At 55.5% G+C, this 81,491-nt stretch carries 78 protein-coding genes, 1 tRNA gene and 2 rRNA genes (2 of these 81 running past the window's edge); 32 read left to right on the forward strand and 49 right to left on the reverse strand.

Annotation, left to right across the window (positions count from 1 at the left end; all coding sequences use genetic code 11):
- From lnt to miaB, 7 genes are all read right to left on the reverse strand, one after another.
- Nucleotides 1–1,292, reverse strand: the 5' portion of a protein-coding gene (gene lnt / locus BSK21_RS12160; RefSeq protein WP_082959451.1) for an apolipoprotein N-acyltransferase. Its footprint begins 157 nt before the window's first position; 1,292 of the gene's 1,449 nt are visible here — the first part of the coding sequence; the start codon lies at nt 1,290–1,292; the stop codon falls past the left edge of the window.
- A 3-nt stretch (nt 1,293–1,295) separates the two neighbouring features.
- Complete coding sequence (locus BSK21_RS12165; RefSeq protein WP_067550806.1) at nt 1,296–2,183, reverse strand: transporter associated domain-containing protein; 888 nt, start codon at nt 2,181–2,183, stop codon at nt 1,296–1,298.
- 39 nt (nt 2,184–2,222) lie between these two features.
- Complete coding sequence (gene ybeY, locus BSK21_RS12170; RefSeq protein ID WP_067550807.1) at nt 2,223–2,726, reverse strand: rRNA maturation RNase YbeY; 504 nt, start codon at nt 2,724–2,726, stop codon at nt 2,223–2,225.
- Between the two features lie 61 nt (nt 2,727–2,787).
- Nucleotides 2,788–3,786: a PhoH family protein gene (locus BSK21_RS12175; RefSeq protein WP_067550808.1), complete on the reverse strand. Its 999-nt coding sequence runs from the start codon at nt 3,784–3,786 to the stop codon at nt 2,788–2,790.
- Between the two features lie 147 nt (nt 3,787–3,933).
- A complete protein-coding gene (locus BSK21_RS12180) occupies nt 3,934–4,275 on the reverse strand; it encodes a hypothetical protein (protein ID WP_067550898.1) in 342 nt (113 codons plus the stop codon).
- Nucleotides 4,276–4,287: 12 nt separating this feature from the next.
- On the reverse strand, nt 4,288–4,785 hold the full coding sequence (locus BSK21_RS12185) for an OmpA family protein (protein ID WP_231924817.1): 498 nt from the start codon (nt 4,783–4,785) through the stop codon (nt 4,288–4,290).
- 297 nt (nt 4,786–5,082) lie between these two features.
- Complete coding sequence (gene miaB, locus BSK21_RS12190; protein ID WP_067550809.1) at nt 5,083–6,390, reverse strand: tRNA (N6-isopentenyl adenosine(37)-C2)-methylthiotransferase MiaB; 1,308 nt, start codon at nt 6,388–6,390, stop codon at nt 5,083–5,085.
- A gap of 118 nt (nt 6,391–6,508) precedes the next feature.
- On the opposite strand from miaB, the gene BSK21_RS12195 reads away from it, so the two are divergent.
- The gene (locus tag BSK21_RS12195) at nt 6,509–7,378 is read left to right on the forward strand and encodes a glycosyltransferase family 2 protein (RefSeq protein ID WP_067550810.1); all 870 of its coding nucleotides are present in this window, start codon (nt 6,509–6,511) and stop codon (nt 7,376–7,378) included.
- A gap of 4 nt (nt 7,379–7,382) precedes the next feature.
- Here BSK21_RS12195 and irrA read toward each other — a convergent pair whose 3' ends face one another.
- Nucleotides 7,383–7,799: an iron response transcriptional regulator IrrA gene (irrA, locus tag BSK21_RS12200; RefSeq protein WP_067550811.1), complete on the reverse strand. Its 417-nt coding sequence runs from the start codon at nt 7,797–7,799 to the stop codon at nt 7,383–7,385.
- A gap of 165 nt (nt 7,800–7,964) precedes the next feature.
- Here irrA and fabA point away from each other — a divergent pair, with 165 nt between their 5' ends.
- The 4 genes from fabA to BSK21_RS12220 are packed head-to-tail and all read left to right on the forward strand — an operon-like array spanning nt 7,965 to nt 11,323.
- Entirely contained in the window at nt 7,965–8,474 is a 510-nt protein-coding gene (gene fabA / locus BSK21_RS12205) for a bifunctional 3-hydroxydecanoyl-ACP dehydratase/trans-2-decenoyl-ACP isomerase (protein ID WP_067550812.1), read from the forward strand.
- Between the two features lie 38 nt (nt 8,475–8,512).
- The gene (fabB, locus tag BSK21_RS12210; protein ID WP_067550813.1) at nt 8,513–9,742 is read left to right on the forward strand and encodes a beta-ketoacyl-ACP synthase I; all 1,230 of its coding nucleotides are present in this window, start codon (nt 8,513–8,515) and stop codon (nt 9,740–9,742) included.
- Between the two features lie 12 nt (nt 9,743–9,754).
- Nucleotides 9,755–10,543 carry an enoyl-ACP reductase gene (locus BSK21_RS12215; protein ID WP_067550814.1) on the forward strand — a complete coding sequence of 263 codons (789 nt, stop codon included), beginning with the start codon at nt 9,755–9,757 and terminating at the stop codon, nt 10,541–10,543.
- A gap of 3 nt (nt 10,544–10,546) precedes the next feature.
- A complete protein-coding gene (locus BSK21_RS12220; RefSeq protein WP_067550815.1) occupies nt 10,547–11,323 on the forward strand; it encodes a hypothetical protein in 777 nt (258 codons plus the stop codon).
- Here the strand turns inward: BSK21_RS12220 and BSK21_RS12225 are convergent.
- Nucleotides 11,320–11,754, reverse strand: coding sequence for a peptidylprolyl isomerase (locus BSK21_RS12225; RefSeq protein ID WP_067550816.1), 435 nt, complete (start codon nt 11,752–11,754; stop codon nt 11,320–11,322). The genes BSK21_RS12220 and BSK21_RS12225 overlap by 4 nt on opposite strands.
- Nucleotides 11,755–11,916: 162 nt before the next feature.
- Here BSK21_RS12225 and BSK21_RS12230 point away from each other — a divergent pair, with 162 nt between their 5' ends.
- From BSK21_RS12230 to BSK21_RS12250, 5 genes are all read left to right on the forward strand, one after another.
- Nucleotides 11,917–12,591, forward strand: coding sequence for a haloacid dehalogenase type II (locus BSK21_RS12230; protein WP_067550817.1), 675 nt, complete (start codon nt 11,917–11,919; stop codon nt 12,589–12,591).
- The gene (locus tag BSK21_RS12235; protein ID WP_067550818.1) at nt 12,591–13,421 is read left to right on the forward strand and encodes an alpha/beta fold hydrolase; all 831 of its coding nucleotides are present in this window, start codon (nt 12,591–12,593) and stop codon (nt 13,419–13,421) included. The genes BSK21_RS12230 and BSK21_RS12235 overlap by 1 nt, the downstream gene beginning before the upstream one ends.
- A gap of 73 nt (nt 13,422–13,494) precedes the next feature.
- Nucleotides 13,495–14,298 (forward strand): 3-oxoadipate enol-lactonase, encoded by an 804-nt coding sequence (gene pcaD, locus BSK21_RS12240; RefSeq protein ID WP_067550819.1) that lies wholly within the window; start codon nt 13,495–13,497, stop codon nt 14,296–14,298.
- The gene (locus tag BSK21_RS12245) at nt 14,295–15,014 is read left to right on the forward strand and encodes a hypothetical protein (protein WP_067550820.1); all 720 of its coding nucleotides are present in this window, start codon (nt 14,295–14,297) and stop codon (nt 15,012–15,014) included. Before pcaD ends, BSK21_RS12245 begins: the two co-directional genes overlap by 4 nt.
- Nucleotides 15,015–15,055: 41 nt before the next feature.
- The gene (locus tag BSK21_RS12250; RefSeq protein ID WP_067550821.1) at nt 15,056–16,249 is read left to right on the forward strand and encodes a TCR/Tet family MFS transporter; all 1,194 of its coding nucleotides are present in this window, start codon (nt 15,056–15,058) and stop codon (nt 16,247–16,249) included.
- Here the strand turns inward: BSK21_RS12250 and BSK21_RS12255 are convergent.
- Both BSK21_RS12255 and ettA read right to left on the reverse strand, forming a co-directional pair.
- A complete protein-coding gene (locus BSK21_RS12255) occupies nt 16,243–16,428 on the reverse strand; it encodes a hypothetical protein (protein WP_067550822.1) in 186 nt (61 codons plus the stop codon). The genes BSK21_RS12250 and BSK21_RS12255 overlap by 7 nt on opposite strands.
- A gap of 61 nt (nt 16,429–16,489) precedes the next feature.
- On the reverse strand, nt 16,490–18,145 hold the full coding sequence (gene ettA, locus BSK21_RS12260; RefSeq protein WP_067550823.1) for an energy-dependent translational throttle protein EttA: 1,656 nt from the start codon (nt 18,143–18,145) through the stop codon (nt 16,490–16,492).
- Nucleotides 18,146–18,278: 133 nt separating this feature from the next.
- Between ettA and mgrA the strand changes: the two genes are divergently transcribed.
- From mgrA to dacB, 3 genes are read left to right on the forward strand one after another with little or no spacing between them, the layout of a single operon-like run.
- Nucleotides 18,279–19,307: an L-glyceraldehyde 3-phosphate reductase gene (gene mgrA / locus BSK21_RS12265; RefSeq protein ID WP_067550824.1), complete on the forward strand. Its 1,029-nt coding sequence runs from the start codon at nt 18,279–18,281 to the stop codon at nt 19,305–19,307.
- A 47-nt stretch (nt 19,308–19,354) separates the two neighbouring features.
- Entirely contained in the window at nt 19,355–19,972 is a 618-nt protein-coding gene (locus BSK21_RS12270) for a nicotinate-nucleotide adenylyltransferase (RefSeq protein ID WP_067550825.1), read from the forward strand.
- A complete protein-coding gene (dacB, locus tag BSK21_RS12275) occupies nt 19,969–21,456 on the forward strand; it encodes a D-alanyl-D-alanine carboxypeptidase/D-alanyl-D-alanine-endopeptidase (RefSeq protein ID WP_067550826.1) in 1,488 nt (495 codons plus the stop codon). The genes BSK21_RS12270 and dacB overlap by 4 nt, the downstream gene beginning before the upstream one ends.
- Here the strand turns inward: dacB and BSK21_RS12280 are convergent.
- On the reverse strand, nt 21,453–21,872 hold the full coding sequence (locus BSK21_RS12280; protein WP_067550901.1) for a tellurite resistance TerB family protein: 420 nt from the start codon (nt 21,870–21,872) through the stop codon (nt 21,453–21,455). The two genes, dacB and BSK21_RS12280, sit on opposite strands and share 4 nt — an antisense overlap.
- A gap of 113 nt (nt 21,873–21,985) precedes the next feature.
- On the opposite strand from BSK21_RS12280, the gene BSK21_RS12285 reads away from it, so the two are divergent.
- The 4 genes from BSK21_RS12285 (at nt 21,986) to BSK21_RS12300 (ending at nt 27,186) form a co-directional block, all read left to right on the forward strand.
- On the forward strand, nt 21,986–23,563 hold the full coding sequence (locus tag BSK21_RS12285; protein WP_067550907.1) for a lysine--tRNA ligase: 1,578 nt from the start codon (nt 21,986–21,988) through the stop codon (nt 23,561–23,563).
- 39 nt (nt 23,564–23,602) lie between these two features.
- Entirely contained in the window at nt 23,603–24,331 is a 729-nt protein-coding gene (locus tag BSK21_RS12290; RefSeq protein WP_067550827.1) for a DUF4336 domain-containing protein, read from the forward strand.
- 86 nt (nt 24,332–24,417) lie between these two features.
- Nucleotides 24,418–26,706 carry a glycosyl hydrolase family 28-related protein gene (locus BSK21_RS12295; RefSeq protein ID WP_067550909.1) on the forward strand — a complete coding sequence of 763 codons (2,289 nt, stop codon included), beginning with the start codon at nt 24,418–24,420 and terminating at the stop codon, nt 26,704–26,706.
- A 72-nt stretch (nt 26,707–26,778) separates the two neighbouring features.
- The gene (locus BSK21_RS12300; protein ID WP_067550828.1) at nt 26,779–27,186 is read left to right on the forward strand and encodes a universal stress protein; all 408 of its coding nucleotides are present in this window, start codon (nt 26,779–26,781) and stop codon (nt 27,184–27,186) included.
- Between the two features lie 151 nt (nt 27,187–27,337).
- Here BSK21_RS12300 and uvrB read toward each other — a convergent pair whose 3' ends face one another.
- Complete coding sequence (gene uvrB, locus BSK21_RS12305) at nt 27,338–29,527, reverse strand: excinuclease ABC subunit UvrB (RefSeq protein ID WP_067550829.1); 2,190 nt, start codon at nt 29,525–29,527, stop codon at nt 27,338–27,340.
- Nucleotides 29,528–29,660: 133 nt separating this feature from the next.
- Between uvrB and BSK21_RS12310 the strand changes: the two genes are divergently transcribed.
- Nucleotides 29,661–29,972 (forward strand): ETC complex I subunit, encoded by a 312-nt coding sequence (locus BSK21_RS12310; protein ID WP_067550830.1) that lies wholly within the window; start codon nt 29,661–29,663, stop codon nt 29,970–29,972.
- Nucleotides 29,973–30,143: 171 nt separating this feature from the next.
- Here BSK21_RS12310 and BSK21_RS12315 read toward each other — a convergent pair whose 3' ends face one another.
- The 6 genes from BSK21_RS12315 to BSK21_RS12340 all read right to left on the reverse strand — a co-directional run bounded on the left by BSK21_RS12315 (nt 30,144) and on the right by BSK21_RS12340 (nt 35,624).
- Nucleotides 30,144–30,359 carry a TIGR03643 family protein gene (locus BSK21_RS12315; protein ID WP_067550831.1) on the reverse strand — a complete coding sequence of 72 codons (216 nt, stop codon included), beginning with the start codon at nt 30,357–30,359 and terminating at the stop codon, nt 30,144–30,146.
- 111 nt (nt 30,360–30,470) lie between these two features.
- Nucleotides 30,471–31,469 carry an endonuclease/exonuclease/phosphatase family protein gene (locus BSK21_RS12320; protein WP_156894216.1) on the reverse strand — a complete coding sequence of 333 codons (999 nt, stop codon included), beginning with the start codon at nt 31,467–31,469 and terminating at the stop codon, nt 30,471–30,473.
- A complete protein-coding gene (gene ugpC / locus BSK21_RS12325) occupies nt 31,466–32,503 on the reverse strand; it encodes a sn-glycerol-3-phosphate ABC transporter ATP-binding protein UgpC (protein WP_067550832.1) in 1,038 nt (345 codons plus the stop codon). Before ugpC ends, BSK21_RS12320 begins: the two co-directional genes overlap by 4 nt.
- 10 nt (nt 32,504–32,513) lie before the next feature.
- Nucleotides 32,514–33,365 (reverse strand): ABC transporter permease subunit, encoded by an 852-nt coding sequence (locus BSK21_RS12330; protein ID WP_067550833.1) that lies wholly within the window; start codon nt 33,363–33,365, stop codon nt 32,514–32,516.
- Nucleotides 33,366–33,373: 8 nt separating this feature from the next.
- Nucleotides 33,374–34,255, reverse strand: a complete 882-nt coding sequence (locus BSK21_RS12335; protein WP_067550834.1) for an ABC transporter permease subunit — start codon at nt 34,253–34,255, stop codon at nt 33,374–33,376.
- A gap of 67 nt (nt 34,256–34,322) precedes the next feature.
- Entirely contained in the window at nt 34,323–35,624 is a 1,302-nt protein-coding gene (locus tag BSK21_RS12340; RefSeq protein WP_067550835.1) for an extracellular solute-binding protein, read from the reverse strand.
- A gap of 199 nt (nt 35,625–35,823) precedes the next feature.
- Between BSK21_RS12340 and BSK21_RS12345 the strand changes: the two genes are divergently transcribed.
- Nucleotides 35,824–36,816 carry a LacI family DNA-binding transcriptional regulator gene (locus BSK21_RS12345; RefSeq protein ID WP_067550836.1) on the forward strand — a complete coding sequence of 331 codons (993 nt, stop codon included), beginning with the start codon at nt 35,824–35,826 and terminating at the stop codon, nt 36,814–36,816.
- A 160-nt stretch (nt 36,817–36,976) separates the two neighbouring features.
- Here the strand turns inward: BSK21_RS12345 and glpK are convergent, their stop codons facing one another.
- The 10 genes from glpK to BSK21_RS12395 form a co-directional block, all read right to left on the reverse strand.
- Nucleotides 36,977–38,488, reverse strand: a complete 1,512-nt coding sequence (gene glpK / locus BSK21_RS12350) for a glycerol kinase GlpK (protein WP_067550837.1) — start codon at nt 38,486–38,488, stop codon at nt 36,977–36,979.
- 2 nt (nt 38,489–38,490) lie between these two features.
- A complete protein-coding gene (gene glpD / locus BSK21_RS12355; RefSeq protein WP_067550838.1) occupies nt 38,491–40,059 on the reverse strand; it encodes a glycerol-3-phosphate dehydrogenase in 1,569 nt (522 codons plus the stop codon).
- A gap of 15 nt (nt 40,060–40,074) precedes the next feature.
- Entirely contained in the window at nt 40,075–41,064 is a 990-nt protein-coding gene (locus tag BSK21_RS12360) for a YeiH family protein (protein ID WP_067550839.1), read from the reverse strand.
- Complete coding sequence (locus tag BSK21_RS12365; RefSeq protein ID WP_067550840.1) at nt 41,055–42,119, reverse strand: ABC transporter ATP-binding protein; 1,065 nt, start codon at nt 42,117–42,119, stop codon at nt 41,055–41,057. Before BSK21_RS12365 ends, BSK21_RS12360 begins: the two co-directional genes overlap by 10 nt.
- Nucleotides 42,119–43,555, reverse strand: coding sequence for a carbohydrate ABC transporter permease (locus BSK21_RS12370; RefSeq protein WP_067550841.1), 1,437 nt, complete (start codon nt 43,553–43,555; stop codon nt 42,119–42,121). Before BSK21_RS12370 ends, BSK21_RS12365 begins: the two co-directional genes overlap by 1 nt.
- Nucleotides 43,552–44,616, reverse strand: coding sequence for a carbohydrate ABC transporter permease (locus BSK21_RS12375; RefSeq protein ID WP_067550842.1), 1,065 nt, complete (start codon nt 44,614–44,616; stop codon nt 43,552–43,554). Before BSK21_RS12375 ends, BSK21_RS12370 begins: the two co-directional genes overlap by 4 nt.
- An 18-nt stretch (nt 44,617–44,634) precedes the next feature.
- Nucleotides 44,635–45,900, reverse strand: a complete 1,266-nt coding sequence (locus BSK21_RS12380; RefSeq protein ID WP_067550843.1) for an ABC transporter substrate-binding protein — start codon at nt 45,898–45,900, stop codon at nt 44,635–44,637.
- 75 nt (nt 45,901–45,975) lie between these two features.
- Nucleotides 45,976–46,497 carry a flavin reductase family protein gene (locus tag BSK21_RS12385; protein ID WP_067550844.1) on the reverse strand — a complete coding sequence of 174 codons (522 nt, stop codon included), beginning with the start codon at nt 46,495–46,497 and terminating at the stop codon, nt 45,976–45,978.
- Nucleotides 46,494–47,384, reverse strand: coding sequence for an aldo/keto reductase family oxidoreductase (locus tag BSK21_RS12390; RefSeq protein ID WP_067550911.1), 891 nt, complete (start codon nt 47,382–47,384; stop codon nt 46,494–46,496). The genes BSK21_RS12385 and BSK21_RS12390 overlap by 4 nt, the downstream gene beginning before the upstream one ends.
- A gap of 2 nt (nt 47,385–47,386) precedes the next feature.
- Nucleotides 47,387–48,541, reverse strand: coding sequence for an LLM class flavin-dependent oxidoreductase (locus BSK21_RS12395; RefSeq protein WP_067550845.1), 1,155 nt, complete (start codon nt 48,539–48,541; stop codon nt 47,387–47,389).
- A 125-nt stretch (nt 48,542–48,666) separates the two neighbouring features.
- Here BSK21_RS12395 and BSK21_RS12400 point away from each other — a divergent pair, with 125 nt between their 5' ends.
- Nucleotides 48,667–49,389: a GntR family transcriptional regulator gene (locus tag BSK21_RS12400; RefSeq protein ID WP_067550846.1), complete on the forward strand. Its 723-nt coding sequence runs from the start codon at nt 48,667–48,669 to the stop codon at nt 49,387–49,389.
- Nucleotides 49,390–49,398: 9 nt separating this feature from the next.
- Nucleotides 49,399–50,511, forward strand: coding sequence for a Gfo/Idh/MocA family protein (locus BSK21_RS12405; protein ID WP_067550847.1), 1,113 nt, complete (start codon nt 49,399–49,401; stop codon nt 50,509–50,511).
- Nucleotides 50,512–50,605: 94 nt separating this feature from the next.
- Here the strand turns inward: BSK21_RS12405 and BSK21_RS12410 are convergent, their stop codons facing one another.
- Complete coding sequence (locus BSK21_RS12410) at nt 50,606–50,962, reverse strand: cupin domain-containing protein (protein ID WP_067550848.1); 357 nt, start codon at nt 50,960–50,962, stop codon at nt 50,606–50,608.
- 143 nt (nt 50,963–51,105) lie between these two features.
- Between BSK21_RS12410 and BSK21_RS12415 the strand changes: the two genes are divergently transcribed.
- The 3 genes from BSK21_RS12415 (at nt 51,106) to BSK21_RS12425 (ending at nt 53,110) form a co-directional block, all read left to right on the forward strand.
- Nucleotides 51,106–51,903 (forward strand): AraC family transcriptional regulator, encoded by a 798-nt coding sequence (locus BSK21_RS12415; protein ID WP_231924811.1) that lies wholly within the window; start codon nt 51,106–51,108, stop codon nt 51,901–51,903.
- Between the two features lie 143 nt (nt 51,904–52,046).
- Entirely contained in the window at nt 52,047–52,493 is a 447-nt protein-coding gene (locus BSK21_RS12420; protein ID WP_231924812.1) for a MarR family winged helix-turn-helix transcriptional regulator, read from the forward strand.
- Entirely contained in the window at nt 52,490–53,110 is a 621-nt protein-coding gene (locus tag BSK21_RS12425; protein WP_067550849.1) for a cysteine hydrolase family protein, read from the forward strand. Before BSK21_RS12420 ends, BSK21_RS12425 begins: the two co-directional genes overlap by 4 nt.
- Nucleotides 53,111–53,309: 199 nt before the next feature.
- Here BSK21_RS12425 and pta read toward each other — a convergent pair whose 3' ends face one another.
- From pta to BSK21_RS12470, 9 genes are all read right to left on the reverse strand, one after another.
- Nucleotides 53,310–54,353, reverse strand: coding sequence for a phosphate acetyltransferase (pta, locus tag BSK21_RS12430; RefSeq protein WP_067550850.1), 1,044 nt, complete (start codon nt 54,351–54,353; stop codon nt 53,310–53,312).
- A 2-nt stretch (nt 54,354–54,355) separates the two neighbouring features.
- Nucleotides 54,356–55,369: a YeiH family protein gene (locus BSK21_RS12435; protein WP_067550851.1), complete on the reverse strand. Its 1,014-nt coding sequence runs from the start codon at nt 55,367–55,369 to the stop codon at nt 54,356–54,358.
- Between the two features lie 80 nt (nt 55,370–55,449).
- Nucleotides 55,450–57,231, reverse strand: a complete 1,782-nt coding sequence (xsc, locus tag BSK21_RS12440) for a sulfoacetaldehyde acetyltransferase (RefSeq protein ID WP_067550852.1) — start codon at nt 57,229–57,231, stop codon at nt 55,450–55,452.
- Between the two features lie 23 nt (nt 57,232–57,254).
- Entirely contained in the window at nt 57,255–58,652 is a 1,398-nt protein-coding gene (locus BSK21_RS12445; protein ID WP_067550853.1) for an FAD-binding oxidoreductase, read from the reverse strand.
- Between the two features lie 27 nt (nt 58,653–58,679).
- A complete protein-coding gene (locus BSK21_RS12450) occupies nt 58,680–59,069 on the reverse strand; it encodes a nuclear transport factor 2 family protein (RefSeq protein ID WP_067550854.1) in 390 nt (129 codons plus the stop codon).
- Nucleotides 59,070–59,087: 18 nt separating this feature from the next.
- Nucleotides 59,088–59,579, reverse strand: coding sequence for a universal stress protein (locus BSK21_RS12455; RefSeq protein WP_067550855.1), 492 nt, complete (start codon nt 59,577–59,579; stop codon nt 59,088–59,090).
- Between the two features lie 11 nt (nt 59,580–59,590).
- The gene (locus tag BSK21_RS12460; RefSeq protein ID WP_067550856.1) at nt 59,591–60,931 is read right to left on the reverse strand and encodes a TRAP transporter large permease; all 1,341 of its coding nucleotides are present in this window, start codon (nt 60,929–60,931) and stop codon (nt 59,591–59,593) included.
- Nucleotides 60,931–61,467, reverse strand: a complete 537-nt coding sequence (locus tag BSK21_RS12465) for a TRAP transporter small permease (RefSeq protein WP_067550857.1) — start codon at nt 61,465–61,467, stop codon at nt 60,931–60,933. The genes BSK21_RS12460 and BSK21_RS12465 overlap by 1 nt, the downstream gene beginning before the upstream one ends.
- Before the next feature lie 52 nt (nt 61,468–61,519).
- Nucleotides 61,520–62,503, reverse strand: a complete 984-nt coding sequence (locus BSK21_RS12470) for a TRAP transporter substrate-binding protein (protein WP_067550926.1) — start codon at nt 62,501–62,503, stop codon at nt 61,520–61,522.
- A gap of 150 nt (nt 62,504–62,653) precedes the next feature.
- On the opposite strand from BSK21_RS12470, the gene BSK21_RS12475 reads away from it, so the two are divergent.
- The 4 genes from BSK21_RS12475 (at nt 62,654) to BSK21_RS12485 (ending at nt 66,337) form a co-directional block, all read left to right on the forward strand.
- Nucleotides 62,654–64,195 (forward strand): PLP-dependent aminotransferase family protein, encoded by a 1,542-nt coding sequence (locus BSK21_RS12475; RefSeq protein WP_232230434.1) that lies wholly within the window; start codon nt 62,654–62,656, stop codon nt 64,193–64,195.
- Nucleotides 64,196–64,530: 335 nt separating this feature from the next.
- A complete protein-coding gene (locus tag BSK21_RS16205) occupies nt 64,531–65,250 on the forward strand; it encodes an MATE family efflux transporter (RefSeq protein WP_231924813.1) in 720 nt (239 codons plus the stop codon).
- A 65-nt stretch (nt 65,251–65,315) separates the two neighbouring features.
- Nucleotides 65,316–65,909: an MATE family efflux transporter gene (locus tag BSK21_RS16210; RefSeq protein WP_231924814.1), complete on the forward strand. Its 594-nt coding sequence runs from the start codon at nt 65,316–65,318 to the stop codon at nt 65,907–65,909.
- Nucleotides 65,906–66,337, forward strand: a complete 432-nt coding sequence (locus BSK21_RS12485) for a glyoxalase superfamily protein (RefSeq protein WP_067550859.1) — start codon at nt 65,906–65,908, stop codon at nt 66,335–66,337. The genes BSK21_RS16210 and BSK21_RS12485 overlap by 4 nt, the downstream gene beginning before the upstream one ends.
- A gap of 153 nt (nt 66,338–66,490) precedes the next feature.
- Here BSK21_RS12485 and BSK21_RS12490 read toward each other — a convergent pair whose 3' ends face one another.
- From BSK21_RS12490 to BSK21_RS12500, 3 genes are all read right to left on the reverse strand, one after another.
- Nucleotides 66,491–67,504 (reverse strand): glycine betaine/L-proline ABC transporter ATP-binding protein, encoded by a 1,014-nt coding sequence (locus tag BSK21_RS12490; protein ID WP_067550860.1) that lies wholly within the window; start codon nt 67,502–67,504, stop codon nt 66,491–66,493.
- A complete protein-coding gene (locus BSK21_RS12495; RefSeq protein WP_067550861.1) occupies nt 67,497–68,387 on the reverse strand; it encodes a proline/glycine betaine ABC transporter permease in 891 nt (296 codons plus the stop codon). The genes BSK21_RS12490 and BSK21_RS12495 overlap by 8 nt, the downstream gene beginning before the upstream one ends.
- 82 nt (nt 68,388–68,469) lie before the next feature.
- The gene (locus tag BSK21_RS12500; protein ID WP_231924815.1) at nt 68,470–69,480 is read right to left on the reverse strand and encodes a glycine betaine ABC transporter substrate-binding protein; all 1,011 of its coding nucleotides are present in this window, start codon (nt 69,478–69,480) and stop codon (nt 68,470–68,472) included.
- A gap of 379 nt (nt 69,481–69,859) precedes the next feature.
- On the opposite strand from BSK21_RS12500, the gene BSK21_RS12505 reads away from it, so the two are divergent.
- Nucleotides 69,860–70,792 (forward strand): MYG1 family protein, encoded by a 933-nt coding sequence (locus tag BSK21_RS12505; RefSeq protein ID WP_067550862.1) that lies wholly within the window; start codon nt 69,860–69,862, stop codon nt 70,790–70,792.
- Between the two features lie 283 nt (nt 70,793–71,075).
- On the opposite strand, the gene BSK21_RS12510 is transcribed toward BSK21_RS12505, so the two are convergent.
- Complete coding sequence (locus BSK21_RS12510; protein WP_082959454.1) at nt 71,076–71,723, reverse strand: GntR family transcriptional regulator; 648 nt, start codon at nt 71,721–71,723, stop codon at nt 71,076–71,078.
- A 125-nt stretch (nt 71,724–71,848) separates the two neighbouring features.
- Between BSK21_RS12510 and BSK21_RS12515 the strand changes: the two genes are divergently transcribed.
- Together BSK21_RS12515 and aroQ are read left to right on the forward strand one after the other, a co-directional pair.
- Nucleotides 71,849–72,517 carry a GntR family transcriptional regulator gene (locus tag BSK21_RS12515; protein WP_067550864.1) on the forward strand — a complete coding sequence of 223 codons (669 nt, stop codon included), beginning with the start codon at nt 71,849–71,851 and terminating at the stop codon, nt 72,515–72,517.
- 10 nt (nt 72,518–72,527) lie between these two features.
- A complete protein-coding gene (gene aroQ, locus BSK21_RS12520; protein WP_067550865.1) occupies nt 72,528–72,962 on the forward strand; it encodes a type II 3-dehydroquinate dehydratase in 435 nt (144 codons plus the stop codon).
- A gap of 51 nt (nt 72,963–73,013) precedes the next feature.
- Here the strand turns inward: aroQ and BSK21_RS15945 are convergent, their stop codons facing one another.
- The 3 genes from BSK21_RS15945 to BSK21_RS12535 form a co-directional block, all read right to left on the reverse strand.
- Nucleotides 73,014–73,184 carry a hypothetical protein gene (locus BSK21_RS15945; protein WP_156529601.1) on the reverse strand — a complete coding sequence of 57 codons (171 nt, stop codon included), beginning with the start codon at nt 73,182–73,184 and terminating at the stop codon, nt 73,014–73,016.
- 456 nt (nt 73,185–73,640) lie between these two features.
- Complete coding sequence (locus tag BSK21_RS12530) at nt 73,641–74,885, reverse strand: HlyD family type I secretion periplasmic adaptor subunit (RefSeq protein WP_067550867.1); 1,245 nt, start codon at nt 74,883–74,885, stop codon at nt 73,641–73,643.
- A complete protein-coding gene (locus BSK21_RS12535) occupies nt 74,882–76,459 on the reverse strand; it encodes a type I secretion system permease/ATPase (RefSeq protein ID WP_232230435.1) in 1,578 nt (525 codons plus the stop codon). The genes BSK21_RS12530 and BSK21_RS12535 overlap by 4 nt, the downstream gene beginning before the upstream one ends.
- 273 nt (nt 76,460–76,732) lie before the next feature.
- Between BSK21_RS12535 and BSK21_RS12540 the strand changes: the two genes are divergently transcribed.
- Nucleotides 76,733–78,391 carry an amidohydrolase gene (locus BSK21_RS12540; RefSeq protein WP_067550869.1) on the forward strand — a complete coding sequence of 553 codons (1,659 nt, stop codon included), beginning with the start codon at nt 76,733–76,735 and terminating at the stop codon, nt 78,389–78,391.
- Between the two features lie 69 nt (nt 78,392–78,460).
- On the opposite strand, the gene BSK21_RS12545 is transcribed toward BSK21_RS12540, so the two are convergent.
- From BSK21_RS12545 to BSK21_RS12555, 3 genes are all read right to left on the reverse strand, one after another.
- A tRNA-Met gene (locus BSK21_RS12545) sits at nt 78,461–78,537 on the reverse strand.
- Nucleotides 78,538–78,641: 104 nt separating this feature from the next.
- Nucleotides 78,642–78,756, reverse strand: a 5S ribosomal RNA gene (rrf, locus tag BSK21_RS12550).
- A gap of 86 nt (nt 78,757–78,842) precedes the next feature.
- Nucleotides 78,843–81,491 (reverse strand): 23S ribosomal RNA (locus tag BSK21_RS12555) (it continues 179 nt past the right edge of the window).

Here is an 81,491-nt window from a genome sequence, read left to right on the forward strand (position 1 = left end):
GTGGTGACAGCACCGCGCGCATCGATCATCGCCGTGAGCCCCGTGTTGCCCACGCGCACCATCGGCAAACCCTGTTCGATAGCGCGAAGACGGGCCTGGGCGAAATGTTGGCGCGGACCAGCATCGGGACCAAACCACGCATCGTTTGTAATAAGGACCAAGGCTCTGGGACGCTCGGCACTGGCGGACATGCTTGGGAAGATCCCCTCGTAGCAGATCAGGGGCACAATACCACCGACCTCTGCCACAGTGATCAGTTCGCCTGATTGCCCTGCAGCATAGGCTGCACCATCCGCTGCCGCCAAACCGTGGATGCCGAAACGGGCCAACAGGTCGCCGAAGGGGATGTATTCACCGAACGGCACTAGATGCCGTTTGTCATAAATTGCATCAACCGCGCCGCCTGCACCAACCATGGCGAGGCTGTTGTAATAAAGGCCTCCCTCTTCGCGGTTCACGCCAAAGATCACAGGGGTATCGTTCGACGCATCCGCGATGTCGGTCAAGATGGGGCCAGAGTAATTCAGCAAATACGGGATCGCAGTTTCCGGCCAAACCACCAGATCGACAGGCGGCTCAGCCTCGGTTGCCGCGATCATACGGCGGTAAAATGCCTCTGCACGTTCAGGGATCCACTTTTCATCCTGCGGCGCGCTTGGCTGCACCAATCGGACCACTGGGCCATTACTGATTTGGGGTTCGGGCGAATAGGGAAAAGCAGGTAACATCAACGCCGCACAGACAGGAACAATCGCCCACCTATACCGCTTCGTGGCCGCCGCAACCGCTGCCAAGACGATAGTCAAAACTGACAGCCCCTCTGCCCCGATATAGGACATCAAAGGTGAGCTGATGGTGTCGAGGTATCCTTGGCCAAATTGCACCCATGGAAACCCCGTGAACAAATGCGCGCGCGCCAATTCCGCGAGGATTAGGCCCAGCGCCCATGCGGCCATCCCCCGCCCAATCCGAAAGGCAATCCAGACGCCCGCAGCCCAAAACGCAGCAAGTCCCGCGGGCAACAACACAGCCGCAAACGGCGCCATCCAAGAATAGAGGTCAGCCTCAACATAGAACGGGTTTACAATCCATGTGAGCGTCAGCCCGAAATACCCGACCCCAACCAGCCACGCACGTCCCGCCGCTGCCCGCGGGTCTAGCCCCTGCGAAAGCAGCGCGAACAGAACCAGCGCGGGTAAGATCGCGACAGGGAGCGCGACTGGCTCTTGTCCCAACGACAGTGCCATCCCTGCGGCCAATGGCAGGCCATAAGCCGACAGGGCACGGTTCAAGGCCTAGTCCTCGGCTTTGGAATGTAGACGCACACGCAGACGTTTGATCCGCCGCGGGTCTGCATCGACAACTTCGAACTCTGGTCCATCAGGGTGTTTAATGACTTCACCACGAGCAGGCACGTGACCCGCGAGCATAAAGACCAGACCACCGAGCGTATCGACCTCTTCGGCATCAATCTCATCATGCGCAGTCAGATCGAGGCCGATCTCTTCTTCGAACTCATCGAGAAGCGTCTTGGCCTGCGCCATGTAGATACCATTACCCGTGCGGGTGAAGGTTTCATCCTCTTCGACGTCATGTTCGTCTTCGATTTCACCTACGACCTGTTCGATCAAATCCTCGATCGTCACGAGACCATCAGTGCCGCCGTATTCGTCGATGACCAAGGCCATGTGAATCCGCTCTGCCTGCATCTTTTGCAACAAAACATGTAACGGCATCGACGGCGGCACATAGAGCAGCGGACGCAACATCTCTTTCACGTCGAACTCTGGTGTATCACCGTTGAAGCCATGCCGCAGGGCAAAGTCCTTGAGGTTCGCAAATCCAAGCGGCGTATCGAGCGTGCCATCATAGACAGGCAAACGGGTCAGGCCGCTTTCACGGAACACCTGAACCAGTTCGTCTTTGCCGATGGCCGCAGAGACGGCAACGATCTCGGCCTTGGGGATGCTCACATCCTCAACGCGCATACGACGCAGGTTCGATAGACCCAATGTGGTGGTCACCGAATGCGTTTTGCTACCGTTAAACTCTGCCTCAGGAAGATCATCAGACGGGCTAAGTGCGCCAATAATACGGCTGAAAAAACCACTACGTTGTTCATCAATTTGGTCCGATTGCGCGCTTTGCGCTGCGATAGAAGGACCCTCGTTGGTGTCGCCCATTGTCTCCAAACCTATGGTCGCGGCGTCAGGGCCCGACCTTCATTCCTCTGAATATGGGTCAGCAATACCCATTTTGCCAAGTATCTCTGTCTCTAATCCCTCCATAAGAGACGCGTCACCCTCTCTTATGTGATCAAAACCCAACAGATGGAGCACGCCATGGACCATCAAATGGGTCGCGTGATGCTCTAGCGACTTCCCCGCCTCATCAGCTTCACGAGCGCAGGTATCGTAGGAAATTGCGATATCACCCAGTTCGATTGCGCCGAATACGTCCTCTTCGGGCGGTTCTGGCAGTTCGCCTTCGACCTCGGCGCCACGCTCGTCGGCAGGCCACGACAGAACATTCGTCGCCTTATCTTTTTCACGGAAATCGGCGTTCAGTTCTTTGATTTTGTCGTCACCACAGCCGAGGATGGACAATTCACATTCGTCGGGATCGATATCCAACCGCTCTAGGACGGCAATCGCAGCGCGCTCTGCAATCGCAGGCAACCCCAGCGCTTCCCAACGGTCGTCGGTGATGTCGATATCAATGTCCACGGGCGTGCCCTCCGGTCAGGTTGGGCGGCGCATAACAGGCCGCCCGCCCCTCTGCCAGAGATTACTTGCGCGAAGCATCCGCATCGTAAGCCTCAATGATCGCAGCCACGAGAGGGTGACGCACCACGTCTTTGGCTGTGAAGTAGTTGAAGCTGATCTTTGGAATGCCCTTCAGAAGACGTTCCGCATCGGCAAGACCCGAGTCCACACCACGCGGAAGGTCGACCTGAGAACGGTCACCCGTGATCACCATGCGTGAACCTTCGCCAAGACGGGTCAGGAACATCTTCATCTGCATCGTGGTCGCGTTCTGCGCCTCGTCCAACACAACAAAGGCATTGGACAGGGTGCGGCCCCGCATAAAGGCAAGCGGCGCGATCTCGATCTTCTTCTCTTCGATCAGTTTGGCTGTCTGTTTCCCCGGAAGGAAATCATCCAGCGCATCGTAAAGAGGCTGCATGTAGGGATCGACCTTGTCCTTCATGTCGCCAGGAAGGAAACCCAGCTTTTCACCCGCTTCCACAGCGGGACGAGACAAGATGATCTTGTCCACGTGCCCCTGAATAAACATGGACACGCCCACAGCAACCGCGAGATAGGTCTTACCCGTGCCGGCTGGTCCGATACCAAACGCGAGTTCGTTTTTGAAAAGGTTCTGGACATAGGCCTTTTGCGCGTCGGTCCGCGGCTCAATCACCTTTTTACGGGTTTTGATCTCAACGGGTCCGCCCTTGAACATCTCCATCTGATCGCCTGCTTGCGGTGCGGTCTCTTTTTCAGAGTTGCCCATGCGAAGTTCGCGATCAATGTCGCCGGCCTCGATGCCACGACCTGTTTCCAAACGAGAATAGAGCGACTGCAGAACCTCTGCGCCCTGTTTCTGCGAGGCCTCTTCACCGATTAGGATCAGGTGATTTCCACGTCGCGCAATCTGTATTCCCAGTCGTTCCTCAATCTTGGCCAGATTTCTGTCGTGCTCTCCACACAGGTCGATGAGCAGAAAGTTATCCGGAAATTCGATGACGAATTCGCTAGCGGGGGTCAAGATATCGACTGGCAATCACGACTCCTTACAACAGGTTGTGTACTTTCATGGTGGCAAGAACTTGGACCTGTGGCAAGCGTCTCATGCGTATGTGACAGCCGAAAGACGAAAAAGGCCGCGGATCTCTCCACGGCCTGTTCATTCTGCACATTCTCTAAACAGTTAGAGAGGATCTGCGATCGGCGAACCATCTTTGAATGGACCAACCGCGTAGTTCGGCGGGGCAACGCCAGAACAGACAGGAAGGCCATCAGGGGTCAAGCGCGGCGACAGGTATCCTTCGACACCGTCATCAATGATCCAGTGGTCACATCCATGCGGGTCGACCCAAATGCCAGCAATCATGTCCGACAGGTGGTGTTTGTTCACGCCGTAGTCGATGCCTTTATCAGCACCGACGCCGCCACGACCCATAAAGCCAGAGCCTTCAAACCCTTCGGCACCAATACAGGCCGAAAGCGAAGCTGCAGCAGCGAGAGCGAACGTTAGTTTAACGAGTTTCATGTCCATCTCTCCTTAGCGCAGGCAGTAAATTTCGACGCGGCGGTTTTGTTGCATACCAGCAGCGGTCGAGTTGTCCGCACGCGGGCTGCGCTCACCAAATCCACGCACATCAACGATGCGAGCACCTGTTTCGGCACCAACGCGAGCAACAGCATTAGCGCGGTTGTTCGACAGACGCATGTTGTACTCGTCAGACGCGCGGCTATCGGTGTGACCGTAGATCAAGAAACCAAAGACACCGTTCTGCATCGATTGGGTAAAGAATTGCTGCAACGACGAACGACCCGCGTTGCTGATCGCATAACGATCGGTTGCGAAAAGCTGGTCTGTCGGCACGACACCGCAAATTTCGCTACGGTGACATACGGCTGAGCCATCGGGACGACGGTTCGCATCCATGTAACCTTCGGCGCCATCATCCATAACCCAGTGCTCACAACCATCTGGGTCAATCCAGATCGTTGGAACGTATTGTTCGCCTTCAATCACACGAGTCGGAAGCTCAATCACTTGAGCGGTTTCCGCAAAAGAAGTGGTCGCGACTGCCGCGAGCCCTAGTACCGCAATCGAAGCGCCCCCGAACGCCTTGACCGCAATCGATCCCAATTTCGTTTTCACAGCTAATGCCCTTTTTGTCCTTGCTCTGAGGTCGAGCAGACAACCTCATAAGCTACGCTATCGTATATAACGACTACCTTAACTGATGTTTTAGCGAAAAAAAGCAAATTTAGTAGAATGCTGTGGCTATAACCACAACAATCAGTGCAATTCAGGTGATTTTAGCTCGAAATCGGCAACAAAACCGACTCAGACGAGGACGCCACCAAGAGAATTCCGGCTGCTTTCGACGATCCGAACGGTCCGAACCTGTCCTTTTACGTCGGCAGGTGCTTCGACATAGACCGCGTGCAGGTAATCGGATTTCCCAATCATCTGCCCCGGCATGCGCCCCGCCTTCTCAAACAGAACTTTAACTTCGCGCCCGACCATTCCATCTTGGGCTGCGCGTTGCTGCTGGGTCAAAAGCGCCTGAAGCTCCTGCAAACGGTCGTCCATCAAATCATCGGGCAACTGCGGTTTCTCTGCAGCGGGTGTGCCCGGGCGGGTGGAGTATTTGAACGAATAGGCCTGTCCGTAGTTCACCTGACGGATCAGATCGAGCGTGTCCTCAAAATCCTGATCCGTTTCACCGGGGAAACCGACGATAAAGTCGCCAGACAACAGCAAATCAGGACGTGCGCCGCGGATACGGTCGATCAGTCGAAAATAATCATCCCGCGTATGTTTGCGGTTCATCGCCTTGAGGATTTTGTCGCTGCCCGACTGCACGGGCAGGTGCAGATAGGGCATCAGCTTTTCACAAGTCGCATGGGCGTTGATCAGTTCGTCATCCATGTCGTTCGGGTGCGACGTCGTAAAGCGAATACGCTCCAGCCCATCGAGGTCAGCAAGTTCCCAGATCAAACCTGCAAGCCCTTTATCGTGGCCGTGGTAGGCATTCACGTTCTGGCCGAGCAGCGTAATTTCACGAACCCCAGCAGCAACCAGATCCGCAGCCTCGCGCAAGATGCGCTCTTTGGGGCGCGAAACCTCTGCCCCACGGGTATAGGGCACCACGCAGAACGCGCAGAATTTATCGCAGCCCTCTTGAACCGTCAGGAACGCGGTCGGACCACGGGTAGCGCGAGGGCGTTTGTTCAGGGTGTCGAATTTGTCTTCTTCGGGGAAATCCGTATCGACCGCACGTTCGCCGCGCTGCACTGCTTTTTCCATCTGCGGCAGTCGGTGGTAGGACTGCGGCCCAACGATCAGGTCCACAACGGGTGCGCGGGCCATGATCTCTTTGCCTTCGGCCTGCGCGACACAGCCAGCAACGCCGATTTTCAGGTCAGGGTTCAAGTCCTTCAGTTCTTTCAGACGGCCCAGTTCTGAATACACCTTCTCCGCCGCCTTTTCGCGGATGTGGCAGGTGTTGAGCAGGATCATGTCCGCCTTATCCGCCGAGTCCACCTGCGTGTAGCCGTTTCCGCCCAGCGCTTCGACCATGCGTTCACTGTCGTAGACGTTCATCTGACAGCCATAGGTTTTGATAAACAGCTTCTTCGGCTCGGTCATGGGCGGCATCCCGTTTTGCAGCGTTGGGGAAAGTCGGCGTTACCTAACCCCTCGCCCTCTGTCTTGCAATGCCGACGGATTTGACAGACCTTACAGGCGAACAATTTAAGACAGGCCCATGCGGTATTCTTCACTAAAAGATTTTCTATCCGACGCCCCCTCCGCGCTCGCCAAAGGGCCAGTTGCTCTAATCATGGTAGAGGACGAAGTCGAAGTGGACAGCAGCGTTCGCCACCATCTCGACCTTGGGTTCAAAAAGGTCGTCCTCTTTGCCGATGCTGATATCGAAGTGTCCCCCAAGGTCGAGGCAAAGACTATTCGCGTCGATCTGGATATGCGCGGCGAACATGCGCTGACGACGGCTGTGAACGCCTGTATTGAGGCCGCGCCGAACGTCTGGATGTATTACTGCTACAACGCAGAATACCTGTTCTACCCCTTCTGCGAGACGCGCACGATCGGCGAAATGCTCGCCTTCCACACGGAAGAACGGCGCGATGCAATGCTGACCTATGTTGTTGATTTATATGCGGGCGATCTGAGTAAGTTCCCGTCCGCTGTGTCGGTCGACGAAGCCATGCTGGACAAAACAGGCTACTATGCGCTCGCCCGTAACGATCCCGCGAACCACAACCACCCTAAAGAACGGCAGTTGGATTTCTACGGCGGTCTACGTTGGCGCTATGAAGAGTTCATCCCCGCCGCTAAACGTCGGATCGACAGGATCGCCATTTTCCGCGCCCAGAAAGGGCTGCGCCTCAATGATGATCACACCTTTAACGTTGCCGAATACAACACCTACGCTTGCCCGTGGCACCACAACCTCACGGCGGCGATCTGCTCATTCCGTACCGCAAAGGCGCTGAAACGGAACCCAGGGTCGACATTCGCCATCAACACCTTTGAATGGCGCAATTCTGTGCCGTTTGATTGGCACTCACGTCAGTTGTTGGATTTCGGGCTGATCGAACCGGGACAGTGGTTCTGATTCTTTAGGACCGACGCAAACGGATCACGACATCCACCGCAGAGATGCGTGCGCCATCAGGGGCGTCTGGCAGTCCTTCGATACGCAGCTGATCCGCAGGCGCATCGGTCAGACGACCGTCGTCTTCCCAGTAGAAATGCGGGTGGTCGGACATATTGGTATCGAAATAGCTGCGCGACCCATCAACGGTGATCTCACGCACCAACCCTGCCTCGCTGAATGCACGCAGGGTGTTATAAACCGTCGCGAGCGATACATCGGCGTCCGCTTTGGTCGCGGCCTCATAGAGCCACTCTGCGGTCACATGCCGATCCATACCGTCACCCACCAAAACAGCCGCCAGCGCCACACGTTGCCGCGTCGGGCGCAACCCCGCCTGAGCGAGCCACTCTGTTCCGCGATTGATCCGGTCATCCAGCATGAAGGTCATCCTTATGTTGAAGGACACAATACAGCGCGGCACCGACTTTTTTCAATCGCAAAGTCAAATTGCCCCGCGACGCCGCTACACTTGCTCTTGTTAACCTCTGGGTGATAGACGAACGTTAATAACGCATCACTATCCCAACAAGGGGGACACATACGCATGGCCCAATACCCGAGCAGCTTTGACCGCGACGATCTGTTAAAATGTGCCCGTGGCGAACTTTTCGGCCCCGGTAATGCGCAGCTGCCGGAACCGCCGATGCTTATGATGGACCGCATCACCGAGATTTCCGAAGACGGTGGTCTGCATGGCAAAGGCCATGTTGTCGCTGAATTCGACATCAAACCAGACCTCTGGTTCTTTGACTGCCACTTCCCGGGCAACCCGATTATGCCGGGCTGCCTTGGCCTTGATGGTCTGTGGCAGCTGACGGGCTTCAACCTCGGTTGGCGTGGCTGGGAAGGTCGCGGTTACGCTCTTGGCGTTGGCGAAGTGAAACTGACAGGCATGGTGCGTCCAGAGCGTAAAATGCTGACCTACAAGGTCGATTTCACAAAAGCAGTGCAAACCCGTCGCCTGACCATGGGTGTCGCTGACGGTATCGTCGAAGCTGACGGTGAAGTGATCTACATTGTTAAAGACATGAAAGTGGCTCTGTCAGCGTCCTAAGACCGACAGAACATCAAAGACTACAAGGGAGGGTGCCTATGCGCCGTGTCGTCGTAACTGGTCTCGGGATCGTTTCACCGATCGGGAACAATGCTGCCGAGGTAGAGGCCTCTCTTCGCGCGGGTAAATCGGGCATCGAAGCCAGCCCCGAAATGGCAGAACGCGGGTTCCGCAGCCAGATCGCAGGCACCGTCAAAATCGACGTGACAGAACACGTTGATAAACGCGCTCTACGCTTTATGGGTCCGGGCGCGGCTTATGCGTACATTTCGATGAAACAAGCGATCGAGGATTCTGGTCTGTCCGAGGATCAAGTGTCCAACACCCGCACTGGCCTCATCGCTGGCTCCGGCGGCCCGTCCACCAGCGCGATGTATGCTGCACATCAGATCGTCGATAACAACGGTTCCCCCAAACGGATCGGGCCCTTCGCTGTACCAAAGTGCATGTCCTCGACCATCTCAGCGAACCTGTCGACCCAGTTCAAGATTAAGGGCATCAACTACTCGATCACTTCGGCCTGTTCGACCTCTCTGCACTGTATCGGCAGCGCAGCAGAACAGATCATGATGGGCAAACAGGACGTTATGTTTGCAGGTGGCGCAGAAGAACTCGACTGGACGCTGTCCTGCTTGTTCGACGCGATGGGCGCGATGTCGTCGAAATACAACGACACACCAACCAAAGCATCCCGCGCATTCGACGCTGGCCGTGACGGTTTCGTCATCGCAGGCGGCGGTGGTATCGTTGTCCTCGAAGAGCTTGAGCACGCGAAAGCACGCGGTGCGAAAATCTACGCTGAGGTCACAGGCTTTGCCGCAACCTCGGACGGTCACGACATGGTTGCCCCGTCGGGTGAAGGCGGCGAACGCGCAATGCGTCTCGCTCTCGAAACCCTGCCCGAAGGCCGCAAAATCAGCTACATCAACGCACACGGCACATCGACCCCCGTCGGTGACGTGGGCGAAGTTCAGGCCGTGCGCCGCGTCTTTGGCGAAGGCACCACACCGCCGATCTCGTCGACCAAATCCATGACGGGTCACAGCCAAGGCGCAACTGGCGCATCCGAAGCGATTTACTGCCTCCTGATGCTTCAGAGCGACTTCATCGCACCCTCGATCAACGTCGAAACGCTCGATCCAGAGTTGAATCCCGCAGAAATAGCGACTTCTCTGGTTGAAAATGCTGGGCTAGACACCATCATGACCAACAGCTTTGGGTTTGGTGGCACGAACGGGTCGATGCTGCTCTCCAAGTTTCGAGACTAAGGACTTTTTCACATGACTATTTCGATGCAGGGCAAACGTGGCTTGATCATGGGCGTTGCCAACGAACGCTCGATCGCTTGGGGTATCGCTAAGGCAATGGCGGACGCAGGCGCAGAACTCGCGTTCTCTTATCAAGGCGAAGCCTTTGGCAAACGCGTGGAACCTCTGGCCGCTTCGGTAGGTTCTGACACCCTCATCGACGTAGATGTGACCAACGACGAAAGCATGGACCTCGCCTTTCAAACGCTGAAAGACAAATGGGGCACCATCGATTTCGTGGTCCACGCGATTGCCTATTCGGACAAGAACGAACTGACAGGTCGTTTCATCAACACCAGCCGCGATAACTTCTGCAACTCGATGGTTATTAGCTGCTATTCGTTCATCGAAGTGTCCAAGCGCGCATCTGAACTGATGCCGAACGGCGGCACGCTGCTGACGCTGACCTACGGCGGTTCCAACCGCGTGACGCCGAACTACAACGTTATGGGCGTTGCAAAGGCTGCACTGGAATCTTCGGTTCGCTATCTGGCAAACGACCTTGGCCCGCAGGGCATCCGCGTGAACGCGGTCTCCCCCGGCCCGATGAAAACGCTCGCGGGTGCGGCCATCGGTGGCGCACGCGCAACGTTCCGCCACACGGAACAGAACGCACCGCTGCGGTCGAACGCAACGCTTGAAGCTGTCGGCGGCACCGCTGTTTACCTCGCATCCGATGCTGGCGCTTACACAACGGGCGAAATCATCCGCGTTGACGGTGGCTTCCACGTTCTCGGGATGCCACAGCAAGACCACCTCTGATCCATGGGATTACTGGCCCTTGCCCTCGGGTTTTGCACCGCCTTTGGGCTGGCAACACGCGGGGGCTGGGCTGGGCTTTCCATTGAGTGGCCCGACCGCAAGTTTTGGGCCTTTGGCGCACTCGCCGCCGCTGCGATCTTCTATTTTTTCGGCCCGTTCTTCGGCCCCTGCCTGATCGCGACCTTCTATTTCCAAGAACTCGGCCACGTCGTCACGCTTCGCTCATTCGGTGTGGGCGCAAAAATCCGCGCCATCCCCGTCTTTGCGAACCCGCCCAAATGGGATTTGCACAAACTGGACCAAGGCAAAGAAGCCTATGTCGCGCTGATGGGGCCTGCCTTCACGGTGCCTGCGGTGTTTCTGTGCCTCGCGATTGCGGCGATGTTGCTGAACACCTCACCGCTGATGGGGAATTACCTCGCGGGGTTTGCAGCGGTCTCTGCGACCTATGGCGCGTTCACGCTGCTACCGTTCTGGCCCTTGGCAGGTGGACGGATCATTCGTGCCGTGTCAGAGACATTCTGGCCAATACTGCCGTTTGTGTTGGGGGGTGCTGCTCTTGCTGTGATCCTGACATTGGCCGCTGGCTTTATGTCATTCACGCTTGGCGCTATCGCTTTTATCGGCATTCGTGGCCTCATGGCTCTTGAACACCCGACGCCACATCAGTCGCCGATGTCCAAAGACGCCGCATGGCTGCTGATCGGGGCGTATCTGGTGGTCACGGCCAGCCTGTATCGGTTCGGCTGGCCGCTTATCGTTCTCGCGTTGGGCCTTTAGGCCGCTTTGATCTCAACCAGTTCGATCGCAAAGATCAGGTCTTTGCCCGCCAGCATGTGGTTCGCATCCAGAACAACCTGCTCTTCGTTTGCATCCACAACGGTCACGGGAACAACCTGACCAGTCGGCGCTTGCATCTGAAGCTGGGTGCCGATCTCGGTCGGGATGTGATCAGGGATTTCCGAACGCGGGATGGCTTGGATCGCATCGGCGCTGGCTTCGCCGTAGGCTTCGGCGCAGGGGACTTCGACGGTTTTCTTGTCGCCGACGGTCATGCCAGGCAGAGCCTTATCCAGACCGGGGATAATCTGACCGGAGCCAACGATGAACTCCAGTGGTTCACGACCTTCGCTACTGTCAAAGGTTTCGCCAGTGGTCAGGGTGCCAGTGTAGTGAATACGAACGGTGTCACCCGATTTTACTTGGGTCATAAAAATCTCCGGTCTGTCAGGGAAAGAATGAAAGAGGCCGCACTCTGCGGGTGCTCTGGGATTCGGAGGCCACCCTAGGGAATGCATGGCTGGATTGCAAACGGCGCCCTTGTTCTTCCTGTCAGAGTTGGTCACTCTGCGCGACAGGATGGAGGACCTACATTGATCAACACCTGTATTTTTGATGCCTATGGCACATTGTTCGACGTCGCTGCCGCAGCACGGGAAGCTGCCGCAGAACCCGGACAAGAGGCGCTGGCGCAAGTCTGGCCTACGCTGGCCGCAAATTGGCGCCGCAAGCAGTTGGAATATTCATGGCTCCGCGCTGTGGCCCGCCAACACGTTGATTTCTGGCAGGTCACAGGTGACGGTCTCGATTGGGCGATGGAGGCTGCGGGCCTCGACGATCCCACCCTCCGCGAACGTCTTTTGGCGCTCTATTGGGAACTGAGCGCCTATCCCGAAGTGCCCAAAATGCTCGCCACGTTAAAAGAGCGTGGGATGAACACCGCAATCCTGTCGAACGGTTCGCCTGCGATGCTGGATGCGGCGGTGACATCGGCTGGCCTGTCGGATCTTCTCGACGATGTTTTGTCGGTCGAAACGGTGGGCGTCTACAAACCCCACGACCTCGTTTACGAAATGGTCGAGAGCCGTTTTGTCTGCGAACGCAACGAAGTTCTCTTTGTCTCATCCAATGGATGGGACGCGGCTGGGGCATCTAAATTTGGCTATCGCACCGCTTGGGTGAACCGCAACGGCGACCCAATGGATCGGCTCTATGCCTCGCCTGAATGGGTACTCACCGACCTCAGCACGATACCGGACCTGATCTGATGCCCTTCTACAGCGCCCCCGATGGAACCCGACTGCATTACCTCGACGAAGGCGAAGGACTGCCCGTCCTCGCGCTGGCAGGCTTAACGCGCAACGCGGCTGATTTTGACCATATCGCACCTCTCCTCGATGGGATTAGGCTCATTCGGCCTGACTATCGCGGTCGGGGCAAATCAGACTGGGCCACGTCGGATACCTATACCGTTCCGCATGAGGCGCAGGACATTCTGGCGCTCATGGATCATCTTGGGCTGGAAAAGGCCGCGATCATCGGCACGTCGCGCGGCGGGATCATCGGGATGGTTCTGGCAGCAACCGCCAAGGATCGACTGCTGGGCGTTGCGCTCAATGATATTGGTCCTGTGATCGACGCCCAAGGGCTGGACATCATCAGCGCCTACGTTGGCCGTAATCCCGCACAAAAAACCTACGAAGAGGCAGCCGAATTCCGCGACCGCAACTGGGTGCATTTCAAGAACGTCCCGATGGAGCGTTGGTTGGCCGAAGTTCGCGCGCATTACGAACAAACCGCCGATGGGCTTGTCATTCGCTATGACCCAAAGTTGCGCGATACCTTCAACGCCGCAGACAACAACGCCCCATCGCTCTGGCCGTTTTTCGACGCGCTCGACGGACTGCCGATTGCGCTGATCCGTGGGATGAACAGCGATTTGCTCTCACTCGAGACAGCTGATGAAATGTCAAAACGTCGCCCAGACATGATCCGCGCCGAGGTGCCAGATCGCGGACACGTGCCGTTTTTGGACGAAGCCGAAGCCATTGAGGCCCTGCGGGCTTGGCTCTCAGCCGTTAAGGACACGCAAGCCTAGCGCCAAGCCTAGGTCTAAAGGTTGCCTTTCGGCAGAACCCGCCGCATGTATCGGGGAAACCGAGGAGGCGACAATGTCCGAACATTTCATCCAACGGGGCGATGTGACCCTCTACGCGCGTGTTGACGGGGTCGATGATCCTGCTGCGCCGACCGTTGTGTTTGCCAATTCTCTCGGCACCAACCTTCACCTGTGGGACGCTGTTCTCCCACTCCTGCCCGAAGGCTTGCGGATCGTGCGGATGGATAAACGCGGGCACGGGAAATCCTCGGCCCCTGATGCGCCCTATACAATGGGTGCGCTGATTTCCGATACAGAGGCCGTCTGTGATGCGTTGAGCGTGCGCGACGCGATGTTCGTTGGCCTGTCGATAGGCGGAATGATTGCCCAAGGCTTGGCAGTCAAACGGTTAGACATTATCCGCACGCTTGTTCTGTCGAATACCGCAGCAAAGATCGGGATGCCGAAACTCTGGCAGGATCGCATTGATACAGTCCGCGCCAAGGGTCTAGAGGCCTTGGTCGATGGGATCATGCAGAAATGGTTTACCCGCGACTTCCGTAATTCGCCGGCCGTGACACCGTGGCGCGATATGGTCTGCGCAACCTCGGTCGAGGGATATTGCGGGTGCTGCGCTGCGATTTCGGGCACGGACTTCTATACGCCCACCAGCGGGCTTCGCTGCCCGACGCTGGGCATCGCGGGGTCCGATGATGGATCAACTCCTGCCGATCTAGTGCGCGAAACCATTGACGTGATCCCTGGATCAAAATTCGAGATCATCCGCAAAGCAGGTCACCTGCCTTGTGTTGAAAAGCCGGAAGAGTATACCGCGCTCCTAACGCAATTCATGAAAGACACGGGCCATATCTCATGACCGCATCCCCCTTTGACAGCGCGATCTGGCGCGACGCCCTTTTTGACCGCGATACGGCTGCGCTCTTTACTGATACGGCCGAAGTACGTGCGATCATGATCGTGCTGGGCACCTTGGCAAAGGTTCGCGGTGAACGGGGTGAGGTTCCTGATATCGCAGCAAAGGCGATCCATCGTGCCTCGCTTGAGCTGCAAATCGATCCGTCAGGTCTGGCCAAAGGTGTCGCCGTTGACGGCGATCCCGTGGCCCCTGTCATCCAGTATTTTCGCGAATTGATGCAGGCGCCAGAATTCGCACCTTACGTTGGCGAAGGTGCGACCATGGCGCAGATCGAGGACACGGCCCAAGCGCTCCGCCTCCGTCAATTCTTGTCGATCATGTCAGAACGTCTTGGTGCGCCCGACACGCTTGCCCCGCTCGCTGCGCGCCTGAAGGTGAGCCATATCGCAGATGCAGATTTGGCAAAGGGTCTGAACCTTGGCCTCGCTGGGGACGATGCCGACACGACCTTTGTCGATTTCGCCGCATGGATGGTCACGACCGCTGAACAGTCAGCCGCCAAATCGCCACTCGCCGCTGCACTGGTTGCCCTGATCACTGGCCTGAACCACAGCCTCCAATCCGCACGCGGCACAGACGCAGAGAGACTGACCCGTCGCATGTGCCTCCCACAAATGGCGCTTGCGCTAGGCAGGTTAAACACACTTGCAAAGTAAACCCGATGGTTTAACTCCTGTCGGGCCAATTGGAGCCTGACATGCGCTTACCTATCGTATTCATCCTGATCACAGTCCTGCTTGATGCGATGGGTATCGGCATCATCATGCCCGTCATGCCTGACCTGATCCAAGAGATCCACGGCGGCGATGTTGGCAACGCCGCGTTTTGGGGCGGCATACTGACCGCCGTCTTTGCTGCGATGCAGTTCCTCTTTGGGCCACTGATCGGCAATATCTCTGACAGTTTTGGCCGCCGTCCCGTCCTGCTGATCGCGCTCGTGATCATGGCGCTGGACTACTTGCTTATGGCAGTGGCCGGGACCATCTGGCTGCTGCTGGTCGGGCGGATTATCGGGGGCATTACAGGTGCAACCCACACCACGGCGGGCGCCTACATGGCCGACATTTCAAAACCCGAAGAAAAAGCTGCGAACTTTGGCCTAATCGGTGCGGCCTTTGGCGTGGGCTTTGTCGTTGGACCGATGATTGGCGGATTCCTCGCGGATCTCGGCACGCGTGCGCCGTTCTATGCTGCGGCCATCTTTGCCGCGGCGAACTTTGTCTTTGGGCTTTTTGTGCTGCCAGAGACCGTTTCAAAAGAAAACCGCCGCAGCTTTGATATCAAACGCGCAAACCCCTTGTCGGCGTTCCGTGCGATTGGGTCATTGCCTGGTCAATCGCCGATGCTTTTGATCATTTTCGTCTTTAGCGTCGCGCATTTCGTCTACCCCGCGATCTGGGCATATTTCGGCAAAGAGAAATTCGGATGGGACCCGACGATGATCGGCCTATCGCTCGCCGCATTCGGTATCTCAATGGCCGTGGTCCAAGCGGTCCTGATCCGCCCAATCCTCCGCATACTCGGGGATCGTAAAACGGTGCTTGCTGGCTTTATAATCGATATTGTCGGCATGCTTCTCGTGGTCTTTGTTGACAACGGTTGGATGGTTCTCGCGTTGACGCCTGTGATGGCGCTCGGTTCTATTTCCGGTCCGACGATCCAAGGCATCATGTCCCGCGCCACCCCCGACAACCAACAAGGCGAATTGCAAGGCGTCGTCCAATCCATCAACGCGGTTGGCATGGCGATCTCTCCTCTGATTATGACGTGGATTTTCTGGGCGTTCACGTCGGGCGGCTGGGGCTACCTCCCCGGTGCTCCGTTCGTTTTGTCAGCTGTTTTGGTTGCTGGATGCGTCGTAATTTTTGTCACGACCAAGGCTGATCACTGATCGTCGGGACCACAATCCTCGCCGGAATGACGAATGATCACAATCGCCGCTGGGATACCCAAACCGATGGCAGCGTAGAGCAATGCAGCTACGCCAATACCAGAGTCGAAGAGCCAAACCGACAGGGCCGCACTGACGGCGCCAAGCGTTGAGAAAAAGAGGATGAGTGCTGCGGCCAAGGCTCTGTTCCTTGAGAATGAAAAAGCCGCAGCGCGGGGCTGCGGCTTTGACTGGATCGTATCAGCGCGAGAACTTTTTGTATTTCAGGCGCTTCGGCTCTAGTGCATCCGCACCGAGACGACGTTTTTTGTCTTCTTCGTAGTCCTCAAAGTTACCTTGGAACCATTCGACATGTGCCTCACCCTCGAACGCGAGGATGTGGGTACAAATACGGTCGAGGAAGAAGCGGTCGTGCGAGATGACAACGGCGCAGCCCGCGAAATCGGTCAGCGCGTCTTCGAGAGCACGAAGAGTTTCCACGTCGAGGTCGTTGGTCGGTTCGTCGAGGAGAAGGACGTTACCGCCTTCTTTGAGCAGACGCGCCATATGAACACGGTTGCGTTCACCGCCCGACAGCAGGCCGACTTTCTTCTGTTGGTCACCGCCTTTGAAGTTGAACGACGAACAATACGCGCGCGAGTTCACTTCGGCATCGCCCAGCGCGATCAGTTCTGCACCGCCCGAGATCGCTTCCCAAACGGTCGCATTCGGGTCGAGGTCGTCACGCGACTGGTCAACGTAGGACAGCTTCACAGTATCACCGAGGGCGATCGACCCCTCGTCCGGCTGTTCCTGACCAGTGAGCATTTTGAACAGAGTCGATTTACCGGCGCCGTTCGGACCGATCACACCGACGATACCACCCGGCGGAAGGTCGAACGACAGGTCTTCGATCAATAGCTTATCGCCCATGGCCTTTTTCAGGCCACTAACCTCGATCACTTTACCACCCAAACGAGGACCGTTCGGGATAACGATCTGGGCGCGACCGACCTTTTCACGCTCTGACTGTTCAGCCAGTTCGTTATAGGCGTTGATACGTGCCTTCTGTTTCGCCTGACGGGCTTTCTGACCCTGACGCATCCATTCAAGTTCGCGTTCCAGCGTTTTCTGTTTGGATTTGTCTTCGCGCGCTTCCTGCTCCAGACGTTTGGCTTTCTGTTCCAGCCAGCTGGAATAGTTGCCCTCGTAGGGGATGCCCTGACCACGGTCGAGTTCGAGAATCCAACCCGTGATATCGTCAAGGAAGTAACGGTCGTGAGTAACGCAGAGGATCGTGCCTTTATACTCGATCAAGTGCTGCTGAAGCCACGCAATAGTTTCTGCGTCGAGGTGGTTGGTCGGTTCGTCGAGCAGAAGCATATCAGGTGCTTCGAGCAGGAGCTTACACAGCGCGACACGACGACGTTCACCGCCCGAAAGGTTTGCAGGCATCGCGTCATCTGGCGGACAGCGTAGAGCTTCCATCGACACGTCCACTTGGCTATCGAGGTCCCAGAGGTTCTGGCTGTCGATCTCGTCCTGCAGACGCGCCATTTCGTCGGCGGTCTCGTCCGAGTAATTCATCGCGAGTTCGTTGTAGCGGTCCAGAATGGCCTTTTTTGCAGCCACACCCAGCATCACGTTGTCACGCACAGACAGCGTTTCATCGAGTTGCGGTTCCTGCGGCAGGTAGCCGACCTTTGCGCCTTCTGCGGCCCATGCCTCGCCCGAGAAATCCTTATCCCAGCCAGCCATGATTTTCAGCAGCGACGATTTACCGGCGCCGTTGACACCGACGACACCGATTTTAACGCCGGGAAGGAAGTTGAGACGGATGTTCTCAAAGACCTTCTTCCCGCCTGGGTAGGTCTTGGACACGCCGTCCATGAAATAGACAAACTGGTAGCTGGCCATTGGGTGATCCTCTGAATCTGGTTTGGCCCTAGATAGCGATCATGGCGACGAGGGGCAATGCGGCGCGGCTTGCAATCCGCTTGCTCAACACCATCTTTCGGATCAAGTTAGCGCCAACACGAGGGAGGATGATATGACATACACACCAGCCGAAGACCGCTATTCGAAAATGGTCTACCGCAAATGCGGGAATTCCGGCCTGAAACTACCTGCGATCTCGCTCGGCCTTTGGCACAATTTCGGGCATGACACACCGCACCAAACAAAGCGCGACATCTGCCAGACGGCGTTCGACCTTGGCATCACGCATTTTGATTTGGCGAACAACTACGGCCCGCCCGCAGGGTCCGCCGAAGAAGCTTTTGGCGAAATCCTAAAGACCGACTTCGCGGGCTATCGCGATGAACTGATCATTTCGTCCAAGGCGGGCTATGACATGTGGCCTGGCCCCTACGGCGAATGGGGAAGCCGCAAGTATCTGATCGCATCTTGTGACCAATCGCTGAAACGAATGGGTCTGGATTACGTCGATATCTTCTATTCGCATCGCTTTGACCCCGAAACCCCGCTAGAAGAAACGATGGGCGCGTTGGAACATATCTGGCGGTCGGGCAAGGCGCTCTATATCGGCATCTCGTCCTACAATTCGCAACGCAGCCGCGAAGCTGCCGCGATCCTCAAGGACATGGGCGTGCCGCTGTTGATCCACCAGCCCAGCTACAACATGCTCAACCGTTGGGTCGAACATGACGGTTTGCTGGATACGCTGGACGACCTCGGGGTTGGGTCGATTGCATTCACTCCGCTGGCCCAAGGGATGCTGACGAACAAATACCTCGGTGGTGTAACCGAAGGCCGCGCAGTTCAGGGCAAGAGCCTCGATCCAAATGTTCTGGACGAACGTGTTCTGAACAACATCCGTAAACTAAACGAAATCGCAGAGGGCCGTGGTCAAACACTCGCCCAAATGGCGATTGCGTGGGTGCTGCGCGGTGGTCGGGTGACAACGGCGTTGATCGGTGCGTCCAAGGCGTCGCAGGTCGTGGATTGCTGTGGCGCAATCGGAAACCTCGACTTCACTGCCGATGAACTGGCGCTGATCGACACCTATGCAAATGAGGAACAGATCAACCTCTGGGCGCGGTCGTCAGAGCTGGAATAACAAACAGCGGCTTTACTTTTCAGCCGCCACACGGTTTCTGGTCAGCCATGGATCAGAGGTTTCCAGTTGCACAAGCCGGTCAGGTGATCGGCCTATTGGGCGGGTCATTCGACCCCGCCCACGAAGGCCATGCCCATATCACCCGAGTGGCCTTGCGCCGTTTTGGACTGGACCGCGTGTGGTGGCTCGTCTCTCCGGGGAACCCGTTGAAAGAGCGCGGCCCAGCGCCCTTGGACCTGCGCATCGAACGTGCCCGCAAGGTCATCAACGACCCGCGTGTGATCGTCACTGGAATCGAAGAGCGGCTCGGTACGCGCTACACCGCCGAAACCATCGCTGCCCTACAAAAACGCTATCGCGGTGTACGGTTCGTTTGGCTGATGGGAGCCGATAACCTGTCACAGTTTGACCGTTGGCAGAACTGGGAACAAATCGCCAATTCGGTGCCTATCGGGGTCGTTGCACGCCCAGAGTATGGCGTTAAGGCGCGAACTTCGAAAATGGCGCGGACGTTCAGGGGGGCGCAACTGGACCCTCGCGCATCAACCGTGCTTGGCTACTATAACGCGCCCGCGTGGTGCTATGTGAACCATCCGCTCTCTCATGCATCGAGCACCGCGATCCGTGATAAGGGAGAATGGGATCACGGCAAGGCAGACGCATGACGGTTCGGCTAACACGCCGCGCCGCAGTGATCGGCCTCTTGTCGTCTAGCGCGTCCATCGCCTTAGCCGGCGCACCTACGCAATCACCCCGCCCGACCGAACGACCAGCTCTTTGGCCACCCGCCCCTCGCCCAGTGACCCGCCCCGAGGTCGAAGACTTGATCGCAAATGCCCGATTGGGCGGCACTACGGGCTTTGTCATAGCTGACGCCCAAACAGGCGAGGTCATCGAACGCGGCTCGGCGCATGTGCCTCTCCCCCCAGCGAGCGTGACGAAAACCCTGACATCGGTTTACGGTCTCGAGGCTCTCGGGCCACATTACCAATTCAGGACCACCCTTCGCGCAGAAGGCACGATCACCGACGGTGTGTTGGATGGCACGCTGATCTTGGCTGGCGGCGGCGATCCGACCTTGGTCACTGATGACCTTGCCGCGATGGCAGAGCAGCTTGCCGCGACGGGGCTGCGTGAGGTGAACGGCGGGTTCGAAGTCTGGAACGGCGCCCTGCCCTACATCAACGAAATTGACCCTGACCAGCTTGACCATCTGGGCTATAACCCTGCGGTTTCAGGGCTGAACCTGAACTTTAACCGCGTCTATTTCGAATGGGCGCGGACGGCTGGGGACTACCGCGTCAGCCTCGACGCCCGAAGCGAGCTTTACCGCCCCGAGGTCCATATGGCACGGATGCGCGTCGTAGATCGTGATCTGCCAGTTTATACGTATGATGCCGACGGATTGGTCGACGACTGGACCGTTGCACGGCGTGCACTGGGGAACGACGGTTCTCGATGGCTCCCCGTGCGGCAACCCGCGCTCTATGCGGGTGACGTATTCCGCAGTTTTGCCAACAGCCACGGCATCACCCTGCCCGCGCCGACAAAACGCAGCCGTGCCCCACGTGGCGCAACGCTCGTCACCCACAGCCGCGAACCGCTGACGTCCGTCGTGCGCGACTGCCTCAAATACTCGACCAACCTTACGGCTGAGGCGATTGGACTGACCGCAAGCGCACGCCTAGCTGGAGAAGTTGAGGACCAACACCGATCCGCCCAACACATGTGCGATTGGATCGCCCAGCGCACCGGGGCACGGATCGCCGCCGAAGATCACTCGGGCCTCGGAAGCGATTCGAAGGTCAGTGCGGCGCAGATGGTGAAGTTCCTGACTGCTGAAGGCGTTGAGGCACAACTGCGCCCCCTTTTAAAGTCCATCCCGCTCAAGGACGAAAACGGTCGTCCGATGGAGACCCCGATCAAGATCGCAGCGAAAACGGGCACGCTGAATTTTGTCTCAACGCTTGCGGGATACATCCACACGGAAACGGGTCGCGAACTGGCATTCGCGATTTTCTCGGCCAACCTCGGGGAACGCATGGCTGCCGAAGGCAGTCTTGACGATGTGCCTGCGGGCGCGGTGGGATGGAACCACCGCGCCAAGGCGTTGCAACAGGTGCTGCTGAAACGTTGGGGCCGCTATTAAATCGTCATATGACGCGCACGCGCACCACGTTCGATTGCCGCGGCGTGAAGACGGTCGATGTCCAGCTCATGGCGGATTTCTTCCAACATACGTGCTTCGGCACCTTCGATCCGACCATCTGCAGCCGCAACATCGCAAGACAACGCATAGGCCGTTTCAAATAGTTTTTCGGGCAATGCATCGCGGATCAGGCCGAACAAAGCGTCCAACCCGTCTTCTTGTTCCAGCAGATCGAACACGGTCTGAGACAGGCGCGGCAGACGGATTTCATCGAATTCTGCGAATACTGGCAAATGGTTGATCATATTGTTGATCCGAACCAATTCCGCTGTGCGGATGTCAGCGTCGCTTGCGGAAACGGCAATCATCAGGGCAACCAGTGCGTCCTGAGCGGTCATTGGGGCGTCTTCGATCATAGTCGTCTCCATCGTGTTACACCCCTTCATTTATTGACGACATGGCGCTGTCGCAATAGGGAGTGCGCTTGAGACCTGCCATGGGGGCGGGCCATAAATCTGAGAGTATCACAATGACCGACGTGCGCGCAGTAGCGATGGAGAGCAAGGCATGGCCCTTTGAAGAAGCCCGCGCCCTACTCAAACGCTATGAAAAGGCGCCGCCGGAAAAGGGATACGTTCTGTTCGAGACAGGCTACGGCCCGTCGGGCCTGCCGCATATCGGCACTTTTGGCGAAGTTCTGCGGACCACGATGATCCGCAACGCGTTCCACCAAATCTCGGACATCCCGACCCGTCTGATCTGTTTCTCAGACGACCTCGACGGGATGCGCAAGGTTCCGACCAACGTCCCCAATCAGGACATGCTCAAAGACCACGAGCAAAAGCCGCTGACCTCTGTGCCCGATCCGTTCGGTGAATTCGAATCTTTCGGCCACCACAACAACGCGATGCTGCGCCGTTTCCTCGATACCTTTGGGTTCGAGTACGAGTTCTACTCGGCAACCGAATTCTACAAGTCGGGCCAGTTCGACGAGGTTCTGAAACGCGCTGTCGATAAATACGACGACATCATGAAAGTGATGCTGGCCTCGCTGCGTGACGAACGTCAGGCGACTTATTCGATCTTCCTGCCGATCCACCCTGAAACGGGCCGCGTTCTTTACGTGCCGATGAAGGAAGTGAACCGCGAAAACTACACGATCACCTTTGACGACGAGACGGGCAAAGAATGGACACTGCCTGTCACGGGCGGCAACGTGAAGCTCCAGTGGAAGCCTGACTTTGGTGCACGCTGGGCTGCACTGGGCGTCGATTTTGAGATGTATGGTAAGGACCACTCCACCAACACCAACATCTACGATCGCATTTCGGAAATCCTCGGCGCGAAAAAGCCAAACCACATGGTGTATGAACTGTTCCTCGATGCGAACGGCGAAAAGATTTCGAAGTCCAAAGGCAACGGTATCTCCATCGACGAATGGCTGACCTATGCGTCGACGGAATCGCTGTCCTACTTCATGTTCCTGAAGCCCAAGACCGCAAAGCGTCTGCACTTTGATGTGATCCCAAAGATGATGGACGAATATCATCAGCAGCTGAACGCCTACCACGGTCAGGATGCCAAAGGTCAGCTGGCGAACCCCGTCTACCACATTCACAACGGCCACGTTCCGCAGTCGAACATGGTCGTTCCGTTCTCCATGCTCCTCAACCTTGCGTCTGTTTCGGGCGCAGAGGACAAGGGCGCGATGTGGGGCTTTATCCAGCGCTACGCACCCGATGCAGGCCCAGAGTCGCACCCCGATCTCGATCAGGCCGCGGGCTTTGCCGTGCGCTACTATCAGGACTTCGTTAAGCCTGAAAAAACCTACCGCGCGCCAAACGATCAAGAGCGTGCCGCCATGGAAGACATGGTCACCCGCCTCAAGGCGTGGGACGGTGGACTAGACGCCGAAGAACTGCAGTCGATGGTCTTTGCCGTTGGTAAGGACCACGAGTTCGAGAACCTCCGCGATTGGTTCAAGGCCCTCTACGAGGTGCTCTTGGGCGCATCCCAAGGTCCGCGTTTCGGTGGTTTCATCGCGCTCTACGGCGTGGAAGAAAGCATCAAGCTGATCGAAGACGGTCTGGCCGGCAACCTCGGCTAACGTCTTGAACCTGTTACGTCATGGGCGCATCATTCGCCCATGACGACAGGTTACGAACCCCTCAACACGCTCAAGCCGATTGGACCGGACATCTGGATTGCAGATGGTCCGCATATTTCATTTTACGGCCTCCCCTTCCCGACCCGAATGACGGTCGTGCGATTGGACGATGGCGGCCTGTGGGTTCACTCCCCAATCAAGCCCGATGACAAACTCATCGCACAGATCAACAAAATCGGCCCCGTGCGGCATTTAATCGGGCCGAACTGGATTCACTACGCCTCGCTCCACGATTGGAAAACGCGCTATCCAGCGGCACTGGTTTGGGTTGCACCTGGGGTTGAGGCGCGCGCCGCAAAACATAACGTGCCGCTGACCGTCGACGAACACCTTATCGACACGGCACCCGATGCGTGGGCAGGCCAGCTAGACCAGATGATCGTGCGTGGCAGCAAAATCCACCACGAGGCCGTATTTTATCACGCACATTCGAAAACGCTGATCCTCACCGATTTGATCGAGAATTTTGAACGTCGCACCCTACCGTGGTGGATGCGTATTCTTACCAAGTTCGCCCGCATTCAGCATCCTGACGGGCAGATGCCGATCGATATGCGCCAGACTTTTAACGGACATCGTGAGCAACTGCGGAAAGCGGTTGAGCAGATGATAGCGTGGGGACCGGAACGGGTCATCCTTGCCCACGGGCATTGGTATCAGCGTGACGGCGTGGCCGAACTGAAACGTGCGTTTCGGTTCCTCTTCTAGGCGCAGGGGCACCGTCACGGTGCTCTAAGCAGATGTTCAAACTGACCTGATATTTCTAGCGCAAAGCTGGAATGAAAGAGGTCATCATGAACAAAGCTATCACCGACGGTCTGGTCTTTATGCCGCCTGAATTCGCACTCGGTCTTTCGGTTTGGTCGAGCGGGGACGGCACTTCGGGGTCGGACACCTATGACGGATCAGGACAGGGCGTTTATGTGCCCGCCGATCAGCATTTTGACGGCTGTATCGAAATTCTATCGACCTCTGCGCTGCAAAAGCTGCGCTATATGGGTCAAACGACCATTCTACCGGGGTGTTATCTGCGCATTACCGCGCGGGTTAAGGCGATCTCTGGTTCGCTGCCCACTGTGCGCATTGCGGGCTGGGCTGGTGGCGCTGGTGGCAACCACGTGTCGGGCCTCACCGAGACAGGCCCAAAAGTGACGCTAAGCGCCTATGGCGAGGTGACAGAGATCAGCGCGATTGTCGGCACTGGCCCGCGTGGTGGCGTCGATATGGTCTGGCCTAACGCGATCTATGGTCACTTTGGCATCGACATCCTCGATGGCGCCGGCGGTGTGGTTCGCGTCGATGATATCGTGATTGAGGATGTCACCAACGTTTACATCCGCGACATGATCGGCTTTGTCGATGTGCGTGACTACGGCGCGGTGGGGGATGGCATCACCGACGACAGCGCCGCGTTTGAAGCCGCCGATGCGGATGCGAACGGACGTGAGGTGCTGGTCTCTGATGGCGTATTTTACCTCGGCAACCATGTGACCATCGAAAACCAGATCCACTTCTCTGGTTCCGTTGTGATGCCCGACGACAAACGGCTCGTCCTGCAAAAGAACTTTGACTTTGCGACCTACAACGATGCCTTTCCTGACGAAGAGATTGCCTTACGCAAGGCTTTTCAGGCGCTTTTGAACAACGCAGATCATGACTCGCTCGACCTTTGCGGACGACGAGTACAATTGAGCCGCCCCGTGGACATGCAAGCCGCCGAGGGGAGCAAAACCACCTACGCCAGCCGCCGCGTGATCCGCAATGGACAGCTACAGGCGAATAGCTCTGCCAATTGGGACAATATCATTGTCACATCGCAAGCGACCTATTCGGCGGCCAATTCGCGGCAACTGACGAATGTGGTGAATGTCGCCAATATTCCCATCGGATCGCACATCACGGGCAATGGTGTCGGGCGCGAAATCTACGTCAAAGACCGCAACATCGCCGCGCAAACCATCACACTCAACCAGCCGCTCTATGATGCGGAGGGGACGCAGGTCTTTACCTTTACGCGGTTCCAATACCTGCTCGATTTTTCGGGGTTTGAGAGCATTTCGAACTTCATCATCGACGGGGTGGATTTTAACTGTCAGGGCAACGCCAGCGGGGTCATGCTCGCTATTGAGGGCAGCATTTTCCAACTCCGCGATTGTCGCATGACGAAACCCAAAGACCGCGGGATCACCTCTGTCGGCGGAGCATGTCAGGGCTTGACCATCGACCGTTGCCAATTCCTGTCAAACGAGATGGACCAGCCCGTCAGCAACCGCACCACAATCGGGTTCAACGCAAACGCCAACGACGTGAAAATCCGCGATTGCCGCGTTGTGCGGTTCAAACATTTTTGCCTTTTGGGTGGCACTGGCAACCTGATCGTCGGCAACCACTGGTTCCACGGGGATGGCGAAACAGATGGCGTGCGTAAGGGCGGGATCATCTTTACCACGCCGAACGCAAAGTCGGTGATCACGGGCAACTACATCGATAACAACTTTATCGAATGGACCAATGAACACGACGAAACGCCCGCACTTGGGCAGCAGTATTCGTTCGGAGGTCTGACGATCACGGGCAATATCTTTACCGCTAACGATGTGGCCGATTGGTTCAACTACATCGTCATTAAACCCTACGGTCCCAACCACTACATCCACGGCCTATCGGTGACAGGAAACACCTTTCGCGTACTGAACGGCAGTATCCAGCGGGTCGAGAAAGTCGACACCACCTTTGCCGATCTCGACTACGGGCGGATGCGAAATGTCCTGTTCCAAGGCAACACGTTCAATGGCGTCCAAGAGGAAATCGAAAACCCCGCGATGATCGAACATAGCCAAGATACGGCGAGCTCTGCTTGGGTCGTCGATACAGCCCCTCTCCTGCCGTTTGGCGGACGCTCCCGCACCGTCGAAAGCTGCGCGCCCAATGGCGCGATCACCAATGCCTCGAATGCAACGCAGTTCGTGAACCCTTGGATCGACGCCTCATATGGCACCGCGCAGAGCCAAGTCCGACTGGTCTGGCCCTCGGCAGTCAAAGGCAAGGTCTGGGTGAAAGCCCGCATGGACAAACCCCTTTGATCAAGGGGTGATCTGGATCAATGCGGCGACTCTGTGCGCGTGATTGGTAGGGATCAGAAACAGGAGTCTGCTATGTACAAACACATCCTTGTGCCGGTCTCATTTGACGCGGGTTATGATTACCTCGATCCCTTTCCCATCGCTAAGGCGCTCGCCGAACCAGATGCGCGGATCAGCCTGATCCACGTCCTCGAAGAAGTGCCCAGCTACGCGATTTCCTACATGCCCGATGACTTCCGCGCAGAAAGCCGCGAAGCCATCCGTAATGATCTACAGGAAAAAGCAGCGGACATCCCCAATGCCGAGGTCTGGGTTGTCGATGGCCACGCTGGCCGCACCATCCTCGACTGGGCCGAAGAACACGGCGTCGATCTGATCGTGATGGCATCGCACCATCCGGGTCTGGGCGATTACCTCATCGGCTCGACCGCAGCGCGGGTTGTGCGTCATGCGCAATGCGCCGTTCACGTCATGCGCTGATCACTGAAAAACTTTTGGCCACGGGTTTCCTCGTGGCCAAACTTCGTGTTCTCTGAACACACAGTAGGAGACACACGATGCGCATCACCCTTGCTCTGATCACACTAACACTACTCACCGCATGTGGTGGCGTGCCGCTGGTGCCGTTTATCTAGCGCGACTTGCGACTACGTTTGTTGCCACCGCGCTGACCCGCGCGGCCAGCTGATGACCGCCCCGAAGCCTTACGGCTTTCTTCGACCGCATCGTCGACTGCGGACTGACGGGCCAATGGGTCGTCGGAAATCACCAGATCGACCGTCTCTAGCCGTTTGACTTCATCGCGCAGACGGGCTGCCTCTTCGAATTCGAGGTTTTCAGCGGCTTTGCGCATATCATTGCGCAACCCTTCTAGAACCGCCTCAAGGTTCCCGCCATGGAGCGGTTTGTCGATCGTAGCCGTCACGCGGGATTGATCCGTGTCGCCTTTGTAGAGGCCTGCAAGAATGTCATCGACGTTCTTTTTGACCGTCTGCGGCGTGATCCCGTGCTCCTCATTGTAGGCCATCTGACGGACACGGCGGCGTTCGGTTTCGCCCAGCGCCCGTTCCATCGACCCCGTGATCCGATCCGCATACATGATCACGCGGCCTTCGGCGTTCCGCGCCGCACGACCGATGGTCTGGATGAGCGAGGTTTCAGAGCGCAAGAAGCCCTCTTTGTCCGCATCGAGGATCGCAACCAACCCACATTCAGGAATATCGAGCCCCTCACGCAAAAGGTTGATCCCGATCAGGACGTCAAAGGCTCCCAAACGTAGGTCGCGCAAGATTTCGATCCGTTCAATCGTATCAATGTCCGAGTGCATGTAGCGCACGCGAATACCTTGTTCGTGCATGTATTCGGTCAGGTCTTCGGCCATGCGTTTGGTCAGCGTGGTGCAGAGCGTCCGATAACCTTCGGCAGCGACCTTGCGCACTTCGTCCAAGAGGTCATCGACCTGCATCTCAACAGGGCGGATTTCGACGACTGGATCAAGGAGGCCCGTCGGACGAATGATCTGTTCGGTAAAGACACCCCCCGTTTGTTCCAGCTCCCATGCGGCAGGCGTCGCCGACACATAGATCGACTGCGGGCGCATCGCGTCCCATTCTTCGAACTTGAGCGGGCGGTTATCCATACAGGACGGCAGGCGGAACCCGTGCTCTGCCAGCGTGAATTTGCGGCGATAGTCACCCTTATACATGCCGCCGATTTGTGGCACGGAAACGTGGCTTTCGTCGGCAAAAACGATCGCGTTGTCGGGGATAAATTCGAACAGCGTTGGCGGTGGCTCGCCCGGGGCACGGCCCGTCAGATACCGCGAATAGTTTTCGATGCCATTGCAGACACCCGTCGCCTCGAGCATCTCGAGGTCAAAGTTTGTCCGCTGCTCAAGGCGCTGCGCCTCCAGCAGTTTCCCCTCGTCCTGCAATTGCTTCAGCCGGACTTGGAGCTCTTCTTTAATACCCTTGATCGCCTGCTGCATCGTTGGGCGCGGGGTCACATAGTGGCTGTTTGCGTAAATTCTTACCTTATCGAAAGTATCGGTTTTCTCGCCGGTGAGCGGGTCAAATTCGTGAATAACCTCAAGCTCTTCACCAAAGAACGACAGCCGCCATGCCCGATCATCCAAGTGAGCTGGCCAAATTTCTAGGCTGTCACCGCGCACACGGAAACATCCCCGCTGGAACGCCGCATCATTGCGCCGATATTGCTGCGCCACAAGGTCCGCCATCACCTGACGCTGGTCATACATTTTGCCCGCGAACAGATCCTGCGTCATGGCCGAATAGGTTTCAACCGAACCGATACCGTAGATACATGAGACGGACGCCACGATGATAACATCGTCCCGCTCCAACAGTGCCCGCGTGGCCGAGTGGCGCATACGGTCGATCTGTTCGTTAATTTGGCTCTCTTTCTCGATATAGGTGTCCGACCGCGGCACATAGGCCTCTGGCTGGTAATAATCGTAATAGGACACGAAATATTCGACGGCGTTGTCAGGGAAGAACCCTTTGAACTCCCCATAAAGCTGCGCGGCGAGCGTTTTGTTTGGGGCGAGGATAATCGCAGGGCGCTGCGTTTCCTCAATCACCTTGGCCATCGTGAATGTCTTACCCGTACCCGTCGCCCCGAGCAGAACCTGATCGCGTTCGCCCTGCAAAATACCCGTCGACAGCTCCGCAATCGCCGTGGGCTGGTCGCCGGCGGGTTCGAACTCTGTGCTCATGACAAACCGTTTGCCGCCTTCCAGCTTTTCGCGCTGTTGCGGCGCGCGGTGCAACATTGGCATGTCTTGGGGGTTGTTGTTGTGCATCGGGGCTCCTGTGTCGGCCCTTATAATGTCCTCTTTTTGTTCACCTTCAAGGGGGGAGCAATCATCTGCTGACATAGCTTGAAACTGTCTGCGTTTTTCACGATAAGGAGCCAAGGAATTTGGAGGCATACCGATGCGCGCACGAATCTACCGCCCAGCAAAAACTGCAATGTCGTCTGGCACCGCCAAGATGAAGCAATGGGTTTTGGAATACGCTCCGGCGTCTGCACGCGAAGTTGACCCCCTGATGGGCTGGACCTCGTCTGGTGACACGCAAGCGCAAGTCAAACTGAAGTTCGACTCCAAAGAAGCGGCTCTGGACTACGCGCAGGCTCACGGCATCGACGCCGTCGTCCAAGACCCCAAGACCCGCAAACCCAACGTGCGCCCCGGCGGCTACGGCGACAACTTTGCCACCAACCGCCGCACCGTTTGGACCCACTGAGTTTGTAAATCGGGGCAAAGTTGTCTCGAAATAGGGGCAAGGATCCCGCGAACCCAAGTTTTGATCAAGATATAGGGCGCCCAATGGGCGCCTTTTCTATATGCTGACTTTGGGTTGAGGACGTCTGACTAGCGTCGCGAACTGAACCCCGCTCTGACGGTGGCCGAACGGCTATTTATAGTGTTCGCGACGGTCCGAAAAAACACGCACTCGCTTTCTCCAAGATTTGTAGCTTCCGGGTTTAAGGGTGTCTCGCATAAGCGCTTTGACAGCCTTCTCAGAGAGCCCGTACTGGCGCTCAATGTCCGCGAATTGGATATCATCAGACAGCGCCATTTCGACAATTTCGCTTAGATGTTCTTGGGGGATATTTTCTCGTTTCGTCATCCTCGTCGAGTTAGTCGGCTATGGCTTCAAATCAAGCAGCCGACCATCGAACGTCTGCTGTGCCCAAAGCGATGCCCACCTCATAGAGGCGGAACGTAAGGCTCGGACACTTTACTCGCGAACACACTCCATCACGATCAGATCATGATCTGATAGCGGAACCTCGCCATTCATCGATGACACGATGCGTGACGACTGTGCAGTCAGACTACGGCACGCAAACCAATCGAGTTTCATCGTTCGGTCTGGATGACGGGTGATGAGGCTGGGGCGGGTGGTCATGCCCTCGGCAGTGCCATCCCAGTGATAACCACGATCGCGCGCGTTCTCGAACAGGGACTCGGACTGCCACTTGAAATCAGGCGGCATGTGGTTGCCGGTGTTCAGGTCACCACCGATCACCGCAGGTAGGTCGGGGGCGAAATCGTCGATGGCATCCATCAGGATATTAAACTGGGCCGCGCGGTGAGCTTCGTTTGAATTGCTCTCAAGGTGGGTCGAGACGATACAAATTGGGCCGTGCTCGGTTTCGACTTCCGCAAGGAGAGCCATCCGACCACCGATACGCGGTTGACCTGGATCAGCGCCAAACTCTGTCGAAAACCAATGTCCGTGATCGTCGAGCCGCACGAGCGCGACGCGATTGAACGGCACCGCGGACAGGATCGCGTTGCCATGCCAGCCACGCGCGTTTTCGGTGTCCTCGCAGAATTCACGCTCGGTCGGACTGCCAAGGCCAAGCTCGAAAAACTCGACACCGTAGATGTAGGCCATGCCGAGGTGCGCTGCGACCTCTTCGGTCATGTGGCGTTGACCTGTGCGCGCCATGCCGTGATCGACCTCTGACAGCAGAACGATATCCACGCCTTCAGCCCGCAGTTTATCGGCTGTTTCTTTCGGGAATAGACAACGTTCGACATTCCACGCGGCAATCGTCAGCGGGCTTGGCAGAACCTCTTCAGTTGCCTTTCCTCCTGCCTGCGCAAAATGCATCGCGTCTGTTTGTTCGAACAGATCGCGGTGGGCGTCTGTGGTGCGCGGGGCAGCGAGGATTTTAGCCCGAAGATCTGCGGAAACGAGGGGCAGTTCGTACATAGTTTCGGTGATCATAGGCGGCGACCTGTCTGAGGATCAAAATACGAAAGCGTGTCAGGTTTGATAACCACGCGCAGCGGCCCCGTTTCAGCGGCAACGTCTTTGGCGACGCTGATCATGATCGACTGGCCTGCCCAAACCGCGTGGAGAATACGGTGTGCACCGAGTTCCTCGATAAGGGTAACGTCAATCTCAAAAGCACCGTTTGTATCAGGCAAGATGTCTTCGGGACGCACACCCAAGGTCACGAGGCCGCTACCATCAAACTCCGCAACCTTTTGCCCACCGACCATAACCGCGCCGTTCTCGCGCATGGCATCCAGAAGGTTCATCGGAGGCGCGCCCATAAACGACGCAACAAAGGTCGATGCTGGCGAATGATACACCTCGGACGGGGTTCCGATCTGTTCGATCTCTCCTCCGTTCATCACGATGATACGGTCGGCCATGGTCATTGCTTCGACCTGATCGTGGGTCACATAAACGGAGGTCACACCAAGGCGGCGCTGAAGGGCCTTAATCTCGATCCGCATCTGGTTGCGCAGTTTTGCGTCGAGGTTCGAGAGCGGTTCGTCGAACAAGAACAGCGATGGATCGCGGACAATCGCACGGCCCATTGCTACGCGCTGACGTTGGCCGCCAGACAATTGCGACGGTTTGCGATCAAGGTAGTCGTTGAGGTTCAAGAGGTTCGCGGCGTCTTCGACCTTTTGGTTGATCACATCCTTAGCGATCTTACGGTTCTTTAGCCCATATCCGATGTTTTTCCGAACCGTCATATGCGGGTAGAGCGCGTAGTTCTGGAACACCATCGCGATGTCGCGATCCGCAGGATCGACGGCATTCACAACACGGTCGCCGATATGCAGGTCGCCCTCGGTGATGTCCTCCAGCCCTGCGATCATGCGCAGCATCGTGGATTTACCACATCCAGACGGTCCGACGAGCACAACAAACTCGCCTTTTTCAATGGTGAAACTCGCAGGTTTCACGGCCTCAAAACCGTTTGGGTAAACCTTGCGGAGAGCGTTCAGAGTAACCTGAGCCATGGTAAATTCCTTACTTATCGGATTCCGTCAGGCCCTTTACGAACCAGCTCTGGAAGAAAATGACGATGAGGACGGGCGGAAGGATCGCAATGATCTGAAGGATGTTCGACTTGCCGTATTCGGGCAGGTTCGTGCCTTCGAGGGTTTGGGTGATCTGTTTGATCCCGCGAACGAGGGTGAACATCCCCTCATCGGTCGTGATCATGGTGGGCCAGAGGTATTGGTTCCACCCGTAGACGAACATGATGATGAACATCGCGGCAATCATGGTGCGCGAGAGCGGCACCAGAATGTCGATAAAGAACTTGATAGGACCAGCACCGTCAATGCGGGCGGCTTCGATCAACTCTTCGGGGACAGACCGGAAAAACTGTCGGAAAAAGAACGTAGCGGTGGCCGAGGCGATCAGGGGGACAATCAGGCCCTGATAAGTGTTCAGCATACCGAGCTTCTGGACGATTTCGTAGGACGGCAGGATGCGCACTTCGAGTGGCAGCAAGAGCGTCGTAAAGATAATCCAGAACGCCAAAGTCGCGAATTTCAGGCGGAAATAAACGATGGCGTAGGCGGCCATCATGCCGATAACGATCTTTCCAACGGCAAAGCCAAACCCAAGGATCAGCGAGTTATAGAGCATGCTCAGGCCCGTGTTTTCGCCGCTGAACCCAGAGGCTTCGAACATGGCCTTGTCAAAGTTGATCGGGATTTGATCCCCGAACACCAACCCGGGTCCATTGCGCATGGTTTCTAGGTCCGTTGTGGATGCCATTTGCAACAGCATCACCACAGGGAGGATCATAATCAGCGATCCGACAATCAGGATCGAATGGTCCACAATGTTTTCAAACTTAATACGTTTCATCGTGATCCTCAGGTGTAATGGATGCGGCGTTCCACCATGCGGAACTGGAAAACGGTCAGCGCAAGAACGAGCACCATGAGCACAACAGACTGCGCCGACGACCCGCCGAGGTCATTGCCGCGGAAGCCATCGACATAAACGCGGTAAACGAGCGTCATTGGGTTGTTGCTTGGTTCCCCTTTCACCACCGTGTCGATGATGCCGAAGGTGTCAAAGAGCGCGTAGGTGATGTTGATGATCAGCAGAAAAAACGCAGTCGGAGCGAGAAGTGGAAAGGTCACATCCCAGAACCGCCCCGATGCCGAACGGTTGTCGATCAGCGCGGCCTCGCGGACGGATTTAGGAATGGATTGCAAGCCCGACAGAAAGAAGATGAAATTCACGGGTAGCTGTTTCCAGACAGAGACAACGACCATCGCAAAGGCGGTATCGAAGTAATTCACGCCCAGTCGGAAATCCCATCCGAAGAGGCCAAAGAAGTCCTTGAGCGGTCCCCATGTCTGGTCAAACAAAACAAGGCCAATTACGCCCGCGACGGGTGGTGCGACAGCATAGACCCACATCAGTAGGGTGCGGTATGCCTTGGCCCCCTTGATCACTTTGTCGGCCTTCACCGCCAAGAGAAGCGCGAGTGACAGGGATAGGATCGTCACCAGTAAGGTGAAGACGACCGTGAATTGTGCGGATCGCAGGTAGGCAGAGGAGTTCAACAGCGAGGTGTAGTTCTTCATCCCGACGAAGGTTTCGCCAAAGCCAAACGGGTCCTGAAGGTAAAAGGACGATTTAACCGCATGGGCGGCCGGCCAGTAAAAGAAGATGAGAATGATGGATAGCTGCGGAAGCAGTAATAGGATCGGCAACCATCGTGTCGAAAATCCTGCGCGTTTCATGAAACCCCCTAAAATATGGACTGGCGGCCGCATTTCTGCAGCCGCCAGCGGTGTCTGAGCTAAGCGATTAACCTTGGGTCATCGCAAAGCGCGACAGGAGCTCGTTTGCTTCGGATTCGATGGTTGCGAATGCGTCATCAACCGAGGTCTCACCCGTCAGGATGCGGCCGAATTCACGGTTCATCACGTCGCGGATCTGAACGTAGAAGCCCATGCGGTAGCCTTTGGTGTTCTCACCAGAAGCGAGCGAAAGCTGCTGGATGCCAACTTCGGCAGCAGGGAAGCGATCATAGTGACCGTCTGCTTTTGCCATTTCGTAGGCCGCAGTGGTGATCGGCACATAGCCGGTTTCACGGTGCCACATGTACTGAACTTCTGACGAAGTCAGGTAGTCAAAGAATGCTGCAGTTGCTGCGTTTTCTTCGTCAGACTGACCAGCCATCGCAAAGAGCGATGCGCCACCGATAAAGGTCTGGGTCGGCTCTGTGGTGATCGACTCCCAGTAAGGAAGGTATGTTGCCGAGAATTCAAACGGCAGGTCTTTCTGCATCAGGCCACCGAACGAACCCGAAGAGCCCATCCACAGTGCAACTTTGCCTTCTTCGAACGGGGCTTGGTTGTCGTCCCACGATGCGCCGTACCAGCCAAAGTAGCCCTCATCGAGCCATTCTTTGACGTTGGTCCAGTGCATTTTCAGTTCGTCGGAGTTGACGAGGATCTGAGTGTCAACGCCAGTGTAACCGTTATCGTTCGTTGCGAACGGCAGGTTGTGGCGGGACATGAAGTTCTCAACAAAGATCCACGGAGAGTGGGATTCTGCGAGCGGAATGTAACCAGCAGCAACCAGAGCAGGCGCGGTTACAGTTTCAAACTCTTCCCAAGTTTTCGGCGCTTCAACACCAGCAGCAGCCAGAGCGTCTACGTTGAAGTACATGATCGGCGAGGACGAGTTGAACGGCATACCGATCATCTTGCCATCTGCGTCAGCGTAGAAGTAACGAACGCCAGAGATGTAGTCGTTGATATCGAACTCAACGCCGTTTGCTTCGAGCAGGTCCTGAACTGGAACAGTCGCGCCTTTTGCGCCGATCACGGTTGCAGCGCCAGCGTCAAACACCTGCATGATGTTCGGCTGTTCGCCAGCACGGAACGCAGCGATACCAGCGGTGAGGGTCTCCTCGTAAGAACCTTTGAACACTGGTGTGATGGTGTATTCGTCTTGGCTCGCGTTAAAGTCGGCAGCGATCTGGTTGACGGTGTCACCCAGTTTGCCGCCCATTGCGTGCCACCAAGTAATTTCAGTTTCAGCGAAAGCAGTGTTGGCAACCAGCGCGAGGGCGGCAGCCGAAACGAAAGACAGGTGTTTCATTCTCATTCTCCAATCAAAGCCGACAAAGCCTTGGGTTAGACAACGCCCTCAAATGTGGACGCGATGGCAGGTGCTGACCCCCGTGGGTCAGAGTTTTGCCAGACAGCCGCAGCGCTTTGATTCCGCTTGCACACCATCTGCACACGTGTTCACATACCGATGTTGTGTAACGCCAAGGTGACGTGGAGAGCATTTTTTCATGACTGGTCAAAAACGTCGGGTCACCGCTGCTGACGTGGCAAAGCTCGCGGATGTGTCTCGATCCGCCGTGTCCCGCGCCTTTACTGAGGGCGCCTATCTGGATGCCGATAAGAAAACCCGCATCCTAAAAGCTGCCGATGAATTGGGGTATCGTCCGAATGCCCTTGCGGCCAGTTTGCAGGGGGCGGGGTCGTACCTCGTGGCCATCTTCGTCGGCGAAATGCCCAACCACTACGACAAGGAAGTCGCGACCGCATTGATCAACGGACTCAACGCTGCGGGTAAATGGCCCATCGTTGTCGGCGGGTCTGGCGATGCGGCAAAAGCCGCCGTTCAAAACGTCCTTCGATATCCGCTCGAAGCGATGATCCTCCGGTCGGGGAGCCTCGGTGCCGATGTCGTGTCGTCCTGCCTAAAGCTCGGCATTCCGGTGATTTCATCAGGTCGCATCGTCGAGGGGCCAAACGTCGACAACATCTGCGTCCGAAACCGCGAGGCCATGGCGGTGATGACGAAACACTTGATTAAACAAGGTCGCCGGAAATTTGCCTATCTTTCGGGACCAGGAGCATTTTGGTCCACGGGTGAACGTTACGGCGGGTTTGAAGAGACACTGAAAGCGCATAACCTCGAACCAGTTTCGCGGCTGTATGGTGATTATACCGTGATGAGCGGGTTCAACGCGATGCAGGGGCGTTCCGATCTAGCGGACATGGATGCCTTGGTGTGCGCCAACGATGCGATGGCGCTGGGCGCTTTGATGTCTCTAAAGGAGCAAGGCATTTCCGTGCCTGAAGACATCGCCGTGACGGGGTTTGATGATATCTCAATGGCGGAATGGCCCAACATGGCGCTTACCACCCTGCGCAATCCAATCGAACCGTTGGTGAAAGGGACGATAGACCTTCTTCTGGCACGGGAAGCCGATCCCGATCGTGCTGGCGAAACCAAATGGCTCGATGCTGAATTGGTCCTACGCGCAACGCATTGAACGGGTCACAGATCAACGCACGACCAACCCAGTACATCGAAATCAGATACATCAAACGAACAACAAAAATTACGAGAACGATCTAAAGGGCCCCTGCCACAAAGTGGTTACGGTAGATTGGGCGAACTTCGGTCATTCACTGCAACGTAAAACGTGTTCGCTATTGGCTGGATGATACAGCCCCCATTGTCGCTGCGACCGCGCGTTTCCATGCTGCGTAACGTCGGTCTCTGAGCGCGTCATCCATCGTGGGTTCGAAACGTGCATCGACCTTCCAGCGGCGCGCGAAGGTATCCTGTTCAGGATAGAAGCCGACGAATTGCCCTGCGAGCCATGCCGCCCCGAGAGCGGTGGTTTCAAGGACCTCGGGCCGATCGACGGGGGCACCGATGATGTCGGCGAGGAATTGCATCGTCCAGTCAGAGGCCGTCATCCCGCCATCGACCCGCAGGGTGGCCGTAGCCTCATCCGTGCTCCAATCCGCTTTCATCGCTTCCAAGAGGTCGCGCGTTTGGAACCCCACACTTTCAAGTGCCGCCTTGGATAATTCCGCTGGACCCGAGTTGCGTGTCAGGCCAAAGATCGCGCCCCTGCAGTCGGGGTTCCAGTAGGGTGCACCCAGCCCTGTGAACGCAGGCACGAGGATGACATCTTGTCCAGCGTCCGCGCTCTGGGCGAGGGATTGCGTTTCTGACGCGTTGTCGATGATCTGCAATCCGTCCCTCAACCACTGCACCACCGCGCCCGCGATAAAAATAGATCCTTCGAGGGCATAGGTTGGCCTGCCGTTTAATTGATACGCAATCGTTGTGAGCAAGCGATTGTTCGACCGCACGGGCACGCCGCCTGTGTTCAACAGCGCAAAGCAGCCCGTGCCATATGTCGACTTCATCATGCCGGGTTCAAAGCATGCTTGGCCGACCGTCGCCGCCTGCTGATCCCCCGCGACGCCCGTGATCGGGATCGGTGCACCAAACAGATCAGCCTGCGTTGTCCCAAATTCAGCGGCGCAGTCTTTGACCTCGGGCAGCATCGCCATCGGGATATCAAAGAGATCACAGATCGTCTGGCTCCACCGTCCCTTGTGAATATCGTAGAGCATGGTGCGCGCCGCATTGGTCGCATCGGTCACATGGGACGCGCCGCCCGTCAGCTTCCAGATCAGGTAGCTATCCACCGTGCCAAAGAGCAGATCACCACGCCGCGCCTTGTCCCGCGCACCATCAACGTGATCCAAAATCCATTTCACCTTGGTCGCAGAAAAATACGGATCGACGAGCAACCCCGTCCGATCCGTGATCATCTCTGCGTGGCCCGCAGCGGTCAGGTTGCGGCAAAACTCTGCCGTGCGTCGGTCCTGCCAAACGATCGCATTATAGACAGGATCGCCTGTGGTGCGATCCCAAACCAAGGTCGTTTCGCGCTGGTTGGTGATGCCTATTGCGGCCACATGGTCTACCGTGGCCTTGGCCTGTTCCAGCGCCCCACGCGCCGTGGCGACAACCGTTGTCCATAGGTCGCTCGGTTCATGTTCGACCCACCCCGACTGCGGGAAGTGCTGCGGGAATTCCTCTTGGGCGCTCGCCACAATGGTCATATCCGCATCAAAGAGGATCGCCCGCGATGAAGTCGTTCCTTGGTCAATCGCAAGAATGTACTGTTTTGACTGCATCCTCAGGACCTCCTCTTATCCCGCATCCACGCATCGAGCGCTTCCACCTCTGCGTCCTCAAACCTTAGGCCAAGCTTGGTCCGGCGCCAAAGAACATCCTCGGCCTCTCGCGCGAACTCGTGTTCCATCAACCAATTTACTTCGGCCTCATAGAGGGTCGCCCCGAAATGCTGACCAAGCTCTTCTATCGATCTAGCCTGCCCGAGGATCGTCCAGAGATCGGTGCCATATCCACGCACCAATCGTCTAATCAAACGGTCTTCAAGGAACGGAAACTGTATCCTCGCCTCGACGATCAAATGATCCACCCCATCGACAGGGAAATCACCACCTGGCAGCGGCACGCCAGCCGTCCAATCGGGTTTTAGGTCTGGGACATAGCCTTTGACCTTCGCCATCGCGGCCTCGGCAAGCCGCCTATAGGTCGTGATCTTGCCCCCGAAAATATTGAGGATCGGTGCCCCGCCCGTATCATCGACCTTCAGCGTGTAATCGCGCGTCGCGGCCGTCGCCGAGCTGGATCCATCATCGTGGAGAGGCCGAACGCCCGAGTAGGTCCAGACAACATCGTCGGCTGTAAGCTGGCGTTTGAAATAGCCGTTGGCAAAGCGGATCAGATAGTCGCGCTCATCCTCCGTGCAGAGCGGTTTTTCCGAGACATCGTGATGTTCCGCATCCGTGGTTCCGATCAGGGTAAAGTCCGTCTCATAGGGAATGGCAAAAATGATCCGCCCATCGGTCCCTTGGAAGAAATAGCATTTATCGTGATCATAGAGACGCTTGGTCACGATATGGCTGCCGCGCACCAAACGCACCCCATCGCGAGAGTTGAGGCGCAGGGTATTCGCGATCACATTACCAACCCATGGCCCCGCCGCATTGATGAGCATCCGTGCCCGTTCGGTGCTGTGCTCGCCCGTCTCTACGTCCTCTAACGTGACGACCCAATGATCCTCCAATCGATCCGCAGCGATCACCTTTGTGCGGGTCAAAACGCGCGCCCCGCGGTTCACCGCATCGCGTGCATTCAACGCGACAAGCCGCGCGTCCTCTACCCAGCAATCGGAATATTCGTAGGCCGTTTCGAATTTGGAGAGAAGCGGCTCCCCTTCCACAGCGGTCCTCAGATCAACCAACTGCGTGGGGGGCAAAATCTCACGTCCGCCCAGATGATCGTAGAGGAAAAGCCCCAACCGAATGAGCCACGCGGGCCTGCGTCCCTTCATCCACGGCATCACGACATTCAACAACCGCGAGGTCGGCGTCGCACCTTCGAACCGCATCGAGTCGTGATACGGCAACACAAACCGCATCGGCCATGAAATATGCGGCATCGCTTGCAGGAGCGTTTCGCGTTCAATCAGTGCTTCGCGCACCAAACGAAATTCAAAATATTCGAGATACCGCAAACCACCGTGGAAAAGCTTGGTTGACGCTGACGATGTTGCCGAAGCCAAATCCCCCTGCTCGGCCAGAACAACAGAAAGACCGCGACCCGCGGCATCACGGGCAATCCCGCAGCCATTGATCCCGCCGCCAATGATAAACAGGTCATGTATCTGATCGGTCATCCTTGCCCCCAAACGTCAGCCGAACGCCAACACTCCTAGCATCACAAAAATCGCCAAGAACGCTGTCAGGGACGCGACCAAACCAACGGCCCCACCGCCAACCTTCTGCAAATCCTGAAGCGATGTCTTCATCCCAACCGCAGCTACAGCCGTAATCAAACAAGCACGTGACAGGTGATTGGAATATTCGATCAAAGCTATAGGGAAAACGTGAAAGGAATTCAGCCCTGCCAGCACAATAAACACGAGTACGAACATCGGCACGATCGGGGGTGCGGTTTCAGCGGGCGCATTTTTTCGCAAGACGAGTGCCCCAACAAAGACGACAGGCGCCAACATCGTCACGCGGAATAGCTTGATCAGCGTGGCAACTTCGCCAGTTTCATCCGACATCGAAAATCCGGCGCCGACGACCTGAGCAACATCGTGGATCGTGCCGCCTAAGAATATTCCCGCCAATCTATCGTCAAAGCCAACCACGGATGCCACGATAGGATAGACAATCATCGCAACGGTCGATGCAACAGTGACTGAAACCACAGTGAACGTCAGGTTGGTTTCGCTTTTGTCATGTTTGGGCAAAAGGCTGGCCAATGCGAGGGCTGCAGATGCACCACAAATGGCAACCGATCCCCCAGCCAAAAACCCAAACGCATAATCTTTGCCAAAGACACTAGCCGTTAAGATGCCAATGGCGATTGTTAGCAGGACACCGAGTGCAATCAACACAGCAAAAGTTGGCCCGATTTGCCAAAGCAGTTCAACGCTCACTCTGAGCCCCAAGAGGGCAACGCCGATCCGAAGAACAGACTTGGCCGCGAAATTAATACCCTCGGACATACGAGGGTCGTTTGACAGAAACTGGAACGGTATCCCCAAAAGGATCGCCATCAACATGACCGGCGCACCGTAGTGGTCCGACAAGAATTGCGCCGCCATTGCAACCAATAGGGCCATGAACAAACCCGGCGCGACGCCTTTGGCGCGGGCGGCTGTTAGTAACATGCGAGACCAGTGTCTTGTCGGAATATGTAAAGGGCCGAGGGGGATACGGACAGTTTAACAACATCTCCAATCTTAACCGATGTCTGTCCCGATTGATGAACCGTCACTGTTTGGCCCGTTGCAAGTTCGCCAAAAACATAGCTTTCCGATCCCAATTGTTCGACCTCGGTAACAGCCAGTGCGAGCGGTCCACTATCGTCAATCGCCAGATCACGCGGCCTAAAGCCCACTTCGACAGCGTCACCAGTAGCAACACCAGCACGGGCGCGATCAATGTTCAGATGGGTTCCGTCGCTGAGTTTTACGCCACCCTCAGCAATCGTCGCGGTTACAAAATTCATTGATGGTGAACCAATAAAGCCCGCGACAAATCGGTTCTTTGGCGCATTGAACAGCTCAAGCGGGGTTCCGAATTGTTCAACCTTCCCTGCGCGAAGCACCGCAATCTTGTCGGCCATTGTCATAGCTTCGACCTGATCATGGGTGACGTAAATCATCGTGTTCCCCAACCGGCGGTGCAAATTGGCAATCTCGCGCCGCATGTTCACACGCAGTTCTGCATCAAGGTTCGAGAGAGGCTCGTCAAACAAGAATACTTTGGGTTCACGAACCACCGCGCGCCCGATTGCAACGCGCTGACGCTGCCCTCCAGAAAGCTGGCCCGGTCGACGATCAAGGTAATCTTCGATCTGCAGCATACGTGCTGCGTCCTCGACTCGTTTTGCGATCTCGGCTTTCGGCGTATTCAGGTTTTCGAGGCCGAAACTCAGGTTCTTTCTCACCGACATGTGCGGATAGAGAGCATAGGATTGGAACACCATTGCCAGCCCACGCTGCGACGCAGGAACATGGTTCACAACTTCCCCATCAATTCGAACCTCGCCGTCGGTGATGCTCTCGAGGCCAGAAATCATGCGCAAAAGCGTAGATTTCCCGCAACCCGAAGGCCCGACGAAGACGCAAAACTCCCCCGAAGCGATTTCCATGTCGATGCCATGAATGACCTCAACCGCACCGTAGTGTTTCACAACTTTGGAAAGGACGAGATCAGTCATTATTTCAGCCCCGTATTGGCGATGCCTGTGGTGATGTATTTCTGGAGGAACACGAAAACGAGCGTGGAAGGCACGAGACTAACCATGGTCATGGCAAGTCGGTAATGCTCTTGGCTCAGGTGTTCACCGCGAAACTCCAGCAGGCAGAGTTGGATGGTGTAAGCCTCTTTGGTGGTCGCGATAGCCACAAGAGGAAGAATAAGGTCGTTCCACCGCCAAATGACGGACAGGATTGCGAGAGCAGCAATCGCAGGGAGTGCCAGAGGCAGAACAATGCGCCAATAGACCTTCCACTCGGACGCTGCATCCATACGTGCTGCCTCAATCAGCTCATCTGGGATCGACAACATGTATTGGCGCAGCAGGAACACACCTGTTGGCGTTGCAGCCCCCGGAATGATCACGCCCCAAATCGACCCTGACAAACCTGTCGCGTAGACCGCCTTGAACACCCCGACGAGAGTGATGGTCGGCGGCACCATAAGGGTCGCTAGGATCACAATAAAGAACGCGACCTGACCGCGGAATTTATACTTCGCCAATGCAAAGGCAGCCATCGAGTTGATCAACAACGTTAGCACAGTCGCAATCACAGTGACCAAGACGGAATTGGTGAAACAGGTGGCAAAATTTACGTTCACGCCGAATGCGCGCCCTGTAACCGGATCAGTGAAGTTTTCCCAACTCGGATCGAGGGTCCGCCTCATGGTGATGGACGACGTGTCCAAACGCACCACATCATCGGTGCGATTGTCGACATACCGCGCAGGAGTGAAGTCTCGGGTCGCTTTGAAGTTGGAAATGCCGAACTCCGTTTCCACGCCTGTCACTGGATCAGGTGCCGTAACCAAAACCTGCAACGCAAGCCGCGCTGGTTCGTATGGTTCGAGGTTCAGATACTCGGACAAGAGGCGGACGTCTTCTGTGTCGAGAGACTTCAATACGCCATCCAGATCATATTCGCCGCGCGCGCTGGCTGACATCGACGGGTAGCGAACGATCCATTCCGGCAAATTCTTCGCTTCAATCAAATCCCGAACCAGCGACGGTACCTGTCCTAAGTGCGATCTTAGCGCATAGAGGTCACGACCTTCAAAACCGCTCAGAAACTCTGAGACATCCCGCGCAGCACGTTCGTCGTTGGACAAGTCACCCCAATTCAATACCCACTGCGGCAAATCTGGGATGAAGAAGATCTGGTTTCCATCTGGGTAAGACACCGTAGCCCGCGCAACCGTCTCAAACGACGTCGGCAGCAGCGACAAATCCTGTTTTTCCAGCTGCGACGAGGACTTCAACGAATTGAGCGCCAGCCATGCCACCGGCAAGAGGATCAGCAACACCCCAGACAGCAGATATGCATAGGTCAGATAATCGAGCCAATTCGCCCGCTGTCCGCCCGCTTTACGCGTTAGAAAAGTGGTTACTGCGTTCATGCTTTGCTCGATTTCGACGAAAGGTAAACTTGGAGAAGAGAGAGGATGATCAAGACAATCGCGACCAAGAGCGATGCCATGGCAGCGATCCCCAAACCGTTGGCGGTTGGTTGCCCGCGAAGGCCTGATGCTTCGAAGATATAACCCACGAGAGAGGTCCACCGAACCGACATGGCGTAAAGCTCTTCAAAAGCTTGAAAGGCTTTGATCAGTGAAAGAACCGTCACGACCAGTAGCGTCGGCGCAAGGAGCGGGATGGTGATCCGCGTCAACTGGCGCCACGCCGATGTGCCGTCCATCTCGGCCGCTTCATAAACATCACGCGGGATCGCCTGAAGTCCCGCGAGGAGGATCAGCATATAGAACCCGAGGTGTGCCCATGTGTAGACAAAGACCGACCAGAACATGGTCCAAGAGGGGTCTGTCAGCCATTGGATCGGCTCATCAATCCAACCCCACATCATCAAGGTTTGCGACAGCACACCTTGCCGTTTCAGGATCAGTGACCACAAGAAGCCGACAACCACGGGCGACAGCATCACAGGGTAGAAAAAGACTGCTCGCCAGAACCCACGGGCGACAATTTTGCGGTTCAGCGCCAAGGCAGAAATCAGAGCAACCGCGATCATGATCGGCACTTGGAACACGACAAATGTTGCTGTCGCGTAGACGGCGCCAAGGAATTTATCGTCTTCTAGATTGGGTGCGCCCGTATCAATCTGTGTCTCAGCCAGCAGACGACGCAGGTTATCTAGCCCTGCCCAATCGCGTTCAGAGAACAAGATTGATTGGCCTTCGGTGACCGAGAAGCCGAAGTTGATAAACATGGGTGCAAAGGTAAATGCTCCAAAGATCAACATATTAGGCAAGAGAAACAGGTATGGGAGCCCCGTCGCACCTGCAAGCTTCTGTGTCATTTCAATCGGCCAGCCAATCACGCTGACTGCACGGTCCCACAAGGGGCCAGTTGGGCGCAAAAGCGCCCAACCGATGAGAAGATAGACCAGCAGATAAAGTGGCCATGGGGCACCCGCAAACGCGGCGTGAAGCGCCTCTGTCATACGAATGCCTCCGCTGGATTATTCTGCGATCTTCGCGGCAACATCCGCGTCGATGGCAGCCAGTGCTTCGTCCAAGGTCATCTCGCCTGTGATGGCTTTGGTGATGTAATCAGGGATCACACCATAGATGACAAAGTTCTTAGCGTAGCCTTGGAAGGTATAGGCCTGCGGTGTGGTCTGTGCCGCCTTACCTGCGTTTGCCGCAAAGACCGACAATGCCGCAGCGACTGCAGGAGAGGCGTCCGCATAATCAATACCAGACTCCTGAAGTCCCTGATGCGCTGTGATGTTCTTTGTCTGCGCAGCAAATGCCGCTGCATTTTCTTCAGCAGCAAGGAAGTCGATCAATGCAGCAGCAGCCTCAGGCGACTTGGTCGATTTGAACGCTACGACAGCAGCACCACCGGGCATTGCACCACAGCCCCCATCGCCACACGGCGCAGGGACAGCTTTCCAGTCGAAATCAGAGATGTTCTCAGCATAGCTGTTGATCATCCACGAACCCGACATATGCATAGCAACGTCGCCCGACTGGAACAGCGGAGCCGCGTTGCGATATTGAGTGCCCTCACCTGCCGGCCAACCCTCTGCAGGCATCAGACCGCTTTGGTGCCAGCCAACAAAGACCTCTGCGTATTTACGGAAACCATCGTCAACGAGGATCGGATTGCCGCTGTCATCAAAGAACTTCGCGCCATAGCTGAACGCTGGACCAGCCCAGCGATGTGCTGTGCGGTCCATTGCAAGGCCTGCCGTGATGCCAGTTGCCTCTTTGACGTCCAGCAGAGCAGCCGCCCAGTCATCCCACGTCGCGCCGTCACCCGGCATGTCGACGCCCGCATCCTCGAAGAGGGATACGTTCACAAAAGGACCAGTTACGGTGAGCTGCGTCATCCAGCCGTAAATACCCTGATCGGCACCGCCGGGTTGACGGAACCACGGTAGAGTTGCGCCATAGGATGCTTCCCATGCTGCGCCGTCTACATAGGGTGCAAGATCGAGGTAGTACTGGTTCAAACCGCCAAGGTTCGTAACCCGTGCAACGTCAGGCGCCGCATCTGTTTGAAGCTGGTTTTCCAATTGGTCACGGATGACGTCGTAACCAACCGTTTCCAGTTTCACGGTATGGCCAGTCTGTTCAGTAAAGGCAGGCAGCATGCCTGCAATCACGTCACATTCGTTGGCGTCTTGGTAGCATAGAAAAGTAATCTCATCTGCCCACGCAGCGGATGCGCCAGCAAAAAGAGCAATCGACATAGCCGTCGAAGCCGTAAGTTTTTTCATAGTTTCCTCCCGTTTGGTTGCTCTGGACACTACGTGCCCATCACTCTTTTGTCCGGATGCCCGCCCCTCCTAAGGCTATTGGGTCACAATCCGGTTCATCTTCCCTTTGAAAAAGCCTAGCCCGTCGCCTTCCTCCACAAAGGCAGCGCGCAGCACTCTTCCAACAATTATGTCGTGATCTCCTCCGTCATGAACCGCGTGCTGACGGCACTCGAACCGAGCAAGACAGCCATCAATCAAAGGCACGCCTTCGGAGTTTTCGACCAAATCAAGTCCGGACAGCGCATGCATGTCTTTTGCGACGCGCCAGCACAGATCGTCCTGATCCGCAGCCAGAACATGGATCGCAAAATGCTCTGCGGTGACAAAGTACTGCGACCGTTTCGACGACTTTTGCGGTGACCATAGTACCAATGGCGGCTCCATGGAGACCGAAGCGAAACTATTCGCTGTGATCGCGATTGGTCCCTCATCCGTGCCTACTGTCACGACAGTCACACCGGTTGCAAAACGCCCAAAGGCATCGCGCAACGAACGCTGTGTTTGCTCACTCGGAACAAAATGCTGGATGGTTTTGGTCGGCAATAGTTCGATCATGGAACCTCCTGCCCCAGCGCCGCCTCATAAAGAGAGAACCAAGTCGGACGATCCAACTCGACCTTGAGGGCTTCTGAAATCGTGGCAATGCGTCCTAGATTATTCGTGCCAAGGACTGGCATAATGTTAGCGGGATGACGCAACAGAAACGCGATGGCGACCGCCGCGCGATCGACCCCCTGCTCAGCAGCAATCGCATCGAGACGCTGACCCAGAAGACCACTATCTGACATCAGAGCACCGCCACCCAGAGGCGACCACGCCATGATCGGCTGACCATGCTGTTGGTGGAACGCTACATCGCCGTTCGTAAAGGGCGCGATCGCAGACAGAGACACCTCGATCTGGTTCGTCACCAGCTGTGTCTTCATTCCAGATTGCAGTAACTGCCAATCCCAAGGGCGGAAATTCGACACGCCAACGGTGCGGACTTTACCGCTCTTTACAACTTCATCCAGCGCCAAACCCGTTTCGTGATGATCCATCAGAGGATCAGGACGATGGATCAACAAAAGGTCGATATGATCAATTCCCATCGCTTCTAGCGACAGATCAACCGATTTCAGAATGTGAGCACGTGACGTGTCATAGTATTTGACCGGAGCATTTGCGTAGCGGCCAACGGGCGCCACGATATCGCATTTGGTGACGATCTCCATCTGGCCACGTAGCGAAGGATTGGCGCGCAAAGCTGCTCCCAAGACATCTTCAGCTGTGTAGCCACCGTAGATGTCGGCCTGATCGAACGTGGTGATCCCTTGGTCTAAGCAAGACTGTATCTTGGACTCGACGTGGCTCGCCGACGTATCGGCATCATCAGCCAAACGCCACATACCATAGATCAGGCGGCTAAACGTAAGGTCACGGGCAATATCAACACGCGGCATCATCAGCGGCGTTCTCCAATTCCGAGTGGGGTTGCTGGGGTTGACGCAGGAACGCGGCCATAGGCGTGAGGAAGGGAACAGGTTTTCATCTGCGGTAGAACACGCGAGCCGAAATGCTTTGCTTCGTCCAAATGCGGATAGCCTGACAGAACAAAGGCGCGGATGCCCATCTTCTGATAGGCTTCGAGCTTGCTCAGCACTTGATCGGTCGATCCGACAATCGCCGCGCCGCAGCCTGAGCGGGCACGACCAACACCAGTCCAGAGGTTCTGTTCGATGTAGCCGTGATCATCTGCGATTTCACGGTTTTTGGCCTGATGGCTTACGCCGAGAGATTTCGCATCCTGCGCACGATTGCGAATGGCTGTGCCCTGATCGTCATCCAGCTTTGAAACGATGTAGTCAGCATACTCGCGAGCCTCGGCTTCGGTGTCCCGCACAATGACATGCACGCGCAGACCGTAGTCGAGCGTCCGGCCGTAGCGGTCGGCTACTGCATGAACGGCTTTCATACGTCCTTCAAGTTCTTCCATTTTCTCGGGCCACATCAGATACACATCACAATGCTGTCCACATAGCTCGAGCGCATCAGGCGAGTAGCCCCCGAAGTACAAAAGCGGGCCGCCCGTCTGATAGGGACGCACCGGATCAGTCGTCATGCCCATGAAATTGTAAACGCTACCAGCGTGATTAATTTCGTCTTGGGTCCATGCCTGCTTGAGGATTTCAACGACTTCGCGGGACCGCTGATAGCGATAGCTGCTATCAGCAACTTCGCCAGGAAAATCCGACGAAATGATGTTCACCGTCAGACGGCCTTCGAGCATGTGATCGAGCGTCGCAATAGTGCGAGCAAGCATGATCGGCTGCATTTCCCCGCAGCGCACAGCGGCTAGCATATTGATCTTGGACGTGATCGGAGCACAGCCTGCGACAAAGCTCAGCGTGTCCTGTCCGACTTGATAGGAGGACGGACACAGGATGTTTCGAAACCCCTGCTCTTCGGCTGTTTTCACGATTTCAGAACAATGCGCCCACGAGGACCGAAGTGATCCATCCGGAACGCCAAGGAATTGATAATCGTCTGAACACAGCGCCGCAAACCACGACACTTCGACTGCATCCAGATCTTCGGATGTAACGGGAACAACACCCATGACCAACTCTCCTGTTTTGGCGCTCCGGTCATGCGGCCCCTCTCCACAGAAACCGCTTGACTTTCTTTATCGCTAACAGTGTCTTTGATTTGGATCAATGGTGTATCAATTTTTTATCGGACACAATGCCGCAGACCATCTACTCAAAGAGCGGGGCCTCCAGCGGGCTACCAATTTATGTCCAGATCAGCGAAGTGCTGATCCGCGAAATTGCGTCCGGACGCCTAATAGACGGCACCCGTTTGCCACCGGAACGCGCGCTTGCCAAAGAACACTTCACCACCGTCCGGACACTTCGTAAGGCCTTGGATATATTAGAAAATAAGGGCCTAATCGAGCGCATACAAGGATCGGGGAACTATGTCAGATCGAGCCAGAACGTTGATAGCGTCTACTCGATGTTCCGGCTCGAATTGCGGACAGGTGGCGGCCTTCCTACTGCGCAGATTTTATCCGTAGATGACCTAAGGAAACCGAACGATCTACCAGAATTCGGTAAGTCAGACCGTGCCAATCGCATTCGGCGCTTGAGGTATCTCAATCGTGTACCAATCGCCGTCGAAGAGATTTGGCTGGACGGCTCGGCGGGTCGAATCAAGGCCACTGAACTCTCTGATTCACTCTACCGCTACTACAAGATGCAGCATGGGTTTTGGATTTCGCAAGCGGAGGACTCGGTCGGTGTCGATACGGTCCCCGATTGGGCTCCGAACGAATTCCCCCAGCCCATCGGCACCCCCATAGGTTTTATCGAACGGTTTAGCCACTCTGAACAGGTTGGTACCGTCGAATTTTCACGCACTTGGTTTGACCACACAACGGCGCGCTATGTGCAGCGCCTGAAATAGGGAGAGGACATGTCCACCACCACGCACTACGGCATCATCGGCTGCGGCATGATGGGTCAGGAACACCTCCGCAATATCGCGCTCTTGCCCGATACGAAGGTGTCCGTAATTTTTGAGCCTGACACGGGCATGCAGGCAGAGGCCGCCAAATTCGCGCCCGATGCCAAATTTGTTGATAGTATCGACGCGCTTTTGGAGGCCGAGCACCTCGATTGCATTCTGATTGCCAGCCCAAATTTCCGTCATATTGAGCAACTCGAAATGATTGGGGCAAAACGGCCTGTGCCAATCCTCGTGGAAAAGCCGCTCTTCACTGACCCAGACCACCTTGCGCGTCTGAATACGTTTATCGAAACCTATCCGGCACCAGTTTGGGTCGCGATGGAGTATCGCTACATGCCACCCGTTGCTGCACTTCTGGAATGCTTGAACGAAGCGACTGGCGGAGTAAAAATGCTAACCATTCGCGAACACCGTTTTCCGTTCTTGGAAAAGGTGGGCGATTGGAACCGCTTTAACCGCTACACAGGCGGTACCTTCGTCGAGAAATGCTGTCACTTCTTTGATCTGATGCGCCTCGCGATACAGTCTGAACCGATCCGCGTGATGGCGTCAGGTGGTCAGGATGCAAACCACCTTGAGGAATCCTATGCAGGTGAAACGCCTGATATCCTCGACAATGGCTATGTTATAGTCGATTTCGCTAACGGCGTGCGCGCAATGCTAGAACTCTGCATGTTCGCCGAAGGGTCGCGATATCAGGAAGAGATTTCCGCCGTCGGGCCCACTGGCAAAGTAGAGGCGCTGGTGCCAGGACCGGGACGGTTCTGGCCCGAACATCTGGGCGAGCCGCCGATCCCCCAACTGATCGTCAGTCCTCGTGCCCCGAAAGGACCTGAACTACGTGAAATTCCCGTCGATCCTACCTTGCTAGAAGCCGGAGATCATAACGGATCGACCTTCTACCAACATCAGAAATTTCTTGAACTGGTCCGCGGCGAACGAGACGCACCAGAAGTCAGTTTGAACGACGGGAAAATGGCTGTTTTAATGGGAATGGCGGCACAAATTTCTATGCGTGAACATCGAACTGTTTCACTGACCGAAATCATGAGCACTTAACCTAAACCTTGAGAATTGCGGTCAGGTCTCTAACCTGACCGCACTTAAATTATACTGCGGCGGGAACGAACGTAGGCTATCCCGCCGCAGCGTCTCAGATTCGAGTCTTTGGCGCAGCCTCGCGATCTGAGTCTCCCGAATTCGGTTCTCCTTTTGGTTCGATGAGAAGTACCTTCACCTCGGATTCTGCTCTCGGTCGATGGACTACGCCTTTGGGCACAACAAACAACTCGCCCGCCTTTACAGTGCGCGACGGTTCCCCTTCGATATCCATCTGCATCTCACCTTCCAGAACGTAGAAAAAATCATCCGTGTTATCGTGTTTGTGGAATGGATACGCACCCATGAGCTTTACAACCATGACCTCGTTTTCGTTGTAGTCAGCGACAACATGCGGATCCCAATGCGTTGAAAATTGAGATAACTTCTCTGCGAGATTTACCGATTTCATTGACGTTTTCCTTCTAAGTGGTGTTCCAATATACTTTCGACGCTGTTGAGGGACTTTCCATCCAAAACGAACGACGATCCAAGGACATAACATCACAAGACTTGACGCCGGGTCTTGAACGATCGTGCACGACAGATTGGGTCGTGACCGCGCCTTGGCAAACTGGCATTCAGAGGATTGAGGCGTATTTCTCTGGCGAGGCCTACGCCCCGCATCGCCATGATACCTATTCGATTGGCTACACAATCAAGGGCGTCCAAAGCTTTGCCTATCGTGGAGCGCGAAGTGACAGTGTCGCTGGCCAAGTGATTGTTCTTCATCCCGACGAAATACATACGGGCGAGGCTGGGACAGAAGCTGGCTTTCACTATCGAATGCTGTATGTCGAACCTTCGTTGGTGCGCGACGCCCTAGTGGAGCGCGCAAGTGCACTGCCGTTTCTGCGTGACGCTGTTCTAACTGATGCGCTTTTGATGCGAGCTATTCATGCCGCGTTTACGGATATGGACACGTCTCTTGAAGCAGTCGCGATGGACGAATTGACAGTGTTGCTGGCGGATGGGCTGCTTGCGAACGATGCATCCGCGCGTCGAACAACCCGGTCTTTGATCGATTACAAAGCCACGCGTCGCGCCAAAGAATACTTGGAAAGTAATCTGAGTGAGGCTGTGCAATCAGAGGAGCTGGAAAAAATCACCGGCTTGGACAGGTATGCACTGTCGCGCCAGTTTCGAAGAGCATTTGGAACAAGTCCGTATAGGTACCTGACAATGCGGCGCCTAGATCAGGCGCGTGGTGACATTGCAGCTGGTGTACCTCTGATTCAAGCGGCTCTGCGTGCAGGATTTTCTGATCAAGCGCACATGACACGGCAATTCAAAGCAGGCTTTGGGATTTCACCGGGTCAGTGGCGACGATTGGTTCAGAGAACCAATAGTTGACCCAAGCCGACCTTCGTTTGATCGTCACAAAGGTCGCTGCCTGACCGCTCTGCGCAAATGTTGTTCAACACAGCACGATACACCACGTCAGCCCCGCCCGATTTTGACATTGCACTTGTCAAAATGACATGCATAATGTCAATATGAAAGCAGAACAACTTCACCAACTGATTTGGATGTCACGTCCCTTGATGCAAGCTGCGGAAAGCTGCGTTGAAGATGGTTTGGCTGGCACCAACCTTACCGTCCGGATGCGCGCCGTCCTCGAGATACTGCACAAATACGGAGAGCAGACCGTGCCGGAACTTGCGGCAAGGCTCGAAATCCAACGGCAATACGTCCAGATCATGTGCAACGAAACGCTGGCATCAGGTTTCATTGAGCAGCGCGCAAATCCTCGTCACAAGCGTTCGCCTATCCTAGCGTTGACCGATCAAGGCAGCACGCTCATCGAAGATATCCTTACTATTGAGATGCAGATCATGCAGGAAATGAGCGAAGACCTAAGCACCGAAGACATTGCTACCGCACTGAAGGTTGTACTTTTTGTGGTGGACGGTTTGAAAAAACGGGCCGGAGAGCGAAAATGACAATCGTGTATATCATTGGTGCTGCGGTCCTTCTCCTCATACTTTGGCTCGGCGATGGTATAAGACGCATTGGCTCGGTCAGTGTCGGGAAACCCATAGGGCGACGAAGTGGATCAGCCCTTCTGCTCATTGATCTTCAATCCGTGTTCTGGGATCGCGGCCCCTATTCGGATGCGTCAAAGAAATCTGCTGCCGCCATCATTCTTGAGGAGGTTGAAGTGGCTCGAGCCCAGAACCATCCTGTCATTGCGGTCCGTCAGGAATGGTCGATCCCTTCAACAAAATTTTTGGCGAAGCTCACGATGAGAGGACACGCGATAGAAGGCAGTGAAGGGACAGAACTCGCGGGGCCGTTCGCGTCATGTCCTGAACATGTAATTGTAAAGCGTTTGCAGGATGCATTTGAAACAGGCGAGCTTGATGCTCTTTTAGAGCGTCTTAACGTCGGCACCCTGCGCCTCGTTGGTCTGGATCTAAACTATTGTGTGCAAAAGACGGCTTTGGCCGCCAGAAACAGAGGCTATGACGTCACCGTCATTAAGCATGGAACTCTCGCAGTTGGACCAACTGAGATTTCGGAAAAGCGGATGTCGTCGGCCGGTATAGTCTTTTCGTGATCGGACATCGGTTATTCGAATGGGACGGGCAGGACTGCCCACTCTAGTGAAGTAGCACAGTAGCACGGCCAACTCTGAGAATGGTCACTTAGGGCCGTTTAATACTACGACTACTAATAGAACCTGAGCCCAAGTAATTACCGAAAAGGCCAACAAAGAGGTTTTCTCGGCTTTCAGAGATGGGCTCGACCGCCTAGTCCTAGGTATACCCCGCCGCCCAATCGACGAAGCGGTTTACACCAGAGGTTCCATTGATACCTTGGACTACCGTCACCGCTATTGTTGAAACGATATCATCGACAGAGCAGCCACGGGACAGGTCGTTCGCTGGTCGTTTCAAGCCCTGAAGGATTGGCCCGATGGCCTGCATCCCCCCCATCCGTTCGGCAATCTTGTAACCGATGTTCCCTGCTGCAAGGTTTGGGAAAACGAAGACGTTAGGCATACCGTCAAGTTTGCTGCCTGGGGCTTTACGCGCTCTGATTTCTTGGTCCAAGGCGGCGTCAAACTGGATTTCACCGTCAATTTGAAGATCAGGCTCAGAGGCTCTGACCTCATTCAGTGCGAAATGAATTTTGTCGAGACTTTCGTGCTTTGCCGACCCCGCAGTCGAAAACGAAAGCAGAGCGACTTTTGGCTCTTGCCTTAACAACGAACGGCAGGAGTCCGCAGATGCTCTGGCGATGGATGCGAGCTCGGGGCCGGTCGGATCGACAACGAGACCGCAGTCTGAGAAAATCATTCCACCCCGCACTTTGGCCTCTGGTGCACAAGCAAGCATAAGGAAGAAACTGGAGACGGTCGTCATGCTTGGTTCTTTGCCGATGCATTGCAGGGCGACACGAACTGTATCCGCCGTGGTATGAACGGCACCGCCAACTGTTCCACCTGCTTCGGTATTACGAACCATCATGGCGGCGTGAACCAGGGGCGTTTTGACGGCTTCGAAGGCTTCTTGAGGCGTGACGCCTTTGTGCTGCCGCATCTGGAAATACTGATCCGCCATGTCTTTGAGGCGCGGATGTTCTGCGGGATCGCGGACATCGATGGTCCCTACCTTCGCACCAAACGCCTCTAGCGATGCCGTGATCGACGCCACATCCCCAAGCAGGATCGGACGTGCGATGCCCTTTTCGACCGCGATGATCGCGGCTTGTTGAATGCGAGGATCTTCGCCTTCGGACAGTACAATCGGACAGGCGTTCTGACGGGCTACTTCGTAAATATGATCGAGAGCTTTCATGATTATCCCAAGATGTAGATGCCACAGAGGACGAAGCCCCCGATAAAAAGGGTTTCAATGATGATCATCGCAATGGCGGGTCCACCGACCGAGAGCATTTTGACGAGAGACGTTTTGATGCCGACCGCAGCGATCGAAATCAGAAGCGCCCAACGTGAAATCGACCCAGCCCAATGCGACACGGCCTGCGGGATCAAACCCAACGAATTTGCAGCCGCGAGAATGATAAAGCCCACAACAAACGTCGGGAGAAGTGGCGGCTTTTTACCTTCGCCATTGGCAGCGCCAGACATACGGATCGCAACAGAGGCAAAGAGGACAACAGGCGCCAGCATGGAAACGCGGATCAGTTTGACCAGCGTCGCGGTCTCGCCCGTTTCAGGGCTGATCGAAAAACCTGCGCCGACCACCTGAGCGACATCATGGATGGTCCCACCGAGGAAAACACCGCCAGCCTTCGCATCAAAGCCGAAATATGTGGACAGTGCTGGGTAGATCACCATCGCGACTGTCGAGAGGAGTGTGACTGAAATCACAGTGAACGCGAGATCGCGTTCTGATTTCTCATGATTGGGGAGGATGGCCGCAATCGCCATCGCTGCAGAGGCACCGCAAATAGCGACCGACCCTGCGGTTAGGAAAGAGAACGACCGCGATTGGCCAAGGACGCGGGACAACACGAGACCAAAGAAGATGGTCGAGATCACACCACCAACGACCAGCGCAATCAGATCAAAGCCGAGATCCGACAACATATCGACCGAAATTCGCGCTCCAAGTAGGGCGACGCCAACGCGAAGGACAGTCTTGGATGTAACTGCGATGCCTGCAGCAGTTTTTGTGCCTTCTTCGGACAGAAAGTTAAGCGCAAGCCCCAACAACAGCGCCAGTAGCATCGCAGGAGCGCCGTAGTGTTCGGACAAGAATTGAGCCGTCGCAGCCACGAGGACCGAGACCATAAAACCGGGAAAAAGGGCGCGCAAATTCGGCCCTGCTAAAACAGCAGAGAGCATCATGTATCCAGACTTGAGTAAAATCCGCGGCTGCGGAGGGGGCCGCCAGCCAGAGGGTGGACTCTGGCTGGCGGTTTGATCGCTTAGAGGATTGCTTCTTGCGGACGCATATCTGCACGATCAATTCCGGCGACGACCACGGGCTTCTTCATAGCGTCGCGACGGAACGGCTCACCCAGCTCTTGGTTCAAGAGGACCTCGATAAAGGTGGTTTCTTTGTTCTCCATCTGACGAGCAACCGCCTTGCGAAGTTCCTCGGTCAGTTCCTCAGAGGAGGAGACGGTCACGCCATGCGCACCACATGCGCGGGCAATGCCTGCGTAAGAGGTGTCACGGTCCAGTTCGGTTCCAACAAAGTTGTTGTCGTACCACAGGGTCGTGTTGCGCTTTTCCGCACCCCACTGATAGTTGCGGAAGATCACCATGGTGATGGCAGGCCAATCTTCTCGACCACATGCGGTCATCTCGTTCATCGAGATACCGAATGCGCCGTCACCTGCGAACCCGATCACAGGAGTATCAGGGCAACCGATTTTCGCGCCAAGGATCGACGGGAAACCGTATCCACAGGGCCCAAACAGACCCGGTGCGAGGTATTTGCGACCGGCCTCAAACGTCGGGTAGGCGTTACCGATAGCGCAGTTGTTGCCGATGTCGGACGAAATGATCGCCTCTTGCGGAACTGCAGCTTGGATTGCGCGCCATGCCTGACGCGGGCTCATCAGGTTTGCGTCACGCTCACGCGCTTCAGCATTCCAAACGGTGCCCGGATCGTCTTGTTCGTGATCGAGCGAGGACAGCTCTTGGGCCCAACGGGATTTGGTGAGGGCTACGAGGTCAAGACGGTCTTTGCGGCCTTCGTCGCCAGCAACATCCGAAAGTTGGGAGAGGATGCCGCGAGCAACTTTGCCAGCATCGCCTTCGATGCCGACGGAAACTTTTTTGGTCAAACCAATGCGGTCTGCGTTGATATCAACCTGAATGATTTTGGCGTCTTTGGGCCAATAATCGATACCATACCCTGGCAGGGTCGAGAACGGGTTCAAACGAGTGCCCAGCGCGAGGACAACGTCTGCCTTGGCGATGATTTCCATCGCTGCCTTAGACCCGTTGTAGCCCAACGGACCCATCGCCAGATAATGCGAACCAGGGAAGCTGTCGTTGTGCTGGTAGTTCGAGCACACAGGAGCATCCAGACGTTCTGCCAGTTTGATCAGATCACCAATCGCGCCCGAGAGAACAACGCCTGCACCCGACAGGATCACAGGGAATTTTGCCTCGGAAAGAAGACGCGCTGCCTCAGTCACGGCCTCTTCACCACCTGCGGGGCGTTCGAACTTAACGATTTGCGGCAGTTCAACATCGATCACTTGGGTCCACATATCACGCGGGATGTTGATTTGTGCAGGAGCCGACGAACGACGTGCTTTGAGGATCACGCGATTCAGAACTTCTGGAATACGAGACGCGTCACGCACTTCTTCCTGATAGCAAACGCAATCTGCGAAGAGACGCATCTGTTCCATCTCTTGGAAGCCGCCCTGCCCGATTGTTTTGTTGGCCGCCTGTGGAGTAACGAGCAGCATCGGGGTGTGGTTCCAATAAGCGGTCTTTACTGCGGTCACAAAGCCAGTCACGCCAGGGCCGTTCTGTGCGATAGCCATCGCCATCTTGCCTGTGGAACGGATGTAGCCGTCACACATCAGGCCACCATTGGTTTCATGGGCACAGTCCCAGAAGTTAATGCCAGCCTTGGGGAACAGGTCCGACACCGGCATCATCGCAGAGCCGATAATACCGAAAGCATGTTCGATACCATGCATCTGAAGAACTTTGACGAATGCTTCTTCGGTCGTCATTTTCATGAGTAAATCTCCTATTTGCGCGATTACGCGCGTTCATCCTGAAGGTGATAGAGTTGATAGAGACCCCACTGGCCGAGGCGCCGGAACGGCGTCTTCCAGCCTTCATGTGGAAGTTCATCGCGGAAGATGGGCAGCTGCGGGATATCCGCTTCACGGCCAGCAACGAGTTGCGCCATGCGACGACCTGCTTGGGCTGAATACATGACACCGTTACCGCCATAGCCGAGCGAATAGAACGCGTTCGGAACGCCCGGCATTGATGTGATGCGCGGCATCATATCGTGGCTCACGTCCACCCAACCCCACCAGCTGTAGTCGAGGTCAATTCCGCGCAGGGCTGGGAATTTGCGTGCAAGACCTTCGCGAAGGGCCGCGAGGTGTTTCGGGTTCGCCGCATCTTTACCAGTGATCGCTGCACGCGACCCAATCTGGACGCGGTTATCTGGCAACAAACGATAGTAATGACGCAATGTGCGTGTATCCGTGATCGGCGAACGGGTTTTGAAGCCGCAAGCCTCTAGTTCGGACTCTGTCAGCACACGTGTGGTGATAGAGTTCGACATGATCGGCAACAAACGATCGCGCGTCCGTTTGTGCAGGCCACGCGGCGCATAAGCCGCAGTCGCCACTGCAACAGCGCGCGCCCGCACGGTGCCGCCCGGGGTGCGCAGATGATGCACGCCGTTCTTTGTCGTCCATTCGATAACAGGGCTATCGACGTGAACCTTTGCGCCGAGTTCACGAGCGATCTTTTGATAGCCGAACGCGAGTTTTGCAGCGTGGATGCCAACCCCATCAGGCTCCCACATAGCGCCTCGTGCTTCTTCATCACGAAGGACGTCTGCGTGGATTTCCGAGCGGCTCAGGATACGTGCGCCATACCCAAAGGTATCGCGCAACAACGCTGCCTCGGACTCCAGCTTTGGCATCATCCAATCGCGGTGCGCCACGTAGTAATGGCCACCATCCTGAGGATCGCAATCAATGTTGTGATCTTTGATCAGGTTGCGGAAAAGATCGAAAGCTTCGACGACTTCGGCATGCATGCCCTTTGCGACGTCGAGGCCCCAACGTTCGATCCACTGAGAGCGCTTCAAGCGACCAGTCGAAATCTGTGCCTGACCACCGTTGCGAGTCGAACAACCATAGGCGACACCATGTGCTTCGAGAACGTGCGCTTTGATCCCGAACTCTTTTGCGAGGTGAAGCGCACAGGAAAGACCAGTGTAGCCAGACCCAATGACAACAACATCCACGTCCATGTCAGAGGTGACAGGGCCGTCGTCTGCAGGCGGCGTCCCAGCTGTACCGATCCAATAGGTCGGTGCATAGTCGGACCCACTGCCAATGGATTTATCAGCGACAGGGTCATAGTGCTGATTATATGGCGCACTAGCGCGCCGAGAGGTGACGTCTTGCATCGACTTATACCTTAAAATCAGGGGGGATTATTTCGGTTCGATCACGGGGCGTTGTTTTCGAAACGCCTGTTTTTTCACGATTTTGCCATCACGAATGGTGAAAAGGTCGACACCTTGCGCCTCGATACGGCGACCTTCGCCATCGGTGCCTTTGAAGGTCCATTCCGATACAGCGCGATCACCAGACACAAAGTGTTTATGGTCAGCCCATTCAGCGTCAGGCATGGCGGCCCAGACGCCAGAAAACGCTTTCGCAATGGCCTCAGCGCCAACGATCAAGGTGCCAAACTCTTCGGCGCCGGCCACAGTGGTGAATTCGCAATCGTCTGCGAAATGGGTCATCACAGCATCGACGTCGTGGCGGTTAAACGCATCAAAGGTGGCTTTGAAATCTTCGGCGGTCAGCGTTTTGGTCATGGTATTTTTCCTTCTTATTCAGTCTTGAACGTAGGGAACGATCAGGGTCGGAATGCGCGACCGGCGCAGGACCCGCTTTGCAACCGTTCCTAAAAATGTGTGAGAGACGCCCTGCTCATGGCTGCCCATAAGGATCATTCCAGCCGACAAACTGTCCGCTTTCTTGAGGATCTCTTCGGCAGCGAAGCCTTCGACGATTTCAATGTCATCAACGCGGTCGCGCAGAGCTTGATCATCTTTGGGCAAATGCTGCCAGTAGACCGCCTGACGTTCCTCGAGCAGAGCCTTAACCGTTTCACGACGATGGTTTATCGCCACATCACGTGCCTTGCGGTCTGCCACGAAGAGCTGAAGCGTCATCCGCATCTCTTCGGACACTGGCTCCACCACGTGCAGTAGGTGAAGACGGGCATCCAGGGCATTTGCGAGGCACAGAGCATAACGAAATACGTAGACAGAGGTGTTGCTCAGATCCGTCGCGTAGAGGATCGTTTTGATGTCTTTGATCATCTAACCTACTCCTAGTAACCAACCATGCGTGGCAGCCAGAGCGCGATTTCGGGGAAACACGCGATCAAGTAGATTGCGCAGGCACCGATGATGGCGAAAGGCAGAGCACGGAGTGAGATTTCTTCGATTGAGACGTTCGAGATGCCTGCAGCGATGAAGAGGTTTTCACCAAGAGGCGGCGTCTGAAACCCGATCGACAGAGTGCAGATCATCACGATACCAAAGTGGACCGGATCGATCCCCATCTGATAGGCAACGGGCAACATGACCGGAACAAGGATCATGATTGCGGCAAGCGTCTCCATGAACATCCCGACGATGAGCAGGAACCCGATGACCAGAACCCAGATGACATAGAGGTTGTCGGTCAGCGACAGCATGCCTTCGGCGATGACGGCAGGAACACCATTCTCAACAAGGATACGACCAAAAATGGTTGCCGTGAAAAGAACCAGCAGCACGCGTCCAGCCAGCCAAGTCGTCGTCTCTAGCGCTGAGGTCACAGCCGAGAAGTCGAGTTCACGATAGATCACACCACCCACGAAGAGAGTGTAGAAGATCGCGACAATTGCAGCTTCGGTCGGAGTGAACAGGCCAGAGTAAATGCCACCGAGGATCACCACGGGCGCCATCAGTGCCCAGAAGCCGCTATAGCAGGCCTTTGCGATCTTGCGGATCGACAATGGTTCGGACGACCCGTGGTATCCAGCCCGACGGCAACGGAACCAATTCGCAATCAGCAAGGAACCCGCCAGAACAACACCGGGGAAGAACCCAGCCACGAAGAGCTTTGAGATTGATACGGTCTGAAAGGAGCCAAATTTTTCGATTGCCTCGACAGGCGGCTGCATACCCATGGCAGAGATGCCGAAGATAACCATCGGAATGGACGGCGGGATGATAATCCCCAACCCGCCCGCAGCGGCAGTAATCGAGGCGGCATAGCCTCGGGAGTATCCAGCCCGCGCCATCGCGGGGATCATCAGCATACCAACTGCAGCCGTCGTTGCGGGCCCAGAACCAGAGATCGCGCCAAAGAACAGGCAAGCCATGACGGTTGCGGCAGATATGCCTCCCGTGAAGGAACCCGACAGGGCCTCGGCCACGTTGATTAGGCGGCGGGACAGGCCAGCGGCCTCCATCAGTGCGCCCGCAAGGATAAATGACGGCAGCGCCATGAGGGGGAATGATCCGACAGAAGACCACGCCATCTGCACCATCTTGATCGGGTTATCCCCGAGATACCACATCGCAGCGAGAGCCGAACAACCGAGCGCAACAGAAATCGGCGCACCGATCAACATCAGGCCAAAGAAGCAGCCGAACAGAATTTCGATTAGCAAATTGTCCATTATGCCTGCCCACCTTCGGATTGCTGTTGAAGGTCTTCGACATCGACCTTGTCTGGGTCACGCGGATCACGTCCGAGAACCAGTTTTAGGTAATTGACCTGAAGAATGCGCAGCGACATCAGCGCAAAGGCGAGAGGCAGCACGAGGTAAACCCAACGCATTTGCCAACCCAAGGTTTGCGCCCGAACAAATGGTTTGAGTAGCGAGATGAAGGTGATCGACTGGTATATAAAGACCGCGTTGAACCCGAGCCAAAACAGGTCGCCCAACGCTTCGATCCAACGTGCAGTCCGACGGTTCATCCGTTCGAGGTGGAACGAAATCCGGTTATGCGCAGCCATGCGTGCGGCGTAACTCGCCCCGAAATATGCGAACCAGACAAACAGGATCACAGACAGCTCTTCGATCCACGTGATCGATGTGCCGAATATTTGTCGTGCAATGATCTGCACGAACAACAGCACAACGAAAACTGCGAGCATCAAACGGCACGCATAGCTTTCGAACCTGTCCAGATGGTGCCAGATAAACCTCATGACCTCTCCCCTTGGTCAATGGTGGGGCAGGTAAACCCTGCCCCTACCTTGATCATTCAACAGTCGGACGACCCAGAGCGGTGAGAACCTCATTCAGGCTCTCTTTGCCGCCAATCATGTCGTAGAACTGCGGCCACACTGCGGTGGTAGCGAGGTCGATGAACTCTTGTTCACCGTTTTCAGGATCGACGATTGCCATGCCACGGGCAGCTAGTTCTTCGCGGATTTTGGCTTCTTCAGCGCGCAGGAACTGACCCGACGCGATTGTTGCATCATGTCCAGCGTCAAGGATTTGCTGCTGTTCGTCTGCCGATAGGGACTGGAACATCATTTCCGACACGATCAGCGGTTCGATCGAGAAGATGTACCGCAGGTTGGTGACGTGCTCTTGCACCTCATCAAACTTCATCGCGTAGACCGTGATGTAGGGGTTGTCCTGACCGTCCACCACTTTCTGCTGTAGCGCAGCAAAGGTTTCAGACCATGCCATCGGGGTCGGGTTGATACCCCACGATTTATAAGTCTCGATCATGATTTCGTTGCGGGGAACGCGGATCACGAGGTCTTGCAGGTCAGCAACGCTGGTCACTGGGTGTTTAGAGTTGGTCAAAACACGGAAACCCGAATAGGCCCAGCCAATGATACGAACGCCTGCGTCTTCGATGGTCTGATCGACCATTGCCTGACCGATCTCACCCTGGGTGATGGCTTCGGCGTCCTCAAGCGACAGGATCACGTAAGGCAGGGTCAGTGTACCTACGGTCGGCGAAAACGGTGTTACGTTGTTGATCGCGAGGATCGAGAAATCGAGCGTGCCAGTCGCCGCAGCGGTCACTGTGTCCTGTTCGTCGCCAAGCTGGCCATTCAGGAACAAAGACCCTGTATGTGCGCCGCCTGTACGGGCTTCGAGTGCTTCGATGAAGGCAAGGCCGAGTGCCTCTTGGGTGCCACCAGCGCCGTCGCCGACAGCAATGCGGAATTCTTTGGCCGATACAGACATGGCAGTGGTCGCCAGAAGCACCGAGAATGCGGTCATTTTGATCGCTTTGAGTGTTTTGTTCATTTTACTTCCTCCCTTGTCCCGACTCTCCAATCGGGAACGTCCGGAGGTTCTGGCAGAAAATAACTCTGGTAATTATATCCAGTTTGGCATTCATTTAAGTCCAGTCTGGAGAGTGAGAACAACGTGCCGAAAAAGCCCCAAGGAAAACTCGTCCCTGAGATGTTCCACATCGACCGACGAGACCCACGGTCGTTGCAGATGCAGTTGACGAGTTCGATTATTTCCGTGTTGCTAGACACGCGAGCCGAACCCTGCACAAAGATGCCATCGACCCGTAAGATGGCAGAAACATTAGATATTTCCCGCCTCACTGTCACGATCGTGTACAACGAACTGGTGAGCCAAGGCTATCTTGATCCACTCCCTCGATCTGGCTTTGTCGTGTCTGAGAAGATCCCACATCGAAGGATCGACACGATCAAAATTGACCGTGACGTACATCCCGTTGACTGGGCCGAGGCGCTCCCGAACGATCTGACAAAGCGTCGACAAATCGAAAAGCCCCGAAACTGGCGCCACATGAAATACCCGTTCATTTATGGCCAGATTGACCCGAAACTTTTCGATCATAACGCATGGCGCGACTGCGCGCGCCGCGCTCTTGGCGCTCGTGATTTTGCCGAACTCGCCGGCGACCAATTTGGGCAAGATGACCCAGTTCTCATCGACTACATCCGCAAGAACACGCTCCCCCGTCGTGGGATTAGAGCCGCCGAGGACGAAGTTCTGATCACGTTGGGTGGTCAAAATGCAATCTGGCTCTGCATCGCCCTCCTCAGTCAGCGGCCCATTAAAGCCGCAACCGAGGACCCCGGCTTTCCTGATTTTTCAGCAGCCCTTCGACAATTCAATATCCCAACGAGCTTTACGTCAGGCGATGAACACGGGCTTTTGCCAGAGTCCGTCCCATCAGACACCGACATCATTTTTACCACGCCGAGCCATAGCATCCCCTCAGGCATAACCATGTCTCGCGACCGCAGAGAGGCGCTCTTGCGAAAGGCGGATAAGGATAATTTCCTGATCCTCGAAGACGATCACGAATATGAGATGAGCTTTCTCGAAAAACCGTCACCATCCCTGAAATCGATGGATGCTTCGGGACGGGTTATTTACGTCGGTAGCTTTTCCAAATCGCTCTTTCCGGGATTGCGGATTGGATACATGGTCGCGCATCGGGATTTCATCAGGCAGGCCCGCGCCTTACGTGCCATGATCTTGCGGCATCCGCCCGTGCACATGCAGCGCGTCACAGGGTATTTCCTCGCCCTTGGTCACTATGAAGCTCACATTGTAAGGGTCCGAAGCGCGCTAAAAGAACGTCGTGAAATCCTTGTAGACGCCCTAAAGAACACCGATTTCACGATCAAAGGGGCTGCTCGACACGGTGGCTCAAGCCTTTGGGTTCAAAACGAATTTGGGATCGACAGCAAAGAGCTCCTTGATCGTCTGGTGGAGCGCAGCGTCTATGCGGAACCGGGGCATTGGTTTTTCGAAAAGCCCACATCTCCCTGCAGTTTCATGAGGCTGGGCTATTCATCCATCCGACCAGAGTTGATCCGAGAAGGGGTCCAAATTCTTCAAGAAGAACTGGTGGCTCTCAACAAAACCCACGGCAATCGGAAAGCCATGAATATCGGCGCGTGGCGAAGGCAACTATCATGATGCCGGCCACTCTGTTGTACATCGCCCCCCAGCTTATCTCGATTGGTGTGATATCAGAAATGGACCAAATGCATAAAGCACCGCAATGCAAAGCAAGCGGTCAGCCCCTTTAAAATTAAGCGGTTAGTCACTCGTATCTTTTGCGCGCCTATTGGCCGTATTGCCTTTGAGGGGATTTTCCCATTGCTCTCGGCATAGGTACTGGGCACCTGCCGCCTGCGGACGCGAGTCACGGTGAAGCTCGGAACAAGACGACCCCTCACCCTCGAAGCATTTCGCAGGTGGGTAATGCAGGCACCCTCCCGATACGAAATGCCTCCTAGAAGGAGTGAGTGATGTCTGCTGGCCCCGCGCAATATGCGCATGAGAATCGTTTCCTGACTCGCCCCCTAGTTCCATTATTCCTCTCGACAGCTTTGCCTTTGGCCATCGTGATGTCGACAGGCGGCCTGCTGAACGTGATCGACGGCATCTTTGTCGGGCGCTTCGTCAGCACCGAAGCCCTCGCAGCAGTCAGTCTAGCCTTTCCAATTGTAATGTTGATGACAGCTCTCACCACACTGGCGGGCGGCGGTATGTCCAGCCTGCTTGCTCGCCATTTGGGTGCTGGATCCCACAGAGAGGCAAACCAAGTCTTCGCTGGCGCTCATGGACTGGTTCTCGCGCTATCCGCGTTCCTGATCGCCATGGCGGTAACGGTTGGGCCAGCTGTCCTCTCGGCGCTCGCTGGAGGGGATACTGTAGTAGTGGAACTGGCACAGAGTTATCTGCTGATCCTAATCTTGGGCGCGCCGGTCCAATTCTTCCTAGGACTGCATGCCGATGCCCTGCGAAACGTGGGACGGGCGACACAGATCGCAGTGCTCTCTGTGGTCGTAAACCTTGTGAACATCGGAGCGAACTATTTGGTGATCGTCCTCCTTGGGTTCGGCGTTGCCAGCTCTGCCCTAGGAACAGTCGGAGCACAAACCTTAGGCCTCACTCTGGTGATGGTCTTGCGAGCCCGCGTAGCGACCTTTTGCCCTTTGGGGCGCTCTGACAGAACAGCTGGTTGACGGGATGGCGACAGATCATAACGCTCGGCCTTCCACTCTGCCTGACCTTCGTCAGGATCGCCTACGTGGCAAGCACCGTCATTCTCGTCATCGGCTTCACAACCGCAGATCATGCAACGTATGTCGCAGCCTATGGCGCCGCAACGCGTGTTCTCGGGCTGACCTTCCTGCCCCAGATGGCGATCGCGCTGACCACCCCGAGCATCACTGGCAACAACGCTGGCGCTGGACGTATGGGTCGGGCCGATGCGGCCCTTCGGCTTTCGATGGGGACCGCGTTCCTCCGGTGCCTCAGCGTCACGCTGGCGGGCGTCTTCGCAAGCGAAACACTGGGCGCGCTCTTCTCGCATGATCCCTCGGTGGCGGCGGCAGTCGTCAAGATGCTGCGTCCGATGACGGCACTCTATGCCATCACTGGGCCGGTCCTTGTCCTCGCCTTGCACTATCAGGCCTTGGGCCATCCCGTCCGGACGGCAGCGCTCACACTGGCAAAGTCATGGCTGATACTACCGACGCTGCTAGTCATCTTAGGCAGGGTTTCAGGGATCGACTATCTCTGGTTCGCTTTCCCCGTGGCGGATGCCATGATGTTCGTCATCGCCCTGAGCCTATTCCTCACCACCAACGAAGCGAAATCATCCGCAAAAGAAGCCGCATGACACAGCCAACTCTCAAAACGGTCAAGGCACAGGCGAAGGCACTCCAGCAGGCTCTGGAAACCAGCGGCACATCGGTCAGCCATGCGCAATCGCTCGAACTCATTGCCCAGCAATATGGGGCGCGAGACTGGAATACGCTTTCTGCCCGCCTCGGTCATAGCAAAATTACGGCAGGGCTCACACTCGGCACTAAGGTCAAAGGTCACTATCTCGGCCAGCCTTACTCAGGAGAGATCATTTCAATTTCCGGCCCTTCGGGTCATCGCTCAGTGGAAATCGCACTCGATCAGCCAATCAACACGGTTCGCTTCGACAGTTTCTCGAACTGGCGCTGGCGTATACGAGGCACACTCGACAAGGATGGTCGCAGCACTCGAAAGACATCGGATGGCACGCCACATCTCATCGTCGAGCCGAGCAACATTTGAACGCCCGCTCCCACAACAGAAGTTCAACGAAAGACCGCGATGGGCCAATTGCCCTAGAGCGGCGCCAGCACCCCAGATTATCTGATAAATATCAATATAATCTGGGGATTATCGCTTTATCGGACGATGTTTGGGCTCGAAATGGCGACTGGTTTAACCGTGCAATGCTTCAATTGCGTCGGTCAGTGTAACAGCGCCGAGCAATTCGCCAGCTCTGTTTACCACCCCGACCGTTTGATCAGGTGCCTGCGCGAGGGGGGACAGTGCTTCGTCCAAAACCGTCGCGCCACGCAAGGTCGGCCCATCAAAGCTCGCCACTGGTTTCGCTAAGGCACGCAGTTGGATGACCTTTGCGCGGTTAATATCCTTGGTAAAGTCAGCGATGTAATCGTCCGCAGGTTTCAGCACAATTTCCTGCGCGTCCCCCTGCTGGATCATCGATCCGTCCCGAAGAATGGCGATGTTTTCACCAAGGCGGAGTGCCTCATCAAGATCGTGCGTGATGAAGATGATCGTCTTGTGCAGTTCTTCCTGAAGTTCGAGAAGGATCGACTGCATATCAAAACGGATCAGCGGGTCGAGCGCGCTGAAGGCTTCGTCCATCAGAAGTATTTCCGCGTCCGTCGCCAGTGCGCGGGCCAGTCCGACACGCTGTTGCATACCCCCCGATAATTGCCCGGGGTAATGGTCCTCGTAGCCCGTTAATCCAACACGGTCGATCCAATGACGAGCGCGTTTGGTCGCTTCGTCGTCTGGGACGCCTTGGATGTTCAGACCATAAGCCACGTTTTCGCCAATCCGACGGTGCGGCAGAAGCCCGAATTTCTGGAACACCATCGACGTCTTTTTCCGACGCAGTTCGCGGAGTTGGGTTTCGGACATCGCTAAAACATCTTCGCCGTCGATCAGGATTTCCCCACCAGTGGGTTCGATCAATCGGTTGATATGACGGATCAACGTAGATTTCCCTGATCCAGATAGCCCCATCACCACCTGAATTTGCTTTTCAGGGATTTCGAGCGACACGTTATCGATCCCAAGAACGTGGTTGTGCTGATCAAGAAGGTCCGATTTGGACAGTCCTTTTTGAACCAACGGCAACATCTTCTCAGGCGATTTACCGAAGATTTTGTAGAGATTTTTAATGCTGACTTTGGTCTCAGTCATTGCCGTGCCCCTGTCGATATGCCTGTAGACGTTTGCCGTAACTCTGCGTGACGCGGTCAAAGATGATAGCCAACGCAACGATGGCGAGGCCATTCATCAGGCCCAGCGCGAGGTATTGGTTTGAAATTGCACGCAGCACTGGAACGCCGAGGCCTTTGACACCGATCATTGAGGCGATCACAACCATCGAAAGTGCCATCATGATGGTTTGGTTGATGCCAGCAAAGATGTTCGGCAGGGCCAGCGGCACCTGAACACCCAGCAGTTTTTGCCGCGGTGACGCGCCGAACGCATCGGCCGCTTCGAGCACATCTTTGTCCACCAAACGAATGCCGAGGTTTGTCAGGCGAACGATTGGAGGGAGCGCATAGATGCAGACTGCCAAAAGGCCAGGAACCTTGCCAATGCCCAAGAGCATCACCACGGGGATCAGATAAACGAATGACGGGATGGTTTGCATCACATCGAGGATGGGCGTGATGATGCCTTGTGTGCGATCAGATCGGGACATCAGGACGCCGAGCGGAATACCGACGACGATACAGACTAGTGTTGCGACCGAGATGATCGCGAGCGTGGCCATCGTATCTTCCCACATGTCGAAAATGCCGATGACGACAAAAGCTGCGACGGCTCCGATCGTCACTTTCCATGATCGTGAACCGAGCCAAGACAGGCCGCCGACGATTAACAGAATGATCGGCCAAGGTGCCGCCAAGAGCAGCTTTTCCAGCCAGATTAGAAATTGCAGAAGCGGGTCAAAAAAGTTTTCGAGTGCTTCGCCATAGGTGCGAGAGAACGCTTTGAACGTCTCATCAACAGCCTGTTTCATGCCGCTCAATGTACGGCGGCCGAGTGCGGGAAACTCCAGCAAGAATTCCATTCTGTGTCCTCAGTCCCAAATTATGCCCATGAATGGGAAACGGGGGGCACAGGCCCCCCGCATGTTTTCGTCAAATCAGCGATCAGAGTTCGGACTTGATGCCTTCGGCAGCTTCGGCGCTGACCCAACCGCTCCACAGGTCTTCGTATTCTTCGAAGAAATAGTAGGCAGCATCTTCGCCAGTGGCCTGATTTTCGGTCATGTAAACGAGCATGGCGTTCATAACCTCGCCCGGGAACACGCGTGTGCCGAGGTAATCAACAGCCAAGCCGCCCTCTTTCATCATGCGATCCGTGATGACCGAGTGCACTTCGGACTCGGTGTAAGACGTCGGCTGCGGATCGAGGCATTCCTGTTCAGCCTTCACGATACAGCCATCCCAGTTTTCAGAGCCACCCCACGGGGTTTCCCAGTCCAGCATCTGAAGCTGGTATTTGCCGATCACCGCAGTCGGTGCCCAGTAATAACCGAACCAATATTCGCCGCGTTCAACAGCTTTGGCGATGGACCCGTCGAGGCCCGCTGCTGAACCCGGATCAACCAAGGTCCAGCCTTTTTCTTCCATGTCAAAGGCACGGAACAGGCTGGCGTTCGACAGCTGGCAACCCCAACCCGCAGGGCAACCCATGAACGCACCGAGCGTTTCATCTTCGGCGTAAGGGAAGAACTCTGGGTGCTCGAGGAGTTGCTCGACAGTAGTAATTTCAGGGTGATCAGCTGCGAATTTGGGATCGACCCACCAACCTTCACCCAGACCATCAATCGGGCCGCCGTTGACGGAATGCAGACGCCCTTCTGCCATTGCGGCGGCCAGCGGATCACGAACGGCATTGATCCAGAGTTCGCCAGCGACGTCAGGCTGACCCTTTTCATTCATCGATGCAAAAGTCGTCGTTGTTGCACCTGGGATGAGTTCGACTTCGCAGCCATAGCCCGCTTCGAGAACGATTTTATCGACGTTTGCCATGAACTCGGCCGAAGCCCAGTCCATTTCGGCCATAGTCAGCGACCCACATTCTTCGGCCATTGCTGCATTTGCAAAGCCCGCGGTGAGTCCGATGGCAGCGATTGTGCTAAGTGTCTTGAATTTCAACGGTCCAGTCTCCCTGGTCATATTTCATTTTGAAGGGTCGCCGTTACGGCCCCTCTTGAGACGAAGTCGAAATGCTGCAGATGCAAAAATGCGACCACGTATGTCGCAAACAGAACATACGCTGGGCCGTATGTAAACTGACTTTCCCAAATGAACTTGTTCAGCCAACGCTGGAGGGAGAGCACTATTCAAATGCACTCGAACAGAATTGCCCCTTAGTCTAGCGATATTGGCGGGACAGGACCCCCTCGATTGACCGACAGTTCATCGGCGTTTGGTTCGGGTGCTTTTTGTTTCGAACGCCGTTGCGATAAATAAACCATGGAAGTGACGCCGTTTTTCGGTGTATCCGAGGGTTCCTTTGCAAGGGCACATATCTATGACCATCACGCACCTAGTTACGCACTCTGGCGGCTTTCATGCCGACGAACTTCTGTCGTCTGTCATCCTGACCCGCTTGTTCCCACAAGCCGAGTTGGTGCGGAGCCGTGATGAAACGTGGATCACCCCCGCCCCATCGAAAATCATCTACGATGTGGGTCGTGACTATGACGCTTCTGCGCAAATTTTCGACCACCATCAACGCCCGAACCCTTTGCGCGAGGACGGCCAGCCATACAGCTCGTTTGGATTGATTTGGGCACAATATGGGCGCGACTACCTCGCGGCGATGGATGTCCCCGACACGATGGTTGAGGATGTTTTTGCCAGCTTTGACAAGAATTTTGTTCTTCCCATCGATCTGCTGGACAACGGCGCCGTTGCACCTTCGGTTGCGGGGCCACTCTCTGGTCTTACACTTCCTGTGCTCCTCGAAAGCCTGAAGCCCGTATTCGATGATCGTTCACCCACAGCGGACGACGATGCATTCCGATCAGCCCTACCCATAGCAAGGGCGTTTGTCGAAGCCCGCATCCAGAATGTTGTCGCGAAGTACCGCGCCGAGGCTATGGTGCGCGATGCGATTGAGAAAGCAGGTGCTTCAAAGGTGCTCCAACTACCAATGGGGATGCCATATCGTTCAGCCGTGGAGAAAGCGGGAGCTGATCACTTGCTCTTTGTGATCCATCCGCGCGATGACGATTGGGCGATCAACGGGATCAAACTGTCAGGCGATACCTTTGACCAGCGCGCCGATCTACCCGCAGCTTGGGCTGGATTGACGGATGAGGCGCTCGAACTCGCGTCGGGCATCAAGGGTGCAAAGTTCTGCCACAACGCGCGATTTATCGCGGTGGCCAACAGCTACGAGGCCATTCAGAAAATGGCTGCCGTCGCGGTGACAGAGGCAGAAAAGACAGCCGGCCTCTAAACCGCCTCACGCTTTGGGGATGTGAATATATTAACGACCCGTTTCAACTCGGCTGTCCGATAAGGCGCGTTCGGCGCGCCATGACCAACATAGTCACCTGAGCCGGACTGAGGGGAATAATGTCCCAGCCGTTTATATGCCAGTGCTTCTATGTAGGCAGATGAAGTATAGCAGGGATGCTGACAGTTAAAAATCCAACCCAACGGGCAATTTTTTATATAAATATGTAATGAATTTTATTTTACTAAAATAATCGATTTATATCCTAGAGACACTCCCTCGCCTACTTTGCAAAGACCTGAAAGCTATGCGCGACGCCGCCGTTGATATGAGCGCGCAACACGGACTCTGCCGTGTCGGCGTCCCTATTCAGCGCCGCATCAAGCAAGGCCTTATGTTCAGCACTCGCGACATCGCCACGGAATGTCAGGAGGCGCATTTGGTAGCGGAGGTATTTGTCGAAAACGATGCCGTGGACCTGCAATAGTTCGGTCGAACCACAGGCGGAGATAAGCGCTTGATGGAATTCCCAGTCGTATTGCTTCCACGTTTCCCGTGCGCTGTCATCACCTGACTGCATACGCTTTTCCATCTGGGACAGCTTATAATGCGCGGAAATAACATGAGCCTCCCAATCAGTATTTCCCTTTGCGAGCGATAGCCGCAACGCATAGCATTCCAATAAAATACGAAGGTCCGCGATATCTTTTAGGCCCTCTTTGGAGATCGGCGCCACAATGTGACCCCGCTTTCCTTCCGCCACGACAAAGCCTTCAGAGACCAAGCGATTTAGAATTTCCCGCAGCGTCGGGATCGAAGCGCCATAGGTTTCCTTGAGATGAGAGAGCCGGATTTTCGAATTGGCATCCAAGCGACCAAAGACGATGTCATGGCGCATCGCGCGATAAAGATCACCTCCAAGTTTACTCATGCTTTTCCCCAGACCTCACGCCTCACCACAGATTGTCGGAGGATAGAGTGGTAAATAGGAAGTGCAATGGGCTTGACATTAATCGATTATTTTACATTAATCTTATCAATAGATAGGCGCCCCATATGATCCTCGACACGCATATAGACCCCGCAAAACTTACTCGTGCAACTCGTGTCTCGAACGAGATCCGCGATGCGATCATTGCCGGTAAAATGCGCCCGGGTGCGAAGGTGAACCTTGACCAGCTCCGCGACGAATACGGCGTGTCACTCTCTCCGATCCGCGAAGCGATTTCTCGGTTGGTTGCGGATCGGCTCGTTGAATTTGAAGACAAAAAAGGGTTCAGGATCGTGCCTCTTTGCACGGCGAACCTGCTGGAAATTACACGCCTCCGTGTGGATTTCGAAGCGCTCGCTCTCAAACACGCGATAGCGATTGGAACGCTGGAATGGGAGAGCAAAATCCCAGCTGCGATCCACCACATGAACAATTCCACGGGAACGAGGCAGGCAGCGGCACATGACCTATTCCACGCAAGTCTGGTTCGTGGATGTGCCATGCCAATGCTGCGAGATTTGTGCCTGATGCTCGGCAATCTCCACAAACGATACGCAAATATCCTGAACTATGATGGAGCGGGACGGGACATGGCTGGCGAACACGCCGCGATTGCTGATGCGGCTCTCGCCAGAGATGCTGAACTCGGTCCAACCCTGCTCGCCCGACATATCGAACGAACAGGCAGCGACCTGAGCGCTCTATTCGAAAAACACGCCAAAGATCTCAAATGAGGAGAACAGCATGTCCAAAACCGTCTACATTCTGAACGGTCCGAACCTAAACCTATTGGGCAAACGGCAGCCGGAAATTTACGGTCACGACACCTTGGACGATGTCGAAGCAAACTGCTCTGCCGTGGCGAACGCTGCAGGCTTTGCCGTGAAGGTGCTGCAATCAAACTACGAAGGTCAGATCGTCGACTGGATCCACGAAGCCCGCGAACAGGCCGCCGCGATCATCATCAATCCAGGTGCGCTGACCCACTACTCCATCGCAGTTCTCGACGCCCTGAACACCTTCGAAGGTCCCGTCATCGAGGTCCACATTAGCCAAGTGCACAAACGTGAATCGTTCCGCCACCACTCTTACGTCAGCCTGCGTGCTGATGCCGTCATGGCTGGCTTCGGGATCAATGGCTACACACTTGCAACCAGCCACGTTGCAACACTGATCTAAAACAAAAAACGCGGTGCTAGAGGAATGCTAGCGCCGCGTTTTCATTGCAATTTAAGTAAATTTGAGTGCAGCCATGACCAAAAGAATTGCTGTCGCCGGCGCAGGTTTAAACGAACGTTGCCAAAGCCCTAGGCTTTCCACTTTTGACGGCTCATCATCAGCGGCAATAACCCATTGATCCAAAGGGCTATTGAAATCGTTCAAAGTGGCAAGCTCGGTCATATCACCACCCTTCAAACGCAAACGTGATCATTATTTTGACGTCGATTGGCGACATCAGACAGGTGCAGGCCAAGTTTACCTGAACCTGATCCATTACATCGATCAGCTTCACGACCTGGCGGAGCAATTAGTTCCGTTCAAATGATGGAATCCAACGCAGTGCGTGGGAACAAAGTCGAAGAAACCACTGTCGTGCTGTTAAGATGAATGCGGTGTCTTAGGCACCGTTACCGTGAGCGACGCGGCATCGGCATCGTGGAGTTGGAAGCTCATCGCACGAGAGAATACGCATTACATCGTGACCAGCGAAATTGCTATTGGCTCGGCGGAACCGAATGGCCTCTTCCCCTTCCGAACCTCGCTGTTTGAGCGCACAACCGTCCGGCGGCTGGTGAAAATCAAAAGGTCCGCTACGACTGGGGAAAGCGTCGAAATCGCGATCCTGTAGTCGGCTTTTTACTCTCGAATAGCAAGCGCCCAATAATCGGCAATTGGTTTCACCAAGTACGACGCCAAAGTGCGGGGTCTACTCGATAGAAACACTTGGGCTGGCATTCCTGAAGGAAGCGGGAACAAGTCGTCATCTATCGTTACCTCTATGTGATAGGCCACCCTTCCTGTCGTTTGGTTAGTGATTGTATCAGGAGAAACCAACCGAACTATGCCGCTGATCTCTGGCGTGGCGACTGCATCAACTGCAGGAAACCGAATTCGTACCGATTGCCCCGAATGGACGCGATCAATTTGAGTTGGATCGACCTCTACCGAGATTATACGCGGTTGGCCCATTGGAGAAATCGACGCGATGTCCGCGCCCGATGGAATTACACCGCCGATCGTTTCGATTTGTAGGGCGGTTACGATACCGTCGATGGGCGCCCGAACAACGAGACGATCCATGAGCGCCTCGATTAACGCTAGGCGCTCTTGCAGTTCGTTAACCCGCGGCATGATCGTCGCTAGTTCAGTCCGCGCTGCACCTCTGGCCGCTACTTCCAAACGAAGCCTCTCGGAAACATACCCGTCGGCAGCACCTCGCGCCTCAGTAATCGCAATATCGATTTCGACCATTTGCGCTTCGAGCCGCGCCTCTTCACGTTGCAAAGCGGAAACTCTATTGGCTTGTGTCAGCCCAACATTAAGCAAGGCAGCCTGTGCCGCGAGTTCTTCCTGAACGAGCGCGATCTGAGCACGGACCGCCGTCAACTGCCTCTGCCGTCCCGCCGCAATGGCATTTGCTTGCGCTTGCTTTTGAGCGAGTTGCAGGCGCGCCTGCGCCCGTGTCGCCCTACCCGCCGCAAATATTGCGTCTTGCTCGGCATCAAATGGAAGGCCGTCAAAATCGACGGCAACCGCCCCTTCCGCCTCTGCCCGTAATCTTGCCTCTTGGGCCAGCAATGTCGCCAATTGCGCCTGAATGACATTACGTTGGGCGATCAGTTCAATGCCATCAAGTGTTACGATAGGGTCGCCAGCGCGCACTTCCGATCCATCGTGCACATGAATTTTAGAGACAAGTCCACCATCAGGATGCTGCACGACCTGCCGCCCAAGGGAGTACTCGACATGGCCTGATGCGATGACGGCGCCGTCGATTTCGACAGAAACAGCCCAGACTAAGAACCCAAGCAACCCAATCAGGATGACCTGAATGCCGCGCTTGATTGACCGGTCAGAAGCGAAATCAGCAATCATAGTCATGCGGAAATGCCCCGAGGCTGGACGAATTTCTGGAGAACCGCATCACGTGGCCCAAAGGCCCGCATTTGACCGTCGCGCAAAACCATCACCTTGTTGCATTCCACCAAGGCAGAGGGGCGATGTGCCATGACGAACACAACCTTTCCTGCCCTCCGCGCATTCGAAATTGCGTCGTTCAATGCTTGAACCCCAACATCGTCCAGATGTGCATTCGGTTCATCCAAAACGAGGGCAACCGGATCACCAAAGAGCGCACGAGCGAGACCAATTCGCTGTCTTTGCCCGCCTGAGAGTGCCGTCGCGCCATGATCGACAACGGTGTCGTAGCCATCGGGCAGCCCAAGGATCATATCGTGCGCCGACGCTGCCTTGGCCGCTTCGATAATCAATTGGGGATCGGCATCTGGTGAAAACCGCGCGATATTCTGAGCGATGGTGCCGTTGAATAATACAACGTCTTGGGGAAGGTAGCCGAAATAGCGACCGAGTTGGTCTGAATCATACTGTTCTAAAGTGGCGCCGCCCAAGCGCACATCACCTATCGCGACAGGCAATATCCCCACGATGGCCTTGGCAAAGGTTGATTTCCCTGCGGCTAATGGGCCAATCACAGCGATGGCATCTCCGGCGTCGGCATTAAACGATATACCTTGGAGCGTTGGCTTTTTCTGGCCTCCAATGGCAACCGCCAGATTGGTCACTTCGAGATGTGCCGCCGGACGCGGCAAGGGCAATCTCATTGTGCGCTGCGTGGTCATCGACAACGTCTGATCTAAAGATTTCCACGCCAAAATTGCGCGCTGCATATGGGGCCAATGAGAAACTACCTGCTCGACGGGAGAAAGCGCTCGACCAAGCAGGATTGATCCCGCAACCATCACCCCGCCTGAAATATGGCCTTGAATGACCAAAAGGGCCCCGACGCCAAGCATACCAGACTGCATCATCATGCGCGCTGAACGACTGAGCGAAGTGATAGCACTGCCAGCGTCCGAAACCTTGAGCGACGCCCCAAGAGCCTGCATCCGTAAATCCTGCCAGATATCACCCAACACCGACGCCATCCCCAGCCCCCGAACGGTTTCGTAGTGTACATGGATCGCGACGGCATGAGCCTCAGCGCGCGACGTCTCAACAGCCGCTCGGGATTGGGGGGAGGCGATCAAATAGTGGTTCACCAACGCAAGGGCGAATACTACGAAGACCCCAAATATGGCGAAGCTTCCCATCGCAGGGTGGAACACGAACAAGACACCGATAAAGATCGGCACCCAAGGCAGGTCAAAAACTGCGCCTGTTGTTGTGGACGCCAGTGCCGTACGGACGACCGTCACAGCACGGAACTCTTCGCTCGTTCGGTTTTGCGCCAACACAGCATCGTAAACGCGGCGATCCAAAGAGGCCTGAAATTTCGCGCCAATGCGAGCGAGCACGCGACCACGGTAAATATCCAGAAGCCCCATTAGCACGTAACAATACAGGACTATTGCGAACAAAACGCTCAGCGTTGCCGTAGATCGACTGGTTAAAACACGGTCATACACTTGAAGCATGAACAGCGGACCCGTTAGCATCAGGACATTGATGACTGCACTAAAAAGCCCCGCGACGGCAAATGCGCGCCAAGAAAGATAAAGCTGACTCAGAAGAGTATTGGGGGATTTAGAAACGTGCATAGAGCGGCCCGCGATTGGTCTGGATAGGCCCAATCAAATATCGATTTGGTTCAAATCTGATTAATTGCAATGCCGAAAAGTAATGGCCTCAAAGCACTTCACGCTTGCCGTATTGACAGGAAACCACGCCTAACTGAGTGTTTGACGGACCCCATATCTACAGGTTGCCAAATGCCCACTGCAGACTTGATTATCGATAACGCGTCCATTCTCACGATGGACCCTGAAAATCCCCGAGCAGAGGCATTGGCCATTCACGGCAGTCGCATCATGGCAATCGGTAGCGCCGCGTCGATTGAGCCATTGGCGGACCACACGACCAAGCGGATCGACGCACAAGGTTGCACCGTATTGCCCGGACTGGTGGAAGCTCACATGCACCTGTTTTGGGGCGGATATGGCTTGAAACTTCTCCAGCTGACAGGCGTCAAGGGGCTGGATCAGCTATCCCCTAGGTTGCGAGCCTATGCAGATGCTAACCCGACCGAAGGTCTACTGATCTGCAAGGCTGCGGACTACAACCTGTTCGGTGACGGGAAGCATACTACGCGACAGGATTTGGACGCCGCTCTCTCTGATCGACCAGTTATACTACTGTCCAGCGATCATCATACGGCTTGGGCAAATACCATTGCATTGGAAAAAGCGGGTATCCTGCATGGTGCCGAAATGCCCATCGGGTGTGAGGTCGTCATGGCCGACGACGGCACAGCAAGCGGCGAATTGCGAGAACAATTCGCATACGCGCCCGTCCTAGCCTTGCGCACCTCTGGTGGACGAGAGGATTTGGGTTTCGCGGGCTTAGATCCCTCCGTACCACCAACTGCGGAAGAAAGAGAGGAAGACCTTGAAACCCTACGCAAGGGCCTCGAATACTGCGCCTCATTTGGTTTTACTTCGCTCCACAATATGGACGGGAACTTCTATCAATTAGAATTGCTACGGGAATTGGAGGAGCGCGGGGAACTCATCTGCCGCACCGAAGTCCCATTTCACCTGACGCCTGACAAACCCGTTTCGTCGATTAGTGACGCACTCGACATGCGCGAACGATTTGCCTCGGATCGCCTCCGATCGGGACGCATCAAAATGTTTATGGATGGCGTGATCGATAGTGGCACAGCTTTCATGTTTGAACCCTTCACCGATGGGAGCACCTGCGAGGCCCTACACTCCGCCGAGCGGTTCAACGAAATCTGTATCGAAGCAGACAAGCACGGTCTGCAAATTTCTGTGCACTCCATCGGTGACGCAGCCGTTAGACGCACGCTAGATGGGTATGAAGCAGCTCGAAACGCCAACGGCCCTCGCGATAGCCGTCACCGCGTAGAGCACATCGAAGTGATGCATCCCGACGATCTTCGCCGCTTTGCTGAGCTCGGTGTGATCGCCTCCGTCCAGCCCTCTCACCCGCCCCTAGCGATGGATTTCCCACGCGACCCTTGGGCCGCAATGGTCGGTGAAGATCGCCTGAAACACGCGTTTCCAGACAAGGCCCTGCGTGAAGCGAATGTGCCGATCGCCTTCTCCTCAGATTGGCCAATCACCGATATTAACCCTATGCGCAGCGTGAAAGCGGCCATGACGCGGCCCAAACTGTCAGATGATTGCCCCGCCAATACGTGCACGCTCCACGAAGCCTTGCATGCCTATACTGCGGGAGGCGCATATGCGGGCTTTGACGAGGATCGACTGGGCATGCTCAAAACTGGGATGTTGGCCGATATCGTTGTGATGGACTGCAATCTTGAGACGTTATCAATCGATGTGATCGATCAAGCTAAAGCACGAACCACGATTGTGGACGGAAAGATTGTTTGGGGCGTTTAAACTATCACCCAACGCCACGTTTCCCTTATTTGGGGTTACCGGCTGCTGAATTTATTTGAGAATTTGTTTTGGTTGCGGGGGTAGGATTTGAACCTACGACCTTCAGGTTATGAGCCTGACGAGCTACCGGGCTGCTCCACCCCGCGCCGATTGTGACTATTGTGTCACTGGTGCGTTAGTCCAGCATATGCGTTTTATTGATTGCTTTGCTGGATGATATCGAAAGAGAGAAAGGATTGGTTCTTATTAGGTCTGGCGGTGACTTACTCTCCCACGTCTTAAGACGCAGTACCATCAGCGCAACGGCACTTAACGGCCGGGTTCGGAATGGATCCGGGTGTTTTGCTCGTGCTATAGCCACCAGACCGAATAAGAACCAATTTTTCCAAGTCGAGTACAACTGATTGTGTGTGTGTATGCTCTTGATTTACCAGCGTTGTTTTTACTGGATCAAATCAAGCCTATCGGACGATTAGTACCGGTCAACTGAATGCATTGCTGCACTTACATCTCCGGCCTATTGACGTGGTGGTCTACCACGGTCCTCAGGGATACCTTGTTTTGAGGGGGGCTTCCCGCTTAGATGCCTTCAGCGGTTATCCTGTCCGATCATAGCTACCCAGCACTGCCGTTGGCACGACAACTGGTCCACCAGTGGATCGTTCACCCCGGTCCTCTCGTACTAGGGGCAACTCCTCTCAAGTATCCTACACCCACGGAAGATAGGGACCGAACTGTCTCACGACGTTCTAAACCCAGCTCACGTACCTCTTTAAATGGCGAACAGCCATACCCTTGGGACCTGCTCCAGCCCCAGGATGAGATGAGCCGACATCGAGGTGCCAAACGATGCCGTCGATATGGACTCTTGGGCATCATCAGCCTGTTATCCCCAGCGTACCTTTTATCCGTTGAGCGATGGCCCTTCCACTCGGGACCACCGGATCACTATGGCCGACTTTCGTCTCTGCTCGACTTGTCAGTCTTGCAGTCAGGCTGGCTTCTGCCATTGCACTCAACGAGCGATTTCCGACCGCTCTGAGCCAACCTTCGCGCGCCTCCGTTACTGTTTGGGAGGCGACCGCCCCAGTCAAACTACCCACCACGCAGGGTCCCGGATCCGGATAACGGACCGCGGTTAGACAACAAGCAAAGCAAGGGTGGTATCTCAAGGGAGGCTCCACAGAGACTGGCGTCCCTGCTTCAAAGCCTACCACCTATCCTGCACATGCTGTACCTGTTGCCAGTGCGAAGCTATAGTAAAGGTGCATGGGGTCTTTCCGTCTAACCGCGGGTAGCCTGCATCTTGACAGGCAATTCAATTTCGCTGAGTCAACGTTGGAGACAGCGGGGAGGTCGTTACGCCATTCGTGCAGGTCGGAACTTACCCGACAAGGAATTTCGCTACCTTAGGACCGTTATAGTTACGGCCGCCGTTTACCGGGGCTTCAATTCGAGGCTTGCACCCCTCCTTTTAACCTTCCGGCACCGGGCAGGCGTCAGACCCTATACGTCGTCTTACGACTTCGCAGAGCCCTGTGTTTTAAGTAAACAGTCGCCACCCCCTAGTTTGTGCCCCCCGCCCATAGTTGCCTACGAACGGGGCCTCCTTCTCGCGAACTTACGGAGGTATTTTGCCGAGTTCCTTCAACGTTGTTCTCTCAAGCGCCTTGGTATTCTCTACCAGTCCACCTGTGTCGGTTTAGGGTACGATCTCATGGAGGGCTATTTCCAGGAACCTCTAAGCGGCCCATCCAATCCGATAAGGATGAACAACCTTCGAGATCCGTCACCATCTCCTGGCCCAGGAATATTAACCTGGTTCCCATCGACTACGCCTTTCGGCCTCGCCTTAGGGGTCGGCTTACCCTGCTCAGATTAGCTTTAAGCAGGAACCCTTGGACTTTCGGCGAGAGGGTCTCTCACCCTCTTTGTCGCTACTCATGTCATCATTCTCACTAGTGATCTCTCCACCGGATGCCTTACAGCCCGGCTTCATCGAAAGCTCCTTGCGTCCAATCCTTCCGAGGAAGGTAAGGACGCATGGAACTATATCACACTACGCTCTGCTACCAGTGCTTACGCACTCCGAAGTTTCGGCTCATGGCTTGAGCCCCGTTACATCTTCGCCGCAGGACAACTTATTTAGACCAGTGAGCTGTTACGCTATCTTTAAAGGATGGCTGCTTCTAAGCCAACCTCCTGGTTGTTTTGGTCGTCCCACCTGCTTTCCCACTTAGCCATGAATTAGGGGCCTTAACTGTCGGTCAGGGTTGTTTCCCTCTCCACAACGGACGTTAGCACCCGCTGTGTGTCTGCCGGATAGTACTCCTCGGTATTCGGAGTTTGGTTAGGATCAGTAAGTCTGTGGGACCCCATTACCCATCCAGTGCTCTACCCCCGAGGGTATTCGTCCGACGCTCTACCTAAATAGATTTCGCAGAGAACCAGCTATCTCCGAGTTTGATTGGCCTTTCACCCCTAGCCACAGCTCATCCCGACCTTTTTCAACAGGTGTGGGTTCGGACCTCCAATAAGTGTTACCTTATCTTCATCCTGGCCATGGCTAGATCACTCGGTTTCGGGTCTGATCCCACAAACTCAATCGCCCTATTAAGACTCGCTTTCGCTACGCCTACACCTAACGGCTTAAGCTTGCTTGTGAGACCAAGTCGATGACCCATTATACAAAAGGTACGCCGTCAGGGCTCAAGGCCCCTCCGACTGCTTGTAGGCGTCCGGTTTCAGGTACTGTTTCACTCCCCTCGTCGGGGTGCTTTTCACCTTTCCCTCACGGTACTGGTTCGCTATCGGTCAGTAAGGAGTACTTAGCCTTCGGGGGTGGTCCCCCGATCTTCAGACAGAATTTCACGTGTTCCGCCCTACTTAATACGTCCCATTGAGCTTCCTATACGGGGCTATCACCCGCTATGGCCACGCTTCCCAACGTGTTCTAGTCACTCTCAAGGCTCGGCTGGTCCGCGTTCGCTCGCCGCTACTAACGGAGTCTCTATTGATTTCCTTTCCTCCGGGTACTTAGATGTTTCAGTTCCCCGGGTTTGCTCTTTAAACCCTATGTATTCAGGTAAAAAGTACCTGT

Origin of the sequence: Marivivens sp. JLT3646 (assembly GCF_001908835.1) — a bacterium.
In the GTDB taxonomy this organism is placed as follows: domain Bacteria; phylum Pseudomonadota; class Alphaproteobacteria; order Rhodobacterales; family Rhodobacteraceae; genus Marivivens; species Marivivens geojensis.

Coding starts and splice junctions, on each gene's coding strand:
- BSK21_RS12165 (WP_067550806.1), bottom strand. CDS start 2,183: ATGGGCGACACCAACGAGGGTCCTTCTATCGCAGCGCAAAGCGCGCAA.
- BSK21_RS12180 (WP_067550898.1), bottom strand. CDS start 4,275: ATGAAACTCGTTAAACTAACGTTCGCTCTCGCTGCTGCAGCTTCGCTT.
- miaB (WP_067550809.1), bottom strand. CDS start 6,390: ATGACCGAGCCGAAGAAGCTGTTTATCAAAACCTATGGCTGTCAGATG.
- BSK21_RS12195 (WP_067550810.1), top strand. CDS start 6,509: ATGCGGTATTCTTCACTAAAAGATTTTCTATCCGACGCCCCCTCCGCG.
- irrA (WP_067550811.1), bottom strand. CDS start 7,799: ATGCTGGATGACCGGATCAATCGCGGAACAGAGTGGCTCGCTCAGGCG.
- fabA (WP_067550812.1), top strand. CDS start 7,965: ATGGCCCAATACCCGAGCAGCTTTGACCGCGACGATCTGTTAAAATGT.
- fabB (WP_067550813.1), top strand. CDS start 8,513: ATGCGCCGTGTCGTCGTAACTGGTCTCGGGATCGTTTCACCGATCGGG.
- BSK21_RS12215 (WP_067550814.1), top strand. CDS start 9,755: ATGACTATTTCGATGCAGGGCAAACGTGGCTTGATCATGGGCGTTGCC.
- BSK21_RS12220 (WP_067550815.1), top strand. CDS start 10,547: ATGGGATTACTGGCCCTTGCCCTCGGGTTTTGCACCGCCTTTGGGCTG.
- BSK21_RS12225 (WP_067550816.1), bottom strand. CDS start 11,754: ATGACCCAAGTAAAATCGGGTGACACCGTTCGTATTCACTACACTGGC.
- BSK21_RS12235 (WP_067550818.1), top strand. CDS start 12,591: ATGCCCTTCTACAGCGCCCCCGATGGAACCCGACTGCATTACCTCGAC.
- pcaD (WP_067550819.1), top strand. CDS start 13,495: ATGTCCGAACATTTCATCCAACGGGGCGATGTGACCCTCTACGCGCGT.
- BSK21_RS12245 (WP_067550820.1), top strand. CDS start 14,295: ATGACCGCATCCCCCTTTGACAGCGCGATCTGGCGCGACGCCCTTTTT.
- BSK21_RS12250 (WP_067550821.1), top strand. CDS start 15,056: ATGCGCTTACCTATCGTATTCATCCTGATCACAGTCCTGCTTGATGCG.
- ettA (WP_067550823.1), bottom strand. CDS start 18,145: ATGGCCAGCTACCAGTTTGTCTATTTCATGGACGGCGTGTCCAAGACC.
- mgrA (WP_067550824.1), top strand. CDS start 18,279: ATGACATACACACCAGCCGAAGACCGCTATTCGAAAATGGTCTACCGC.
- BSK21_RS12270 (WP_067550825.1), top strand. CDS start 19,355: ATGGATCAGAGGTTTCCAGTTGCACAAGCCGGTCAGGTGATCGGCCTA.
- dacB (WP_067550826.1), top strand. CDS start 19,969: ATGACGGTTCGGCTAACACGCCGCGCCGCAGTGATCGGCCTCTTGTCG.
- BSK21_RS12280 (WP_067550901.1), bottom strand. CDS start 21,872: ATGATCGAAGACGCCCCAATGACCGCTCAGGACGCACTGGTTGCCCTG.
- BSK21_RS12285 (WP_067550907.1), top strand. CDS start 21,986: ATGACCGACGTGCGCGCAGTAGCGATGGAGAGCAAGGCATGGCCCTTT.
- BSK21_RS12290 (WP_067550827.1), top strand. CDS start 23,603: ATGACGACAGGTTACGAACCCCTCAACACGCTCAAGCCGATTGGACCG.
- BSK21_RS12295 (WP_067550909.1), top strand. CDS start 24,418: ATGAACAAAGCTATCACCGACGGTCTGGTCTTTATGCCGCCTGAATTC.
- BSK21_RS12300 (WP_067550828.1), top strand. CDS start 26,779: ATGTACAAACACATCCTTGTGCCGGTCTCATTTGACGCGGGTTATGAT.
- uvrB (WP_067550829.1), bottom strand. CDS start 29,527: ATGCACAACAACAACCCCCAAGACATGCCAATGTTGCACCGCGCGCCG.
- BSK21_RS12310 (WP_067550830.1), top strand. CDS start 29,661: ATGCGCGCACGAATCTACCGCCCAGCAAAAACTGCAATGTCGTCTGGC.
- BSK21_RS12315 (WP_067550831.1), bottom strand. CDS start 30,359: ATGACGAAACGAGAAAATATCCCCCAAGAACATCTAAGCGAAATTGTC.
- BSK21_RS12320 (WP_156894216.1), bottom strand. CDS start 31,469: ATGATCACCGAAACTATGTACGAACTGCCCCTCGTTTCCGCAGATCTT.
- ugpC (WP_067550832.1), bottom strand. CDS start 32,503: ATGGCTCAGGTTACTCTGAACGCTCTCCGCAAGGTTTACCCAAACGGT.
- BSK21_RS12330 (WP_067550833.1), bottom strand. CDS start 33,365: ATGAAACGTATTAAGTTTGAAAACATTGTGGACCATTCGATCCTGATT.
- BSK21_RS12335 (WP_067550834.1), bottom strand. CDS start 34,255: ATGAAACGCGCAGGATTTTCGACACGATGGTTGCCGATCCTATTACTG.
- BSK21_RS12340 (WP_067550835.1), bottom strand. CDS start 35,624: ATGAAACACCTGTCTTTCGTTTCGGCTGCCGCCCTCGCGCTGGTTGCC.
- BSK21_RS12345 (WP_067550836.1), top strand. CDS start 35,824: ATGACTGGTCAAAAACGTCGGGTCACCGCTGCTGACGTGGCAAAGCTC.
- glpK (WP_067550837.1), bottom strand. CDS start 38,488: ATGCAGTCAAAACAGTACATTCTTGCGATTGACCAAGGAACGACTTCA.
- glpD (WP_067550838.1), bottom strand. CDS start 40,059: ATGACCGATCAGATACATGACCTGTTTATCATTGGCGGCGGGATCAAT.
- BSK21_RS12360 (WP_067550839.1), bottom strand. CDS start 41,064: ATGTTACTAACAGCCGCCCGCGCCAAAGGCGTCGCGCCGGGTTTGTTC.
- BSK21_RS12365 (WP_067550840.1), bottom strand. CDS start 42,119: ATGACTGATCTCGTCCTTTCCAAAGTTGTGAAACACTACGGTGCGGTT.
- BSK21_RS12370 (WP_067550841.1), bottom strand. CDS start 43,555: ATGAACGCAGTAACCACTTTTCTAACGCGTAAAGCGGGCGGACAGCGG.
- BSK21_RS12375 (WP_067550842.1), bottom strand. CDS start 44,616: ATGACAGAGGCGCTTCACGCCGCGTTTGCGGGTGCCCCATGGCCACTT.
- BSK21_RS12380 (WP_067550843.1), bottom strand. CDS start 45,900: ATGAAAAAACTTACGGCTTCGACGGCTATGTCGATTGCTCTTTTTGCT.
- BSK21_RS12385 (WP_067550844.1), bottom strand. CDS start 46,497: ATGATCGAACTATTGCCGACCAAAACCATCCAGCATTTTGTTCCGAGT.
- BSK21_RS12390 (WP_067550911.1), bottom strand. CDS start 47,384: ATGCCGCGTGTTGATATTGCCCGTGACCTTACGTTTAGCCGCCTGATC.
- BSK21_RS12395 (WP_067550845.1), bottom strand. CDS start 48,541: ATGGGTGTTGTTCCCGTTACATCCGAAGATCTGGATGCAGTCGAAGTG.
- BSK21_RS12400 (WP_067550846.1), top strand. CDS start 48,667: ATGCCGCAGACCATCTACTCAAAGAGCGGGGCCTCCAGCGGGCTACCA.
- BSK21_RS12405 (WP_067550847.1), top strand. CDS start 49,399: ATGTCCACCACCACGCACTACGGCATCATCGGCTGCGGCATGATGGGT.
- BSK21_RS12410 (WP_067550848.1), bottom strand. CDS start 50,962: ATGAAATCGGTAAATCTCGCAGAGAAGTTATCTCAATTTTCAACGCAT.
- BSK21_RS12420 (WP_231924812.1), top strand. CDS start 52,047: ATGAAAGCAGAACAACTTCACCAACTGATTTGGATGTCACGTCCCTTG.
- BSK21_RS12425 (WP_067550849.1), top strand. CDS start 52,490: ATGACAATCGTGTATATCATTGGTGCTGCGGTCCTTCTCCTCATACTT.
- pta (WP_067550850.1), bottom strand. CDS start 54,353: ATGAAAGCTCTCGATCATATTTACGAAGTAGCCCGTCAGAACGCCTGT.
- BSK21_RS12435 (WP_067550851.1), bottom strand. CDS start 55,369: ATGATGCTCTCTGCTGTTTTAGCAGGGCCGAATTTGCGCGCCCTTTTT.
- xsc (WP_067550852.1), bottom strand. CDS start 57,231: ATGAAAATGACGACCGAAGAAGCATTCGTCAAAGTTCTTCAGATGCAT.
- BSK21_RS12445 (WP_067550853.1), bottom strand. CDS start 58,652: ATGCAAGACGTCACCTCTCGGCGCGCTAGTGCGCCATATAATCAGCAC.
- BSK21_RS12450 (WP_067550854.1), bottom strand. CDS start 59,069: ATGACCAAAACGCTGACCGCCGAAGATTTCAAAGCCACCTTTGATGCG.
- BSK21_RS12455 (WP_067550855.1), bottom strand. CDS start 59,579: ATGATCAAAGACATCAAAACGATCCTCTACGCGACGGATCTGAGCAAC.
- BSK21_RS12460 (WP_067550856.1), bottom strand. CDS start 60,931: ATGGACAATTTGCTAATCGAAATTCTGTTCGGCTGCTTCTTTGGCCTG.
- BSK21_RS12465 (WP_067550857.1), bottom strand. CDS start 61,467: ATGAGGTTTATCTGGCACCATCTGGACAGGTTCGAAAGCTATGCGTGC.
- BSK21_RS12470 (WP_067550926.1), bottom strand. CDS start 62,503: ATGACCGCATTCTCGGTGCTTCTGGCGACCACTGCCATGTCTGTATCG.
- BSK21_RS16205 (WP_231924813.1), top strand. CDS start 64,531: ATGTCTGCTGGCCCCGCGCAATATGCGCATGAGAATCGTTTCCTGACT.
- BSK21_RS12485 (WP_067550859.1), top strand. CDS start 65,906: ATGACACAGCCAACTCTCAAAACGGTCAAGGCACAGGCGAAGGCACTC.
- BSK21_RS12490 (WP_067550860.1), bottom strand. CDS start 67,504: ATGACTGAGACCAAAGTCAGCATTAAAAATCTCTACAAAATCTTCGGT.
- BSK21_RS12495 (WP_067550861.1), bottom strand. CDS start 68,387: ATGGAATTCTTGCTGGAGTTTCCCGCACTCGGCCGCCGTACATTGAGC.
- BSK21_RS12505 (WP_067550862.1), top strand. CDS start 69,860: ATGACCATCACGCACCTAGTTACGCACTCTGGCGGCTTTCATGCCGAC.
- BSK21_RS12510 (WP_082959454.1), bottom strand. CDS start 71,723: ATGAGTAAACTTGGAGGTGATCTTTATCGCGCGATGCGCCATGACATC.
- BSK21_RS12515 (WP_067550864.1), top strand. CDS start 71,849: ATGATCCTCGACACGCATATAGACCCCGCAAAACTTACTCGTGCAACT.
- aroQ (WP_067550865.1), top strand. CDS start 72,528: ATGTCCAAAACCGTCTACATTCTGAACGGTCCGAACCTAAACCTATTG.
- BSK21_RS15945 (WP_156529601.1), bottom strand. CDS start 73,184: ATGACCGAGCTTGCCACTTTGAACGATTTCAATAGCCCTTTGGATCAA.
- BSK21_RS12530 (WP_067550867.1), bottom strand. CDS start 74,885: ATGACTATGATTGCTGATTTCGCTTCTGACCGGTCAATCAAGCGCGGC.
- BSK21_RS12535 (WP_232230435.1), bottom strand. CDS start 76,459: ATGCTAACGGGTCCGCTGTTCATGCTTCAAGTGTATGACCGTGTTTTA.
- BSK21_RS12540 (WP_067550869.1), top strand. CDS start 76,733: ATGCCCACTGCAGACTTGATTATCGATAACGCGTCCATTCTCACGATG.